At 46.0% G+C, this 115,343-nt stretch carries 102 protein-coding genes (1 of these 102 only partly in view); 52 read left to right on the forward strand and 50 right to left on the reverse strand.

What is annotated here, in order from left to right; all coding sequences use genetic code 11:
• Positions 1-159 carry the final stretch of a LytR/AlgR family response regulator transcription factor gene (locus AC1DP6_RS22090; RefSeq protein WP_441574910.1) on the forward strand. Its footprint begins 588 nt before the window's first position, so the window shows 159 of its 747 coding nt (coding positions 589-747); the start codon falls outside the window, past its left edge; it ends in the stop codon at positions 157-159.
• Positions 160-365: 206 nt separating this feature from the next.
• On the forward strand, positions 366-932 hold the full coding sequence (locus AC1DP6_RS22095; protein ID WP_477056760.1) for a DinB family protein: 567 nt from the start codon (positions 366-368) through the stop codon (positions 930-932).
• A gap of 805 nt (positions 933-1,737) precedes the next feature.
• Here AC1DP6_RS22095 and AC1DP6_RS22100 read toward each other — a convergent pair.
• Complete coding sequence (locus AC1DP6_RS22100) at positions 1,738-2,481, reverse strand: hypothetical protein (protein ID WP_477056761.1); 744 nt, start codon at positions 2,479-2,481, stop codon at positions 1,738-1,740.
• A gap of 362 nt (positions 2,482-2,843) precedes the next feature.
• Here AC1DP6_RS22100 and argH point away from each other — a divergent pair, with 362 nt between their 5' ends.
• The gene (gene argH / locus AC1DP6_RS22105; RefSeq protein ID WP_477056762.1) at positions 2,844-4,346 is read left to right on the forward strand and encodes an argininosuccinate lyase; all 1,503 of its coding nucleotides are present in this window, start codon (positions 2,844-2,846) and stop codon (positions 4,344-4,346) included.
• 90 nt (positions 4,347-4,436) lie between these two features.
• Here the strand turns inward: argH and AC1DP6_RS22110 are convergent, their stop codons facing one another.
• Entirely contained in the window at positions 4,437-6,077 is a 1,641-nt protein-coding gene (locus AC1DP6_RS22110) for a peptide MFS transporter (protein WP_477056763.1), read from the reverse strand.
• 193 nt (positions 6,078-6,270) lie between these two features.
• On the opposite strand from AC1DP6_RS22110, the gene AC1DP6_RS22115 reads away from it, so the two are divergent.
• Positions 6,271-6,600, forward strand: coding sequence for a DMT family transporter (locus AC1DP6_RS22115; RefSeq protein ID WP_477056764.1), 330 nt, complete (start codon positions 6,271-6,273; stop codon positions 6,598-6,600).
• Positions 6,601-6,694: 94 nt separating this feature from the next.
• Here the strand turns inward: AC1DP6_RS22115 and AC1DP6_RS22120 are convergent, their stop codons facing one another.
• On the reverse strand, positions 6,695-7,087 hold the full coding sequence (locus AC1DP6_RS22120) for a hypothetical protein (protein ID WP_477056765.1): 393 nt from the start codon (positions 7,085-7,087) through the stop codon (positions 6,695-6,697).
• Positions 7,088-7,379: 292 nt separating this feature from the next.
• On the opposite strand from AC1DP6_RS22120, the gene AC1DP6_RS22125 reads away from it, so the two are divergent.
• Positions 7,380-8,132, forward strand: coding sequence for a peptidase associated/transthyretin-like domain-containing protein (locus AC1DP6_RS22125; protein ID WP_477056766.1), 753 nt, complete (start codon positions 7,380-7,382; stop codon positions 8,130-8,132).
• Here AC1DP6_RS22125 and AC1DP6_RS22130 read toward each other — a convergent pair.
• From AC1DP6_RS22130 to AC1DP6_RS22140, 3 genes are all read right to left on the reverse strand, one after another.
• Positions 8,129-9,010: an NmrA family NAD(P)-binding protein gene (locus AC1DP6_RS22130; RefSeq protein ID WP_477056767.1), complete on the reverse strand. Its 882-nt coding sequence runs from the start codon at positions 9,008-9,010 to the stop codon at positions 8,129-8,131. The genes AC1DP6_RS22125 and AC1DP6_RS22130 overlap by 4 nt on opposite strands.
• A gap of 61 nt (positions 9,011-9,071) precedes the next feature.
• Positions 9,072-10,130, reverse strand: a complete 1,059-nt coding sequence (locus tag AC1DP6_RS22135) for a response regulator (RefSeq protein ID WP_477056768.1) — start codon at positions 10,128-10,130, stop codon at positions 9,072-9,074.
• A gap of 10 nt (positions 10,131-10,140) precedes the next feature.
• Positions 10,141-11,370, reverse strand: a complete 1,230-nt coding sequence (locus AC1DP6_RS22140) for a PAS domain-containing sensor histidine kinase (protein ID WP_477056769.1) — start codon at positions 11,368-11,370, stop codon at positions 10,141-10,143.
• 369 nt (positions 11,371-11,739) lie between these two features.
• On the opposite strand from AC1DP6_RS22140, the gene AC1DP6_RS22145 reads away from it, so the two are divergent.
• From AC1DP6_RS22145 to AC1DP6_RS22170, 6 genes are all read left to right on the forward strand, one after another.
• Positions 11,740-12,252 carry a DUF4402 domain-containing protein gene (locus AC1DP6_RS22145; RefSeq protein WP_477056770.1) on the forward strand — a complete coding sequence of 171 codons (513 nt, stop codon included), beginning with the start codon at positions 11,740-11,742 and terminating at the stop codon, positions 12,250-12,252.
• A 74-nt stretch (positions 12,253-12,326) separates the two neighbouring features.
• Entirely contained in the window at positions 12,327-13,214 is an 888-nt protein-coding gene (locus AC1DP6_RS22150) for a fimbrial biogenesis chaperone (protein ID WP_477056771.1), read from the forward strand.
• 107 nt (positions 13,215-13,321) lie between these two features.
• On the forward strand, positions 13,322-18,883 hold the full coding sequence (locus AC1DP6_RS22155; RefSeq protein WP_477056772.1) for an ice-binding family protein: 5,562 nt from the start codon (positions 13,322-13,324) through the stop codon (positions 18,881-18,883).
• Positions 18,884-18,895: 12 nt separating this feature from the next.
• Entirely contained in the window at positions 18,896-19,423 is a 528-nt protein-coding gene (locus AC1DP6_RS22160) for a DUF4402 domain-containing protein (protein WP_477056773.1), read from the forward strand.
• Between the two features lie 19 nt (positions 19,424-19,442).
• Positions 19,443-22,115 carry a hypothetical protein gene (locus tag AC1DP6_RS22165; RefSeq protein WP_477056774.1) on the forward strand — a complete coding sequence of 891 codons (2,673 nt, stop codon included), beginning with the start codon at positions 19,443-19,445 and terminating at the stop codon, positions 22,113-22,115.
• A gap of 57 nt (positions 22,116-22,172) precedes the next feature.
• Positions 22,173-23,282 carry a calcium:cation antiporter gene (locus tag AC1DP6_RS22170; RefSeq protein ID WP_477056775.1) on the forward strand — a complete coding sequence of 370 codons (1,110 nt, stop codon included), beginning with the start codon at positions 22,173-22,175 and terminating at the stop codon, positions 23,280-23,282.
• Between the two features lie 14 nt (positions 23,283-23,296).
• Here the strand turns inward: AC1DP6_RS22170 and AC1DP6_RS22175 are convergent, their stop codons facing one another.
• Positions 23,297-24,523 carry a multiheme c-type cytochrome gene (locus AC1DP6_RS22175; protein ID WP_477056776.1) on the reverse strand — a complete coding sequence of 409 codons (1,227 nt, stop codon included), beginning with the start codon at positions 24,521-24,523 and terminating at the stop codon, positions 23,297-23,299.
• A 44-nt stretch (positions 24,524-24,567) separates the two neighbouring features.
• Complete coding sequence (locus tag AC1DP6_RS22180) at positions 24,568-25,116, reverse strand: pyridoxamine 5'-phosphate oxidase family protein (protein WP_477056777.1); 549 nt, start codon at positions 25,114-25,116, stop codon at positions 24,568-24,570.
• A 151-nt stretch (positions 25,117-25,267) separates the two neighbouring features.
• Between AC1DP6_RS22180 and AC1DP6_RS22185 the strand changes: the two genes are divergently transcribed.
• Genes AC1DP6_RS22185 through AC1DP6_RS22195 form a run of 3 tightly spaced genes read left to right on the forward strand, consistent with a single transcriptional unit; the run spans position 25,268 to position 28,285 of the window.
• The gene (locus tag AC1DP6_RS22185) at positions 25,268-26,347 is read left to right on the forward strand and encodes an efflux RND transporter periplasmic adaptor subunit (protein ID WP_477056778.1); all 1,080 of its coding nucleotides are present in this window, start codon (positions 25,268-25,270) and stop codon (positions 26,345-26,347) included.
• Positions 26,344-27,603 carry an ABC transporter permease gene (locus tag AC1DP6_RS22190; protein WP_477056779.1) on the forward strand — a complete coding sequence of 420 codons (1,260 nt, stop codon included), beginning with the start codon at positions 26,344-26,346 and terminating at the stop codon, positions 27,601-27,603. Before AC1DP6_RS22185 ends, AC1DP6_RS22190 begins: the two co-directional genes overlap by 4 nt.
• A 1-nt stretch (position 27,604) precedes the next feature.
• Positions 27,605-28,285: an ABC transporter ATP-binding protein gene (locus tag AC1DP6_RS22195; RefSeq protein ID WP_477056780.1), complete on the forward strand. Its 681-nt coding sequence runs from the start codon at positions 27,605-27,607 to the stop codon at positions 28,283-28,285.
• A 2-nt stretch (positions 28,286-28,287) separates the two neighbouring features.
• Here AC1DP6_RS22195 and AC1DP6_RS22200 read toward each other — a convergent pair whose 3' ends face one another.
• The 9 genes from AC1DP6_RS22200 to AC1DP6_RS22240 form a co-directional block, all read right to left on the reverse strand.
• Complete coding sequence (locus AC1DP6_RS22200) at positions 28,288-28,815, reverse strand: 5' nucleotidase, NT5C type (protein WP_441574935.1); 528 nt, start codon at positions 28,813-28,815, stop codon at positions 28,288-28,290.
• A gap of 64 nt (positions 28,816-28,879) precedes the next feature.
• The gene (locus AC1DP6_RS22205; RefSeq protein ID WP_477056781.1) at positions 28,880-29,641 is read right to left on the reverse strand and encodes a 3-keto-disaccharide hydrolase; all 762 of its coding nucleotides are present in this window, start codon (positions 29,639-29,641) and stop codon (positions 28,880-28,882) included.
• Between the two features lie 47 nt (positions 29,642-29,688).
• On the reverse strand, positions 29,689-30,840 hold the full coding sequence (locus tag AC1DP6_RS22210) for a Gfo/Idh/MocA family protein (protein ID WP_477056782.1): 1,152 nt from the start codon (positions 30,838-30,840) through the stop codon (positions 29,689-29,691).
• 28 nt (positions 30,841-30,868) lie between these two features.
• Complete coding sequence (locus AC1DP6_RS22215) at positions 30,869-31,909, reverse strand: sugar phosphate isomerase/epimerase family protein (protein ID WP_477056783.1); 1,041 nt, start codon at positions 31,907-31,909, stop codon at positions 30,869-30,871.
• 23 nt (positions 31,910-31,932) lie between these two features.
• Complete coding sequence (locus AC1DP6_RS22220; RefSeq protein WP_477056784.1) at positions 31,933-33,132, reverse strand: class I mannose-6-phosphate isomerase; 1,200 nt, start codon at positions 33,130-33,132, stop codon at positions 31,933-31,935.
• A gap of 3 nt (positions 33,133-33,135) precedes the next feature.
• Positions 33,136-34,215, reverse strand: coding sequence for an aldose 1-epimerase family protein (locus tag AC1DP6_RS22225; protein WP_477056785.1), 1,080 nt, complete (start codon positions 34,213-34,215; stop codon positions 33,136-33,138).
• 30 nt (positions 34,216-34,245) lie between these two features.
• Entirely contained in the window at positions 34,246-36,936 is a 2,691-nt protein-coding gene (locus AC1DP6_RS22230) for a c-type cytochrome (RefSeq protein WP_477056786.1), read from the reverse strand.
• 101 nt (positions 36,937-37,037) lie between these two features.
• Positions 37,038-38,519 carry a RagB/SusD family nutrient uptake outer membrane protein gene (locus tag AC1DP6_RS22235; protein ID WP_477056787.1) on the reverse strand — a complete coding sequence of 494 codons (1,482 nt, stop codon included), beginning with the start codon at positions 38,517-38,519 and terminating at the stop codon, positions 37,038-37,040.
• Positions 38,520-38,543: 24 nt separating this feature from the next.
• Positions 38,544-41,660, reverse strand: coding sequence for a SusC/RagA family TonB-linked outer membrane protein (locus AC1DP6_RS22240; protein WP_477056788.1), 3,117 nt, complete (start codon positions 41,658-41,660; stop codon positions 38,544-38,546).
• Positions 41,661-41,911: 251 nt separating this feature from the next.
• Between AC1DP6_RS22240 and AC1DP6_RS22245 the strand changes: the two genes are divergently transcribed.
• Together AC1DP6_RS22245 and AC1DP6_RS22250 are read left to right on the forward strand one after the other, a co-directional pair.
• Positions 41,912-42,655: an SGNH/GDSL hydrolase family protein gene (locus AC1DP6_RS22245; protein ID WP_477056789.1), complete on the forward strand. Its 744-nt coding sequence runs from the start codon at positions 41,912-41,914 to the stop codon at positions 42,653-42,655.
• The gene (locus AC1DP6_RS22250) at positions 42,656-43,675 is read left to right on the forward strand and encodes a serine hydrolase domain-containing protein (RefSeq protein WP_477056790.1); all 1,020 of its coding nucleotides are present in this window, start codon (positions 42,656-42,658) and stop codon (positions 43,673-43,675) included. It abuts the gene before it with no gap.
• A gap of 235 nt (positions 43,676-43,910) precedes the next feature.
• Here AC1DP6_RS22250 and AC1DP6_RS22255 read toward each other — a convergent pair whose 3' ends face one another.
• A complete protein-coding gene (locus AC1DP6_RS22255) occupies positions 43,911-44,426 on the reverse strand; it encodes a hypothetical protein (protein WP_477056791.1) in 516 nt (171 codons plus the stop codon).
• 140 nt (positions 44,427-44,566) lie between these two features.
• On the opposite strand from AC1DP6_RS22255, the gene AC1DP6_RS22260 reads away from it, so the two are divergent.
• A complete protein-coding gene (locus AC1DP6_RS22260) occupies positions 44,567-45,085 on the forward strand; it encodes a 3'-5' exoribonuclease domain-containing protein (RefSeq protein WP_477056792.1) in 519 nt (172 codons plus the stop codon).
• 38 nt (positions 45,086-45,123) lie between these two features.
• Here the strand turns inward: AC1DP6_RS22260 and AC1DP6_RS22265 are convergent, their stop codons facing one another.
• The 3 genes from AC1DP6_RS22265 to AC1DP6_RS22275 all read right to left on the reverse strand — a co-directional run bounded on the left by AC1DP6_RS22265 (position 45,124) and on the right by AC1DP6_RS22275 (position 48,962).
• Entirely contained in the window at positions 45,124-47,478 is a 2,355-nt protein-coding gene (locus AC1DP6_RS22265) for an ABC transporter permease (protein WP_477056793.1), read from the reverse strand.
• Positions 47,479-47,645: 167 nt separating this feature from the next.
• Entirely contained in the window at positions 47,646-47,882 is a 237-nt protein-coding gene (locus AC1DP6_RS22270) for a VF530 family protein (protein ID WP_331960378.1), read from the reverse strand.
• A gap of 48 nt (positions 47,883-47,930) precedes the next feature.
• The gene (locus tag AC1DP6_RS22275; RefSeq protein WP_477024692.1) at positions 47,931-48,962 is read right to left on the reverse strand and encodes a winged helix-turn-helix domain-containing protein; all 1,032 of its coding nucleotides are present in this window, start codon (positions 48,960-48,962) and stop codon (positions 47,931-47,933) included.
• Between the two features lie 182 nt (positions 48,963-49,144).
• On the opposite strand from AC1DP6_RS22275, the gene rhaT reads away from it, so the two are divergent.
• The 7 genes from rhaT (at position 49,145) to AC1DP6_RS22310 (ending at position 61,201) form a co-directional block, all read left to right on the forward strand.
• Positions 49,145-50,200: an L-rhamnose/proton symporter RhaT gene (gene rhaT / locus AC1DP6_RS22280; RefSeq protein ID WP_477056794.1), complete on the forward strand. Its 1,056-nt coding sequence runs from the start codon at positions 49,145-49,147 to the stop codon at positions 50,198-50,200.
• A 43-nt stretch (positions 50,201-50,243) separates the two neighbouring features.
• The gene (locus tag AC1DP6_RS22285) at positions 50,244-52,370 is read left to right on the forward strand and encodes a bifunctional aldolase/short-chain dehydrogenase (RefSeq protein ID WP_477056795.1); all 2,127 of its coding nucleotides are present in this window, start codon (positions 50,244-50,246) and stop codon (positions 52,368-52,370) included.
• Between the two features lie 36 nt (positions 52,371-52,406).
• Positions 52,407-53,681 carry a sugar isomerase gene (locus AC1DP6_RS22290; protein WP_477056796.1) on the forward strand — a complete coding sequence of 425 codons (1,275 nt, stop codon included), beginning with the start codon at positions 52,407-52,409 and terminating at the stop codon, positions 53,679-53,681.
• 14 nt (positions 53,682-53,695) lie between these two features.
• Complete coding sequence (locus AC1DP6_RS22295) at positions 53,696-55,093, forward strand: FGGY-family carbohydrate kinase (protein ID WP_477056797.1); 1,398 nt, start codon at positions 53,696-53,698, stop codon at positions 55,091-55,093.
• A gap of 35 nt (positions 55,094-55,128) precedes the next feature.
• Positions 55,129-56,064, forward strand: coding sequence for an alpha/beta hydrolase (locus AC1DP6_RS22300; RefSeq protein WP_477056798.1), 936 nt, complete (start codon positions 55,129-55,131; stop codon positions 56,062-56,064).
• A 115-nt stretch (positions 56,065-56,179) separates the two neighbouring features.
• A complete protein-coding gene (locus AC1DP6_RS22305) occupies positions 56,180-59,404 on the forward strand; it encodes a glycosyl hydrolase (protein ID WP_477056799.1) in 3,225 nt (1,074 codons plus the stop codon).
• A 24-nt stretch (positions 59,405-59,428) separates the two neighbouring features.
• Positions 59,429-61,201: an alpha-L-rhamnosidase-related protein gene (locus AC1DP6_RS22310; RefSeq protein WP_477056800.1), complete on the forward strand. Its 1,773-nt coding sequence runs from the start codon at positions 59,429-59,431 to the stop codon at positions 61,199-61,201.
• A 92-nt stretch (positions 61,202-61,293) separates the two neighbouring features.
• Here the strand turns inward: AC1DP6_RS22310 and AC1DP6_RS22315 are convergent, their stop codons facing one another.
• From AC1DP6_RS22315 to AC1DP6_RS22335, 5 genes are all read right to left on the reverse strand, one after another.
• Complete coding sequence (locus AC1DP6_RS22315; protein WP_477056801.1) at positions 61,294-61,968, reverse strand: hypothetical protein; 675 nt, start codon at positions 61,966-61,968, stop codon at positions 61,294-61,296.
• Between the two features lie 60 nt (positions 61,969-62,028).
• A complete protein-coding gene (locus AC1DP6_RS22320; RefSeq protein WP_477024683.1) occupies positions 62,029-62,481 on the reverse strand; it encodes a MarR family winged helix-turn-helix transcriptional regulator in 453 nt (150 codons plus the stop codon).
• 22 nt (positions 62,482-62,503) lie between these two features.
• A complete protein-coding gene (locus tag AC1DP6_RS22325) occupies positions 62,504-62,704 on the reverse strand; it encodes a hypothetical protein (RefSeq protein WP_477056802.1) in 201 nt (66 codons plus the stop codon).
• Between the two features lie 226 nt (positions 62,705-62,930).
• Entirely contained in the window at positions 62,931-64,289 is a 1,359-nt protein-coding gene (locus tag AC1DP6_RS22330) for a Gfo/Idh/MocA family oxidoreductase (RefSeq protein ID WP_477056803.1), read from the reverse strand.
• A gap of 77 nt (positions 64,290-64,366) precedes the next feature.
• A complete protein-coding gene (locus tag AC1DP6_RS22335; RefSeq protein WP_477056804.1) occupies positions 64,367-64,972 on the reverse strand; it encodes an RNA polymerase sigma-70 factor in 606 nt (201 codons plus the stop codon).
• Between the two features lie 152 nt (positions 64,973-65,124).
• Between AC1DP6_RS22335 and AC1DP6_RS22340 the strand changes: the two genes are divergently transcribed.
• The 4 genes from AC1DP6_RS22340 (at position 65,125) to AC1DP6_RS22355 (ending at position 72,694) form a co-directional block, all read left to right on the forward strand.
• Entirely contained in the window at positions 65,125-66,090 is a 966-nt protein-coding gene (locus tag AC1DP6_RS22340; protein WP_477056805.1) for a FecR family protein, read from the forward strand.
• 123 nt (positions 66,091-66,213) lie between these two features.
• Positions 66,214-69,573: a SusC/RagA family TonB-linked outer membrane protein gene (locus tag AC1DP6_RS22345; protein ID WP_477056806.1), complete on the forward strand. Its 3,360-nt coding sequence runs from the start codon at positions 66,214-66,216 to the stop codon at positions 69,571-69,573.
• An 18-nt stretch (positions 69,574-69,591) separates the two neighbouring features.
• Positions 69,592-71,034: a RagB/SusD family nutrient uptake outer membrane protein gene (locus AC1DP6_RS22350; RefSeq protein ID WP_477056807.1), complete on the forward strand. Its 1,443-nt coding sequence runs from the start codon at positions 69,592-69,594 to the stop codon at positions 71,032-71,034.
• Between the two features lie 127 nt (positions 71,035-71,161).
• Complete coding sequence (locus tag AC1DP6_RS22355; RefSeq protein WP_477056808.1) at positions 71,162-72,694, forward strand: SulP family inorganic anion transporter; 1,533 nt, start codon at positions 71,162-71,164, stop codon at positions 72,692-72,694.
• Positions 72,695-72,721: 27 nt separating this feature from the next.
• Here the strand turns inward: AC1DP6_RS22355 and AC1DP6_RS22360 are convergent, their stop codons facing one another.
• From AC1DP6_RS22360 to AC1DP6_RS22375, 4 genes are all read right to left on the reverse strand, one after another.
• Positions 72,722-73,150 (reverse strand): MarR family winged helix-turn-helix transcriptional regulator, encoded by a 429-nt coding sequence (locus AC1DP6_RS22360; RefSeq protein ID WP_477056809.1) that lies wholly within the window; start codon positions 73,148-73,150, stop codon positions 72,722-72,724.
• 24 nt (positions 73,151-73,174) lie between these two features.
• Positions 73,175-73,852 (reverse strand): type 1 glutamine amidotransferase domain-containing protein, encoded by a 678-nt coding sequence (locus tag AC1DP6_RS22365; protein WP_477056810.1) that lies wholly within the window; start codon positions 73,850-73,852, stop codon positions 73,175-73,177.
• Between the two features lie 11 nt (positions 73,853-73,863).
• On the reverse strand, positions 73,864-74,289 hold the full coding sequence (locus tag AC1DP6_RS22370) for an organic hydroperoxide resistance protein (protein WP_477056811.1): 426 nt from the start codon (positions 74,287-74,289) through the stop codon (positions 73,864-73,866).
• Positions 74,290-74,426: 137 nt separating this feature from the next.
• Positions 74,427-74,717, reverse strand: coding sequence for a M60 family metallopeptidase (locus tag AC1DP6_RS22375; protein ID WP_477056812.1), 291 nt, complete (start codon positions 74,715-74,717; stop codon positions 74,427-74,429).
• A 145-nt stretch (positions 74,718-74,862) separates the two neighbouring features.
• On the opposite strand from AC1DP6_RS22375, the gene AC1DP6_RS22380 reads away from it, so the two are divergent.
• The 5 genes from AC1DP6_RS22380 (at position 74,863) to map (ending at position 78,261) form a co-directional block, all read left to right on the forward strand.
• Positions 74,863-75,726, forward strand: a complete 864-nt coding sequence (locus tag AC1DP6_RS22380; protein ID WP_477056813.1) for a TIGR02452 family protein — start codon at positions 74,863-74,865, stop codon at positions 75,724-75,726.
• Positions 75,716-76,261, forward strand: a complete 546-nt coding sequence (locus tag AC1DP6_RS22385) for an NADAR family protein (RefSeq protein WP_477056814.1) — start codon at positions 75,716-75,718, stop codon at positions 76,259-76,261. The genes AC1DP6_RS22380 and AC1DP6_RS22385 overlap by 11 nt, the downstream gene beginning before the upstream one ends.
• Position 76,262: 1 nt before the next feature.
• Positions 76,263-76,793: an RNA 2'-phosphotransferase gene (locus AC1DP6_RS22390; protein WP_477056815.1), complete on the forward strand. Its 531-nt coding sequence runs from the start codon at positions 76,263-76,265 to the stop codon at positions 76,791-76,793.
• A gap of 81 nt (positions 76,794-76,874) precedes the next feature.
• Positions 76,875-77,306 (forward strand): preQ(1) synthase, encoded by a 432-nt coding sequence (locus AC1DP6_RS22395; protein ID WP_441574972.1) that lies wholly within the window; start codon positions 76,875-76,877, stop codon positions 77,304-77,306.
• 190 nt (positions 77,307-77,496) lie between these two features.
• Positions 77,497-78,261, forward strand: coding sequence for a type I methionyl aminopeptidase (gene map, locus AC1DP6_RS22400; protein WP_477056816.1), 765 nt, complete (start codon positions 77,497-77,499; stop codon positions 78,259-78,261).
• Between the two features lie 3 nt (positions 78,262-78,264).
• Here the strand turns inward: map and AC1DP6_RS22405 are convergent, their stop codons facing one another.
• On the reverse strand, positions 78,265-79,296 hold the full coding sequence (locus AC1DP6_RS22405; protein ID WP_477056817.1) for a sialidase family protein: 1,032 nt from the start codon (positions 79,294-79,296) through the stop codon (positions 78,265-78,267).
• 79 nt (positions 79,297-79,375) lie between these two features.
• Here AC1DP6_RS22405 and AC1DP6_RS22410 point away from each other — a divergent pair, with 79 nt between their 5' ends.
• Complete coding sequence (locus AC1DP6_RS22410) at positions 79,376-80,557, forward strand: THUMP domain-containing class I SAM-dependent RNA methyltransferase (RefSeq protein WP_477056818.1); 1,182 nt, start codon at positions 79,376-79,378, stop codon at positions 80,555-80,557.
• Positions 80,558-80,676: 119 nt separating this feature from the next.
• Here AC1DP6_RS22410 and AC1DP6_RS22415 read toward each other — a convergent pair whose 3' ends face one another.
• Positions 80,677-81,789, reverse strand: coding sequence for an alpha/beta hydrolase family protein (locus AC1DP6_RS22415; RefSeq protein ID WP_477056819.1), 1,113 nt, complete (start codon positions 81,787-81,789; stop codon positions 80,677-80,679).
• A 159-nt stretch (positions 81,790-81,948) separates the two neighbouring features.
• Entirely contained in the window at positions 81,949-82,422 is a 474-nt protein-coding gene (locus AC1DP6_RS22420; protein ID WP_477056820.1) for an Lrp/AsnC ligand binding domain-containing protein, read from the reverse strand.
• 212 nt (positions 82,423-82,634) lie between these two features.
• On the opposite strand from AC1DP6_RS22420, the gene AC1DP6_RS22425 reads away from it, so the two are divergent.
• The gene (locus AC1DP6_RS22425; RefSeq protein ID WP_477056821.1) at positions 82,635-83,516 is read left to right on the forward strand and encodes a class I SAM-dependent methyltransferase; all 882 of its coding nucleotides are present in this window, start codon (positions 82,635-82,637) and stop codon (positions 83,514-83,516) included.
• Here AC1DP6_RS22425 and AC1DP6_RS22430 read toward each other — a convergent pair.
• Both AC1DP6_RS22430 and AC1DP6_RS22435 read right to left on the reverse strand, forming a co-directional pair.
• A complete protein-coding gene (locus AC1DP6_RS22430; protein ID WP_477056822.1) occupies positions 83,503-83,832 on the reverse strand; it encodes a hypothetical protein in 330 nt (109 codons plus the stop codon). The genes AC1DP6_RS22425 and AC1DP6_RS22430 overlap by 14 nt on opposite strands.
• Positions 83,833-83,945: 113 nt before the next feature.
• Positions 83,946-84,368, reverse strand: coding sequence for a response regulator (locus AC1DP6_RS22435; protein ID WP_477056823.1), 423 nt, complete (start codon positions 84,366-84,368; stop codon positions 83,946-83,948).
• A gap of 133 nt (positions 84,369-84,501) precedes the next feature.
• Between AC1DP6_RS22435 and AC1DP6_RS22440 the strand changes: the two genes are divergently transcribed.
• Positions 84,502-85,146, forward strand: a complete 645-nt coding sequence (locus AC1DP6_RS22440) for a DUF4136 domain-containing protein (protein ID WP_477056824.1) — start codon at positions 84,502-84,504, stop codon at positions 85,144-85,146.
• Positions 85,147-85,150: 4 nt separating this feature from the next.
• Here AC1DP6_RS22440 and AC1DP6_RS22445 read toward each other — a convergent pair whose 3' ends face one another.
• Entirely contained in the window at positions 85,151-85,588 is a 438-nt protein-coding gene (locus AC1DP6_RS22445; RefSeq protein ID WP_477056825.1) for a nuclear transport factor 2 family protein, read from the reverse strand.
• A gap of 97 nt (positions 85,589-85,685) precedes the next feature.
• Here AC1DP6_RS22445 and AC1DP6_RS22450 point away from each other — a divergent pair, with 97 nt between their 5' ends.
• On the forward strand, positions 85,686-85,919 hold the full coding sequence (locus tag AC1DP6_RS22450) for a DUF3820 family protein (RefSeq protein WP_133809618.1): 234 nt from the start codon (positions 85,686-85,688) through the stop codon (positions 85,917-85,919).
• A 121-nt stretch (positions 85,920-86,040) separates the two neighbouring features.
• On the opposite strand, the gene AC1DP6_RS22455 is transcribed toward AC1DP6_RS22450, so the two are convergent.
• Both AC1DP6_RS22455 and AC1DP6_RS22460 read right to left on the reverse strand, forming a co-directional pair.
• Positions 86,041-86,505 (reverse strand): bactofilin family protein, encoded by a 465-nt coding sequence (locus tag AC1DP6_RS22455; protein WP_477056826.1) that lies wholly within the window; start codon positions 86,503-86,505, stop codon positions 86,041-86,043.
• Positions 86,506-86,514: 9 nt separating this feature from the next.
• The gene (locus AC1DP6_RS22460) at positions 86,515-87,600 is read right to left on the reverse strand and encodes a ParM/StbA family protein (RefSeq protein WP_477056827.1); all 1,086 of its coding nucleotides are present in this window, start codon (positions 87,598-87,600) and stop codon (positions 86,515-86,517) included.
• A 250-nt stretch (positions 87,601-87,850) separates the two neighbouring features.
• Here AC1DP6_RS22460 and AC1DP6_RS22465 point away from each other — a divergent pair, with 250 nt between their 5' ends.
• Both AC1DP6_RS22465 and AC1DP6_RS22470 read left to right on the forward strand, forming a co-directional pair.
• Positions 87,851-88,201 carry a hypothetical protein gene (locus AC1DP6_RS22465; RefSeq protein WP_477056828.1) on the forward strand — a complete coding sequence of 117 codons (351 nt, stop codon included), beginning with the start codon at positions 87,851-87,853 and terminating at the stop codon, positions 88,199-88,201.
• Positions 88,202-88,282: 81 nt separating this feature from the next.
• Positions 88,283-90,142, forward strand: a complete 1,860-nt coding sequence (locus AC1DP6_RS22470) for a M1 family metallopeptidase (protein ID WP_477056829.1) — start codon at positions 88,283-88,285, stop codon at positions 90,140-90,142.
• 22 nt (positions 90,143-90,164) lie between these two features.
• Here the strand turns inward: AC1DP6_RS22470 and AC1DP6_RS22475 are convergent, their stop codons facing one another.
• From AC1DP6_RS22475 to AC1DP6_RS22490, 4 genes are read right to left on the reverse strand one after another with little or no spacing between them, the layout of a single operon-like run.
• Complete coding sequence (locus tag AC1DP6_RS22475) at positions 90,165-91,193, reverse strand: DUF4249 family protein (protein ID WP_477056830.1); 1,029 nt, start codon at positions 91,191-91,193, stop codon at positions 90,165-90,167.
• Between the two features lie 2 nt (positions 91,194-91,195).
• Complete coding sequence (locus AC1DP6_RS22480) at positions 91,196-93,883, reverse strand: carboxypeptidase-like regulatory domain-containing protein (protein ID WP_477056831.1); 2,688 nt, start codon at positions 93,881-93,883, stop codon at positions 91,196-91,198.
• Entirely contained in the window at positions 93,834-94,811 is a 978-nt protein-coding gene (locus AC1DP6_RS22485) for a FecR family protein (protein WP_477056832.1), read from the reverse strand. The genes AC1DP6_RS22480 and AC1DP6_RS22485 overlap by 50 nt, the downstream gene beginning before the upstream one ends.
• 51 nt (positions 94,812-94,862) lie before the next feature.
• Positions 94,863-95,423 (reverse strand): RNA polymerase sigma-70 factor, encoded by a 561-nt coding sequence (locus AC1DP6_RS22490; protein WP_477056833.1) that lies wholly within the window; start codon positions 95,421-95,423, stop codon positions 94,863-94,865.
• 418 nt (positions 95,424-95,841) lie between these two features.
• On the opposite strand from AC1DP6_RS22490, the gene AC1DP6_RS22495 reads away from it, so the two are divergent.
• The 6 genes from AC1DP6_RS22495 to AC1DP6_RS22520 all read left to right on the forward strand — a co-directional run bounded on the left by AC1DP6_RS22495 (position 95,842) and on the right by AC1DP6_RS22520 (position 102,524).
• The gene (locus tag AC1DP6_RS22495; RefSeq protein ID WP_477056834.1) at positions 95,842-97,200 is read left to right on the forward strand and encodes an acyl-CoA dehydrogenase family protein; all 1,359 of its coding nucleotides are present in this window, start codon (positions 95,842-95,844) and stop codon (positions 97,198-97,200) included.
• Positions 97,201-97,278: 78 nt separating this feature from the next.
• A complete protein-coding gene (locus tag AC1DP6_RS22500) occupies positions 97,279-98,034 on the forward strand; it encodes an SGNH/GDSL hydrolase family protein (RefSeq protein ID WP_477056835.1) in 756 nt (251 codons plus the stop codon).
• A gap of 423 nt (positions 98,035-98,457) precedes the next feature.
• Entirely contained in the window at positions 98,458-99,303 is an 846-nt protein-coding gene (locus AC1DP6_RS22505; protein ID WP_477056836.1) for an alpha/beta hydrolase, read from the forward strand.
• Positions 99,304-99,385: 82 nt separating this feature from the next.
• Positions 99,386-100,498 (forward strand): SPFH domain-containing protein, encoded by a 1,113-nt coding sequence (locus AC1DP6_RS22510; protein WP_477056837.1) that lies wholly within the window; start codon positions 99,386-99,388, stop codon positions 100,496-100,498.
• A gap of 86 nt (positions 100,499-100,584) precedes the next feature.
• Complete coding sequence (locus tag AC1DP6_RS22515; protein ID WP_477056838.1) at positions 100,585-101,709, forward strand: TFIIB-type zinc ribbon-containing protein; 1,125 nt, start codon at positions 100,585-100,587, stop codon at positions 101,707-101,709.
• Positions 101,710-101,951: 242 nt separating this feature from the next.
• Positions 101,952-102,524 (forward strand): DUF4142 domain-containing protein, encoded by a 573-nt coding sequence (locus tag AC1DP6_RS22520; protein ID WP_477056839.1) that lies wholly within the window; start codon positions 101,952-101,954, stop codon positions 102,522-102,524.
• A gap of 72 nt (positions 102,525-102,596) precedes the next feature.
• Here the strand turns inward: AC1DP6_RS22520 and AC1DP6_RS22525 are convergent, their stop codons facing one another.
• The 8 genes from AC1DP6_RS22525 to AC1DP6_RS22560 all read right to left on the reverse strand — a co-directional run bounded on the left by AC1DP6_RS22525 (position 102,597) and on the right by AC1DP6_RS22560 (position 107,077).
• Positions 102,597-103,007, reverse strand: coding sequence for a DUF6691 family protein (locus tag AC1DP6_RS22525; protein WP_477056840.1), 411 nt, complete (start codon positions 103,005-103,007; stop codon positions 102,597-102,599).
• Between the two features lies 1 nt (position 103,008).
• Positions 103,009-103,584 carry a YeeE/YedE family protein gene (locus tag AC1DP6_RS22530; protein WP_477056841.1) on the reverse strand — a complete coding sequence of 192 codons (576 nt, stop codon included), beginning with the start codon at positions 103,582-103,584 and terminating at the stop codon, positions 103,009-103,011.
• A gap of 138 nt (positions 103,585-103,722) precedes the next feature.
• Positions 103,723-103,995 (reverse strand): GNAT family N-acetyltransferase, encoded by a 273-nt coding sequence (locus AC1DP6_RS22535; RefSeq protein ID WP_441574999.1) that lies wholly within the window; start codon positions 103,993-103,995, stop codon positions 103,723-103,725.
• A 10-nt stretch (positions 103,996-104,005) separates the two neighbouring features.
• Positions 104,006-104,449 (reverse strand): (4Fe-4S)-binding protein, encoded by a 444-nt coding sequence (locus AC1DP6_RS22540; RefSeq protein WP_477024645.1) that lies wholly within the window; start codon positions 104,447-104,449, stop codon positions 104,006-104,008.
• Between the two features lie 2 nt (positions 104,450-104,451).
• Positions 104,452-104,853: an OsmC family protein gene (locus AC1DP6_RS22545; RefSeq protein WP_441575001.1), complete on the reverse strand. Its 402-nt coding sequence runs from the start codon at positions 104,851-104,853 to the stop codon at positions 104,452-104,454.
• A gap of 9 nt (positions 104,854-104,862) precedes the next feature.
• Positions 104,863-105,492, reverse strand: a complete 630-nt coding sequence (locus AC1DP6_RS22550; RefSeq protein ID WP_477056842.1) for an alpha/beta hydrolase — start codon at positions 105,490-105,492, stop codon at positions 104,863-104,865.
• 1 nt (position 105,493) lies between these two features.
• Complete coding sequence (locus AC1DP6_RS22555; protein WP_477056843.1) at positions 105,494-106,426, reverse strand: ring-cleaving dioxygenase; 933 nt, start codon at positions 106,424-106,426, stop codon at positions 105,494-105,496.
• A 117-nt stretch (positions 106,427-106,543) separates the two neighbouring features.
• Positions 106,544-107,077: a YceI family protein gene (locus tag AC1DP6_RS22560; protein WP_477056844.1), complete on the reverse strand. Its 534-nt coding sequence runs from the start codon at positions 107,075-107,077 to the stop codon at positions 106,544-106,546.
• Positions 107,078-107,401: 324 nt separating this feature from the next.
• Here AC1DP6_RS22560 and AC1DP6_RS22565 point away from each other — a divergent pair, with 324 nt between their 5' ends.
• From AC1DP6_RS22565 to AC1DP6_RS22595, 7 genes are all read left to right on the forward strand, one after another.
• Positions 107,402-108,856, forward strand: a complete 1,455-nt coding sequence (locus tag AC1DP6_RS22565; RefSeq protein ID WP_477056845.1) for a TolC family protein — start codon at positions 107,402-107,404, stop codon at positions 108,854-108,856.
• A 13-nt stretch (positions 108,857-108,869) separates the two neighbouring features.
• Positions 108,870-109,859, forward strand: a complete 990-nt coding sequence (locus AC1DP6_RS22570) for an HlyD family secretion protein (protein WP_477056846.1) — start codon at positions 108,870-108,872, stop codon at positions 109,857-109,859.
• Positions 109,856-111,028 carry an ABC transporter permease gene (locus AC1DP6_RS22575; protein WP_477056847.1) on the forward strand — a complete coding sequence of 391 codons (1,173 nt, stop codon included), beginning with the start codon at positions 109,856-109,858 and terminating at the stop codon, positions 111,026-111,028. The genes AC1DP6_RS22570 and AC1DP6_RS22575 overlap by 4 nt, the downstream gene beginning before the upstream one ends.
• Positions 111,021-112,196: an ABC transporter permease gene (locus tag AC1DP6_RS22580; protein ID WP_477056848.1), complete on the forward strand. Its 1,176-nt coding sequence runs from the start codon at positions 111,021-111,023 to the stop codon at positions 112,194-112,196. The genes AC1DP6_RS22575 and AC1DP6_RS22580 overlap by 8 nt, the downstream gene beginning before the upstream one ends.
• Before the next feature lie 3 nt (positions 112,197-112,199).
• Positions 112,200-113,567, forward strand: coding sequence for an exonuclease domain-containing protein (locus AC1DP6_RS22585; RefSeq protein ID WP_477056849.1), 1,368 nt, complete (start codon positions 112,200-112,202; stop codon positions 113,565-113,567).
• A 123-nt stretch (positions 113,568-113,690) separates the two neighbouring features.
• The gene (locus AC1DP6_RS22590) at positions 113,691-114,620 is read left to right on the forward strand and encodes a phosphoribosylaminoimidazolesuccinocarboxamide synthase (RefSeq protein WP_477056850.1); all 930 of its coding nucleotides are present in this window, start codon (positions 113,691-113,693) and stop codon (positions 114,618-114,620) included.
• Positions 114,621-114,680: 60 nt separating this feature from the next.
• Positions 114,681-115,256, forward strand: coding sequence for a DcrB-related protein (locus tag AC1DP6_RS22595; protein WP_477056851.1), 576 nt, complete (start codon positions 114,681-114,683; stop codon positions 115,254-115,256).
• Positions 115,257-115,343 lie beyond the last annotated feature (87 nt).

Below are 115,343 nucleotides of genomic sequence, written 5' to 3' on the forward strand. Positions count from 1 at the left end.
TCTGGCTTTTTGAGGTGCCATCAGTCTTACCTGGTTAATTTCCACTACGTGGAAAAATACTACCGGGAGGGGTATTTAAAAATGCAGAACAATGAACAGGTGCCCGTTTCCAGCAGGAAAAAAGAAGAGGTGCTTAATTACCTCGAAAACATTTCCTAAGCGGGTTTTATCATAACGAAAACTGAAAGAAGCTGTCTCGTAAATAAATGAGACAGCTTCTTTTAGTTTTCCGAAGTTTTAGCTTTTTTAGCACCATGATTTTATATATTTGAGATAGTATTTTTGAAAATATTGCATTTACCCTTCCGCGCAAAACGATCATTCCTGAACTATACCTTGTTAATCATTCATTTAATCGTTATCATATGGGCTCTCTTAAAAAAGCGATCATTTTCTTTGCATTCAATCTTATCATGATGGCTTCTTGTTTTGGGCAAAAGTCGCTTTCATCAGCAATAGAAAGGCAATTTAATAAGATTGAAAATGATATTCTGACGGCTGCCGAAGCGATGCCCGAGAGCAAGTTTAATTTCACTCCCGAGAGCCTCCATATAAAAAATACCCATTTCGAAGGGGTACGAACATTTGCCGGGCAAATCATGCATCTGGCCACCGATAATATTCTTATCTGGAGTGTCATTACCGGTGATTCTATAYGTGCTGACATTGAGGATGTAAATGGCCCCAAAAGTATTAAAACCAAAAAGGAGGTGATCGAATACCTCAAAAGCTCTTTCTCAATTGGACGTAAAGCAATTTCAACATTGACAGATCAAAATGCAATGGACATGATTGATTTTAGATGGAGAAAGCTCCCCAGGCTGGACCTCGCGTTTTATGCGCTTACCCATGCGAATGAACATTATGGTCAGCTGGCGATTTATCTCAGGATGTGTGGCATGACTCCACCTGCCACGCTTAATGATAAATAAAACCATTATCTGCTCCTTAAGCTAGTGATAAAAATATACTTTTGTGGCTAGCCATACATTAGTTAGCATGAATAATATTCAGGTAAAGTGGCCCCTTAACCCACAGGAAACCTTGTTGTACCAGGGAAATGCGCTTTATATCACGGGTAAATACAGTGCCAAACAGGGTAGCTTTTGCATTACCAGTGAAAGAATTGTATTTGAAAGAAGACCTATGTTTAGGTTGTTTGACATGATTAGCCGGCTGCTCGGGCGGCGAAAAAAGAATTTATCATTTCCATTAGCTACTATAACCAGTTTTAGAGCAACTAAATACCTTTTGTATAAAAGGGCTGTCCAATTAGAGTTGATGGATGGCGTTAGCTATCTATTACTTCAGCGCAGGCAGATGGGAGGATATAGATGCCGCTTATCAGAAAGCCATACAGGGTGTTAAGCCTCTTGTCCGGTAAATTTAGAAGGAATTTTATCTCCATTGTCTCTAATACACTTTTAAGATATAGTGCATTAGGAATCCCCATCACTATAGTTAGCATTACCTCTTCATTATCTAGGCTCTGTCGAGCCTATGCTTAGCACCCGCTGTGCACCTATAGAAGCCCTGCAGGAGAGGTGGACTTGATGCGGGGGTGACGTTCGGATGTATAACGCCGATGAAATTGCATCAGTAAATGGATAAAGGTCAGAAATGGCCATAGCAGGGCTACTTCAGTACGAGACTGTAGCTGTGGAAAGAAATAGACTATTGAAAGGAAGCAGGTATAAAGGGACTATTCATCAAAATATCTCCGGAGGCAAGATGGCTTTATTCCAGTTGAATGATAGCTGGATATGCGTGTGTATAGGTAAGGTTGGGAAGCAATATCTTCCGCTTTGGGTAGGTACGTTTATGAGCAGATTTGGGTACCTGTGGCGCTGCCACCGCAATAATATCTGCCGCCATGTATTTTCTGTTGCCGGATGGGCTATCCTTGTACATGGATCTTACCTGGAAAACGACTACCAGTGAACCCTTCCCGGGTACCTCCAGTGAAACATTTGTTTCCTGGAAAGTAGTATCGGGGGCTATCATGAGCGTAACCGTTTCGCTACCTGCCACCTGACGTGATACAAAATCGATACGCGTTGCGATCACTTTTACTTCCAGGGCAGCCATACCGTTATACCCGGCGATGGTTTGTGCGGGAATGTTTAATATCCCGTTGCTTAAAAGGCGGGGGGCCACCGGAAAAAAACGATCTATTCCGGTATGCTGATTGAAGCGGAAGCCTGTCAGGGCCTCGTGATGATCGCCGGCAGCAATGAGTAGCTTGTTTAGCCGATTGATGTGGCCGCCATCACAATGGATATCCAGGTGGCCGTAGAAAGCATGCCGGATAAAAGCGCCTTTCCTGCTGGCGATGCCAAAGCGGCGGGATGCGCGGCGGGTAGCAGCCGTTTGCTGCACGCTTTCAGGCATGGAGCGCAGGAAGTAGTTGCCATTGCGTTTATACCCAATGAGAGGGCCGAGTTTTCCCGTAAAGGGAATAATAGACATTTGTTTTGCCATGAGAGATTATTTTGATTACTATAAATATAACATAATTCGGGGAACGTGTTTTCGGGGCAAATTGAAGATTAGCTAAAGGGAGTGTATGGCCTATTGTATAATATTCAAAACTAGTGTAGTAAGGATTTGAGAATGACAAATGCGAATGTATGGGCCTTTAGAGAATATTGAAAAAAGGTATTCTCCAGGATGCATATCGCAACTCAATAAATGCAACAATGTTTCATTTATTTATTGTTTTTCCTTACTTTGCGACCATTATGAGATGTAAAATATACTATCCGATCGCCCTGGCTGCGGTGATACACTTGCTTTGTCCATTAAAACTGAAAGCACAATTGATAAGTGAAAAAGGCAGGACAATGGAAAGTTCAAACAACACCTTGAGTAAAAATTTACAGGATGCCAGCCGGATTGGTCGTACTTCAGGATCCAAGGCGCCGGAATTCCAGGAGCTTTATGATTATGAAGTCAGTGCAAAGAACCTGGTCAGCGCTACATTTCCTTATCAAACCTTATTGCATAGGGCCTATGTGATCATGCTGGCCGAACAAAAGATCATCAGCCATGAAGAAGCTAAAAGTATATTGAATGGTCTTGTTAGAGTAGATAAGCTGGCTGTGCAAAATCCCTCCCTGCAGGTATACCTTCCTTATGAAGCGCAGTTGATCAAAGAAGTGGGCAGCGTGGGTGGAAAAATGCATATCGGTCGAAGTCGTAATGACCTCGACAATACGACTAACCGGATGTACTTACGGGATCAGTTGCTGGAGGTGATCGAAGGGGTGATACGCCTGCGTACGGCCATCCAAACGAAAGCACTGGRGCACCTGCAAACGGTGATGGTGATTTACACGCACCGAAAAGAGGCGCAGCCAGGTACACTCGCTCATTATTTAACAGCTATTGATGAAAGCCTGGCGAAATGTTTAGTGCGTTATCTTCAGTTGTATGAACGTATAGATCAATGTCCGCTGGGATCAGGCGCAAGTGGTGGCACCAGCTGGGCGCTGGACAGGTACAGGGTTGCTGACCTGTTGGGCTTTAACCAGCTTGTGGTGAATACGATAGAAGGCGCGGCTGGCTGGGATCATATCGCTGAATTTGCGGCCGATAATGCCATCTTCATGAGTGATCTTAGCCGCCTGGCTTCGGAGTTGCAGCTCTGGAGTACGGACGAATACAACTCAGTAGAACTGGATAATTCATATGCCGGTATCAGTAGCATGATGCCACAAAAAAAGAATCCCGATGCCCTTGAAAGAACCCGCAAGGCAGCGGCGATCACCACCGGGCAACTCATGTCTGTGCTGACCTCCTTAAACAGCATCGAATATCAGCATAGCGGCGTCAGGGTGATGCTGGAACTCAAGAGTCTTGATGCCCTTCTGGCTGCCACCCATACGATGACCGGCGTAGTCAGCACCTTACATGTCAATAAAGAAACGATGGCCAGGTACGCCCGGGAAAACTTCTCCACCATGACTGATCTGGCGGATGTATTGGTGAAGAGCGCCCACCTTGATTTCAGGGATGCGCATGAGGTGATTGCCTCCGTTGTTAATAATGCGATAGCGGAAAAGAAAACGGCGGATCAGATTACCCTGGCGATGATTCAGACTGCCGCGAAAGAACGATTAGGGCATGAGCTGACCATCTCTGAAAAGCAATTACAGACAGCACTTGATCCTGCCCAAAGCGTAGCGCATAAAACAGGACCGGGGATGCCGGCGATGTCATCAGTGATGGAGATGATCTCCAATGGCCAAAAAGATGTTGCTGCTAAATCTGCCTGGCTGGAAAAAAACAAGGCATATTTAAGTAGAAAGAAGGAGGCGTTGATGGAATTGGTGAAGCAATATTGAGGGGCTTTATGTGACTGTAGGCAAAGGGAATATGATCCTATCTTACCGGAAATTAATCAGTTGCCGGTAAGATAGGATAGTTATTTATCATTACTTTACATACTCTTTGAAAATCCTGTTCAGCCAGCGCAGCATCATGAATATCACGGCTGCCGCTCCTCCCAGCAGCAGGAAGTTTACAAGGAAATAGTTCGCCTTGTTATCATACGTATCCCATAATGTTGCCAGAATACCAGAGAGCTTATTGCCGATAGAAGTGGCCAGGAACCAGCCTCCCATCATCAGTGAGGTAATACGTGCCGGACTAAGTTTGGACACCAGTGATAATCCCATCGGGCTCAGAAACAATTCTCCTACGGTGATGACGCCGTAACAGCCTATCAGCCACCATGGTGATGCTTTAATAGCGCCATTGCTGCATACATATACCGCACCTACCATCATCAGCGTTGACAATGCTGATATCAACAATCCCCACGCTATTTTTGATGGAGTAGAAGGTTCCCGGTTTCGTCTCCGCAGTAATGCAAAGAAGGCTACCAGCAGCGGCGTTAATGTAATGACAAAAAATGGATTGATGGATTGAAACAACTCAGTATTGTACAAGCTGAAACTTTTTCCTTCTGCGGGCATCTTCTCCGGTGCCACATTTTTGAAGTAGGCTACATTACCCCACACTTTTTCGGGTTTGCCAGCCGCATCACGCACCACCCTGAATTCTTTATCATAAGCAGTGACGGAATCCGGTTTGTTCTGCACCGTTTCTACCAGGTAAAGGCGTTGCGCAGGTTGCTCAATAGCTGCAGGAATTTCCCTGTCGGTATAATATTGTGCCCAGGTAGTCAGTGCCGTACCATTCTGTTTAAATACCGCCCAGAAGACAATAGACACCGCAAAGATGGCCAACAGTGCTGATATGGGTTTACGATCCTTTGCATCCGCTTTCATCAGCAGGGATACAAAAAAGAACACGATTGGTACACAGGCGAAGATGAATGCATCGGTGGAGTCGGACCCGAAGATGTTGCCGGGAATAAACCAGGCGCCGAGTCCTACTACAATTGCCGGCAGGAATACAACCGAGAAAATCCTGCTCAGTGGCATATCGCCCTCTTGCTCGGGTTTGCGTACATCTGCATGTCGGTAATGTTTCATCCCGATAACAAAAATCAGCACACCCAGGAACATGCCTATACCGGCAGCAATGAATGCTGCGCCCCAGCCAATGGTATTGCGCAGGAAGGCAGCAAAAAAGTTACAGATAAAAGCGCCGATATTAATACCCATGTAAAAAATATTATACCCGGTATCTTTACGGCTGCGGTACCTTTCATCATTATACACATTCCCCAGCAAAGTGGAAATGTTAGGTTTAAAGAACCCGTTACCCACACAGATCAGTGCAAGGGACAGGTAAAATACAGTAAGGTTATGTACAGACAAACCTATATATCCGATACCCATTAATATGCCTCCGATGATAATCGACTTACTGTAGCCGAGTTTGCGGTCGGCAATTAAACCACCCAGGAAGGGCGTGAGGTACACAAAAGCGATAAAGGTGCCGAAGATATCCGCCGCAGTAGCACGGTCCATGCCCCAGCCGCCTTTTGAAGTGTCTGTCAGGTATAGCTGGAAAATACCGAGGATCAGGTAAAATCCAAATCGCTCCCACATCTCAGAGAGAAACAGGAAAGGCAGTGCCGTTGGATGATTACGCGTTTTTTTCATATAAACAAAATATAGGTAGCTGTGGTTATTGTGAGCGGTGAAACGATATCATCCGTTACCGCCAAACCGCTAAAATAAGGGAAAGATGGGAATCTAAACACTCCGGTGAGAGAAGGCGTCAACATATCCCTGGAGAAACTGGAAGTCTACCTTAAGCGGGTATTGGTTAAATTCGCCGGTAAAAGAATCAGTCATGAAATATGTGTATCTGGGAATTGCTATCGTCGCAGAAATCATCGCCACAAGTGCCCTGAAACAATCTCTTTCTTTTACAAAACTCTGGCCTTCTGTTATTGTAGTGACAGGCTATGCTGTGGCGTTTTACTTCTTAAGTCTGACTTTAAAAACTTTGCCGGTTGGTATTGCCTATGCCATTTGGTCCGGTGTGGGAATAGTCATGATAAGTGTGGTAGGTGCTTTACTTTATAAACAAAAACTGGATTTACCGGCGATCATTGGAATGCTGTTGATTATAGCCGGAGTGGTGATCATCCATGTTTTCTCTAAGATGTCGGCACATTAAGCCTTACGGGCAAAAGATGGTCATCTTCCTGATGTAAACAAAAAAAAGAGCTATTGCATACAATAGCTCTTCACGTGGTGTTATCCCGGTCTGTCTACAACGCATGGTTAGTTTCACGGAACATTTTAATCCCTTTATATTGCAATATGGCCATCAGCGCCACCCAAGCGGCAATGGTTATGATAATGATACTCCCGGTAAGTGTGATCAGGCCGCCGTATTCGATCACGAAAACAACACTGGCGAGTACCCATGACAAATCCATCCATGTAACTAATTTCACCAAACCAGCCACCAACTGCGGCCGGGTAGCAGTATACGCCACAAGGCCGGCAAAAACCAATAGAAAAATACCTGTTCCTGTAAAAGGGGTGGGCGTTGCTACGCCAAAAAGAGTGGCAAACAGGCTGGCCAGGATGATTAACAGAAGGCCGGCGGCAGCGGAGCTGATGGCATTGATCAGCAAGGTGGTTTTAAGCTGTTTCATAAGTTCTGATTTTGAAACAAAGGTAGCGGCGCCCGGAGGCTGCGTTGTTACCATTTTACGACAATCAGTTATCATTTAGCGACAGCCGGGTTTCAAATGATGTAGCCAACGGCAACGGCTATATGATGTTATCCCTGCGAATGTATGGAACTGCTTATGGCCAACAGAAAAACTATCAGTAAATGTTTCAGGGGAACATTTTATATAATCAGACGTATTGAAATAGAGAATGAATTGTTAATATTTTAGTTATTCTTGCTTATGTTTTTATCCTGTCTTAGATTGGGCCAAAATGGGGAAATCAGGTATTTTAAGAACAACTGTCATATTGAGCGTATTCATCCTGTTCCGGTTGGTTTCCAGCGGACAGGTACGGATTCATGGTACTACCTTCGACCGTTCAGCACGATTTGGGCTGCCGGGAGTAAGCGTAATGAGCAACTCTGGCGCGGGTGCAGTATCTGATTCTGCCGGGCATTACTCGATTGTTTTGCCGCTCACAGACTCCATCAGTTTTTCCTACCAGGGAAAGGCTACCATGAAATTCGCCGTAAAAGAAATCAACAATAATCGCCCTTACGATATAAGTCTGCATGTGGACACACATGTTTTACCCACCGTAGTGGTATCCACCATGCGCCTGGGAGATTACCTCTCAGATTCATTGAAGAACCGGGAAGAATACCGTAAAGTATTTGACTACTCACCGGAATACCTGTCTGGCGGTGGAACCAGCGGCATGGGAGTGGGGATCAACCTGGACGCTTTGTTCAGCATGAAGAAGATCAAACGGATGGAGAACTTCCGTCGCTTCATGGAGCGGGAAGAACGTGAGAAATACATTGACCACCGGTTTAGTAAGGAGCTGGTAAAGAAAATAACCGGCCTTACATCACCGGCGCTGGAAGTTTTCATGAAAGAATACCGCCCCACCTATGAAATGCTCCTGAGCTTCGAGAATGAATACCAATACTATCAGTTCATCCAGGAGTCAGGTAAATACTTCGCTGAAGGCTGGAGGCGGGAACATCCTGCTCAGCCTTAAGAAATTACTTTTTTTCCTGCAGCTTTGCTCACTAATGTGGTAATATATTGTTGAATGGTAGTAGCGCCACGCTCTGGCAGATTAGGCTTGGTATAGGCTCCTTTGAGGGTAATGTTGGTCATCGCTATCATGGAGGCAGCGGCTATCTTAGAGAAACCATTGCTTTCCAGCATTCGTTCCCACTGATCTGCCGGCGTTTCCACGGCTTGCACCGGTTTCCCAAGTGCAACAGCAAATGCAGCAGCTACATCGGCTGCGGAATACGTTTCCGGTCCTTCCACATAATGTAGACCTGTATGATTAATGGGCGCCAGCATCAGTCTTGCGGCTATCTTTCCGATATCTTTCGGTGCCACCATCGGTAGTTTAAAGTCGACCGGATACATGGTATGTACCTTTCCTTCTTTTACGGCGGTGGCTAACGCAGCATCCCAGTTACTCATATAGTAGGCAGCGCGGATGATGCTATTAGGGATAGACGACGCTTTTAATTCCTGTTCCATTTTATATAAAACGCCCAAATCCCCGATGCCTTCACCCGTCTGGGCTCCGTAGGTTGATTCGCCTACTACCTTCTCAATATTGCTGCCTTTGAGTGCCTGTAAGACAGATGCAAGTGTTTCAAGTTCTTTGCTGACAGTGTCTGTGTTTGGAGCTGCCGGAGGATTTAACAGGAAAAGTCGTTTGCCATTTTCAAAGATGGCTTGTAGTTTTTCCGTGTCAAGAACATCTGCTATGGCTACCTGAGCACCTTTCTGTTTCCAACGTTCTGCCTTTTCAGGATGATGAAGAATAACGGTAACGGATTCTTTGCGTTCCAGCAGCGCGTTTGCTACGAAGGTACCAACGTGACCCGTTGCGCCTGATACAATATGCATAGATGATGATTTATAATATGACAGGGCCTAAATTCTATGCCAGATAAAAATCCGGGAGTGCTCAATTGGCCATATATGCTAGTTTTTTCGGGTTTATAACGGTAATTTGCCCTGCCTTGATGGCTATCAGCTTTTCATCCCTGAAATCGCCCAGGGTACGAATCAGAGACTCCTTAGCCACACCGGTTAATGCCGCAAGGCTGTCCCGGCTCATATCGAAGCTATAGCTTTCGTGGCCGGAAGCATTATATTTATTGTAGAGCGACAAAAGAGCTGTAGATACTTTTTTGCGGAGAGAATTATAGGCGATGCCCAGCAACTGTTCTTCTTTTTCTGTAATGTTTTTGGAAAGTAGCTGAATGAACTTGTGCATCACTGCAGGATTATTGAATAGGAGGGCTTCGAAATCTTCCCTTGGAATGATGACGAGGTCGGCATCTTCCATTGCTTCTGCGCTTTCTTTGTAGGCCCTTTGTTCCAGCAACGCGGTATATCCGAGAAAATCTCCTTCATTATACAAGCCAATGACCAGTTCTTTACCTTCTTCATTACGTTTATAGGTTCTGACTTTTCCCTTTAGCACATAGTAAAGGCAGGTGGGGCGATGGTCTTCCATGTAGATATCCTGTCTCTTTTTATATTTCTGAATGCTATGACCTTCTTTCATTAACTCCTGCATATCCTTATTTATAGCAGTACTCATCAGGGTTTGCAAGCCTTGTATATCCGGAGGCAGCTCCTGTTTAAGCTGATCGGATTTTCTTAACCTGCTTTCGATGGCATTTAAAAGCCCTGTAGTGTCAAAAGGTTTGGTAATGTAATCGTCTCCTCCCATTTCCATACCTTTTCTAATTTCTGCTTTTTCTGCTCTTGCCGTAAGAAAAATGAACGGTATATTTCTAAGCGCTTTGTTTTTATGCAACAGATGCAATACACCATAACCGTCCAGCACCGGCATCATAATGTCGCATATAATCAGATCAGGTAATTCCGCAATAGCTAATTCAACTCCTTCCTTTCCATTTACTGCGATTAAAGTGGAATAACCAGCCAGGTGAAGTATTTCAGCTATATTTTCTCCAATCTCAACGTTGTCTTCAATTAGCAGGATCTTTTTCAATGAAATTTTTTTAAAGATTTATAGTAACAGTAAACACAGTCCCTTTGTTAAGTTGACTCTTGCAACTGATCTTGCCATTCATCAGCTCCACATATTGCCGCACAATGTGCAGTCCTAAACCTGTTCCCTGAATATTAGAAGCATTTTTTCCCCTGTAAAACCTTTCAAATAAATGCAGTTGGTCTTCTGCAGGGATGCCAATACCATTATCCTTGATAGATAATGTGAATGTTTTTTCAGTAGCAGTTGTTTGTAACACAATGCTGGAGCCTTGTGGAGAAAATTTTATAGCATTGGATAAGAGGTTCATCACAATGTGTTTTAAGTGCCCCGGGTCCATTAAAATATTTGTATTTCCGGTATGATTATACTGCAACTCCTGCTTCTTTTTTTCAAGGCCATGCATTTCGCTTATAATGGTGTTAATATGTTCTTCCACATCAAAGATTACTTTGTGTTCCTGAATCTTGCCTTCTTCTATCTTTCCAACTGATAAAAAGTCGTTTAGTATATCTGTCAGCATATTCACAGAGGATACGATCCTCGTGATATGCCTTTCACGCTCGGGTTGTTCTGCTGTTTGCGCGTACTTGCTTACCAGGTAAGCGGAAGACAGAATCGTACTCAGTGGTGTTCTGAATTCATGGGAGGCGAGCGATACAAATCCTGATTTCAGTTCATTCAGCTCCTTTTCTTTTTCCAGCGCGGCATTGAGTGAACTATTGACCTGTTGCAATTCAATATCCTTTGCTTCAGCAGCTTTGATCTGCACACCCAGGCGTTTTACTATTGCTGTTAGCGCTTGTGTACGCTCTTCTACTTTTTTTTCAAGATCAATATTTAATTGTTTCAGGGCCATCTCCGTTTCTTTGCGACTGGAAACATCACTTAAAAAGGCAATAGAAAACTGTCCTTGCGTTGTTTCATAGGTGCCAAGGCTTACTTCAACAGGAAATTCACTGCCATCTTTACGAACTGCATAAAGGTCCTGTCCAATGCCCATTGGCCTGTTTCGGGGATGCTCGATGAATTTTTCCCTGTACTGAATATGTTGGTTGTGAAAGCGTGGCGGGATCAATCTTTCCACTTTCTGTCCAATGATGTCTTTTTCTTCGTATCCAAACTGCTTTAAAAGGAAAGGGTTGGCCATTAATACCCTGCCCTGCCCATCTGCTATGATAATTCCCATAGTAGCATAGTTGAATAGCGCATCAAAATCAATGTTGTTGTTATGGCTCATAAGATGGTGGGGCCGTTACCTGTGAAATTTGTTATATAAGGTATTAATGAATTTTGAGGGCGGTTTCTTCATGCCGGTTACTCATATAAATATACTTAATTTATTTTTCTCCCTTATTAATACGTTGCAGTGCAACAATGCCTTGATATAATTGTTGTGTAGAGATATTATTGGTCTGTAATATACTTTTAGTTGATTAGGATCATTAACTAACTGATTCTAATCATTGCCGGGGGATGTAGGTAATGGTACATTGTGATGAATAAAACAAAGATATGCGAGACCTATAGCTTGGAAATATAACCTCACCGTGTTCCTTCAGGAACTATTAAGCCAACGATTCCATTCCCGGTTTTAAAAAACAGAAATATGAAAACAGCCATAATTTTTCACATGACATTGCTTGCTCTTGTTGGATTTGCAACCAGCGCGTATGCACAGGCCACGGCTTCTGCTTCCGCTACGGCTACTATAGTAACACCTATCAGCATTACAAAGAATGTAGATATGAATTTCGGTAACGTTGCTGTGCAGGCCTCAACAGGAGGTACGGTGGTGTTAACTCCGGCTGGCGTACGTTCAGCAACAGGAGGAGTGACGCTTCCGGTAACAAATGGTACCGTATCCGCAGCTTCCTTTACCGTTAACGGTTCCGGTAATTATACCTACAGCATTACACTGCCATCTACTGCGCTCACTATTACAAGCGGGGCTAATAACATGACCGTTAGTTCGTTCACAAGTAGTCCATCAGCTATTGGAACATTGACAGCGGGTACGCAGACGCTTACCGTAGGCGCCACCCTCAATGTAGCAGCAGCAGCACCCGCAGGTACTTACGTTTCAGCAACACCGTTTGATGTAACGGTAAATTATAACTAACTATTTCTTCCGGATGTGGCGTGCATGTGCACGGTGTTGGGAAGAATGATGACCTCTAACTTAAACCATTATCCATGAAGCTGGTATTACAGATCAATCTGTACAGGCGTATGCAGGAACGAAATTTTATCTTCCTGCTTGCCACAACCCTGCTGCTCACCTTCTTTTTTTCTATAAAAGGGGTAGCGCAGGGTAACCTGTTAATAACCCCCAGGAGAATTATCTTTGAAGGACAAAAAAGAATGCAGGAGCTTAACCTTGCGAACAGCGGTAAGGACACTTCCAGGTACCTTATTTCTTTCATGGAAATCAGGATGAAAGAAGATGGTACTTTTGAACAAATCACCCAACCCGATTCGGGCCAGAATTTTGCCAGTAACTATCTCCGTATTTTTCCCCGCAACATCGTACTGGCTCCTGGTGAAGCTCAGGTAGTGAAATTACAGCTTATAAAAACCAATCAGCTTGTTTCCGGTGAATACCGTTCACATATCTATTTCAGGTCGGTGCCTGCACCAAAACCTCTGGGAGAAAAAGTCCCGGAAACTGATTCCACTGGTATATCCGTAACACTGGTTCCTGTTTTTGGTCTTACCATTCCGGTAATCATTAAAGCAGGTGAACTCTCCGTAAATGTGCGCATCTCCGATTTGGCGATGACAACAGGAGAAAACATGCAACCCGAGCTTAATGTGGTGTTCTACCGAAATGGGAACGCCTCTGTTTACGGCGATTTAACCGTTGAATATATTTCACCGCAGGGCAAAACAACCTCCGTAGGCGTAATAAATGGGATTGCTGTTTATACGCCGTTGCCCAGCCGGAAAATGAGGGTAATACTTAGTAAAATACCCGGTATCGATTACAAAACAGGAAAATTGCACGTAATATATACTACTTCTTCAGAAAGAAAGGATGCAAAAGCTGTTGAAATTGCGGCAGCTGATTTGGATTTGTTTTAATTGAAACCCCTTATTCCAGGATTTCAGTAGTAGCATTATAAGCGCTGAAAGACATGAAAAAATTGTGCATATCCATTTTACAATGTAAAAGTATATTGATTGGTTATTTGCTTTTTTTTCAAAGCCCTCAACTAACCGCTCAAACAGTAACCAATTATGTTTTTGCCGCTCCGGCCGGTACTTTCACTGCTTTGGCAACACCCACTGCTACCACCTGGACGGGCAACACAGATGAAGGTATTTCAAGTCTTATACCCATAGGATTTGATTTTTGGTATATGGGTACCCGTTATACCAATGTATCTGCGAGTACAAATGGATGGTTGTCTCTTGGTACTGTTGCCACAACTGCTACTCCTGTCAATAATTTGCTTTCAGGAGGCGCTCCAAGGCCTGTACTAGCCCCGCTATGGGATGATCTCAGCATTGGTGCTACCACCAATGTTACCTATAAAACAACCGGTACGGCAGGCAGCCAGGTGTTTACGCTGCAATACCTGAATGTGAAATGGCCCAGCCTTGCACTGGGAGGTGTTATATCCTTCCAGGTGAAACTTTATGAAAGTAGCGGTAAGATCGAATATATATACAGACCGGAATTAGTCCTGGCTTTATTGACGTCTGGCTCTGTTGGTATTACTGCTGCAGCTACCGGATCGGGTAATTTTCTATCTGTAAATGATGCAGGCACCAGCGCCGGCTCCACCACTGAATCCAATGTCACCAGCAGGCCTTCTTCCGGACAAATATACAGGTTCACTCCACCGGTGCCAACCGCTCCCGGCTCTTTAACATTCTCCGGTGTAACCAATAGTACGATGACATTAAACTGGACGGATCTATCTTCCAATGAAACTGGCTTTGTTATTTATCGTTCCACCGATGGCGTAAATTATAGTTTTGTATCACAAACAGCAGCTAATATTACCTCCTCTATCCAAACAGGTTTATCTGTCAATACCACTTATTACTGGAAAGTATATGCGGTTACGGAAGGCGCATTAAGCACGGTATTGAGCGGGAGTAAGACCACCGTAAATTATCCGCCGCCCCCTAATCTGGGAACTGCCGTTAATTTCGTTTTTTTTACGGTGGGCGGAGCAGTGGGTAACACCGGTATCTCCACCATTACAGGCAATCTGGGTACCAATGCAGGCGCCATTACTGGGTTAACAACTTCCACTGTGATCGGATCGCTGCATACAGCAAATGCCGCTACTGTACAAGGTGCAACAGATGTAGTTGCTGCGTATAATCAACTAAATGCTATTGCTGCTACTTCCACACATGGAGCAGTACTGGGGAATGGAGAAATCCTTACACCGGGTGTATACAATTTACCTGCTGCAGGATCTGTGGCAGGAGTACTGACATTAGATGCACAGGGAGATGCAAATGCAGTATTTGTTATTAAAGTAGGTGCTGCATTAACCACAGGTGCCGGTGCTGCTGTTAGCCTCGTGAATGGAGCAACTGCCTGTAACGTATTTTGGAAGGCAGAAGGGGCTATCACGATGGCAGCTTCGACTACGATGAGAGGCACATTGATAGCAAACAATGCCGCCGCTTCTATGGGTGCAGGAAGTGTACTGGAAGGAAGACTGTTTTCGACTTTAGGAGATGTTACTTTTAATGCCGTGTCAGCAGTGCTTCCTGCGTGTGCCTGTACACCACCGGCGCCTATTGTTACAAGCCCGTTGACTTATTGCCAAAATAGTACGGCCATTCCATTAACGGCTACCGGAACAGGTTTACTTTGGGACAGAGGTGCCGCTACCGCACCTACTCCTGTTACTACGGTAATAGGTGCTACTAATTACGCCGTTACACAAACAGCAGGCGGGTGCCTTAGTCCGCCGGCTAACATTACAGTTAACGTAACAGCCGGGCCATCTGCTGTTATTGCCTATGTGAATTCTCCCTATCGTTCGGATGCCGGCACTGCTGCTGTAACGCTTACCGGGGTAACCGGGGGAACTTATAGCTCTACGGCGGGACTGTCGATAAATAGTACAACTGGTTTGATAAATCTGGCAGCAAGTACACTGGGCACTTACACCGTTACTTATACCATTGCTGCCTCGGCGGGATGTAATCAATATCAAACAACTGCCAGTATTACCATCGTAGCACCACCCAGTGTGAATTTAGGTACTGCCGCGAATTATGTACTTTTTGCAGTTAGCGGTGGAGTAGGTAATACTGGTACTTCACAGATAACGGGTAATATAGGTACAAATGTGGGGGCCATTACCGGATTCGAGACCTCCACTGTGATTGGCTCCCTGCATACAGCGGATGCTGCCACCGCACAATGTGCAACAGATGTACTGTCTGCCTACAATCAATTAAACGGGCTTGCTGCTACTTCCACGCATGCAGCTGTACTGGGAAACGGGGAAACCCTTACACCGGGTATATACAATTTACCTGCCGCAGGATCTGTGGCAGRCGTGCTGACATTAGATGCACAGGGACATTCCGGTGAGCTATTTATTTTTAAGATAGGCGCCGCATTAACTACAGGCGCTGGTGCTACCGTTAACCTGATTAATGGTGCGTCTGCCTGTAACGTGTATTGGAAGGTAGAAGGTGCCGTCACTATGGGAGCATCCACTACAATGGTGGGTACATTGATCGCCAATAACGCAGCAGCATCTATGGGTGCCGGCAGCATCCTTACCGGAAGATTGTTCTCCACTTTAGGCGCTATCGCTGTGGGGCCGGGTTCCGCATCGTTACCTATATGTCCCTGTACACCAGCAGCACCCACGGTTACAAGCCCGGTAACTTATTGTCAAAACAGCACTGCCATCCCTTTAACCGCCACAGGAACAAATTTGCTGTGGGGCCGGGGCGCCACTACCGCACCTACGCCTGTTACTACGGCTATCGGCGCTACTAATTATGCCGTTACACAAACAGTAGGCGGATGTCTTAGTCAGCCAGCTACTATTACCGTAAATGTTACAGCCGGCCCATCGGCGGTGATCACCTATGCTAACTCACCCTATCGTTCAGATGCCGGTACTGCTACCGTAAGCCTTACCGGAACAACGGGTGGCACTTATTCTTCCACAACAGGTTTGTCTATAAACAGTGTGAGTGGTTCGGTAAATCCGGGAGCCAGTACGTTGGGTACTTATACCGTTACTTATACGATTGCTGCTGCTGCCGGATGTGATCAATATCAGACAACGACCAGCATTTCCATCATTCCTCCCCCCAGCGTTAGCTTAGGTACGGCGGCCAATTTTGCACTCTTTGCTGTTAGCGGGGGAGTAGGTAATACCGGCATATCACAGGTGACAGGTGATATTGGTACCAACCTGGGTGCTATTACCGGTTTCGAGACCGCCACCGTAGTTGGATCTATGCATACAGCGGATGCGGTCACCGCACAGGGTGCAACCGATGTGTTGTCTGTTTATAATCAGTTGAACGCGTTTTCTCCCACTGCCAGTCATGTAGCAGTGCTTGGAAACGGAGAAACTCTTTTTCCGGGCATCTACAATTTAGTGGCCGCAGGATCAGCCGCCGCCACGCTGACACTGGATGCACAGGGGAATTCCAATGAACTGTTTATTTTTAAAATAGGTGGTGCATTTACTACAGGCGCCGGTACTACCGTTAATCTCATTAATGGAGCATCTGCCTGTAACGTATATTGGAAGGTAGAAGGGGCTATTGCGATGGCTGCATCTACTACCATGGTGGGAACGCTTATCGCAAACAATGGAGCAGCTTCCATGGCCGCCGGTGGCATACTTACCGGGAGAATGTTTTCTACATTAGGAGCAGTGACCATGGGCCCTGGTTCCGTAACAGTACCGGTATGTACCACCAGCGGCTCGTGGACAGGTGCTGTTAGTACAGATTGGAATACTCCTGGCAACTGGTTTAATAACAGCATTCCAACGGCGACCATAAATGCGACGATACCATCAGGCGTTCCTCATTATCCTGTATTAAATACGGGTACGGGAGCCGTAAAAAATATAACTATACAAAGTAATGCCTCCCTAACGGTGACAGGTGGAACGCTCTCGATAGCGGGTTCAATGATTAATAACGGAACATTTGATGTGTCAGCCGGGACCGTTGTATTAAACGGGGCATCTTCGCAAACCGTACCTGCCAGCGTATTTGCAGGGAATCAGATCAGGCACCTTACGATTAGTAATAGTGCAGGTGTAACGCTGGGTGGAACTTTACATCTCACTGGAATATTGTTGGTATCCGCTGGCCAGTTGAACACAGGTGGAAATCTTACGTTGATGTCTACAGCGGCACAAACTGCACTGATCGACGGTAGCGGAGCAGGAGAGGTCGTTGGAAACGTTACGATACAGCGTTACCTGGCTTCCGGTTTCGGATACAAATATTTCAGCTCTCCATTCCAGGCTGCTACGGTAGGCAGCTTTGCCAATGTGGTAGATCTGAATGCATCTTTTCCCAATTTCTACCGCTATGATGAAAGTCAGGTTGCTTCCGGTTGGATAACGGATACAACGGCTGCTAATCCGCTGACGCCTCTGCAGGGATATGCTGCCAATACAGGTGCATCTTCTGTTGCAATGACGGTGAATCTTACCGGAGTAGTGAGCAATCATAATATCTCTTCGCCTACGCTGTATAATCATCACCAGGTTTACACGCAGGGTTTTAACCTGGTGGGTAATCCATATCCTTCACCAATTGACTGGAATGCAGCAGCGGGATGGAGCCGAACGAACATCGATAATGCAGTCTATTATTTTAATGCGGGTAACGTTAACCAATATACGGGAACTTATAGCTCCTATATCAATGGCGTTTCCAGCGATAATGTGGCAGGGCCTGTGATTGCTGCCATGCAGGGATTTTTTATACACGTTACGGATGGGGCATATCCGGTGGCAGCGTCTCTCACAATTAGTAATAACGCACGTATCAATAACCTGGCGCCGGTTTTTCACCGGGTGCCGCCACCAACTACGCCTTTAATCCGGCTAACAGCGGGATATGGAGATGACAGGGCGCCTGCAGATCCGGTGGTGGTTTATTTTGATGATGCTGCGAAACGGTTTTACGACAAAGAAATGGATGCGCTCAAACTCATGAATACGGATTCGCTGGTGCCAAGTTTGTATGTACTTGCTTCAGGTGCTCCCGGACTTTCGATTTATGCGTGGCCAGGATTGGAAGATAGTACAGATGTAATACCGCTTGGTTTGAAAATGGACCGGACCGGATGGATCATTTTCAATGCTGTTGATATAGAGCGATTCCCTGATAACCGGAATATCTACCTGTATGATATGATAGCAGGTGTACGACAGGACTTGCGGCGTAATCCGAGGTATCGCCTGTACCTGAACGCTGGTGGATATGAAAAAAGATTTTTCCTGGGGTTCCAGGGGAAATCTCCGGCCGTGCCACCTGTTACCGGCGGCATATATACTGCATATAGTGTGGGCCGCGTGTTAAATGCAAATATCACGGAGGTACCGGGTGAAAAATGTGACGTGGTAGTTACTAACGTAGCGGGACAGGTAATCATGAGGAAGCAGCTTGTTGGCAATGGACATCATGAGCTGGGATCGCAATTCAGCAGCGGGATTTATATCGTAAGCTTTTACACGCAGCAACAGAAAGTATTTGCGCAAAAGGTTTTTATTGGTAATTAATTTTTCATGTACATGACGTTATTCAACCACATATTCAACCGGAAAGTAGCGGGCTTGTTTACAACTGCAGGGACGTTGTTACTGATTGGCTGTCTGCATGCGGGGGCGCAGCAACTTCCCCCGCGTCCGATCTCCATTTTTGTGAACCCTGCACAGGGACTTATTTTCGGCGCCTTTTTTCAGGGCGTTTCAGGTGGCATGGTGATCATTTATCCGGATGGTTCACGTGCTGTTACCGGTAGCATTGTGCCAGCAAATCTGGGTTTCCCCTTTTCCCCTGCCATTTTTGAAGTAGACGCCAATCCAGGTACACTCATCGCCATTATGAACGGACCTGATGTTACCCTTACCGGTAGCAATGGAGGATTTATGCTTCTGCATATAGGTGCTGCAAGTACCGGCCCTTCCTTTGTAGCCACAGCAGTACCACCGGGCCGTACACTGGTCAGAATTGGTGGTACGCTTACCGCAGGTAATCCACTGGCCAGCCCACCTGGCGCATATAATGGTGTGTTTTCGGTAACATTTATCCAGCAATAACAGGATTAAAGTAATTGTGATGACAGGTAAAACCCCTCAAAATATTTCCCCCCCTAGTACCTGTACATGTTATGCGCTGGTGATACTCCTGCTGATGATTACTTTGTTGCTGTTGCCTTGTTTGTTGTCTCCTGTTTTTGCAAGACAGGAAGTCCCTGAATATTATGAAACATCTGTCTTTCTGGTGGTGGAAGGCATAGGTGGAAGAGAAGTGCCTGCTGTTATCAGCAATGAATCAGCCTACCTGTCTTTGAATGAGGTCTTTGATTTTTTAAAGATAAAGAATAGCCTGTCGCCGGGAGGAGACACCGTATCAGGTTTTTTTATTACACAGGAGGCGGTGTTTTTGATAGATAAAACACATCACCGTATTGAATTTCAGGGGAAAGTATTTGAATTGTCATCCAATGATCTTATTCGTACTACCGCCGATCTTTATATGAAGACAACTGTTTTCGGTAGTGTGTTTGGATTGGAGTGTAAATTTAGTTTCCGAAGCCTGTCCGTTAATATGACCACAAAGCTGGAATTGCCAGCCATACGGGAAATGCGACAGGAGATGATGCATCGTAATATCAATCGGCTTAAAGGACAAATAAAAGCGGATACCGTCATCGCCCGGAGTCACCCGCTATTTCAATTTGGCATGGCCGATTGGTCGGTAATCGCCACGCAAAGGACAGAGGGGGGGAATGATACCCGGATGAATCTTGCCTTGGGAGGTACTGTTGCGGGTGGGGAAACCATGGTGTCACTTAATTACAACGGTTATTCCCGGCAGGAATTACCGGTTAATCTTGATAGCAACAGTAGTATTGTCAGGCCCTTTGACCAAAGGCAGCAATATTATCGCTGGCGTTATGTTAACAATGATAATAAGTGGTTGCGGCAGGTGATAGCCGGAACACTATTTACACAATCCATTGCTTCTATTTATGATCCGGTAGTAGGTGTTCAGTTTACGAATACATCCACTGCTTACAGACGTTCTTTTGGCACCTATACGTTGAGCGATTTTACCGAGCCGGGATGGACAGTGGAACTTTATGTGAACAATGAGCTGACAAATTATGTAACAGCCGATGCCTCCGGATTTTTCACTTTCCAGGTGCCACTGGTATATGGTAACTCGCTTGTGAAGCTTCGCTTTTACAGTCCCTGGGGAGAAGAGCGCACGCGGGAAGAAAATATCAGCATTCCTTTCAATTTCCTGCCACAACGTGAATTTGAATATACTGTCAGTGCGGGTATCGTGGAAGACAGTAGTAACAGCCGGTTTGCACGTGTCAGCTTGAATTATGGCGCTACAAAGCATTTGACAATAGGAGGTGGTGTGGAATACCTTTCCTCCGTTACCACAGGTAAAAATATGCCTTTCGTCAACGCTTCGCTCCGAATCACTTCCAACCTTTTAGTTTCCGGAGACTATACCTATGGGGTAAGGGCAAGAGGCATTATCAACTATCGCCTGCCATCCAATCTGCAAATTGATTTAAATTATACGCGGTATAAAAAGGGGCAGAAGGCGATTAATTATAATTACCTGGAAGAACGGAAAATCATGGTGTCCAGGCCGTTCGTCGGTCGTCACTTTGCGGTGTTTTCCAGGCTTACAATAGATCAAATGATATTGCCCGGAACAAAATATACAACAGGGGAATGGCTGATGTCCGGAGCATTGTTAGGAATAGGCGCCAACCTCACTACTTATGCCGTATTAACGGATAATGTGGCCCCATACTTTTATAGTAACCTGGCATTGACTTTCAGGTTGCCGGGAAGACTAATGGTTACACCTCAGGTGCAATACGAATACAACAAAAGCAGGGTGATGGCCACCAGGTGCCAACTGGGGAAATACCTGTTCCGCCACGGGTATATGGATGTAACCTATGAACGAAACTTTAAAAGCGATTTTAATAATATTGGGATAGGTTTTCGCTATGATTTTTCGTTTTCACAAGTGGGGCTTTCCGCCTGGCACAGCAATAATGTGACCACGCTGATTCAATCTGCCCGGGGAAGTTTGATATATGATGGGAAGTCCCGTCAGCCCGATATTAATAACCGCACCAACGTTGGAACAGGAGGAGTTATTATCCTCGCCTTCCTGGACCTGAATAACAATGGTCACCGCGATGCCGGCGAACCTAAAGTGAATGGTCTTCAGATTGCCGTTAATGGTGGTCGTATAATAGTCAGCAAACGGGACTCAACGATCCGTATCATGGAACTGGAGCCATACGCTCATTTTTTTATTGACATGAGCCGGAATAGTTTTGAAAGCATAGCCTGGCAGATAAAGCACCAAACGGTTAGCGTTGCGATTGAACCTAACCTTGTAAAATTGATAGAGGTGCCTGTGGCAGTAATGGGGGAAGTATCAGGAACCGTTTATGTGAAAGAAAACAATAAACAAATGGGACTTAGTCGTATCACCTTAATTATTTACAGGCAGGACGAAAGCGTGGCTGCACGTATACAGAGCGAGGAAGATGGATATTTTAGCTATATGGGTCTCGCTCCGGGTAATTATACCGCCAGGGTAGATACTGTACAGTTACATAAACTAGGTATGACTGTGCTGCCGACAGTGAAACCATTCCATATTGCCCAAAACATGGAAGGAGACATGGTGGATGGTCTGGAATTCATTTTACAGCGATCAACGGAAGGCGAAAACATAAAGTAAAACAATGACAGAAAACGATCATTTACTTATGTGCTTAATTTTCTGTAACTTAAATACATGGCATTCAATCATTTTCTCTACAAAAAATGGAAAATTACTTTACCCATGTGGAGTATTATCAGCCCTTTGATTGGTTTGGTATTACTGGCATTGGCAAGTGAATTTGATGGGGGCATTTTTGCGGCCGTGATGGGCATCTCGCTGATCAGCGTGGTATTATCTGCTGTGCATCATGCAGAGGTAGTGGCTCATAAAGTGGGAGAGCCCTATGGTACGCTTATTTTAGCACTCGCCATCACGGTGATTGAAGTAGCACTGATTATCTCCATTATGCTCACCGAAGTGGGACAGGATTCCACGCTGGCCCGTGATACAGTGKTTGCGGCTATTATGCTGATCCTCTCCGGTATTATAGGAATGTCTTTGTTTTTAGGTGGATATCTTTACAAAGAACAGGCGTTTATTAAGCAGGGCGTAAGTGCTGCCCTGGTCACGCTGAGTGCCATTTCMATATTAACACTTGTATTGCCTAATTATACCACCACGGAAGTGGGCCCTATCTATTCCAGTAGTCAGCTTATTTTTGTGGCCATCATTTCCGTGGTATTGTATGGCAGCTTTGTGGCTGTGCAAACCATCCGGCACCGGGATTATTTCCTTCCAAAAGATGCTGCACCAGGAGATGAAGATATACATGCGGACCCACCTTCTAATCTAACGGCTACTATCAGTGTGTTGCTGTTGATCATTTCACTGGTCGTAGTAGTGCTGTTGTCCAAGAAGTTATCACCTACGATTGAATCTATTGTGGTGCATCTGGGCGCTCCTAAAACATTGGTGGGCGTTATCATCGCAGCGGTTATTCTCCTGCCGGAAGGGATCGCCGCCATCAGGGCAGCTGCGCAAAACCGCTTACAAACCAGCTTAAACCTGGCGTTGGGATCTGCCCTGGCCAGTATCGGGCTTACCATTCCGGCGGTAGCTATTGTCAGTTATTTTGCAGGCTTCCGGGTAACCCTGGGAATTGATGCCAAGTCGACTTTACTGCTCATCCTTTCCCTGTTTACGATCAGCATTTCGTTTAATGCGGGTAAGACAAATATCCTGCAGGGCATCGTGTTGCTGGTGATACTGGCAACCTATATGTTTATTTCCGTGGTGCCTTAAAGTAGTTGTTCCGCTTACTTTTTTCTCAGTCTTTCAATTACCTTTTTTGTCTCTTCCGGATAAATACTAATCAGGTGTGTGCGTATAAAATCTGGTGTAGGCCTGGTTTGCCCATTGGTCAATAACGTAATGTTTCCCGATGGCAACGCCGGCATGTGGCAGTCGATGCAATTGGCCGCTAACACCGATGGTGCAAAGCCTTTTTGTTTGCAGAAATGATTGCCGGTGGTTTGATGGCAATTCATACAGCGCTGGGAAAATACTGCGATATCATCACTTTCCTTTGTATGCGGATTGTGGCAGGACGAACAGTTCATATCCGCGCTCATGACGGCACATTTACTGGCAGTGAATAGCTGGTATTGTGTGCCATGTACATCCATTTCAGTGGCTTTGGCAGGTCTTCCCGGATCAGGAAAGAAATAGTCGGATAAGGGATCGCCGGGTTGGTAGCTAAACGCTGATTTCTGTGGTGTTTTAAGCCCCGAATGACATAGTCCGCACATGTCCAGCCGTTGTTGATTTTTTAGAGAGGAGATGGTGGTGATATACTTTGCGTGTTTTTCTTCGGGATGGGCAGACTGGTATTCCACATGTGCAGCGGCTGCACCATGACAACGTTCACAATCTATACCATATACCACTTCGTTTTTCTCAAATGTCTCCACCAGGTGCAGTCCTTCCATTTTCACTTCCTTAAAAGCAACACCGGAACTATGGCAACCGAAGCAGGTGCTGGGAATGGCCCGGTCAAACCGGGGATAGGCCGCCGGAAACCCGGGACTATTGGCCCAGTTAGCGGGCGGTACAAAGTAAGACAATGGTAACTGGTAGTATTTATCGTCTTTCCAGTACAGGTAAGTCTGTGCTTTTCTGCCGGAACCTATGGCTATGTCAAAGGGATGTACGGTGGTAAGGGTATCGTTGGCGTAGGCCGCCTGAAAAAGTGCACTGTCATGTGCTTCCATCTGCACCTTTATACCATTGCTGTAGGTGAACACATTATCGGGCGACAAAAAGCTGCCAAGAACCGTTGCTTTGGACGCCGGTCTGCTGGTATTATGATGGGCGGAACGAAGGAATGCGGTGTAAATACTTTGATGACAGCCTGCACAGGTGGCCGCGCCGGCAAATTGATTCCCTCTCAGGTCTTCCTTTTTCGGCGCCTTGCTGATACATTGGGAGAGGATGCTGATACAACAGAGCAGGAACAAAGACACATAGAGCTGGCGTTTATTCATATCGTGGAAATGTCCGTAAATATACAAATCCCCCTGACAATTTTTTATGCCCCCAGATCTGTAGGTAATCCATCCAGGCTCACCATATTCTTTTCTGCCTTGTAGATTTCGAGGCCTTCAGGGCCTTTTGCCGCAGCCCATTTGGCGGCATGATCCCTTTCCCCGCTGTATTCGTACAGTGGTACCCCAAAGCCGCAGGAGGTCTGCACTTTATGAATGTCGGCTACTATAATCTGCCTGGTGGCAGGCATCAGCGTAAAGTGGGCCGACAATTCGTCCCATTCAGGATCTGTAGGCAATACCGTATAGCCTTTCCCGTATAAGCGCAGAATATTGGGCGGACCGTCAAAAGCACAGAACATAAAGGTGATCCGTCCGTTTTCCCGGATGTGGGCAGATGTTTCATTGCCGCTGCCTACAATATCCAGGTAACCTACCCGTGTGGAAGAAAACACCCGGAAGCTATCCAGTCCTTTAGGCGAAAGATTAATATGTCCCTGGGCAGTGAGTGGGGCGGAGGCGACAAAAAACATTTTCTGTGCAGCGATGAAGTCCTGGTGCTGCGGTTTAATATCATCAAAGAATTTTCCCATACATCATATCATTTAAGCGTGGGCCAGGTATGAAGGTACAAATTTTTAAGGGTTACAGCTACCACGATTTCTATCATATGCAGTACATTTGATGATTACAAACTACTAATGAAGCACTGCCGGTATTCATCTGGCAGGAAAAATATATTGCATGAAGGCAATTAAAATAATACTGATCATCTGTTTATTATCTTCCTGTAAAAGTAAATGGGAAAAAACGCAACCAGTAGTTGAGAAAATTTCCGAATCGGTATATGCCTCCGGTATTATTAAAAGCAGGCATCAGTACCAGGTGTTTTCAAAAGTAAACGGGTTAATTGTAAATATTCCCGTTACCGAAGGAGATACTGTGAAGAAGGGCGATCCCCTGATGGTGATACTGAATGAAACAGCAAAACTGAATACAGAGAATGCCGCCCTGTCGGCCGCTTACGCCTCGGTGAGCGCCAATGAAGACAAACTCAATGAACTCAAAGTAAATATAGATCTGGCCAGAAATAAATTGAATAATGATTCACTGCTGCTCGCCCGTCAACGCCGGCTATGGCAACAGCAGATAGGCAGCCAGCTACAGGTGGAACAGGCAGAACTGGCCTATAAAAGTTCCCTTACGAATTACAATGTAGCCCTGTATAAATACAACGACCTGCAGAAGCAACTCCGCTTCACTGCCAGCCAATCCGGTAAAAACCTGGAGATCAGCACCACTCAGAAAAATGACTATATCGTTAAAAGCGATATCGATGGCAGGGTATATAGCCTGTTGAAGAAAGCAGGAGAGATGGTAAATACACAGAGCCCGGTGGCCATCATCGGTGCAGCGCACGACTTCTACCTGGAATTACAGGCAGACGAATATGATATTGCCCGCATAAAATTGGGACAAAAAGTATTCATTACACTGGATAGTTATAAAGGACAGGCATTTGAAGCGGTTGTAGAAAAGATATATCCATTCATGAACGAAAGATCCAGGTCTTTTACCGTAGATGCCCGGTTTATTACGGAGCCGCCGGTAGTATATCCTAATCTCACGCTCGAAGCCAATATCGTGATTCAGACAAAAGATAAAGCATTAACCATCCCCCGTAATTATCTTTTGGAAGATGATTACGTAATGCTGGAGAATAAAGAGAAGAGGAAAGTGGTAACAGGGCTGAAAGATTATCAGAAAGTAGAGATCATCAGCGGACTAAGCACAGGAGATGTTATTATTAAGCCGGCGCCATGAACCACAAACTAATTTTCAGTATATCATTTTCATTGCTGCGCGCCCGCTGGAAACAAACGCTGGTAGCAGCGATAGGTGTTACATTCAGTATTACGATGTTTATTGCATTGCTGAGTTTTATGACCGGTTTAAATGGATTACTGGATGGACTGGTGCTGAACAGAACGCCACATGTACGTATCTATAACGATATCAAGCCCAGCAAACATCAGCCCGTCAACGTATCAGGGCAGTATAAGCAATACCATAATTTTATTAAGTCCGTAAAGTCAGCCAGTGGCCGCCAGGAAATATTCAACAGCGGGGCCATTATGGAAGTCCTGAAAAATGACAACAGAGTACTGGGCTTCGCTCCTAAAATTATTGCACCGGTGTTCTTTAATGCAGGCACCATTGATATTACCGGCGTGGTAAACGGTATTGATGTACAATCAGAAAGCAACCTGTTTCATTTTAATGACTACATCATTACAGGAAAAGCGATCGACCTGAAAAACGTACCAAACAGCATTATTCTGGGTAAAGGAGTCGCAGATAAGCTCCTGGCAGATCCCGGAGATGTTGTACAGGTGACTACTTCGGAGGGAGACATTATGCCGCTGAAAGTAGTGGGCTACTTTCAATCGGGGCTGCAGGACTTTGATAAAGTACAATGCTATGCGTCTATCAATACAGCACAGAAATTACTGGGTAAACCCAATAATTATATCACAGATATACAGGTGAAACTGAAAGATATGAGCCAGGCGCCTGCAGTGGCGAAAGAGTATGGGGGCTTATTTCAGGCTGATACAGAGGACATTCAAACTGCCAACTCACAATTTGAAACCGGCAGTTTTATCAGAACATTGATTTCCTATTCTGTGGGCATCACGTTATTAATTGTAGCAGGTTTTGGGATCTATAATATCCTGAACATGATGATCTATGAAAAGATGGATGCGATTGCGATCATGAAAGCTACCGGTTTTTCGGGTAGTGATGTAAACCGGATATTTATTGTGATTGCGCTGAGCATTGGTCTGGCTGGCGGTTTGGTAGGATTGGTCCTGGGCTTTTGTTTATCTGCTGTTATTGACCAGATTCCGTTTCACACAGCGGCGCTGCCTACCATTACTACTTTTCCCGTGAATTATAATCCGGCCTTCTATTTTATAGGAGCTGTATTTTCATTGGTCACTACTTACTTTGCCGGTTACTTTCCTGCGAGAAAAGCCAGCAAAGTGGATCCTGTCATTATTATAAGAGGAAAATAAGATGAGCGACGTTATCCTGCAAGCCAGTCATATCAACAAGTACTTTCATGATCCGGTAACGGTACCGGTCCTGAATGACCTGAGCATGTCTGTCAATAAAGGGGAGTTTGTGGCGGTAGTAGGGAAGTCAGGCTGCGGAAAATCTACCTTGCTATACATTTTATCTACTATGGATACTGACTATGAAGGGCAGATCTGGATTGAACAGGAGCTGGTGACCGGTCAAAAAGAAAAGCAACTGGCGCGGATCCGCAATGAAAAAATAGGATTTGTATTCCAGTTCCATTATCTGCTCAATGAGTTCACGGTATTGAAAAACGTGATGTTGCCGGGATTGAAACTCAATAAATATCCGGAACAGGAAGTAGAGCATCGTGCCATGGAACGTTTGCGTATGCTGCATATAGAAGACCTGGCACTGAAGAATGCGAACCAGCTTTCCGGCGGACAAAAACAAAGGGTGGCCATTGCCCGCGCGTTGATCAATGATCCTGCCATTATTATGGGGGATGAACCTACCGGCAATCTCGATAAGAAAAACGGACAGATCGTATTTGATATCTTCCGGGAGCTGGCACTACAATACCATCAAACCCTGTTGATCGTTACGCATGATCCGGAGTTTGCTGAAAATACCAACCGTATTATAGAAATGGAAGACGGCAGAATTATCCGTCAGTAACCTTACAATAATTTTTTCGCGGCATCTTCCCAGTTCAGGATCCGCTCATAGCCTTCTTCATGCACGTTATGATGTCCATGATACAGGTAGGCTTTCCCTTTGAAGTTGGTGAAATTACGTGTCAGATCATCGATCATGATATCTGTTTGCGCAATGGATTTATCCCCGCAAAAGCAGTACTGTTGCCAGCCCAGAAAAGGGAAGAATTCCTGCAGCCAGTCGTACTTATCTTTGAGTGAGTTGGGGAACTCCATGGCGGCAGAGAGAATATATACTTTATATTTTTTATTCAGCTCTTTCACTACTTCCCGGGCGTTGGGAAATATTTCCAGGTCGCGGAAAAACCCGGGAGTGTTGAGGTATTCTTTTATTTTGGCTTTATGTTCTTCCGGCAAAATATCTGAGAGGGTTTTGCCATGTAGTTCTTCAGTGGTAAATGTTTTGCCATAATCCCTGTAATACCATGCTCTGGCTTTTTTGATGGGGTCGGCAATAGTTTCGTCCATGTCTATGGCAATAGATAGCTGCATCGTTTCCAATTTTAATGCAGCTAATATAATAAAAAAAGAGCGGAGGAAATATCCTCCGCTCCGTTTAAAGACGTTTCAGCATAATATGCCGGTATTCCACTTTCATGGGTGGACCCACATGTACTTGTACACCCAGCAAGCCTTTGGCTTTGCCGTTTACTTTGTCATTGTCGGTTACCTCACTCATCAGCACATCATTGATGTAGTGTTGTAAACGATTACCTCTCACGATAAGATGACATTTATTCCAGTCTTCACTTTTAATCAGTGTTTGCAGGGAATCGCTGCTACCCAGGGAGCCGGTTACCAGGGCGGTGGTCCAGGCGTTGTTTTTGATCCCCTCCTGCAATGAGGTGGTGGGAGCGGGAATCGTGGTTTTTTGTCCGCGATAGGCGAGCGTGGTGCGTCCACGTTCTTCGTAGTTTTGGCCGGTATACCGGTTGGCGCCATCAATATCTGCCTGATAGCCCTTGAGGGCATGTGGTACATTTTCTACCGGCACACTGCGATAGTTAATGCCACTGTTGCCACCGCTGGTAATCCTGAACTCACAGGTGAGCTCAAAGTTGGCTGGTTGTCCGCCCTGCCAGATAAGAAAGGTATTGGTTTTGAGCAATGTTGCCGGTGTTACTTCACCTACCAGGTTACCATTTTCTGCACGCCAGTGAACGCCGTCACCTTCCCAGCCCTTTAATGTTTTGCCATCAAAGATTTCAACGAAACCACTATAGTTGCCCATGCTGCTGACGGTCTGGCAGCTGCTGGTGGAAAACAGCGCGGCGGCTGCCACCAACGGAATAAACAGGGCACTGGATCTTTTCAGCATAGTTGTTATTTTAAGATGTTTGTTTTTCGTATATCCACCGGCGATAGTTATGCAGCATCTGTGTTTTTCCAGGTGCCGCTGTTGGCCGAGTCCAGTACTGCCTGGCAAACTTTTTGTGTTTCCAGCGCTTCTTTAAACGTGGGAGAACACGGCGTGCCGGTTTCCAGGCTTAACAGGAAATCTGCTACCTGGTGAACAAAGGAATGTTCGTAGCCGATGCCCAGTCCGGGTACCCACCATTTATCCATATAAGGCTGGTCGCCATCTGTTACGTGGATAGAACGCCATCCGCGCAGCGTAGCGTCGTCCGCGTTATCGAAGTATTCCAGGCGGTTTAAATCATGCAGATCCCAGCGGATAGATGCATGTTCCCCGTTGATTTCGAATGTATATAAAGCTTTATGTCCGCGTGCATAACGTGTTGATTCAAAGAGTCCCAGCGAGCCGTTATTAAAGCGGCACAGGAAGGAACAGGCATCATCAATATTTACTTTTTCCACCTTGCCGGTGAGCTGGTGCATGCGTTCTTTTACAAAGGTTTCTGTCATGGCGGTAACGGTAGAAATACTACCATTCAACCATAATGCAGTGTCGATACAATGGGAGAGGAGGTCGCCCAAAACACCGGAACCGGCCACGTCTGCATCCATGCGCCAGAGACCTTCGCCGCCTTGTGGCAGGTTGGCGTTAATGGTCCAGTCCTGCAGGAAATTGGCGCGGTAATGAAAAATGCGTCCCAGTTTCCCGGAGTCGATGATTTTTTTAGCTAAGGTAACCGCTGGCAAACGGCGGTAGTTATACCATACCGTATTAGGCACCCCTGCTTTTTCGATAGCAGTTACCATGCCTTCAGATTCCGCCAGCGTTCTTGCCAGCGGTTTCTCACAAAGGATCATTTTGCCGGCAGCCGCAGCAGCGATGGCAATTTCGGCGTGCATATCATTGGGTGTACAGATATCTACTGCATCTATGTCTTCCCTGGCCAGTAAGGCTTTCCAGTCGGTTTCTACTGATTCATAGCCCCACTGATCCGCAAAAGCGCGGGCTTTACTTTCGGTGCGGGAACATACTGCTTTCAGCACCGGCACATAGGCGAGTTGAGGAAAGAAATTCTTTACACGCAGGTATCCGTTGGAATGTGTTCTGCCCATAAAGCCACAGCCTATTAATCCTATCCTCAGTTCTTTCTTTTGTGTCATAGTTGTCACTGATTATGTTGTTGAAAATCTATTCCTGCCAGCCATGCAACTGACGTACATTGATCATGGCGGTGAGGATATCATTCCAGGTTTTTGCCTGGGTCATCACTGCATTGGGAAACATACAGCCATCCCAGCAGATATGCCGGAACGCTTTGGTGAGTTCCCCTTTGTCGTCACGCAGCCAGTAACCTGCATCCACGGCGATGTTCAGTTTGCCGTTGGGATCAGTGGCGAGGCAATGTCTGCCTGTTTTATCGTGTGAGCCGGTGCCATGTACGGTACCATCATTTTGTGCCACATGAAAATCGGTCGTCCAGGGACGCAATGCATTCGTGAGCGTACGTAATCCTGTTGCCAGGGCGTCCCGGTCTTTCCAGTCAAAATCTGCCGGCAATATGCGATCCTCCGGGCTATTATATCCCAGCAGGTACAGGAAGGTATGCGACATATCCGCCTGGAAGCCAATATTAGGTCTGTCTACCGCCTGTAATGTATCCAGCATTGCTTTCCAGCTATGCATGCCGCCCCAGCAGATTTCGCCCTCTGCAGCGAGTTTTTCGCCATAATCAGCGGCTACGTCGCAGGCTTCCCGGAAAGTTTGGGCAATCAGTCTGGTGTTGCCGACAGGGTCCTGGGCCCAGCTTTCAGGGGTGGAGGCAGCGTCGATACGTACAATGCCATTGGGCCGGATGCCCAGCTCCCGGAGGCGCTGGCCTACATGGCACGACTTACGCACCTGTTCTACAAACCGTGCCCGCTCTTCTTTACTGCCCATCGCTGAGCCACCACTGGGCGGCCAGATAGGCGCTACGAGGCTACCTATTTCCAGGTTGTAGGAAGCTACTTTATCTACCAGTCTTTTGAGATCATCATCAGAACTATCTACGGATACATGCGGGTCAAACAACCCGATGTCGATGCCATCGAATTTAACGCCGTCTACTTCGGCTTTGGCTGTCATGTCCAGCAGGGTATCAAATGGAATGATCGGTTCTGAGCCATTTCCCTTGCCTACAATGCCCGGCCAGGTGGCATTGTGGAGTTTTGGATAATTATTTTCTTTCATAACGCAGATTTTTGAGTCAGTAATTACAGCACCAGGTCTGGGTTACCCGGACCAAAATGTTTCAGCATTACAATAGGATCCGTGGCAGAAGTATTTACAATGGTAACACCTGTGGTGGCTGCAGCCTCGCTGATGAAAAATTCATCATTGGTGAGCTGTCCGTAACGGATGAGTGCAGGGGTTTCTATATCCCATGCGCCCATTTTACCGTGGCCCTGCATCACAATGATGCCGTAGGCAGCACTGTCTTTTATCACTACTGTGGCGCCGGGTGCTACGGTGAGTTCTTTGGCGCTGAAAGCATCTGATTTATAACATACCCAGTTTTCGGTATATCCGTTTCCGTTAGCGGCCAATTTAGGTGGCATAAAACGGTTTTGGAATTGGTTCGGGTCTACGTTCAGCTCCCAGTCTATCACATCCATGAGCGCATCATAATCGCCGATGCTTTCTTTGGGCGTACCGTTCCAGAGAAGTACTTCCGGTACAATGGCTTCGTTTACGAGCGACTGGTACATCGCGAATACATCGGAAGCTTTTTGTGGTTCATAGGTGCACAAGCTGCCGGGTGCATGTAACAATCCCGGCGGTACATCCCACCCGGTGCCGGGTTCCAGCCGGTATGCCTGAGAGTAGTTGGTGATTTTGTTATCGCCTTTGGTGAAATTCACGAGGCATTCTCTGATCTGTTCTTTAGTAGTACCAGGGGCAATACCCATAAACGTATAAGGGAAATCACCACCATGGTTATTCAGCTGCGGTGGAAAGTAGTAGGCTTCCGGTTTGCCGGCTTGTCCTATCAGCGCTGCTTTTTCATCGTTATGATGAATATGATGTGGGAGCGGTCCCATATTATCAAAGAATTTGGAATACATGGGCCAGGCGCCGTATTGATCCCAGAGTCTTTTGCCAATCAGTTGGTCTTTTAATTCGCTGATGGCATCTTTTAATAAAAACTGTTGGGTACCGTTGCCATCACTCACTACCACCATGCTTAAACCTTCATTTTCGCCCGTTAAAGGCCCGTTCTTTGCCGGAGTGGTAGAGGACAGCCAACGTTCATCGATGCCGCCTCTTTCGCCTCCCAGGATGTAATAATCATCCGGGTGTAATTTGATCCGCCGGCCTGGCACACAAAATGATCTGGGTACCCAGTTTGGTGCCAGTCGGAGAATCCCTTGTCCCTGTTCGAGTGCTTTTGCAGCTAAACTTAATTTTTCCATGGCTTAATGATGTATGGAGGTTGAAAGATCAGTTTTAAATTGTTCAATGGCGGCGGCAGTATGCAGCAGGTCTACCTGCAGTTCATAGTGTCTGCTTTCTCCCGGCTCCAGCATAATCAGCGTACCTTCCCTGCGGGCCTTCGCCTGCCCGGTAGGTGGATGGGTACCGGGTTCCAGCCCCATCACATACTCGCCTTTGCCCCAGTGCTGCCAGTTGGTGAGCATGGGCAACTGCTGTTTTTTAAAACGCAGGGAAAGCGCCAGCGCTAAGCTGGCATTGTGAACACCGCAGGTACACCATCCATCGGCGCCGGCGGCAACGTCGATGATGGCGGCTTCTTCTCCGCCACCAGCATGACTATCCTGCGGAGCCATACATTTTTTGTAGCTATTATCCTGCCGGAAGATGTGATCCGGATTGCCCGCACGGGAGCGCCAGTCGCCCTCCCAGCAGATGTCTGCACCTTCGTCTACCAGCGGCCAGCCAAAGTTGAAGTGGTACAGCAGCATATGTGGCGCGATAGTATTGCCTCTGTTAATGACTTCATCATGTATGCGGATACCCGCTTTACCAAGTGTGCCGGAGATGGTACGTTTCAATACCAGCTGAGGACCCAATACCTGTACCTGCTGCATAACGCCGGTAATGCTCATCTCCATCTGACCATTTACCGGATCGGGTTGTATAATGGAAATGATTTCCGCCGGCGTATTACTGATAGGGCCATGCAATCCGCGTTCCCCATATTCATCTGATTCAGGGCCGCCTACATGAGTGAGGCCACAGGTGGTCATTAATCCACCGCCAAAGGTTTGGAGCCAGTCCAAACCTTTGGCGGTTAATCTTTGCGGTGCGGTAACGCCACTATGACTGATCCAAGCCAGGCTATGCTGATTGAAAAAAGCATCTGCAATATCCATGGCCCGATCTATCACTACCTTGTACCGTAACCCGGCGCCGGTATTGATCCAGGCGACGCGGGTGCCCCTGCCGGGGCCATTGTCCAGCACCGCCGTTTCTATACCGCCCAGTTGTAAATGGTTCGATAGCTTATGTTCCCATGCCTGTTTTTGTATAGCCATCCGCGTTATTTATTTTCCGGAAAAAAAATATTATTTACTTGCCTGCTTCGGTTTTGCAAATACAGCATCCTCTTTGTTGCCACCCGCTTTCAGGTAAGCCAGCAGGTCTCTTAGTTCATCTTCATTGAGACGGTTAATCAGTCCCGGCAGCATCACAGAAACTGTAGACGTTTTGGTGCCGGCTACTTCGCTCTTTTTCAACTCCCTCGTTTCGGTTGTCGCAAAAGGATTCTGGGAAATGATGTATTTATCTTTGTCCTGGCTCACCAGGCGACCTACTACGGAACCGCCGTTCTTCAGCGAGAAAACAGTGGCGCCATACTGATCAGAAATGGTTTTGCTCGGATCAATGATCGCTTCCAGGATATCTTTGCTGGAAAAACGTGTACCCAATTGCGTTAGGTCCGGACCAGCTACCCCGCCTTCGCCACGCATACCATGACAGGAACTGCAAAGAGAAGTAGCAAACATGGCTTTACCCTGTTCAAAATTGCGGTTGGTTAATCCACTGTCTACCACTTTCACCGCTTCGTCCAGCTTCCAGTTTCTGCCAGGACCTACAGGCTGCGCATAACCCTGGGCCAGGTTGCCATTGCTGTTCAACAAGGAATCACCGGATACCTGGTTGAAATGTGCAAACTCACTTTTAGGAAGGTTGGCCAACGCATTTTTACGCGCATTGTTAATGAAGCCAATAAAACTATGTCCACCTTTATACGTAAACGCATGATAGAACCATTGGAAATATTGCTCCTGTAATGCGGGCGTCCAGCCATTCTTTGCCTGACTTAAAACTGTCGCATACCAGGTTTGTTGTAATGGCGGCATTTTAGAAAGCATACCTGCTATATCCAGCCCATACTGTGGGTTACGCATAATCAGGTCGGCAGACTGCATGGCTGTTTTTTGTGCAGCTGTATCATCTTTGGCCGCAGCCAGCAAAGCCATGGTTTTTTCTACCGCTTTGGGTGCATCCAGGTATACCAGTACTTTGCTCAGTGACCTGTTGAGGTCATTGTTGCCGGCCGGATACTGTGGATCGAGATAGGTGGCTATTTGCGCAGATAAGGCAGCATCAGGTTTACCCATGCGCACAAATACCAGCTCAAAAGCACGGAGCAGATCTATCTGTTGGGAAGGCGACAGCTGTGCGTAATTAATGGTCATGAGTTGTGGCAGCAAGAGTTTCTTCACATCTTCCTTACCCTGACGGGCCAGCGCAATGCTGCCCTGAATCATCGTTTCAGGATCTTTCTCCTGCAGCACTTTATTCTGCCACTGGCTTACCGGTTGATTTTCGATGGCGACTCTCGCGGCAAAACGGATGAAGCGATCATCGTTTTTCAGGTAAGGCCATGCGAAATCAACGGCGCCCGGCTTAGCACCACCGTGATACGCTTCCAGCTGTTTGCGGATGTTAGCGCCTTCGGTAGGCGTAGTCGCTGCCAGTGGTTCGTTACTTTCTTTATTGTCTTTATAATATACACGATACAGATCTGATTCCAGTCTGCGGCCACCGGTGAGGAAATACAAAGCGCCATCGGGACCAATCACACCATCTGTCAGCGGCAGCGGAGATCCGGAAAGGAATTCTTCCGCGCTGGCTTTATAGGAAGCGCCTTCGGGCTGCAGATGGATAGCGTAGATAATACCAAAGCTCCAGTCAAAAGCAAATAATGATTTGCGGTATTTCTCCGGGAAACGTGCTTTGCCACCATAGATGAGGTTAGTAGGAGAGCCCTGACCTATATTTAATAACGGAGGTAAATTATCCGGATAGGCAGGAGACCATTTTTCCGTACCCGGGCGCCAGCCATATTCACTGCCGCTGCTCACCTGGCAAATGCGTGTAGGACGATACCAGGGTGTACCAAAATCCCACTCCATATCAGAATCATAGGTGAACATATCACCCTGATCATTGAAGGTAAGATCAAAAGGATTGCGGAAGCCGGAGCTGATCAGTTCCCAGCTGGTACCGGTAGAATCAATGTGTGCAATCCATCCGCCATGGGTATTCACCGTATTATCGTGACCGTTAGGGTCTTTGATAAATGGCAGGATGTTATCGATGTTCGTGGAAGGAGGCACCTTATAGGTATTCATCTCCGGGATTTTTGTAAAATTCCCGGCAATCACATAAATGGATTTTCCATCAGGTGACAATACAATGCTGTGTGGGCCGTGTTCTCCTTCGCCATCCAATGCTTTGATCAAGGTCACTTTATCAAACTGATCATCGCCATCAGTGTCCTGCAGGCGATATAAACCACTGCCCTTGTTGAAGCGGTCATCGCTGTTATGGTTCACCATTACATACAGGCTGTTGAATGCATAAAGCAATCCCTGCGCATAACCCATGGACACTTTTTGGGTAGACGTATCGTTGCCGATATTCAGCTTTTCAATTTTCAGTTTAGACGAATCTTCGCCTACAGCAGGCAATTGAAGCCGGTAAAGGAAGCCATACTGATCAGACACAATCATGCGTCCCTTGTTATCAAAAGTCATGGACACCCAGGACCCCTGCTTATTGTCGCCAGGACTGTACAACCGTTCTGCCTTAAAATTATCAGGTAATTTTAAAGCATCAATTTTCGAATTTCCTGTTCCCTTGTCTTTTGACGTTGAGTCGTTTCCGTTATTGCAGGCCACCACCGTTATAAAAACAGTGGAAATAAGCACTAGTAGCCTGAATGGTCTTTTTTTTAACGTGGTCATAATATGTTCTTGAATAAGTTCCTGAGATGATACTATTGATATGGGTCGTTCAGTATAGCTGTAGTAATATAGTGAACGTTTCCCCTTTTTTTCTATTTTTTTTACCAGCCGGTATTTTGTTCAAATCCATTCAATCTTATTTCTCTTTCAGGAATCGGATATAATAACTGGTACGCCTGTATGTTATAAGAAGCAGGGCTGAGCCTGGTCAAACGCTTTTTCTCTTCAATGCCATGCGCAGTCATTACAGACAAGGCTTTGCCGGTGCGAAGCAGCTGGTACCAGCGTTGATCTTCAAACGCCAGCTCTACGCGCTGTTCGTGGAATACGGTATCACGGAAAGCCGACTGACCTAATGCAGGCACCGGATCTAATCCGGCGCGTTTACGCACCGGGTTTATATACTGCAGCGGGTCGCCATTACCGGTTTCGTTGATGGCTTCTGCGAGCATCAGCAGCACCTGTGAGTAGCGGTATACCGGCCAGTTCTCATTGGCGCGACCGTCCAGTGCATAGGGCGGATGATAGAATTTACGGATGAGCGGTAATTTACCCCCGAAGGCAACGGATTCTGCAAAAGCAGCATTGGTAGGACTATCATACATGAAGATAGAGGCATCCTTTCTTTTATCCTTTGGTTCATACGCATTTACAATGCTGGGTGTAGGCATATTACAACCACCGAGATTGCCGTTGAAGCCGGTCAGGTCTTTTTTGCCATTACGTGGACCAAAAACGAAAATGAAATTGCTGCTTTCTGTTTCCAGACCGGAGTTATACTGCACCGAGAAAATAGATTCTGTATTATTCTTTTTTGCGGGATCAAAATTATCTGCATAATTATCCACCAGCGAATAATTCAGCGCCACTACCTGTTGCAGGGTGGTCACCGCTTTCGGGTAATCTTTCATGGTCATATACACATCGCCGAGCAGTGTTAACGCTGCTCCTTTCGTAGCTCTGCCGGTTTGGCTGCTGCTGTAGCTGGCGGGTAAACCAGCGGCGGCATCGGTGGCATCTGCAATGATCTGTGCATATACTTCTGCTACACTTGCTTTTTTAGGAGTGGAAGCCTGCTCCGGGCTGGCTACTTCTTTTACCAGTAGTGGCACACCGCCAAAAAGACGCACCAGGTGAAAGTAGTACAGGGCCCGGAGGAATTTGGCTTCACCGGTATATTGTTTTTTAATTGCCTCGTTTGCAAATGGTACCGCATCGATGCGGGAAATAATGACATTGGATTGCTGTATGTTATAATACAATTGTGCCCAGGTATTATTCACATAGTTATTGCTGTTGGTGATCAGGAACTCATCGATTTCTTCCCGCTGTTGCGCACCGCGATCACTTTCATCATATTGGTAATTGGTGTTGTCAGCTCTCATTTCGGACATGGCCCAGTAGTCGCTGGTATAAAAACCCTGTAATTGTCCATAGCAGCCATTTACGGCACGTAGTATCTGGGCTTCTGTTGTATAATAATTGGATCCGCTGGAAAAAGAATTTGGTTTTACATCCAGCATACTGTTACATCCATTCAGTGCGATCGCTAAAAGCGCGATAAAAGGTATTTTCGTTTTCATGTTGCTATTCTTTTAGGAACTGAATTAAAAGGAGAGATTAGCGCCCAGTGAATAAATTCTTGGAACCGGATAACTGGAATAGTCGATGCCCGGTACCAATGCGCCACTACCGCCTTTACCCAGGTAATTGGTGACTTCCGGATTGCCACTGTATTTAGTGAACAGGATGGCATTTTGTACACTCAGATATACCCTGGCACTTTGTACAAATCCAAATTTCGGCAGACTGTAGCCCAGCGTAATATTTTTCACCCAGGCGTAGTTGTTTTTTTCTACAGTCAGTGAGCTTACATCTCTGTACATCACTCTGCCACGGCCGGAACCATTGGTAGTAGGCACTTTGCCGTTGCCAGGATTGGATTCTGATCTCCACCTGTTAGCGACATCTTTTCTTACGTTGAATACACCATCTATATTACCGTTGTAATCATTGGTGGCATGTAGACGGTCAGCTCCCATAGAACCTACCACTAATACACGGAGGTCAAATTTTTTGTAGTTCAGGATATTGGTTAAGCCCCAGTTGAAGTCCGGATAAGGATTGCCGATAATGGCAAAGTCTTCCCGCGGATTAATCACACCATTGCCATTGATATCCTTGAAACGGATATTACCAGGAATCGCACCCGGAAATGCCGGTCCTTTGTCTACTTCTGCCTGGTTCTGATAAATACCGTCAAATACATATCCGTACAGCATCGCCAGCGGTTTGCCGACCATGCTTACGTTGGTGGGATTACCTTCACTGGAGTTACCGGAATAAATAGGTGCATTATCTTTTCCTAACTGCAATACTTTGTTGCGGTTGAAGGAAATGTTGAAGTTAGTAGTCCAGGTAAATGATTTGCTTTCCATGTTGCGGGAAGAGATACCAATTTCAAGTCCCTTGTTTTCCATGTCGCCCTTGTTCTGTGTTACGGTGGAGAAACCACTGGACTGAGGTACTTCTACGTTTAACAGCAGATCCTGGGTGTTTCTTTTATACGCGTCAATGGTCAGGTAAACGCGGTCTTTCCACAGTCCAACGTCAACGCCTATATTTAATTCACGCATTTTTTCCCAACCCAATGCAGGATTGCCCAGGGAATTCATTACACGGCCACCAGCCAGTGCACCACCCAGTACATAATCACTGGTACCGATGTTGCTCATGTAAGAGTAGTTACCAATATTGAAGTTACCGGAGAAACCATAAGAGGCTCTTAATTTGAGGTCACTGAAAAGGCGGGAGGATTTCATAAAGTCTTCCTGCGAAATACGCCATCCCAGCGCTACAGAAGGGAAGGTGCCCCAGCGGTTTTCCGGTCCGAACCGGGAAGAACCATCGCTTCTCACCGTAGCGGTAACCAGGTATTTATCTTTATAAGCGTAGTTGACCCTGGCGAGATAAGATAACAAGGCCCATTCTGTTTTGTCGGTACCACCGGTGATGGTGGCTGCTCCGTTTAATGTTTTAATATCATCGTCGGGATAATTGGCGCCATTGAAACCGGCATATTGTTCTTTTTGTGATTGCACGCTATAGCCGAGTAACCCGGTGAAAGCATGACCATTGCTGGTATTATACTGATAGGTAAGTGTATTTTCGTTTAGCCAGTTCAGGTAGTTGCCACTGTTGTAGCCACCGGAAGGAATACCAGGCGGAGCTGTGTTGGTGCTGCCAATGGTAGAAGGAATGAAATATTCCCCGGAGCCTTCCTGGTAGTCTACGTTAAAGGTAGATTTGAATTTCAGGTTCTTTATAATTTCGTATTCACCATAAGTATTAAACAGGATACGGGTGCTCTTGGACTTATTAGTGACGTCATTGAGGAACATCACCGGGTTGGGAAGTCCAAAGGTACCAGGACTCTGGATATAAGCATTGTAGCTGCCATCTGGTTTGTAGATAGGTTCAATAGGGCTGGCAATACCGAAGTATCCGCCACGGCCTTCCCCGTTGGTGTTGCCTTTGCGGGTAGTGTAAGAAGGAGCTACGTTAAAACCTACTTTTAATCTGTCTGAGAGATTGGCATCTACGTTAGCTCTTACAGAAAATCTTTTGTAACCGGAGTTGATCACCACACCATCCTGGTTATAATAGCCGGCAGAGATATAAGTCCTGATTTTTTCGGTACCACCACTTACGCTCAGATTGATGTCCTGCATAGGAGCCACACGGGTAATGGCGTCAAACCAGTTGGTACCTTCGTCGATCAGTTCCGGATGACGATATATTTCCGGAATGTCTGCATCGGTAGGTTCGCGGTGTTCAGTAAACCGGATATTATCTTCTATCGCTTCTTTTCTGAACTGCGCGAATTCCTGTCCGTTCATCAGCTCAGGGCGTCCTTTCTTTGGAATCTGCTGCAGGCCGTAGTTAGCGGAGAGTTGCACGGTTGGAATACCCGAGCTGCCTCTTTTGGTAGTAATGAGCACTACACCGTTGGCGCCTCTGGAGCCATAGATAGCCGTAGCGGATGCATCTTTCAAAACCGCCATAGACTCTATATCCTGTGGATTGATGGCATTCATCGGATCAGATACCTGGTCGGAAGAAGATGCCAAAGGATAGCCATCCACTACGTATAGGGGCTGGCTGCCGGCACCTACTGCACCAATGCCACGTACCTGTACCTGCGGACCGCCCCCAGGGATACCATTGGAGGTACTTACCTGTATACCGGCAATCTGCCCGGCCAATGCCTGGTCAGGACCCGCTACCGGCATGTCTTTTACATTTTTCATAGATACAATACCCACGGATCCCGTTACATCCTTTTTTTGCTGGGTACCATAACCTACTACCACCACCTGGTTCAGCAATTTATTGCTGGACTCCAATTGTACACTGATTTTGGTACGGTTACCTACGTGAATCGTTTTAGTAACATAGCCGATAAAACTAAAAACAAGTGAATCAGTGCTGCTGGCAGCAATCGTATATCTGCCATTAGCATCACTAAAAGCGCCCTGACTGCTTCCCTTTACGCCGATGGTAACACTGGGAAGAGCAGAACCGGCAGCTGCATCTGTTATTTGACCGGTGATAGTATTCTTTTGTGCGTAGCCAAGTGAACAAATGAACAGGAGTAATAAAGTGGCCCCATAACGTGCTAGACAGGCATATCCTTTACGACAAAGGATGTAAACTTTAATCATAACGAGTGGAATTAGATTGGTGATGAAACGGCGATTCTTAACGGAAATAAATTTAGGTGAAGAATAATACATTCCTGTCCTGTTGCGTCCTGTACTGTCCTGCACTGTCCTGTTTGAAGACCGCTGATCCTTATCTGTTCATCTTTACTAATCTGCATTAGTAATGGCAGGAAAAAAATGTTATTTTCCCACTGCATTTATCACTGGCACTCCGCCAATGCCTAAACGCTTTTAAAATCTGATCCATGAAAATGAAAAAATTAAGTTGGCCGTTAATGGCATTTTTTATGATGTTGGGCACTGCTGCTTTTGCACAGGATACTGTGGACGCTGAGGCCAAACAGCAACAAAAAAATGAAGAGCTGATGAAACAGGACTGGGCCTGTCTGAAATGTTTCCAGGAAGACAATGCTAAAGTAGCAGCACCTAAAACCGGTGAAAAAAGGGTAGTGTTCATGGGCAACTCTATTACGATTGGCTGGGGAAGTCTGAACCCGGAGTTCTTTACGGGTAAACCGTATATCAACAGGGGCATCAGTGGACAAACCACGCCCCAGATGCTTATCCGCTTCCGTCCTGATGTAATTGACCTGCATCCCAAAGTGGTAGTGATCCTGGCCGGTACCAATGATATAGCCGGTAACACAGGCTATACACCGATTGCCACCATTTTTGGGAACATCGTATCCATGGCGGAACTGGCCAAAGCCAATGGCATCAAAGTGGTACTCTCCTCTGTACTGCCTGTATATGACTACCCATGGCGCAAAGGACTGGACCCTGTCTCCAAAATTGCAGACCTGAACCAGCGTATTAAAGCATATGCCGCCAAAAATGGCTGTGTATATCTTGACTATTATACCGCAATGGCAGATGAACAAAAAGGATTACAAAAAGCGTTGACCTCTGATGGTGTACATCCTAACAAGGAAGGCTATCTCGTAATGGGTCCGCTGGCCGAAAAAGCAATCGCCACCGCCTTAAAAAAGAAATAATTGAAAACCTGTCAATTACTCCTCACCGGATTACTGGTGTTGGCAACCACCTGTGTGGCTGCACAGCAAAGCCTTTCCGCTCGCCTGGATTCATTATTGTCCACTAAAAATGTACGCGAATTCAGCGGTGTAGTCTTGATCACGCAAAATGGTAAACCCATTTACGCTAAAAGTAAAGGGTATGCCAACAGAGAAACGAAACTGCCCATCTCCCTGGATAGCCGCTTCACTGTGATGTCTATCAGCAAACAGATCACCGCCGTAATGGTATTACAGGAGGTAGAAAAAGGACATATACAGTTGCAGCAAACGCTGCATACTTATTTGCCTGCATTGAAAGAGAAATGGGCCGACAGCATTACCATTCACCAACTGTTAAATCATACTGCCGGTGTGGCATGGTATGATCAGCCGCTGGCATTTACGCCGGGATCAAAGCTGGCGTATTCCAATTTCGGATACGTATTGCTGCAATCTCTGCTGGAGCATGTTACTGGTAAGGCTTATACCGTATTAACAAAGGAGCTGTTTAAAAAGGCGGGAATGCTGCATTCCGGCGTACCTCCAAGGGCGCAGGCCATACAAGGCTATGCAGAAAATAAAGACGGAAAACCGGAGGCAAAGAAAGGCCCGCTGCCGGAATTACTATTGGGCGCCGCAGGCGTGGTATCCACGGCTCCTGATCTGGCGCGTTGGAATGAGCAATTGCATAGTGGTAAATTACTGCATGACAGCACCTATCAGGCGATGATCACCGTATGGGCGCCAAGGGAACATCCCGTGGTAGGACAAACGGGTGGCGGTTATGGCGTGATGGTTAATGATAGCAAAGACGAAATAGGACATACCGGTTACTTACCGGATCTGGGATTCATCGGTATTAACTTTTACTATCCGGGCACTCATAGCAGTATTGTGGTATTGGAGAATGTGGCGGGCAGTGCAACAGACATCGGAAGAGCTTATTATTTCGAGAAAGCCATCCGGGAACTGGCGTTGCCGGTAGTGAAAGGAAAGTAGTACAGTTCATTACATAATTCCACTGCGACAATATGTTATTTTTTTGCTGTAGTGTTTTCTAATTTGAATATTTTCCCTTAATTTCATTACTCACCAAAGAAAAGGAGGTATTCATGCTATCTACAGAATATTCATGGACACCTAAGGTTAATTTAGTTTAACCCGGGCGGCTCCATAAAAGAATCTGTTAACGCTTTGGCGTTAAAGGCATCCTGGCATAGCCGGGATGCCTTTTTCATGGTAGTATTCGCCGGCATGCTGCCGCTTCTTTCTGTAATATTTCAGTGGCATCCAGCGCATCATCTTCAAAGCGGTTGTGACCTGTAGACTCTTCATACACCCATGCTCCCTGCCGGAAGTAATACCAGCCCTGGAAATTGCTTTCATAGGTATGCGGCACCCGTTGGCCCGTTGAGTCGAAGTGTGGCCCTGAAAACTCATTATACACACAGAAGAGTGCATTGTTTTTATAGTAGTAAACAAACAACTCTTTGCCTTCATCATCCTGCCCCTGCAGGGTCATTTTTATCAGGATGCTATCTCTGTAAAATCCTGTCAGCTGCCTGTTGGAGCCATGTATATTTAAATGGGAGATATCCGCTTTCGCCGCCACTTTTTTCAGCGACTTGTCGGCATCTATCTGCCTGCATATTTTATTGATAGCAGCCGTTTTTTTATTTTCCGGCTGGCAACGGGCATCATGGGGGGTAAGCAGCCACAGAGAAAGCAGGAAGAAAAAGCAATATTTCATATCAGACTTTTGGAAAAGATAGGATTAATTTTTCGTAGCAGGAAAGCCGCTGCTGTACTGTTTTTGCTGATATAGTAATTTTTAATATTTTTGTGAGACGAAAAACAAATTGTTTAACCCAAAAAAACAAATTAGATCTCATGGCTTTTATTATGGTGGACGTGGAAAGTGACGGACCTATACCGGGCGATTTTTCTATGATCTCATTCGGCGCTGTACTCGTAAATGAACAGCTCAACCAAACTTTTTACGGTCAGCTGAAACCCGTTTCCGATAAGTATATCCCAGAAGCATTGGCGGTTTCGAATCACACCCGCGAAGAAACATTGACCTTTGATGATCCGGCAACGGTGATGTTGAATTTTAAGAACTGGATAACGGCGGTATCTAAAGACCGGCCCATTTTTATCAGCGATAACAACGGTTTCGACTGGATGTTTATCTGCTGGTACTTTCATCATTTTTTGGGTGAAAACCCTTTTGGATTCAGCTCTCAGAACCTGGGTAGTTTATACAAAGGAATGATGAAAGATACGTTTACAACGTTTAAGCATCTCCGGAAAACGAAGCATACCCATCATCCGGTCGATGATGCGAAAGGTAACGCAGAAGCGTTGCTGACAATGAAAAGAGAACTTGGACTAAAGGTGAAGTTCTAATGACCTGCAGCGGCGTCATCGCTGCAGGTCTGTTATTGCTATCGCAAACTCCTGATAGGGTTCACCAGACCGGCTTTTATGGCCTGGTAAGCAATGGTGATACCGGCAATAGCCACAGATACACTGATCGCAATCAGGAAGGTACCACCGCCAATACTGGTCTGATAGGCGAAATTATCCAGCCATTTATGCATCACGAACCATGCAACAGGAGCGGCTACGCAGAAAGATAGCATGATCAGTATAATAAATTCTTTGGCAAAAAGTCCCACAATATCAAGCAGAGAAGCTCCCAGTACTTTGCGGATACCTACTTCCCGCGTACGTTGTACTGCTGCAAATGCCACCAGGCCGTATAATCCCAGGCAACCAATCAGTATAGCAAGCGCCGAAAACAATTTGAAGGCAGTATATAGTTTTTGCTCCTGTTTGTATAAACCGGCAATACGATCGTCCAGGAATTCATACGAAAACTGATCCTCAGTAAAGAGTGCCGACCAGGTTTTGTCGATGCCAGAAAGTATATTACGCATATTGCCCGGTTGTATCCGTATACAGGTGGTTCTAAAGCCATTGGAGTTGTATTCCATTACACAGGGTCTTCTTTTCTTATAACGTGACTCACTCTGGAAGTCTTGTACCACGCCGGTAATCAGCGCCGTGCGGCCATTGACACGGAAGCTTTTGCCAATAGCTTTTTCGGGTATTTGTATGCCAATTTTGTGGAGCAGCGTTTCGTTGACCAGTACTCTGCGTACCGTATCTGCTTCCGTCAGTTTACGGAGATTTTCGCCTGCGAGCAGTTTGATGGAAAACATATCCAGGTATTGTTCATCAATGGCTTTCATCTCCGTTACATCGTCTTTGATAACACCTGCTTCCGGGCAGCTGAAGGGAGCGAATCCACTACCGCCGACCGGAGGTCCGGAGGCAAAGCTCAGTTGCTTTACACCGGGATTGGATAATAATTGTTCCCGTAAAATATCGCGTTTTTTGCTGTCCGGTACCCGGAAGGACACAACGGCTTCTTTATTAAAGCCCAGGTCCTGGTTTTGCAGAAAATCCATCTGGTAGCCTACAATGAGGGTACCGGCAATCAGGAGCTGCGAAATCCCAAATTGGGTAGAGACTAATATTTTACGTAAGCCTAATCCTTTAATAGTGATGCCTGTATTACTTTTGAGAGAGGTGGCAGGTTGAAAGGCCGATTGCACAAAAGCAGGATAAAGACCAGCTAAAAGTATAACCGTTACTGTTAGCCCAGCCAATGTCAGCAGTATTTGCGGCTGTAATAATTGTGCCCCTCCGATCTTAATACTCATCCAGGAGGCCATTACCGGCAAAAAGAGTGCGGCGGCAATGGTGCCCAGCACAACAGCGGTCAGCACCAGCAGGGTGGTTTCTGCCAGAAATTGCCGGATCAGTTGCCCGCGGTAGGCCCCCAGTACTTTGCGTACACCAACCTCTTTGGCGCGGCGTATAGCCTGCGCCGTAGCCATATTAATGAAGTTAATGCAGGCGGTGATAATAATGAAAAAAGCCACCATCCCAAGACCCCAGTAAGTTTCTTTGCTCACGGTAGGACTGGCAGGATTTTCCAGGTAGCGCTGATCAAAATGAATTTCTTTTAATGGCTGCAATAGTAAGGTCGCTTCACGCCCGATATCTGCCCCCCAGTTTTTGGTGATAAATCCCGGTATCCTGCGTTGCAGCTGTTGCGCATCATATTTTTCCGGGAGCACTATATATGTACTGCCACCACTGATCGAATAAAATTCTGATCGCTTCAGCACATCGGCTTTAATAGTTTCATAGGAAACAAGGAATATAAAAGGCACACTGCTATTAGTGGGAGGATCTTTCACGATACCGGTTACTGTCAGATTTTCTTCGTTGTCCAGGTTGATCACCTGACCCATTGGGTCCTTATCGCCAAAGTATTTTTTGGCAATTGTTGCTGTCAGCACTACTTCGTTTGGCTCTGACAAAGCGGTGCGTGGATCTCCTGCCACCCATGTGTAATCAAAAATTTTGAGGAAGGCCGCATCCGCGAACGCATATCCTTTTTCATTATACCGCGCATTACCGGTTTTTACCAGCCCATCTCCCTGGTACCAGTACTGTGAAACCTGCTCCAGCTCCGGGAAGTCGTTACGCAATGCAGGCACCACTACCAGTGATACACTGGAATTATAATCCAGCGCATGCAGGGTAACCCGGTAGGTACGATCCGCTTTTTTGGAAAAGCTGTCATAGCTCAACTCATTCCGCACAATTAAAAATATAACCAGGCAAGCGGCAATACTTAACGTTAATCCGAATACATTCAGAAATGTATAGCTGAGATTGCGCCGGATCGTTCTGAAGGCTGTTTTTAAATAACTGGTGAACATGGAATGTGTTTTATGGGCCGGAGAGCAGGGCGCCAATGAAATGCCATTTTGTTAAATAGCTGATTTTCAGCGAGTAGGGAAGTGGTGAGTTAACTAAAATGTCCGCTTTTGGAGGCCGGGTGTTCAATACTGAACAACCGGCAGCAGGTTAATATGGGTGGCAATTATTATTTGAGCTTATTCTTTCTGAGGGAGTATTTATAAAAGTCTTCCACTTTTTTCCGTGCCCATGGCGTTTTCCGCAGGAACTTTAAACTACTTTGTACAGAAGGGTTACTGGTGAAGCAGTTAATTCTGATTTCTTCTCCCAGCACTTCCCAGCCATAACTCTCATAGAGATGTGTTACTATTTTCTCTAGTGTAAGCCCGTGCAGCGGATCATTGGATTTTTCTGGTGTTTGCATTTTTTTCCGTTTAATGCCCCAAAGGTACAGAACCTTGACCAAAATAAATTACAGGGAAGCCCGCATGGTTACATAAAACGGTACTTCAATCTGTGCCCTTGAATGGTCCAGGATCAGCTGTGCAGCCATTTCTCCCATGCACTTGAAATCAGTGGAAATAGTAGTAATGCCGTTCAGGATGAATTTCTTCAAGGGTGTTTCGTTATAGGAAATCACGCCTACATCTTTTCCTATCTGTAAATTCAATGATATGATTCTTTCTATCAGCAGCACCAGGTCATTTTCCCGCAGGTTAATATATACATCTCCCGGCTGTATATCTTCTTCTTCAATCTCATTTACTTTCTTGCTGTTGAATGCATAGTTCTGGCAGAACTGAGCAAAACCTTCATATATTTCTTCCGGGTAATAAGTATTTTCCGGATAAATGATTTTGAGGGTATGATACTGCTGTAGCTTATCCCTGGCCTGTTCCAGCGCACCATAAATATCTTCCTGGAAGTTTTCATACACTGCTCCGTATTCACCGGTGACCCCTTTCAGCTTTTTATCCAGCAGGATTAATTTCTCTTTGGGAATAGCATTGATCACTTCATCCACATGTTCCCAGCGTTCCCTGAAGTGAGGGAGGATCACTATATGTGTATATTCATTGATGTTCTGCGACAGCAGTTTCTTAAACAAACTGAAGTCGCTGTTGTAAATATAAAAGTCGATGTTCGCCTGTTCGCCTAATTTATCAGCGAAGGAATCATAAATGATTTTTTTGTGTTCGCTCAGTTTGTTGAACAGGAGTAGTATCTTAAACTGCTGATCAAGGTTGGTATGTTGTACATAATAACCTTTGCCAGGAACAGATCCCAGTATCCCCAGGCCTTTCAGGTATTTATAGGCTTTTTCGGCGGTGTCTCTCGATATTTCAAATGCATAGCTGACTTCATTGATAGAAGGTAAGATATCGTCCTGCTGAACTTTCTGGTCTACTATTGCTTTAATAATAGAGTTGGCCAGCTGAAAATATTTAGGCGTGGCAGAGAAGTCATCTATAAACAGGTATTTGAAAATCGGATGTTGTTTCATGGCTCAGTTGATTATTAGTCACGTGGAATTAGCTGTCAGCAACTTTTCCCGGCAATGATAGTAATTTAAATTTACAATTGGTAGAGGATATTGGAAGCATGACAGTCCATGACAGTTTAAAATTGTACATGCTTTATTTTTATGAAACATTAGTTTTCCACGTTACAAATTTCAACGTCATTATGCAGGCTTTACTGGGAGTTTTATTCCACTTCATTGGAGGGTTTGCCTCCGGCAGTTTTTATATCCCTTACAAAAAAGTGAAGGGGTGGAGCTGGGAGAGTTACTGGATTGTGGGAGGCGTGTTTTCCTGGCTGGTTGTCCCTTTAGTGGCTGCCTGGCTTACCGTTCCCGGTTTCATGGACATCATTGGAAGCACCGAGGGGCACGTACTTTTCTGGACTTATTTCCTGGGCGTGTTATGGGGTATTGGTGGTTTAACCTTTGGCTTATCTATGCGCTACCTGGGTATGTCGCTGGGTATGGCGGTGGCCCTGGGCTTCTGTTCTGCTTTTGGCGCCCTTATACCACCTATTTACCGTGGTCTGTTTACCGATGATCCCAATACCCTGGGCGCTATGTTACATACCAGTAAAGGGATGTTTGTGCTGTTGGGCGTAGTGGTATGCCTGGCAGGTATTGCGATATGCGGGAGAGCGGGCATGTTGAAGGAAAAGGAGCTCTCGGAAGCACAGAAGACGGAAAGCATACAGGAATTTAACCTTCGTAAAGGATTAGTGGTGGCCATTGTTTCCGGCATCCTGAGCGCCTGCATGAGCTTCGCTATTACAGCAGGCAACAGCATGGGCAAAGCGGCTGTGGCTAATAATGCCAACCCGCTATTCAAGAACAATGTTATTTTTGTAATTATCATGTTAGGCGGACTGACCACCAACTTTATCTGGTGCATGATCCTGAATAAACGGAATCAGTCTTTCAACGATTATACGAACAAAGAAACGCCATTGGTAAAGAATTACCTGTTTGCCGCCATCGCCGGCACCACCTGGTTTCTGCAGTTCTTTTTCTATGGCATGGGAGAAAGTAAGCTGGGCAATGATGCCAGCTCCTGGATCCTGCATATGGCTTTTATTATCCTGATTTCCGGCATGTGGGGCTTTGTGTTGAAGGAATGGAAAAATGCCAGTAAAAAAACATTCGCTACCATTTCCCTGGGTATATTCACCATTATTCTTTCTGTAGTCCTGGTGGGGTATGGTAATTCATTAGACAATTAACCCGCAGCATTATCGCAATTAAAAAACGTTAAAATTATATCGTATGTCTTTAGATGGAACTACCACGCAATTCAGGCATGTCAGTTATTTATGGGATGAAACAACAGCGGCCGGGATGGCTGGTGATGAAGTAGCCTTGCTGATTTATCGTTCCAATTTACTGGGCGCCGACCTGCGGCTGACCAATTATGGTGGAGGCAATACCTCCTGCAAGGCCATGGCTAAAGATCCGTTAACAGGCGAACAGGTAGAAGTGATGTGGGTAAAAGGTTCCGGTGGGGACCTGGGTACACTTAAAAAAAGTGGGCTGGCAGCCTTATATGTAGATCGCCTTCGCAGTCTGCAACATATTTACAAAGGTATTGCGCATGAAGATGAAATGGTGGAACTGTTTAATCATTGTATTTACGATCTGAGTTCCAAAGCACCTTCTATTGATACCCCCCTGCATGGATTTCTTCCTTTCAAACATATCGATCACCTGCATCCGGATGCAGCCATTGCAATAGCTGCTGCCAAAGATGGTAAAAAGATTACGCAGGAATTATTCAATGGTACCATCGGTTGGGTGCCCTGGCAAAAACCGGGATTCGACCTTGGCCTGCAATTGAAACAATGCCTGGACGAAAACCCCGGTATCCGCGGCATTATGCTGGGATCACACGGACTTTTTACCTGGGGCGATACCGCCTACGAAAGCTATATCAATACCCTCGAAGTAATAGAACGATGTGCAGAATACCTGGAAGAAAATACGGGGCGTCATAAACCGGTATTTGGCGGCGCTAAAATCGCCTCCTTGCCAGACGAAGCACGCAAGGCCCAGGCTGCGGCATTGGCGCCAATTTTACGGGGCTATTGCTCATCTCAGCAGAAAATGGTGGGACACTTTACAGATGATGCCCGGGTTCTGGAATTTATTAATTCCAACGAGCTTGACCGGCTGGCTCCACTCGGCACCAGCTGCCCGGATCACTTTTTACGCACTAAAATAAGCCCCCTGGTGCTGAACATCGCAGCAGATGCAAGTCTGGCGGATGTGGATGCCGTAAAAACCGGCTTGCTGCCTTTGTTCGAAACATACCGGGAGATGTATGCCAGTTACTATAATACCTGTAAACATCCCAACAGCCCGGCCATGCGCGATCCTAATCCGGTGGTGATCCTGTACCCCGGCGTAGGTATGTTCACCTTCGCAAAAGATAAACAAACCGCCAGGGTAGCCGCAGAATTTTATATTAACGCGATCAACGTGATGAAAGGAGCGGAGGCTATTTCCGAATATACTTCTCTGCCAAGACAGGAAGCTTTCAATATTGAATACTGGCTGCTGGAAGAAGCGAAGCTGCAACGCATGCCTAAACCTAAAGCACTGACTGGTAGAATTGCCCTGGTTACCGGCAGCGCCGGCGGTATCGGTAAAGCCATCGCTAAAAAGTTTGCGGAAGAAGGGGCGGTAGTGGTCATCAATGATAACGATGCACAACGACTGGCCAGTGCTACTGCCGAGTTTAATAAATTATACGGGAACGATGTATTCGCAGCAGACCTGCTGGATGTAACAGATGCAGCGTCTATCCATCAGACTTATAATACTGCCGTACTGGCGTTTGGTGGCGTAGACATTATCGTCAATTGCGCAGGACTCTCCATTTCCAAACCATTGGAAGATCATACAGAAAAAGACTGGGACCTGTTATATGATGTACTGGTAAAAGGACAATTCCTGGTAACACAAGCGGGTGTAGAGATCATGCGCAAACAGGCTACCGGTGGTRATGTGCTGAATATTGTCAGTAAAAATGCGCTGGTATCCGGCCCCAATAATGCGGCGTATGGTTCTGCCAAAGCGGCACAGTTACATCTGAGCAGACTCAATGCTGCTGAGCTGGGAAAAGATCGTATACGCGTAAACGTTGTAAACCCCGATGCAGTAATTTCCGACAGCAAAATATGGGCAGGCGCCTGGGCAGAAGGCCGCGCCAAAGCATATGGTGTAAAGGTGGAAGAACTGCCGGCATTCTACGCCAAACGTACCCTGCTCAATGAAATTATTGTACCCGAAGATATTGCCAACGCCTGTTATGCTTTTGTAAGTGGCCTGCTGAATAAAGCCACCGGCAATGTGCTGAACGTGGATGGAGGTGTAGCCATGGCTTTTGTGAGATAAAAACAGTATTTTATCTGCTGTTAAAAATAGAGAACTATGCAAATAGAAAAATACAAAATAGACGAACATAATCATTTATTGGGGGCAGTTCATCAACGTGCATTTGATTACCTCTCCGGAGAAATTAAAAATGTGCCGGAGATCCTGCAGCAGCTAGCTGCTTTCCAGGTAGGCATCCCCAGTTGGGCCCTCGGCACGGGCGGCACCCGCTTTGGCCGTTTCCCTGGTGGTGGCGAACCCCGCAACCTGGAAGAAAAGATAAGTGATGTTGGATTATTACATCAGCTGAACCAATCCAGCGGCTCTATCTCCCTTCATATTCCCTGGGACGTACCAGATAACCCGGCACACATAAAAGCGGTGGCTGCGCAGCATGGTCTCCGCTTCGATGCTATGAACTCCAATACCTTCCAGGATCAGCCGGGGCAGCAGCATAGCTATAAATTTGGTTCGCTGCAGCATGTCAATAAAGATGTCCGCAAACAAGCAATAGAACATAACATCGAAGTGATTCAGCACGGCGTGGCATTGGGCTCTGATGCCCTGTCCATCTGGCTGTCTGATGGCTCCTGTTTTCCCGGGCAGCTGAATTTCCGCCATGCTTTCGAGAACACCCTGGAAGGACTGGAGGAAATTTATGCCGCCTTACCAGACAACTGGAAAGTGTTTGTAGAATACAAAGCAGCAGAACCTAACTTCTATTCTACTACAGTGGGTGACTGGGGACAGTCGCTCCTGTATGCCAATAAACTGGGGCCTAAAGCCTATTCCCTGGTAGATCTGGGACATCATCTGCCTAATGCCAACATCGAACAGATCGTTTCGCTGTTGCTGATGGAAGGTAAACTGGGCGGCTTCCATTTCAATGATTCCAAATTTGGCGATGATGATCTTACCGTAGGCAGTATCAAACCTTATCAGCTGTTTYTTATCTTTAATGAGCTGGTGGAAGGAATGGATGCAAGAGGGATGAACCACCCTACAGATCTGGCGTGGATGATAGATGCTTCTCACAATGTGAAAGATCCGCTGGAAGACCTGCTGCAGTCCGTAGAAGCTATTATGATCAGCTATGCGCAGGCACTGCTGGTAGACCGTAAAAAATTATATGCAGCACAACAAAATAATGATGTGGTAACTGCACAGGAAATATTGCAACAGGCATTCCGTATCGATGTCCGTGCACTGGTGGCTACCGCCAGAATGCAGACAGGGGGCGCCTTGAATCCATTAGCCTTGTATCGTTCAGAGAAAGTAAGAGATCAGCTGATCCGCAAAAGAGGATTGAGAACAATGGCGACCGGACTGTAATTTTAAAAATATTTATGAGCGAAATTCCCGTTATAGCCATCTTTGATGTTGGTAAAACCAATAAGAAACTGTTTCTTTTTGATGAACAGTATCGTATCATCTTTGAACGGACAGCACGTTTTACGGAAACCGTGGATGAAGATGGAGCGCCCTGTGAAAACCTGGAAAGCCTTCGCCTCTCTGTGTTTGATTCTTTGAGAGAAGTATTCCGCAGAAAGGAGGTGGTGATCAAAGCCATTAATTTTTCTACCTATGGCGCCAGTTTGGTGTATATAGATGAAGAAGGGCGCCCATTAACTCCTTTGTACAACTACCTGAAAGAATATCCTGCGGCACTGCGGGAACAGTTTTATAATACCTATGGTGGAGAAAAAGCTTTCTCCGTACAAACTGCTTCTCCCGTACTGGGCAGCCTCAATTCCGGTATGCAGTTATACCGGCTGAAGTATACGCAGCCAGACATTTACCGGCAGGTAAAGTATGCGCTGCATTTGCCACAGTATATGAGCTACCTGCTCTCCGGCGTAGCCTGCTCAGATATTACCAGCGTCGGTTGCCACACTAATTTGTGGGATTTTCAACAGCATAACTATCATATGTGGGTAATAAAGGAAGGGGTGCTGGAAAAGCTGGCGCCCTTATTACCTTCCAACGAAGTAATGCCCGCTGCATTTCCCGGTAATAATTACGCGATAGGTACCGGTTTGCACGACAGCTCCGCTGCGTTGATTCCTTACCTGGTTAACTTTCACGAACCTTTTATTTTAATCTCTACCGGCACCTGGTGCATCAGCTTCAACCCGTTTAATGATACACCGCTTACCGATGAAGAACTGGCTGCCGACTGTTTATGCTATATGACCTTCCAGGGCAAGCCCGTAAAGGCTTCCCGCCTGTTTGCCGGCTATGAGCATGAGCAGCAGGTGAAGCGTATTGCTACACATTTCAATCAGCATACCGGTCATTACCGCAATATTGATTTTGATAGCCGCATCATCCGCCTGCTGAAAGAACGGAACAAACAGGACCATGCGCTGCTACCACCTGATCCCAAACTACTACAGGCTTCTGTATTTGGACAAAGGGACCTGCATACATTTTCATCTGACACGGAAGCCTATCATCAGTTGATGTTAGACATCGCCCAACAGCAATATATAGCCACCAAAAGAGTATTAAACGGCTCTTCCGTAAAACGTATATTCGTTGACGGTGGGTTCAGTAAAAATGCCATTTACATGAATTTGCTGGCAGTACTTTTTCCGGAGATAGAGATCTTTGCTGCGTCTATGGCGCAGGCTACTGCGATGGGAGCTGCACTCGCTATCCATTCATCATGGAATAGCAAGCCATTGCCCAACGATCTGATAGAATTGAAGTATTATTCGGTGACACATGATGCAACATTATAAAGATTTGCTTATTATTACTATCAAGAAATAATACTATGCATGCTCTCTTTATTTTCCTCCTCAGCTTTGTTGCCATACCAGCCCTTGCACAAAATGTAATGCCTTTGTATACCGGACTTCCGCCGGGTGGTATTGCTTCCCCTGATGAAGAAATAACAGATAAAGAGAATAACCGTGCACTCACCAGTATAGCTACGCTAACTGCTTACCTGCCCCCCAGAGAAAAAGCTACCGGCACGGCCGTGCTGATTTGTCCGGGTGGCGGCTATGCCTGGGTAGTGCTGCAAAAAGAAGGATTGAATATTGCGGAATTTTTCGTGAAACAAGGCATTGCGGCTTTTGTACTAAAATACCGTTTGCCGTCTGATAAGATCATGACGGACAAAAGCAGTGGTCCTTTGCAGGATGCGCAGGAAGCCCTGAAAATGATACGATTACATGCCAAGGAATGGAATATCGACAATAACCGGGTAGGCATTATGGGTTTTTCTGCCGGTGGCCACCTGGCGTCCACAGCAGGAACACATTTTGACCGCCCCGTACTGGCCGCTAATGTAGGGCTCAATCTTCGCCCGGATTTTATGATCCTGGTATACCCGGTGATCAGCATGGAAAGGAACCTCACTCATGCCGGCTCCCGCAAGCGTTTATTAGGCGATTTTCCGGACGAGTTAACCGTTAAATATTACTCCAACGACCGGCAGGTAACGCCGCAAACGCCACCCACCTTGCTGTTTCATACCGGCGACGATAAGACAGTAGACGTAGACAACACCTTGTTGTTTTACCAGGCATTGCGCCACCAGCATGTCCCAGCCGAAATGCATATTTACCCTGAAGGGGATCATGGGTTTGTGCTCAAACTGCCGGTAGAAGTATGGATGCAGACCGTGATGAAATGGCTGGGCCGCAGCGGCATGCTGAATACCGATAATCCCTTGCTACAGGGAGGTACAGGACAGTTATACTGATACAGTTTTCTATTTTGAGTTTGTTTAGCTATCGCCTGTCATAGACAGGGAGGGTACTGTTATGTATAACGGACAACACTAAACGGAATTTCACGGACAATACATGAATCATTTTATGTTACGAAAAATACCTGGATATCCTGCTGCGCTACTCTTACTACTTTCAGTTGCATCCGCTGCCAGTGCGCAGAAAGCTGCTTTGCAGCAAGGATTTGTTACTCCGCCGGATAGCATTAAGCCAAGCGTGTACTGGTATTGGATGAGTGATAATATTTCGCAGGAAGGTGTGAAAAAAGATATTGAAGCCATGGCGAAAGTGGGGATAGGCCGTGCTTTTATCGGGAATATCGGTTATCCGAAAGAAGAAGTGCCTTATGGAAAAGTAAAATTGTTTTCGGAGGAATGGTGGAAAGTGACCCGCACAGCCATCAGCACAGCCTCCAAAAGCGGAATAGACATTGGCTTATTCAACAGTCCCGGCTGGAGCCAGAGTGGCGGCCCCTGGATCAAACCATCACAGTCGATGCGTTACCTTACCGCCGGCGATGAAATAAACGTACAGGGCCCCCGTCAACTTTCGCAACCAGCGCCCAACATCGCAGACTTTCAAACCGTAGCAGTGATGGCTTTCCCAGTACCCGCAGGAGATGGAGATGATATTAGCAAACATGCGCCGATACTCAGCTCCAACGCCGGCTTTGTGCACATCGAAAACCTGGTAGATGGTAATACCACCGAGGAAGTAGTGGTATCAGCACCGGTGAGCCGACCAGCCCCTGTCACCATAGACATGGCCGTGGAAGCGGATTTCACGGCGAGAAGCCTGATCATTTACCCTGCCGCCCGGCCTTTCAAAGCGCAGTTTGAGTTACAGGTAAAAGAAGGTGACACCTGGCATAGCGTAAAAGTATTTGAACTGGATCGTAGCAACCCTGCACCCAACGTAGGTTTTAAGCCTTACGCTCCGGTGGCCGTTTCTTTTAAAGCTGTCACCGGCAAGCAATTCAGGCTGCTGATCAGTAACGGGCATCCGGCGCTGGCAGAAATAAATTTGCTGGCCGCCCCGCGTATAGAACGTTTCGAAGAAAAACAGCTGGCTAAAATGTTCCAGACACCTTTGCCTTTATGGAATGAATACCAGTGGCCGCAACAGCCGGCGGTAGACGGGGAGGGGGGAATCATTGATCCTGCTAAAGTCATTCATCTCACTAAAAACTTATTGCCCGACGGCACGCTTAACTGGAATGTGCCTGCGGGCAACTGGATCGTGGTGCGCTATGGCATGTTGCCCACCGGCGTTACCAATGGCCCGGCTTCCAGGGAAGGTATAGGATTAGAAATAGATAAGATCAGCGATACCTGGTCACAATACCACTATGATTCTTTTGTGGGAAAAATCCGCAACAGCATACCAGCAGCGGAACGTACCGCCCTGAAATGGGTAGTGGCAGATAGCTATGAAACAGGTTCACAGAACTGGACAGATGATATGGCCACAGACTTTGCGCAACAATATGGCTATGATCCTTTGCCCTGGCTGCCTGTGTTATCCGGCAGGGTAGTGGGTTCGGCAGATCAGTCGGACCGTTTCCTATGGGACCTGCGCCGCCTGGTTGCAGATCGCGTAGCTTATAAATATGTGGCCGGTTTACGTAAGGCAAGTCATAAAGACGGATTGAAGTTGTGGCTGGAAAACTACGGTCACTGGGGTTTCCCTTCTGAATTCCTGAAGTATGGTGGGCAGTCGGACGAAATTGGCGGTGAATTCTGGAATGAGGGTACTTTGGGAGATATTGAATGCCGCGCCGCTTCTTCCGCCGCGCACATCTATGGTAAAACAAAGGTGGCAGCGGAATCTTTCACTGCCGGAGGCCAGGCATTTGTGCGCTATCCGGCGCTGCTGAAACGCCGTGGCGACTGGTCTTTCACTGAAGGTATTAATCATACGTTGTTACACGTATTCATCACGCAACCATACGAAGACCTGAACCCCGGTGTGAATGCCGGTTTCGGAACAGAGTTTAACCGCAAGAATACCTGGTTTTACCAGGGCAAAGCCTTTGTAGATTATATCAGGAGATGTAACTACCTCCTGCAACAAGGAAAGGCCGTTAATGATGTGGCGTATTTCATCGGAGAAGATGCTCCTAAAATGACCGGCATCAGAAATCCAGAATTGCCCAAAGGCTATTCTTATGATTATATCAATGCAGAGGTAATCATGAACCGGGTGCAGGTAAAAGAAGGCAAGCTGGTATTGCCGGATGGCATGAGCTATCGCCTATTGGTACTGCCACAACTGGAAACGATGCGGCCAGAGCTGCTGCAAAAAATCGCGCAACTGGTAAAGCAGGGCGCCACTATTCTTGGCCCTGCGCCGCAACGCTCGCCCAGCTTACAGCATTATCCGGAAGCAGATGCGCAGGTGCGTCAACTGGCAGCTATTTTATGGGGCAACGATCAGCTACAGCAGCGCAAATACGGCAATGGGCAGGTACTTAGCGGTATGGGCATGGAAGAGGCATTACACATCCTGCAATTACAGGCAGATGTGGTGGACTTACCAGCACAAGTACTTTATGCTCATCGCTCCACGCCGGAAGGAGAATTATATTTCATTACCAATCAGTCTGCCAACGATATTAGCTTTTCACCCGCTTTCCGCGTAACGGGTAAACAGCCGGAATGGTGGGATGCTGTTACCGGTGACATCCGTGACCTGCCGGCATTTACAGAGAAAGATAAAAATACCGTAGTGCCGTTAGCGTTAGCTCCTTACCAAAGTGGTTTTGTGATGTTTCGTAAAAAAGCTACCGCGTTCAACAGCGGTAAGACTAACTTCCCCGCACCTACGTTATTACAGCAGTTAAACGCACCGTGGCAGGTACGCTTTGATACTGCCCAACGAGGCCCCGCTCAACCGATGGTCTTCGATCGACTGATCGACTGGAGCAAGAGTTCGAATGAACAGATCCGTAACTATTCCGGTACAGCAGTATATGAAACTACTTTTAAGGCAGATGAATTACCGGCAGGAGCCACGATATACCTGGATCTTGGCAACGTGAGTGTGATGGCCACTGTGAAGTTGAATGGGGTGGAACTCGGTACAGTATGGACCCCACCTTATCGTGTCAACTTAAAAAATGTGCTTAAAAAAGGAACTAATAAACTGGAAATAGCGGTTGTCAATACCTGGGTAAATCGCCTGATAGGAGATAGCAGGCTACCTGCTGCGTCACGCAAAACGTGGAGTAACGTAAATCCCTATACGCTGGAGTCTGTGTACCCACCGGCAGGATTATCAGGGCCTGTAAAACTGATAGCGGTAACCTATTAATTTCACCAACATGAATGATATCACATGAAAATATACACCTGGTTCCTGCTTGCAAATATTTTCCTGTTGGAGGAGATATCCGCCCAGGCTCAGTTGCCACCGGTGTTTGACAGCACACGTATGGCCACGGTTCAAACAACGCCTACTGTGCGGCGGTATTTATCTCCCGAAAAAATTATATGGCAAACAGCCAATACCGGTAGCAGCATTACCAATGCTGCATGTTTCCTGCTACCCGGCAACGGACAAGCCGACCTGGCGAATCAAAATATGTGTGTACTGAAAAGCAGTGCCACTGAACATCCCGGTATCCTGTTCGACTTTGGTAAGGAGCTGCACGGAGGCCTGCAACTGGTCACCGGCATGTATAAAAGTGGTAAGCCTGTGAAACTGCGGGTGCGCTTTGGAGAATCCGTGAGTGAAGCCATGAGCGATATTGAACCCGGCAAAAATGCCACCAACGACCACGCCATACGCGATATGATTGTGGAAGTTCCCTGGCTGGGCAAACTGGAGGTGGGCAATACGGGTTTCCGTTTCGTTCGCATCGACCTGATGGATGATAATGCAGCACTCCAACTCAAAGAAGTAAGGGCTATTTTCGTTTACAGAGATCTCCCTTATCTCGGCTCCTTCAAATGCAGTGATGCCTTGCTTAATCAGATCTGGCTGACAGGCGCCTATACCGTTCACCTCAATATGCAGGACTATTTATGGGATGGTATTAAGCGCGACCGCCTCGTATGGATTGGCGATATGCACCCCGAAACGTCTACCATCAGCGCTGTATTTGGATATAATGAAGTGGTGACTAAGAGTCTGGACTTATCGCGGGATATTACCCCGCTGCCCCAATACATGAACGGCATGGTGTCGTATTCTATGTGGTGGGTGCTTATTCAGCGGGATTGGTACCAGCACACCGGCAACCTGGTTTATCTGCAACAACAGGCGGCCTATCTGAAAGGCTTGCTGGATCATTTATCTGAAAAAATTGATAGTAATAACAGCGAGGACTTGCAGGACGGCACCCGTTTCCTGGACTGGCCTTCCAGCGAAAATAAACCTGGCATACATGCCGGGTTGCAGGCTATGATGATCATGACGCTCGACGCCGGGGCGGCGCTGAGTAAGGTATTAAACGATGCCGCCACGGTGAAAAAATGTGAAGCCGCTATTGCCCGCCTGAAAAAGAATGTGCCGGATGCCAATGGTTCCAAACAGGCCGCTGCCTTGCTGGCTTTATCAGGTCTGGTGCCTGCAGAAAAAATCAACCAGGATATTTTATCCGTTGGTGGTGTAAAGGATTATTCTACTTTTTACGGTTACTATATGCTGCAGGCAAAAGCCAAAGCAGGAGACTACCAGGGAGGGCTAAACGATATTCGCGCCTATTGGGGAGCGATGCTAAAACTGGGTGCTACTACTTTCTGGGAAGATTTTAATATGGATTGGCTTCCGAATGCCTCCCGCATTGATGCCTTAGTGCAACCCGGACAAAAAGATATTCATGGGGATTATGGTGCTTACTGCTATAAAGGGTTTCGCCATAGCTTATGCCATGGATGGGCCTCCGGGCCTACTCCCTGGCTAACCGAACATGTACTGGGCATTTCTGTAATTGCACCCGGTTGTAAAGTGATTAAGGTAGCACCACATCTGGGTGATCTTCAATATGCAGAAGGCACGTTTCCTACACCATATGGCATTGTAACGGTGAAGCATACACGTCTGGCTAATGGGAAAATAAAATCAGAGATCAAAGCACCTCTGCAGGTGAAGATTATAAGGGAGTAAATTTTTCTTGACGTGGTCTATAGCAGCTCCGGGTTGCCGGAGCTGCTTTTTTATACTTGCTTCAAACGGATATTTGAACTGGGAAAACTTAATCAGGCGTGTATAAACTCGCTCAGGTCCACATCCGGTATATCAAAATCTTTCTTATGCCGGATAATATCCGGATGGAGATATAATTTATAATCTTTGATCACAAAAGGATTATCGGGATCTGTTTCATCCGGATTGGCATCACTGATCTTCAGCGTTTGTTTGATTTCTTTTAGCGCGTTCTGTAACCTTACGGCATTGAGTTGGGCCAGGGGCAATTGCCATTGAAACTGATGGGTATGATCAATAGAGATAGGCACCCATACGCTTTTGGCGGTAGACACGTTGAGATCTCTGTCAAAAAAAAGTACGTCTTCTATGGTGATCAAATCGGCTTGTATACCGGCTTCTCCATTAGGTAGCATTACTTTGCCATAGCCGCCGATGCTGAAAATGCTCAGTGCTCTTTTATCAGCCAGTATTTTTTTTAGTTGGATCATGAATTCCGGCAGGGAGCTGAAAGGTATTTCTATAATGTCGTCCAGGCGTATATACGTGGGCGTTAGTAGTTCGTGACGGATCGTAATCGCCAATACCCGTTCAAGGTCTTCAAATACAGTATCGGGTATTGGCGCACCTTTTTGGAGGGCTTGTATTGTTGGATATCCTTCCGGGGCATCTTCATAAAAGTACCAGGTATTATGATAGCCACTGTCCGGGAAATCAACATGTTTCATGATGAGGTAAGTTTGGTAAGGTGCAAGAGAACAAATATAGCGCTTTTGCAGCTTGACACCTCATTGCGATAACAATAACCGCAGGTTCCTGTTAAGTTCACCCACTTTGGATCCCAGCGGTTCAAAGAAATCCCTGTCAAATTTCTCTACCACTTTGATGGCCTGTCTGGCCATCTTTTCGCCGGCTTCTGTTAAAGCCACTGTTTTCGCCCGGGTATCTGTAGGATGCTCCTTTCTTTGCAGTAATCCTTTCGTTTGCAGGGTACGAAGTACGGTGGAAGTAGTCATCGGATCTATTTTGGAATGAGCCGAGAGCAGGATCTGGGTCACCGGTTCGTTTTGCTGCATCAACCACATGGTACTGGCCAGCAGCACAAACTGAGAATGCGTAAGATCATACTTTTCCAGGGCTTTCCTGATCTCTCTTTGCCATAAACTGGTGACCTGCCACAACAGGAAGCCCGGACTTTCCTCCGCCGACTCTACGCTAAAAGCATTATCGTCTTTTTTCATCTTGCCTTTTTTGCAAAAATAATTATAGTTTGCTGGCTACCCGCACCTGGTTCTGCATTTCTTCCGGTAAATGATTTACGATATCCTGCGCTACTATTTTCTTCCACAAAAAGCCCAGTACACCGGATACTCTCATAGTTACGGTCAATTTCAATCCTTCAGGGGTATCCTCAAAAGTATGCTCACCGTACATTTTGGCTAAAGGGAAGTGGGTGAGGTCCACAAACTTTCTGTTTGGAACGGTTTCGTATAATTCGATTTTGATTTTTGGGCCTTTCTTAGGCTTCAGCAGAAAATGATTTCCCTTTTCAAATTTGCCGTCCAGTTTGGCATATTCAATACCGTTATCCCAGGTATGCCTCTTTCTTGCCTCTTATAGTCTTACTCATGGCTCTTGTTGCTGCTGTATTTGCTGCTGAAGTCCGCCCATGGCCTGGATCAGCTAATACTTATACCTGTGGATGCTCCCAAGGGCCCCGGTAAGGTCGCTGTAAAAGTGCCGTGGCAGCAGGATTATTGGTAATAATCCTTTTATGTGGGTCATAAACCACTGGTTGGCCGGTTTGCAGGGAGATATTAGCGAGAATGCAGCTGGCAGTGGATATATGTCCCTCTTCAATGTCCGCCACCGGCCGGCTTCCATTCTTGATGGCACCCAGGAAATTGAGCATATGCAGTCGCGTGGCAGGAGCGGCATTCAGCTCTATAGCTGGTTCAGTAACGTCTTCAGGATATTTCTCTTTTTCATATACTACATCTTTATGTATAGGTGTACCATTACCTTCTGGTATAAAGTCGTAAGACATGGTGCTGGCAGCGAGGGTACCTTTTTCTCCGTACAACTTAAAGGACCACGGATATTTAGGATCTGCCGGCGTGCCCCAGCTACGGTGCTGCCATACACAGTTCAGTCCCTCGTACTCGAAAATGGCGGACTGCGTATCTGTTATATTTGATTTGCCTTCCTTTTGTACATAAATGCCGCCGGTAGAACTGATACGTGTGGGCCAGCCCAGTTGCAGCATCCAGCGTACAGTGTCGAACATATGCACGCACATATCGCCCATAATACCATTGCCATATTCCATAAAGGTGCGCCACCAGCGAACATGCGGTAACCCATCGTAAGGCCGCAGGGGAGCGGGACCCGTCCACATATCGTAGTCAAAATAATCTGGTACTGCCTGCAATGGTGGGTTGCCGTTGTTACGCATATGATAGTAACAACACATTTCTACGTGTGATACCTTACCCAGCAAGCCGGCATCTACAATATTCTTTTTTGCTTCGATCAGGTGAGGAGTGCTTTTACGTTGTGTACCTACCTGTACTACCCGGTTGTATTTGCGTGCAGCCGCTACCATGGCTTCTCCCTCTATCACATCTACACTGATGGGCTTTTGAACATACACATGTGCGCCAGCCTGAAGGGCCGCGATGGTTTGTAAAGCATGCCAGTGATCCGGTGTACCTATTAACACAATATCCAGCTCATTTTCGGACAACAGCTTGCGATAATCTGTATACAGCCGGGGCATTGCGCCGGAAGCCTGCCTTTTACGTACCATTTCACCAGCCTCCTGCAGCATGTTTTTATCCGCATCGCATAGGGCTACTACTTTTACCGGTGCTACCTGTATCAGGCGGAATAAATCGCTTTTGCCGTACCAGCCGGTGCCTATCAGGGCTACCCGGAATGGTTTGTCGGGATTGATGAAATCGAGTGCGCTGGCGCCTATTGCAGAAAGAGCGAGGGTGGCCGTGGCCCCTTTCAGAAAGCGGCGACGGTTAATGTTAAAGTGGTCCATATCGTGGAATTAATTAAAACGGAAAATAGGTTCCCTGTTCAACAGGAAAATGGTTTAACCGAAAGAAAGATAATAATTCAGGCTAAGAAATTATAGCCCACAGATAATATTAATAATACCAGCTCCTGCCCGTTGAACTCCTTTCTAAGGATGGCCAGTGCCTTACCCATATGTTTTTCTACAGTATTAACGGAGATGCCTAATCGTTCTGCAATCCCTTTATTGGTCAACAATTCAAAACGACTCAGTTCAAATACTTCCCGGCATTTTTCCGGCATCTGTCCCAACGTTTGACGGAAGCGTAATTCAAGTGCTTTGCCATCGATCGTAGGCTGTATGGTATGATGAGTGATCTGTGTAGCGGCAATGTTAGCATGATGCGCTTCATGTATCAGCCGGTTGCGGAATTCGTTGAGGATACGGTTTTTGAGACTGGTGAGCAGGTAGGCCTTTACAGACGCATTGGCATCTAACAGCTGCCGGCGTTCATAGAAACTGACAAACACCTCCTGTACCGCATCATCTGCCGCAGCCCTTGACAGTAGCCTTTTGTGAGCAGTGCGATACATCACATCTATGTAACGTTGGTACAGCGTTTTGAAAGCAGCTTCATCATCCTTCTTCATCGCTGCCAGCAGGCGCTCATCAGGTAAGTCAGCATATATCACATTGAAATCAGTCATTATTCACGTCGATGTTACAGGTTCACGCATGAAAAGTATTTAAAAAAAATGAGAAATCGAATTATTGCCGGTATTCACGGCCTGAAAAATATTTTGAGTTGGGATGGCGGTAAAGTCATTCTGATGTGTTTACATAGAAAGACATCCACCTTATGAACGCAAAAAAATTGGCCGACCTCCTGAAAAAGTACCAGGACGGCCAGTGTACGGAAGAGGAGCGTTACCTCGTAGAGAAGTTCTATCAGGGCTTCGATGCTGATGAGGATCAGTTGCCCGGCAGCAATAACATGCAGCCGACCTACGATGCGCTGTATGAGCAGGTTTTAGATAAGATAAAAGAAACGCCGGTCATCCGGAAACGTGCATTTACATTCCGACGGCTGGCCGCTGCAGCTGCCGTATTGGTGCTGTGTGTGGGCGCTGCGTGCTATTTTTTACTGCCGGATAAGATAGTAGAGGAAAAAACGGTTGCCAGACAAACAGAAAAAGTAAAAAAGCACTTTATCAAACTGTCGGACGGAAGCTCTGTACTGTTGAATGCCCACAGTGAACTAAAGTATCCGTCGGTATTTCCTGGCGATACCCGTGAAGTATACCTCATTGGGGAAGCATATTTCGATGTGACCGCCAATAGCCGGCAGCCTTTTATTGTGCATACCGGCAAAGTAGCCACCACCGTGCTGGGTACGGTGTTTAATGTAAAAGCATTGCCCGGTGATAAATCAGTAACCGTGACGGTGGAAAAAGGAAAGGTAAAGGTAGAAGCAGACGGCAAACCGTTGGGTGTAATAGGATCCAATCAGCAGATCKCTGTTGACCAGGCGGCTGTGGGATATGAGAAAAATGATATGGTAAATGTAGTACCGGTAGTTAACTGGGTGAAAGAAGATCTTGTATTTAACAATGTTACCTACGAAGAAGCCGCCAAAGTCCTGATGGAGCAATATGGTATCAGCATTGTCTTCCACCAGTCCCATTTGCAGCATTGCCGGTTCACGACCTCTTTTAAAAACCAGTCATCACTGGAAGATATTCTTGCCGTACTCTGTGCATTCAATCAATCAACCTATAGTATCAGGGATAGTATCGTCACCATCAGCGGCGGAAATTGTCAATAATATTAAAAGAACAGGTATGCCACCATAATCACCTATACATTAAAAAAGCAACCCCGGCTGCTACCAGGATTGCTTAAGAGGTCTTAAATACTTATGTAGAACAYTTAAAACCAATTGCAATTTATGCAAAAATTTACTCTTTTGCCTGGTGCAAAAGCACAGGGTTATGCCCCGTGCCTGCACAGGAAAGTGGTTATCAACCAACGAACACTGAAGCTATTTATGAGATTAAATGTAATTGCTGCGGTCATTACTTTTACCAGCACACAACTGCTGATGGCAGCTCCGGGGAAGGGGCAAACCATGGCTAAGACGACGGTTACACTGAGTGTGGAGCATGAGTCGCTCAAAACGGCCCTGTCACGTATAGAACGCCTGGCAGAAGTACGTTTTATCTACACCCAGGAGCAGGTGGCTGCGTTCAACAACATCAGCATACTTAAAGGTACCCGTACCATCGCAGAACAGTTGGATCTGCTGCTGTCCGGAACGCCGCTGCATTACCGGGTAGTGAATGACCACTTTATTATTTATAACGCGTTAAGCGAAACACCTGCTACCGGAACCGAATCAGCGGTAAAGGAAGAAGGCGTTATCCGTGGCAAGATAACGGATGCTAAAGGTGAGCCTGTTGTTGGAGCTACGGTACATTTGTCCGGTACTTCTCATGGCGCTACTACCAACACAGAAGGTGTATTTGTGATCAAAGGTCTGAAAGAAGGTAGTTACACCGTTACAGCATCTTCGATTGGTTTTGAAAAAGCTACTAAAACAGTTACACTCAGCGGTAAGGAAGCGGTAGTGACCCTTTCGCTGCCTGATGGCCTGAACCCACTCAACGAAGTAGTAGTGGTGGCCTATGGTACCCAGAAGCGTTCCAGCTTCACCGGTTCTGCCGCCACGCTCAAGGCAGACGCCTTTCAGGGCTCTCCGAGGGCTTCTGTGCAGGAAAACCTGCAGGGAAATGTAGCGGGCGTGATGGCAACCAGTGGTACCGGTCAGCCAGGTGCTGCGCCAGATATCCGTGTAAGGGGAGTAGGCTCCGTGAATGCAGGTAGCTCTCCGCTGTATGTGGTAGATGGTATTCCATTGGTCGCTACGAGCGTTAGCAGCCTGAATAGCGCCGATATCGAAAGCTTTACAGTGCTGAAAGATGCGGCCGCCGCCTCTATCTATGGCTCCCGCGCAGCAAATGGTGTAGTACTTATCACCACCAAAAAAGGGAAAAGTGGTAAAACAAAATTCAACGCTTCTTCCCAGTTTGGATTCAATAAAGTAACCTTAAATAAAGATCTCTATCCCCTGAATACCACAGAGATGATAGAGCTGTTGAGAGAAGGAGTGAAGAATGCTGGCAAAGACGAAGACTATTTTCAGTCTGAACTTAAAACAGCCGGTATTGATACTACCGTAAATACAGACTGGTTTGATGTGTTGACCCGCAACGGCCAGTTCCAGCAATACGATCTCTCTGCCAGCGGTGGAACAGATAAAACCACCTTCTATGGTTCCGGCAGTTATTATACCAGCAAGGCTGCACTGGAAGGCAGTGAATTTAAACGCGCTACCGGTAACTTTAAACTCAGCAATAAGGCCACCGATAAATTATCCTTCAAATTAGGCGTGCAGCTGAGTTACCGTCAGCGTCGTGAGCAATCTGATGCAGGATCCAATGGTAACCCGGTACGCATGTACAAACGCTATATGCCCTGGCTGCGCGTGTTTGGTACAGATGGTACTTATGACCTCAGCTACCTGAATAAATATAATCCGCTGGCTGTAGTTAAAGAAAACTGGAATATGCGCTCCGACTACGGTGCTGTAGGAAACGCCAGCGCAAAATATGATTTCACAAAATCACTCAGCCTGGAAAACCAGTCCAGCATTGATTTCAATTACAATGATGTACAGGTATTTTATAAAGGCGGCATCGGTACCGCACGTACCAATGGCGGCGAAGCCACTTATTCTACCTATAAAACATTCAATTGGGTAAACACCAGTATTCTCCGCTTTAATAAAGACTTTGGCGAACATGGTGTAAACGCTTACCTGGGGTATGAAGCACAGAAAGTAAGCGCAGGCGGTAACAATGCAGGAGCACAGAATTTCCTGCCAGGCACCTATACCATGGATAATGCCGCTATTGCTACTGCAGCAGGATCCAACGTAACGGCCAACTCCCTCAATTCATTTTTTGCCAACGCCGGTTATAACTTTAAATCCCGCTACTACCTGAGTGCTTCCATGCGCCGCGATGGATCTTCCCGTTTCGGCAGTGCAAAAAGATTTGGTAATTTCTGGTCAGTAGGTGCTTCCTGGAACATAGCAGATGAAGCATTTATGAAATCCGTACGTGCCGTATCAGAACTGCGTATCCGCACCAGCTACGGTGTAAATGGTAACCAGGACATCGGTGATTTTGTTTCCCGTGCATTGTATAGCAGCACAGATTATAATCAAAGCCCCGGCTACTATTTTTCAAGATACGGTAACAGAATGCTGACCTGGGAAAAAAACAAACCATTTAATGTAGGGCTCGACTTTGGCGTGCTGGCAAATCGTATAACCGGTACCGTAGAATACTACACCCGTAAAACAACTGACCTTTTGCTGGATATGCCGATTTCCGCTACCAATGGTCTCAGCAGCCTGTATGCAAATGTGGGTGAGATGAAAAACAGTGGATGGGAATTCCAGGTAAATACACAGAACATTGTATCCCGTAACCAGGGCTTCACCTGGAATACCAGCTTTAATATCTCTACTTTAAAGAACGAAGTAACCGCATTGAATAGCCCTATCCTTTCTGATATCTATGATCGTCACGTAGGTGGTGATTTTTACCAGATCTATGTGAAAGGATATGCTGGTGTAGATCCTAAAACCGGAGAGTCCCTCTGGTATACGGATGCCACTAAAACCAAGACTACTAACGTATATGGTAATGCAGTACAATATGATCAAGGCAGTGCTTTGCCTAAGTTTTTTGGAGGCTTAACCAACACCTTCAGTTATAAAGGCATCTCTTTAAGCTGCCTGGTATTCTTTAATTACGGTAACAAAGTATATGACAACTGGGGATCTAATGCGAATGGCGACGGCGCATCTCCCTTGAATGGTGCTTCCAGTTTGCCAAGGTATACGTACCTGCACCGCTGGCAGAAAGAAGGTGATATCACCGATGTACCTAAGGTAGTATATAAAGGCACGCAATCTGGTGGTTATAGCTCTACCCGTTTCCTTTACAGTGGTAACTACATCCGTTTACGCGATGTATCCCTGTCGTACGACCTGCCTGCATACATGATGAAAGCCGCGCACATGGGCGGTGTAAGAGTATATGCCAAAGCAAGTAACCTGTTCACTTATGTAGAAGATAAACGCATGAATTTCGATCCGGAAGTAGGTATAGATGGTCAGGCGGATCAGAATGCGCCGATTTATAAAACAGTGGTGCTGGGAATCGATATCAGGTTTTAATCTTCAAATTCAACTAACATGAAAAAGTCAATATACATATATGCCATAGCGGGTTTGCTGTTATCGGCATCCTGCAAAAAAAGTTTTCTGGAAATAGATCCACAGCAGCAAACAGATGCTGATCTGGCGATTAAAGATCTGCCCGGAACACGCGCCGCCATCACCGGCACCTACTCCCTGATGCAGGCAGTTACCTATTATGGCCGCCATTCTGTAGTGCTGCCGGACCTGTTAAGTGATAACGTGTTTGTGAGCAGTGTAAACCAGAAACGTTACCTGAGCTACGACCAATACATAGTTACCGTGACCGATGGGGTAGCCAGTGATTTGTGGAAACAACTGTACCGCGTTGTAGTAAATGCCAATCTGCTCATCAGCAAAGCAGAGGCCAACGATTATCCTGATCTGGACAAAGCAGAGGCGCAGTTTATTATTGGCGAGGCTTACGCGCTGCGTGCCCTGGCTTATTTTGACCTGATGCGCTTTTATGCCATGCCTTATAATTACACTGCCGATGGTTCCCATCTGGGGGTGCCGCTGGTGATAAAAAGCGGTATCGACAACACACAGATCATTGCTCCTAAAAGAAATACCGCTAAAGAAGTATATGCACAGATCATTGCAGATTTTAATAAGTCAATGACGCTGATGACAAAATCCCCCGTAGGTTTCAAATCGTCCATGCGTGGCAGAATGAGCTATTATGGCGCGGAAGCGCTTTTATCCAGGGTGCAGTTGTACAAGGGCGATTGGGTAGCTGCCGATTCACTGGCAACAGATGTGATCAAAAAAGGAGGATACTCCCTGCTGCCACGTGCAACTATGGCCGATGATTCCAGGAAGCAGAACAGCGCGGAATCTATCTTCGAAATCCAGTACAACATCCTGGATAACCTGGACAGTGATGCCCTGGTGAATTTCTACTGGCAGTCCGGTAGTTATGGCGATGGACTGGCAACAGAAGATTTGTATAAAACGTATACTGCTACAGATGCAAGACGTGCTTTCGTTACTAAAGGTTCCCGCAAGAACGGTGAGAACCCTGCTTACCTGATCACGAAGTATACGAATAATACCAGTTATGAAGAGCCGGTAAGAGTGATCCGCCTCGCAGAAGTGTACCTGACACGTGCCGAAGCCCGTGCTAACCAGGGTATGGAGGGATTGGCCGCAGCAGATGTTGACGTCGTTGCTGGTCGTGCAGATGCCAACTGGACAGCTACTACCGCCACCGGTGATGCGCTGAAAACCATAGTACTTAATGAACGCCGCAAGGAGCTTGCTTTTGAAGGTCACCGTTTGTTTGACCTTACCCGTAATAAACTGAGCTTTACCAAATATCTTTCCGGCAGAAGTATTGCCATTGATAAAACAGATAAAAGAACGATCCTGCCTATTCCGCAGTCAGAAATGAATGCGAATAAGAACATGGAGCAGAATGATGCTTATAAGATACAGTAAACAATCAAAAAACAACAAGGAAAAGGCCATACGCAACACGCGTATGGCCTTTTTTACTTTATCACCGACAAAGGAGTTACTGAAAGCTAACGCGGAATTGCTACTTTTGTCGCACTAAATTTTTTTGATGAATCCTCATTTAGGTCTGTTTGATTTTTCGAAGCGCCCCGATTATAAAGTAGAAGTGCTGGCAGGATTAACCGTGGCCATGACCATGATACCGGAGTCATTGTCGTTTGCTATTCTCGCAGGATTCCCGCCTTTGGTAGGGTTATATGCTGCCTTTATCATGGGACTGATTACGGCTGTTTTCGGTGGTCGTCCGGGAATGGTATCTGGTGGTGCAGGTGCTACGGCGGTGGTATTAATTGCACTGATGCAATCGCATGGTCTGGATTATGTATTTGCAGCAGTATTGCTGGCTGGTGTATTTCAGGTGTTGGTAGGATTATTTAAACTGGGAAAATTTATCAGGCTGGTGCCACAGCCGGTGATGTATGGATTTGTGAATGGATTGGCGGTAATTATATTTATGTCGCAGTTCCGGCAGTTTAAAACGCTGGTAAACGGAGAACTCGTGTGGTTGAGTGGAAATCCGCTATGGACCATGATTTCATTGGTCGCAGTCACCATTGCTATTGTCATCTTCTTTCCGAAAATAACAAAAAAAATCCCCGCCTCGCTGGTAGCTATTATGGTTGTTTTTGCCATTGTAATGGCGCTTGGTATTTCTACCCGCACGGTAAAAGATATTGCTGCCATAAGTGGTGGACTTCCACCTTTTCATCTGCCACAGGTGCCTTTTTCGTTCAGCACATTGCAGATAATTTTTCCTTATGCGTTAATTATGGCAGGGGTGGGGCTTACAGAGAGTCTGCTTACATTAAACCTGGTTGATGAAATGACCGGCACCAAAGGAAATGGCAACCGGGAGGCGGTGGCACAAGGCAGTGCTAATATGCTTAATGGTGTTTTTTTCGGCATGGGTGGCTGTGCTATGATTGCACAAACTTTTGTGAATCTTTCTGCCGGGGCAAAATTACGCTTGTCTGGTATTGTGGCAGCACTGACTATTCTGTCGGTGGTGCTTTTTGGGGCGCCTGTAATAGAACGTTTGCCTATGGCAGCTTTGGTGGGAGTGATGTTGATGGTGGCTATCTCTACTTTTGAATGGGCCAGTTTTCGTATCATTAACAAAATGCCGAAGGCCGATATTTTTGTGGGAGTATTGGTCGCTGTTGTTACCGTATGGTTGCATAACCTGGCGCTGGCAGTACTGATTGGAGTCATTATTTCTGCGCTGGTATTTGCATGGGAAAGTGCCAAACGTATCCGAGCACGTAAGTATACAGATAAAGACGGTGTGAAACATTATGAGATATATGGACCGTTGTTTTTCGGATCAGTGGCGGCTTTCAGAGAAAAATTTGATGTAGTCGATGATCCGGAGATAGTGATTATTGACTTTAAAGACAGTCGCATCGCAGATATGAGTGGCATTGATGCGTTGAATAAATTAACAGAGCGGTATAAACAGGTAGATAAAAAGCTGCACCTGCGCCATTTGAGTGCAGACTGCCGGCAATTACTAAAGGATGCAGCCGCAGTAATAGAAGTAAATATTATGGAAGACCCGGGATATTTTGTAGCAGCTAAATAGACATCCGGGCAATTTTAAATAAGAAATTTATTCCTCTTCGTTTCTCTTCAATATCTCATTAATCATCGGCTTCAGGGTATCATATTCTTTCGTAGTAAAACCCATGCTGCAACTGATTTTCTCCGGAATATCTGCTGCCTGCCTTTTCAGTTGTGCGCCGGTTTCTGTTAAGTGAATATTTACAATGCGCTCATCTTCTTTGCTGCGCACGCGTTTAATTAACTTTTTACTTTCCAGTCTTTTTAACAAGGGGGTTAAGGTGCCGGAATCCAGCATCAACAGTTTGCCCAGTGTTTTTACGGACAGCAGCTCATGCTCCCATAGCGACAGCATCACGAGATACTGCGGGTAGGTGAGGTCTATCGCATTTAAAAAAGGCTGGTAATGTGATGTTACCAACCTTGATAATGCGTATAACGAAAAGCAGAGTTGATTTGATAATTTCAGTTGTTTCAATATCGATAATTTAACAACCCAAAACTAAGCTAATGTTTCGATTAATATTTTTGCAACTTCTGAAGAGGAAGCAGGGTTCTGGCCTGTGATCAGCAAGCCGTCCTTTAAAGCATAAGGATGCCAGTCGTTGCCCTTGCTGTAAATGCCGCCCAGCTTCTTCAATTCATCTTCTAACAGGAACGGTACTACGTTGGTGAGTTGCACCGCCTCTTCTTCTGTATTACTAAAGCCAGTTACTTCTTTACCTTTTACCAGTGGTTCACCATCGGGCCCTTTTACTTTCACCAGTGCTGCCGGTGCATGACAAACAAATGCCACCGGTTTATGCTGTTTATAAAATGCCTCAATGAGCGCTATGGAATTGGGATCACCGGCTAAGTCCCACAGGGGGCCATGCCCACCCGGGTAAAACACCGCATCATAGTCTTCCGCATTTACTTCATTCAGTTTCACGGTATGTGCTAACTTTTTCTGCAGGGCTTCATCCTGTTTAAAACGATTGGTGGCTGCCGTCTGAAATTCAGCCAGCTCACTTTTCGGATCAATGGGTGGCTGTCCGCCTTTAGGGGAGGCCAGCGTTACTTCTGCGCCTGCATCTGCCAGCACATAATAGGGTGCGGCAAATTCTTCTACCCAGAACCCGGTTTTGTGACCGGTATTGCCAAGCTCGCTGTGCGATGTCAGTACAATCAATACTTGCATGTGATGAAGGTTTAAATCAGTGCTAACTCAACTTCTATATTGCCGCGGGTAGCATTGGAATAAGGACATACCTGGTGTGCTTTTTCAATCAGTTCTTTTCCTGTCTCCGGGTCTACACCTGGTATTGCTACCTGTAATTTTACCGCTAATCCAAAGCCACCGTTATCGTTCTTACCCAAACTAACGTTGGCAATAACAGTAGTGGTACCGGTGGTTACTTTTTGTGTTCTGATCACCAGGTTAAGAGCGCTGTCGAAACAAGCAGCATAACCTGCGGCGAAAAGTTGTTCCGGGTTGCTGTAAGCGCCGCCACTGCCGCCTAATTCCTTTGGCATTCTTACATCGAGGTCTAATACGCCGTCTGAAGATTTAACATGTCCGTTTCTACCGCCTGTTGCGGTGGCCTGTGCCGTGTATAATTTTTCAATTGTAGCCATGAGGTATTTATATTTATTGTGCAAAATTAGATTGTGTACAATTGAATACCAAATTTATTTTTGAGTCTCTTGTTGTTAACAAGAAAAAGACCATCAGTGTTTACCAATGGTCTTTAATATAATATAGCGACACATCCTCAGGCCAGCTCATGGTATCGGCGGAAGCCTGTTTTGAACGACTCCCAGTCAAAGGCCTCCTGTAACTGCCGGAACATGATCAGTTCCAGGAATGGATCCTGTTGCCATGTCTCATAGTTGGCACCTTTACTGAAATACTTGCGCATCATCAGTTCCGTATTTTGATTGGAAACACCCGGGTGAGCACCATTACGTTCACCTACCAGCCGGTCGGACATGTACAGGGAAAAGAAGTTGCAGCTTACGTCCGTGGTACCGCCAAATACCCAATCGATATTCTGCATCCACATCTCCCGGAAAAAAAATATGGCAGATAAATAATTATTTCTTTACTTTGCGTCATATTGACGTAAACAAGTATTGAACCCTATCAGGCAAGATGGAATGGTTAACCCCGCCGGAAATTCCCGATACCCTGATGTAAACAGAATCGACATGAACAGAAATAAACGAATAGAGATTGCATACAACACCCTGAATATAATGGAGGCGGGTTGCTATCAGAACAGCAGCAATGAATCAGTAGATATCAGTGCTGCATTACAGGAGGCGATCACTAACACGATCCATTATCGCCCGGAAGACTTTCCCACTGTATTTGCACAGAGAGATCAGCAGCTGAAAGCCGCTACGCCATATAATACCAACATCACGGTGACCGCTGAGACTACGTTTGCAGCCACACACCGCCTGATTGTGGAAGAAGGAATTACTGATGTTTGCTGTCTGAACTTTGCCTCGGCGAAAAATCCCGGTGGCGGTTTTCTGGGAGGCGCACAAGCCCAGGAAGAAGCACTCTCAAGAGCCAGCGGATTATACGCCTGTCTGAAATCCAAACAGGCCATGTATGATATCAACCGTGCTTATCATACCTGTTTGTATACAGATAATATGATCTATTCCCCGTTGGTGCCCGTTTTCCGGGATGATCAGGATGCCTTGCTGGATCAGCCTTATTGTGTATCTGTGATCACCGCACCAGCGGCGAATGCAGGCGCTATCAGGAATAACGAACCTGAACGGTTAAACGAAATTGCAACAGTAATGCTTGGCAGAATAGAGAAGTTGCTCTCTGTAGCTGTAGCACAAAAACAAACGACCCTGATCCTGGGCGCCTGGGGCTGCGGCGTTTTCCGGAATAGCGCCGAAGAAGTAGCCCAATGGTTTGCGCATCACCTTCAGGAGAATGAAGTCTTTAAAAACGCATTTGCTAACGTGGTATTCGCCGTGTATGATGCTTCAGCGAAAGCACAAAACCGGCATGCCTTCAACAATAAATTTCAATACAGTGAAATATAATAACGAATGGCTGATCACTAAGTATGAAGCCAAAGAAAAAATAAAATTCCTGTTTTTCTGGGGCCATCGTGCAGCAGCCGATGGAAGTGTGACTCAGAGCTGTTTCAGTCAGTGGTGGCCGGCTGCTTTTAAAGTAAACGACCTCACCTACAAAACTGCTGAACACTGGATGATGGCCGGTAAAGCGCAACTTTTCGGAGATCAGGATATCCTGGAAAAAGTGCTGCAGGCCGGTTCTCCCGATCAGGCCAAGAAGCTGGGCCGGCAAGTGAAAAATTTTGATGCCGCTACCTGGGATGCACATAAATTTGACCTGGTAGTAACCGGTAATTATCATAAATTTTTACAACATCCGGCATTGAAAACTTTTTTAATAAACACACAGGATCGCATACTGGTGGAAGCCAGTCCTATGGACCGTATATGGGGTATAGGCATGGCTGCCGGTAACGAACACGTGGAAAATCCCCTAAAATGGCGTGGACATAACCTCCTGGGTTATGCACTCATGGTAGTAAGGGATCAACTTAAATAACATGAACATTAAATCGATCAGTAAATTTCTGAGTCTTATTCTCCGGCATAGCCCGGAAAAAATACAGCTGACGCTGGACGCCCATGGCTGGGCAGATGTAGCCACCTTGATTAAACAATGTCAGGCACATGGACAACGCTTTACTTTTGCGGAACTGGAAACAGTGGTGGCAGAAAATGATAAGCAACGATTTTCATTTAATGAAGATAAAACACGGATAAGAGCCAACCAGGGACATTCCCTGGAAGTAACACTGGACCTGCCGATGGCCACACCGCCGGAATTTTTATATCACGGCACCGTTCCTAAATTTATGCAGGAAATCAGGACCCGTGGTCTGCAAAAGATGAACCGGCATCATGTGCATCTCTCCGAAAACCTGGACACCGCAACAAGTGTAGGCAACAGGAGAGGAGCAGCCAAAATACTCACGATCCTCAGCGGACAAATGCATCGGGATGGTATTCCGTTTTATTTGTCCGTCAACGGGGTTTGGCTGACAGATGAGGTACCTCCAAAATATATTCAATAAATCTTATCTTGTGTAGATTGTAACGGCAATTGAGTCAGAGAGATATTACTTTTGCCGCCACCTATCAATCACAAATCAATTATGACTAAAAAGCTCTACCAACAAATTGATAAAACAATCCTGAAAGGACTACCCAACCCCTCAAAGGAAAAGTATGAGATGAAGATAAAGGTGCCGGAGTTTACTTTTCTGGGTATGCACGAACAGCCGGATTTTGCCAAATTGTACATCACCTTCTATCCAAAAGGCAGGATCATAGAACTGAAATCGCTTAAGCTATATGTATATCACCTGCGTGATATCATTGTATCCTACGAGCGTCTCATTAATATCATCTATGATCATATGATGGAAGTATATGAGGCAGATCGCTTGCGGATTACGCTGATCTGTAATCCCAGAGGAGGTATCAGCTCCAAACTGGTGATTGATTCCGACTGGAAAGACAGAGGCGGTGACGAACGCTTTAAAGATTACCCGGAACGTGATGATGAATGGGGAATACTGATGTAAGCTGGTAAGCTGTAAGCTTTTAGCTATTAGCTTTTAGATTATCATATGTTAGTAAATAGCTTTTAGCAGTTAGCTTTTAGCTTTTAGATTATCATATGTTGGTAAATACAGAGAAGACTAACAAAYGGTAATCTAAAAGCTAAAAGCTAACTGCTAAAAGCTATTTTTCGCTACTTTTAAAGAAAAAAATATGTCAATAACTACAGAAGCAGAACTCGCTGGCATGAAAAGGGTGAGCGAAGCAGTAGCTATCACGCTGAAAGAAATGAGGCATTATGCTAAACCAGGCATGACAGCCAGAGAGGTGGATGAATTTGGTGGGGAGATCTTAAATAAATTAGGGGCTAAATCAGCGCCTAAGCTGACTTATGGCTTTCCGGGCTGGACTTGTATCAGCGTGAATAATGAAATTGCTCACGGCATCCCTTCTGAGAAAAAAATCCTGCAGGAAGGCGACCTTGTGAACATCGATGTATCTGCAGAACTGGATGGCTACTGGTCGGATAACGGCGGCTCCTTTGTTCTCGGACAGGATATCCATCAGCACCAGGCCCTGGTAGATGCTTCCAAAACTATTTTGTACAAAGCGATTCAGCATATCAAAGGTGGTACCCGCGTGGCAGATATAGGCAAACTCATTGAAACCGAAGCACGCAAATCAGGTTATACGGTTATCCGCAACCTGGCGGGGCATGGCGTGGGTAGAAGTTTACATGAGGCGCCGGATGATATTCTCAATTGCTATGTACGTTTCAACAAAACCCGCTTTAAAAAGAATTCCGTAGTGGCCATAGAAACCTTTATATCTACCACCTCTTCCTTTGCTAACCAGTCAAATGATGGCTGGACGCTTGTGGGGAATAAAGGCGGTTTTGTAGCCCAGCATGAACATACCATTGTAGTCACCGACCAGGCACCTGTGATACTGACTGCAGCCAACGAAATATGGAACTGATCTTTATTTCAGTTGCAACGTAACTGAACGGATATTCTTCCGGTCATCCGTATAGGTAATATGCACCAAATCATTTGTGGCGGCGATGATAGCAGGATAGCTATACTCGCCGCCTTTATGTTTTTCCAGCACATATACATCCCGCCATCGCATCCCGTCGTTTGAGACAGCCATCCGCAGCTCATTGCGGCCATTGGACCAGTCTTTCCCACTGGGCGCCGGATTGTATACCAGCACCTGTAAGCCATCCGGCCGGGTAACGGCATCAATACCGGAGTTGGGGTTTAATAAAGACAAACCGGTCACCGGCGTCCACGTAGAGCCGTTATCGTTAGACCAGCTGCTGGCAATCACGTCCTGCCTGCTTCTGAAAAGCGCCTGTAACCTGCCCCCGGCAAGAGTAATGATGGTGGGTTGTATCACGCCGAAAGTATCGCAGGGAATGTTTATTTTTTGCCACTGATGCCCCGTGCTGTCACTGATTTCCATATGTGATATCCATACATTGCCTTTTACGCTTTCTGTACTGGAAGGATGCAACAGGCGTCCATCGGGCAACTGAATACATTTGTTTTTAATAGGTCCCAGTATGCCGTCCGGCAGTTTTTCGGGAGATGACCAGCTAATGCCGTTGTCACGGCTGTATCGCGCCATGCCCCACCACTCCCGTGGATTTGGACCTACCTTATAAAACAGGCAGAGCAGGCCAGCCCTGGTACGGAACAATACGGGGTTCCAGCAGGGATAGCGAAGCGTATCGTTTATAATGCCATCCGCCAGCTTCACCGGTGCCTGCCATTTGTTTTTTTTATAGAGAGAAGCCCATATCACCACATCTTTACTACCTTCTTCCCGACCACCAAACCAGGCACTCATTAACTGGCCATCCGGGAGGGCGGTGATAGTAGAAGCATGACTGGAGCGTGTTACGGGTACTGGCATGATGAGGGTATTACGTACCAGCGTCGCCTTTACCTGGGCTTGCAGTGGCAGATAAATGATCATCATCCATAACAGAGAAATATAATATCGCATATGTGCAGGGATATAAATGAGTTGGTTAAATTAAGGAATGCAAGGGGATTATCATAAAGATTGGTAAATTTGCCGCCTTATGTCATTATATACAACAAAGGGAACCGTTACCATCACCTGTAACAAACGCCTGACACCCTTCCTGGAGCAGGAAGTGAAAGATCTGGGATTTACTGTGGAAGAAACATTCGTGACCGGTGTACGGTTGAATGCTTCCCTCAATGAATGTATCCGCCTTAATTTGAACCTGCGCTGCGCCAGCCAGGTATTATACAGCCTGAAACAATTCGAGGCGCTGGATGCAGATGAAATATACAGTCACCTGCATACCTATCCATGGGAAACAGTGCTTCCGGAAAACGGGTATTTCTCTATTACCAGCAATGTGCAGAATGAATCTATCAATAACGGCATGTTCGCCAACCTGCGCGTGAAAGATGCTGTAGTAGACCGTATGCGGGAAAAAACCGGTAAACGTCCATCTACCGGTGCGGAACTGACCGGCGCCGTTATTCACCTGTTCTGGAAAAATGAAAATGCAGAAATATTTGTAGACACCACCGGTGATTCTCTGGCCCGCCATGGTTATCGTAAAATACCTGGCCGCGCCCCTATGCTGGAAGCGCTGGCTGCCTCCACCATCCTGGCTAGCAAATGGGATCGTAAGTCACCTTTCGTTAATCCCATGTGTGGTTCCGGCACCGTAGCTATTGAAGCTGCGCTGATCGCTACCAACAGCCGTCCCGGACTTTTCCGTGAAAACTATGCGTTCATGCACCYGCAGGGTTTCGATGAGGCCATCTACCTGGCCGAAAGAGGCTTGCTGGAAAAACAGATCGTGGAAGTACCGGAGCTGCGCATCATTGCTACGGATCTGAGTGACATGGCCATCGTCAATGCCCGCAAAAATGCGAAAGCCGCCGGTGTGGAAGATATGATTGAGTTCCGCGTATGCGACTTCGCCAGCACAGAAGTGCCGGAWGGCGCTGCCGGCGTAGTATATATGAACCCTGAATATGGCTTGCGCCTCGGGGAAATTGAAGACCTGGAAGAAACGTATGGCCGCATCGGCGATTTCATGAAGCAGAAATGTGGWGGCTATCATGGCTACGTTTTTACCGGTAACCTCGAACTGGCCAAGAAAATAGGACTGAAAGCAAAACGCAGAATAGAATTCTATAACAGTACCATCGACTGTCGTCTGCTGGAATACGAACTGTATGCCGGTACCCGCGATGTCAGGAAACTGGCCGCAGAATAAAGAGCAACGCTTCAGGCTATTTCCCGCCTGAAGCGTTTTTTTTTTCAGCGCGGACCTTCCGCGCATAGATCCAGACCCACCATGTCAATACAACTAAGTACAGCGTGGTAATATGCTGGTTAGTATCCCTTACTATATTCCGCCGGGTAACTGCTGATCAGAGAGTCGATATGTTTACCAAAATGTAACTGTGTATTGCCTTTTAGGTATTTATCGAAAAACATACCGGTAATGTTCCGGATTACCTGTTGCCTTTTTTTATGAACATCTCCCAACGTAGGCTGCACCTGCTCCGCAATGCTAATCATGGAAGAGAAGTCCTCATGCCTTGCTTGTTTAAATTGCATAAAATATTTAGGAGAGGCAGCGCTGTGTTGTTGTATATCATAGATAGAATCTACTTTAGGTGGATGGGCTCCACTCAGGTAACAATAGGGAACTTTAATTTTTTCAGGACGTACAGAGGGGACACGCGTCATCTCGTTGTACATCTTGTCCCATTCCGCATCTTCGCCGTAGTGGTGTATTTCTGTGCCATCAAAAGATAACAGGCATTTGAAATCAGCAGACTGCATCGCCGCTTTGGTGATGGCACTGCCTCCCATACTCCAGCTGAGCAAACCTATGCGGGAGGTATCAGCCAGCGGTAGCTGCGATAGTTGCTGCCGGGTAAACAGGATATCTTTTACCTGTTCTTCCAGGTCAACAGCCGCGCTCATATAGCCAGGATAAAGTCCAACGGAACTGATAGCGGCTACGATGTAACCCTGCTGCACCAGCTGATGAAACAAACTGATGTTTTCATAGCTACTGCCATTCATGCCGGCAGCATAAATGATCACCGGATACTTTCGTTTATCCCTGACCGGTAGTGGTGCCGGGTATATCTCTGTATTATAACGAAATACGCGGCTAGCACTGTCCAGCTTGAATTCCTGGGTAATCGCATCTGCAATTTGCTGGCTTTCCAGGTGGCAGCTGTCTTTAGGTAAACTATAATCCAGTCGCAGTGCTGCCATATCCAGGATGTCACCATAACTAAGCGGAACGGTACCGGATATTTTAGCTGCCGGATAAAAAAGATCAATTTTTACCGGCCGTAATTTTTTATCAAATGAACGGGTGCTATCGTAAGCCTTGATGCTGTAAAGTCCCGTGTAGTAAGACTTTGGTGGTACCGGTTTGCAGGAGAAAAAAAATAGTACTGCTACAGGAAGTAGGTAGTGCTTCATATGGTAGTAAGTTATTTAGCCGGAAGCTAGCACTAAATTTTAGGTAAAGATTGATACGCTTACTACTTTAACTTTTCATTGATGGGATTACTTATCTTGATGTACGGCAATAAAAAAGCGCTGCTATAAGGAGCAGCGCTGTAAACAAGGAATTCCGTTTTATATAACTTCACTCACATTTATCGGCCTGGAAAAACTTTCTTCCAGCGAAATGATCGTTTCTGTGCGTTCTATGCCTTTGATGTGCTGCAGGTCGTCCTGCAGAATTTTACGTAGCTCTCCGCTGTCTTTACAAATGATTTCCGCAAACATACTGTAGGAGCCGGTAGTATAGTTTAACCGGACAATCTGCGGGATCTTTAATAATTGTTTTGCTACGTTTTCATACAGAGAACTCTTCTCCAGGTAAATGCCGATGAAGGCCAGCACATCGTATCCGATGGCACRCAGATTTACCTGTAAACGGGTGCCCTTGATGACGCCCATTTCATGCAGTTTTTTGATACGGACATGAATAGTACCGCCGGAAACGAACAGCTTTTTTCCTAATTCCGCATAAGAGATCCCGGCATCGGTTGACATTTCCGAGATGATTTGTAGGTCTAATTTGTCAATATTTAATGAGTGGCTCATTTTCGCAACGCAATTTAGAATATTTTCTAAAAATAGGTATTTTTTTGAAATAATCGCAAAATTGATCTGTTTGGGATCATTTTTTCTTTTGGGCCCGGGAGAGACAACTCCCCTTTATACAGCCAGGTGTTGGTCTTATGAGGAATATAAGTAATCATATTTTTTAACTAAATTGATGACCAGATACTATTATCCCTTGTAAATTATAATCCATGAAAGCTAATGTGACGAGTAGAACAGCCCAATACATGGCCTTGTTCAGGGCATTAGAAACTACCCGCCCCAAAGACCAACGACTTTTTACAGACCCATTTGCCGCCTGGTTTCTGGACGGAGGTCTGAGAACAGGGGTTTGGTTATGCCGGATTCCAGGCTGGAGAGCCATTGCAGAAAGCATTATCAGGAGAAAGATCCCCGGAGCATTATCTTCCGGTATCGCACGTACGAAATATATTGATGACCTGCTGCAGCGGGCGGTGACGGATGGAGCACAACAGGTATTTATCCTGGGGGCTGGTTTTGATACCCGCGGATTACGCCTGCCATTCCTGCAACATGTTAAGGTAGTAGAGATTGATCATCCCAATACTGCTGCTTATAAGCTGGCTAAACTGCGCGCACATAAAATCCCGGCCAGGGTATTTTATTACCAGATAGATTTCAACAAGCAAAGCCTGGATCAGCTGGGAGCATTAAACAACTTTGATTTTACGTTGCCCACCGCCATCATCTGGGAAGGGGTAACGAACTACCTCAATAAAGAAGCGATAGACAGCACCTTTGCTTTTTTGCAGCGTTTTGCGCCCGGTTCAGCCGTAATTTTTACCTATGTGCATCAGCAGATACTGGATGCACCAGCGGCCTTTTATGGGGGCAAGAAATTGTTGCAGGATGTAGCCGGCCTGGAAGAGCAATGGACGTTTGGTTTTGATCCGGCAGCCCTGCCGGCTTACCTGGAATCTTTCGATTTTAAACTGGAAGAAGATCTGGGAGCTGCGGAATATAGGGAGCGGTATTTACCGGAACGGGGGGAGCAGGGGTATGAGTTTTATAGGGTGGCTTATGCCCGTCGCATGGCTGCTAAGGACGAATAGTTAACTGCGCTGTCTTTCTCCACGCTTTCTCTGGATTTGATACATACAGTTCCTGCCAGGTACGCCATTCTTCTGCAGCGGAAAGACCGGTTAAGAAGGTGGTAAGGGCTGGCCATAAGCGACTGTGCAGCAGTACGGATGGCAGTGGCAGAAAGAGCAACAGAAATGAAACTACCAGTTCTCCGAATCGCTCCTGCAGGGCGGAATGGCTGGCATGGTTAAAAGGAAAGAGGGTAGTCCTGCTGGTAGCATAATGATAAATCATATGCAGTATGGTGAGGTAAATGGAAGTCAGTGAAAGGAAAGCCGTGAACATCTGTATGGTATTTTATACAAATGTAGAGGGGGCAAAAGAGGGGAGAAATAGCCGGGGGGCGGACAGCCCTCATTTTCCGGTAAACGCGGGATAATTTCCGGTAAAAATTATACTCAGGCATTTGCATGTAAAGCCAGCTTTTCGTGCAGCAGCTGGCAAAGCTCCGCAAACTTAGTAGGTTTGGTAACGAAATCAATAGCGCCCATAGACCTGGCCATATTTATTTCATGGGGTTCGTCACTGGTAGAATAAATGATAACAGGAATGTGTTTGAGGGTAGCAGAGGCCTTTATTTTCTGCAAAAAGGTGAGCCCATTCATTAAAGGCATATTCATATCCAGGAATATGAGATCAGGTGTGCAGATCTCTGCTGTGAGCTGATCCAATGCATCCTGTCCGTTACCCGCCGCCGCAAAGGATATCTTCTCCCTTACAGCATGAAGGGCGAGCTTGAAAAATTCCTGATCGTCCGGATCGTCATCCACAAGCAACAGGGTCGTTATATCCCGGTTATTGTTAGGGGCCATATGTATCATGATGGAAGACTACTAATGTACGCTTTATTCCTGTCATATGGCTGAGAAGGTTATAAGTAGCCGTAGTTAAACCTTTTGCCGCGCAGGCTTGTTGTTCTGGAACAACCGGGTAGGTTCCGATAAAACAAATTCTATGAAAGCAATCATCACTGCAGCGCTATTTGGCGCTATATTATTATTGGGGGCATGTGGCACAACGGTGCATATGACGGGCACCTGGAAAGCACCGGAAGCGCCGGCGGGGGGATATCATAATATGCTGGTGGCAGCACTTACGTCTAATGTAGGCGCTCAACAAATGGTAGAAGCTAAAATGACCGGAGCCCTGCAAAAGCGCGGCGTATCAGCCGGCCGCAGTATGGATATTTTTCCACCCAAATTCAATCCTGAAAGCGATGGCGATAAAACCGCCGCCGCAGAAAAAATGAAAGCGGCCGGGTATACTTCCGTATTGACCGTTTCTGTAGTGAACAAGGAATCACAGTCGAGATATGTGCCTGGCACCATGTCCTATGCGCCTTATCCTGCCTATGGCTGGTATGGCCGCTTCTGGGGATATTACGGATATATGTATGGATCCGTTTACTCTCCTGGTTATTACACCACAGATAAAACATATTTCCTGGAAAGTAACCTGTATGATTTATCACAGGACGGCAAACTGGTATGGTCCGGGCAGTCGGAAACCTATAATCCCAATAGCCTGGAATCTTTTGCCAAATCCTTTGCGGTACAGGTATCTACCGCCTTAGACAATGCAGGGTTACTAAAGAAATAATTAATTAGTGGCTGTTGTCGTAGTAGGTATTGTCGGTTACTATTTTACCATCATCTACCGTAAAGACAGTACATATAGGGAGATGCCATTTTTTGCCATCAGGGCCGGTACCGGATGATACAAATTCAACGGTGATATGATTTTTATCGCCATACATATTCACGACTTCATCATGAACGTCCGGAAACATTTGCTGTAGTTCCTGGTATTTTTTGATCGTCTGAGCGCGGGTATGTTGCACGGGTTCCTGGCCTAAAGAAGGATCCAGGAAGGTAGCGGTATCCTTGTAACAGCGGGCCAGCCGGGGCCAGTCGTGTGCATTAAATGCCTCAAAGAGTTCTTTTACTACTACGGTATTGGCGTTGGCAAGACTGATTTTACCACCGGGTTGCACACATCCTGCGAAGGAAATGACAAGTAGCAGAAACAGGTAGTTTTTCATGCGGGATTTATTTTGAGCATTTACAAAATACGAAGAAGCCCGCGAAAACAGATTTATAATTTAAATTTGTACCTTAATTATAAATCCTGATTTTTTTATGGAGATGTCACAGCCTGATCCGGAGTTGCTGCAACAGTTAGTAGTGATGAAGATGCCATTTGGTAAATATAAAGATGTAATCCTTTGCGACCTTCCTGTAAGCTACCTGGAGTGGTTCCAGCGTAAAGGCTTTCCACAGGGCAAGTTAGGCATGCTCCTGGAAACAATGCTGGTGATTAAAATGAATGGTTTGGCCCAGTTACTGGATCCGCTGAAAAAGAAGAGATACTGACACTTATGATAGCCCTATAACGGGCATGGTGCTACGAAGCTGAAAATGTAAAAGGGCTGTTTCTTAATAAGAAGCAGCCCTTTTAATATCCTTTAATAAAGTTCCTTTGTTGGCAGGCAGGTTAGAACCAGCTGGTATTCTGTTCTTCCTCCTCATGAGGACCGGCAACGTCTGCTGGTGCAGATATTTTTATTTCCTCCGCTTCGGTGGCGTGTTCGGTTTTTTGTACCGGCTGCACATTTTTGCGGATAGCTCCTTCTACTACGGCACCTTCCTCTATTTCAAGCACCATGGCATTTACATCGCCCTTTACCAGGGCTTTATTGCTGATATGGGCTTTATTACTGATGTAAACATCGCCATACACTTTTCCATGTACTACCAGGTCGGTAGCATAAATGTGGCCGCGTATACTTGCCGTTTCACTCACTACCAGCTTACCACTGGTTTTTACATCGCCCCGCACACTGCCATCTATCCGACCAGAAACGGAAGCATCAATGCTGCCATTCACGGATACTGTTTTAGGGATACGGAAAGCTCCGGGAACAATTATATTTCGGAAAATATGTCTGACGTTGATCACACGTAAAAATTAGAGGGTGATGGGATTAGGATTAGTATTGGGTGTTGCGCCTGGTGTATGTTGCGCCTGATCGTCAAATGTAGAAACAATAGAGCTGGAGTTACCAAGATCCAGACCTACACTCCGCTGTGGTTTGTTATCTGAAATTCTTAATGAGTTATAAAGATAGCCGATACTCATGAGTTTTTCTGGCTCAGGTGCTACTTCTACCGGAATAAAATCACGGAACTCTTCTACAAAAGCATCGGTGAGCTCACGGTAGTAGGCACCGCCACCCATCAGGTATATTTTTTCGCAGGTTTCAAAATCCAGATCCGTAAAGTAACTACGCATCAGGGGAGATACCACCTCTTTGTAATATTGGGTCAGCACACCTTTACGCATATCCCGCAGGTCAATACGCTTGCGGTTAGTGAAGATGGAGCCTTTCATAAAGGCGTCATCCACCTGGTGTTCATTTTTCATTTCCAGGTAATGCTTCTGGTTCAGCTCACGGGTAAGATTATTAATCGCATAGCGGATACCATGGGAGCTGAAGCAGGTGCGGTGAATCAAGCCATCGCCGGTAGCCATACCACCTTCGATAGTACCGAATCCAAAGCTGATAGCGATGAAGTTATCCAGCTGGGGCTCATTGATGGTTTTCTTTAAACCAATGATGCCACCCACAATTTCAGGGATGACTTCATACTTTTCAATATCAAACATGGCCTTTTTGAAAGACCCTTTTGTATTGTAGGTTTGTGTATCGTAGTCTATCAGGAAATGTCTTTTACTTAAAAACTGTTCCGCAGCTGTTTTGTAAATGTTATAGGTAGAGAACGGAAAACCAACTGTCAGCGCGATGGGTTGTTGTACTTTATCAATAGTATTCAACAAAGCAGCTTTAAACAGTATTTCATAATCTTCTTCACTGGGCGCCGCATTGGTAACCCTGCCCGGATTGATACCACCTCTTCTGGCAAGATTGCCCACCAGGTACCATGTATCATCCTTTTTAATTTTTAACCCATTGAGCAAGTCCTTACTTGAGTTTTCTGTGTTTCCGAATGCGGTCTCAAAAACGCTTGGGAAGCTGGTTGTAGATACTTTCATAGTGCTTTGTTATAAATAACGAATGTGGCCGTGACTCTCCTGCGGGAGGGTTTTCATCGGGATTGAAATAGCGGTTAAAGATATAAAATATTAGAACAAGGGGATGACAACCAATGAATTTACGCTAAATTTAATACAGTGGTCTTGAATTAACAACAACTAATCGATGGAAAGGGAAAATAAAATCCCCTTTTTTTCGTTAGATACCTGTCCCCTTCCCTTATCTATACTCACGCTCATACTTATTTACATGAAGTACCTGGTACTGATTGCTATCATATTGCTCTTTGCGTGTCATTCATCTCAGAAAGTATACACGGCACCCGCAGTAGGGGCGGAAGCACAATTTGACCGGGGACTAAGACCGGAAAAGCATCCTAAATATCTCTTTGATAAAAAAACAATGAAGGATATGCAAAGGCAGGGAGCTGCCAGCAGTTATTCCTCCAAACGCCGTAGTAATGCACGCACTATTCCCTTACCCTCCAAAGGCGGTACCGGCAAAGATAGTACAGCCACTCCGGCAGATAGTCTTCACATGGTTGCAGATTCTTTAAAAGCGCCCATTGTTCCTGCAGATACCACTCACACTCCATATTGACCGGATTCATATTAAGCGCTTGTCTGCGGTGCATTTTCCCGGTAATTCCCTACATTTGAAGCCACCGCTTTTAATTAGTTTATGAGGAAATATTGTATTTTTTTGCTGCTGCTGATGGTCGCGCAGCAAGGCATCGCCCAGACCCCATTATATATGCCGCTCAGCATCCGCAAGGCATATGATCAGCAAACCCGCACCTACACCGGAGCACCGGGGAGTAAATATTGGCAGAACAAAGGGGTGTATGATATACGGGTTACTTTTGACCCCGCTACCAATCTTGTGTCCGGTACAGAACAAATCAGCTACGTCAACAACAGTCCCGATACCCTGAGTATGGTAAACTTTAAACTGTTTCCCAATCTCTATCAGAAGGGCGCCATCAGAAGCATGGGCATTGCCCCGGATGACCTGACTGATGGGGTACTCATCAAAAATATGAAGGTAAACGGTACAGACAGACCAATGTCTGTTCGCCCCCGGGGAGCTAATATGCCCCTAAGCATACCGGCGTTGTATCCTGGTCAGACAGCCCGCTTTGACCTGGACTTCTCTTACACCCTTAATGAAAACACACATATCAGAACAGGAGCCGTTGATACCGGTGCTTATTTCATCGCTTACTTCTTTCCACGTATTGCCGTTTACGATGATGTCAACGGCTGGGATATGATCCCCTACGTTGGTACGCAGGAGTTCTATAACGACTTCAGCGATTTTCGTGTAGCCATTACAGTTCCCGGCAGCTACCAGGTATGGGCCACCGGCGATCTGAAGAATACCAGTGAGGTATACAATGATAAATATGTACAACGCATTGCCGCCGCAGAAAAAAGCAATGATATCATTGCAGTGATAGACAGTAACGATGTTCGCGCCGGTAATATTTCGCGGAGTAAAGGCGCTCAAACCTGGCGTTACGAAGCTAATAACGTGACTGACTTTGCGATAGGGCTCAGTAATCACTACTTATGGAATGCTACCAGCGTGGAAGTAGATGCAGCAACGAAAAGACGTACCCGCGTTGACGTAGCCTTTAATGCCGCTCATGCTGATTTCTTTGATGTGGTACGTTACGCCCGCATCACCGTTGATAAAATAAGCCACTACTTTCCGAAATGGCCATTCCCGTATCATCACGAAACCGTGTTCGATGGATTGGATCAGATGGAATATCCTATGATGGTGAATGATAATCCCCTGGCAGATAAAGCGCAGGCGATTGAACTCACCGACCATGAAATATTTCATACCATTTTTCCTTTTTATATGGGGACCAACGAAACCCTCTATGCCTGGATGGATGAAGGCTGGGCTACTATCGGGGAATGGATTATTTCACCTTGTATAGACAGTAACATCATCGATGACTATGGCATGGCGCCTTATAATTATGTTGCAGGCAAAGCCGTTGATCTGCCTATCATGACGCCTTCCAATCAAACAACAGATGCCTATGTCACCAATTCCTATCCCAAGCCAGCCCTGGGATACCTGTATGTAAAAGATATGCTGGGCGACAGTCTTTTTCTTAAAGCCTTGCATTATTATATGGCTCAATGGAATGGCAAACATCCGCAACCCTATGATTTCTTTTACTGCATGAATACCGGCGCAGGAAGAAATATGGACTGGTTCTGGAAAAGCTGGTTCTTCGATAATGGTTATCCGGACCTGGGTATCCGCAGCGTCACCCAGAAAGGGAAACAAGGGGTAGTGGAGATTATTTCCAAGGGTAACAAACCAGTACCGGTAGATATTACTGTGTTATTTGATGATAATAGCACCGCTAAAATACACAGGAGTATTGCCTGCTGGGAAAAGGGAAACAAAACAGTATCACTCGCGTTTCCATCTCCCAAAAAAATAAAAAAAGTAACCCTGGGCAGTACCTGGGCAGCAGATATTGATAAAGCAGATAACGTGTATGAAGTGCGGTAAGCGAAACGCTTTTAGCTCCTCTTTAGAGTTTGTCGTAGTATAAATAGTACAGCTTCTGATAGCTGCCTCCTACAATACCTAATCCTCCGGTAGTATTGCTTTTGAGCTGAATAGCCTGTATAAGGCTGTTCAGCCCCGGATTGCGTTTCACTTTTTCGTAAGTAAGCAGGAAATCATAATATTCTTTCGAAACAGATTTTACATATACCAGCACTCGTCCTACAGGAGGAATCGCGTCTTCCGGATTGGTACTGAGTGCCGTAGCATTGATATAGAAGTAAGTAGTTAATGGTTTGCCTGCCTGGGTAAACAGGATGCTGTTATAGTTTTCGTTTAGGCCACCCACCTGATTATTGTCTGCATTTTCATCCTGTGTATAGCAGGGAATACGGAGATAGTCGTTCAGGAAAAAACTGTCTTTCCTGGCATTTGCGCCAGGTGAATTTTTCACCTGCTCGTACAAATCTTCCTGTTCGCTTTTGCGGTATCTCACGCCCTGGTACATAAACGTAGTATCTACATCTACACTCTGTTTCAGCGCCTCCATGACGATATATTGTTTTACTCCCGGTAACGGATATACGGTAAAATGAAAACGTAGAACCGGGCGGCCATTCAGGAGTGAACGCAGGGTATCCAGTAATTCCACCCGGAATGGAGGTGGGATAGTAGCCATGGCGGTAATGGATTTGAGCGATGGAACATCTACCTGTAGCTTATAGTTTCTGGCTGCATCGAGCTTTGTTTTACCCCGGTAAACGCTCATTGGATTAGAAGAGTCATTTACATACGTGAGGGTTTCCAGCAGTGTTCCGTTCTTATCCATCAGCTGAACATTGGCGTTTTCTACCAGCTGAAATCCATTATCAAGATAAGGGCCGGATACCGGCTTGCTCTTGCCTACACGCACCTCAGGAATACCATTGGCAACCAGCTCACTGTAAACGACCGCCCTGGGAGCGCCGTTTGTACGGGGAAGCGGTAATTCCTGCTCACATCCCAGCAGCAATATCATACACACAATTGGCAATAATGTAAACCCGTATTTCATGACTAAAATTTGAAAGTATAACTGAGGTAAGGTAATGCTCTGAATAGACTGTACTGATACAACTGCAACGAAGATATCTCGTCATATTCAAAGAAAGAGAACTGGTCAAAGCTTACAATAAACGGGTTGCTGCGATTGTAGATATTATACACTCCCGCCGAAATTACATGCTTGAAACGTCTTTCATTACCGAGGTTAAGTGTAGCACCTACATCCAGGTGATGCACCGGATTTAAGCGGTAATTATTCAACCTGGCTATATAAGGCAGATAATTGACCTGATAGGTGGAGAAGGGCGAATAGCGCTCATCCAGGTAGCCTTTGATATTACGGCTCCAGTCAAAGTCAGGGAATATTTGTACAGGTAAAGTAAATGGCGCTCCAGAGGCGAATTTATAGGTAGCAGAAACATTCCATTTCGGATTGAACCGGTACTTAAGTGCCAGGGAAAGATTATGCCGGCGGTCTTCTTTATAAGGAAACATTTTACCGCCGTTCAGCCGGTCAAATTGCCGCCAGGCCCAGGAAAGCGTATAAGAAAAAATACCTGTCAGCTTGCCTTGTGTTTTTTCCAGTTGTAACTCACTGCCATAATTATAACCATTGCCGGCGATGACTTTTTTCTCCCATAGATCGGAGTTATCGAATATATTCAATACGGTATTGGTGGTAACAATATTTTTAAGCTGTTTGTAATACACGTTTACATTAAATCGCCAGGTGTTGTTCCAGAGCCGTTGGTAGGAGAGGCCGTATGAAAAGGCTTGCTCAGGTTTAATGTTTTCAGTACTGGGCACCCACAGATCAGTAGGCAGATTGATTACCGGTGTGGTCAACTGGTGCACGAACTGGGTCATTTTGGCAAAGGACAACTGTATGTATTGCGACTTTGGTAGCTGCCAGCGTACCATGAGGCGTGGTTGCAGACTGGTGTAAAACGAAGTTTTCTGAGCAAGGGCGCCAAAATGCAGTCCCGGCCTGACTATCAGGCGGTCGTTCAACAGGCTGAGTTCATCTTCCCCATAAACAGAGAACTCGGACATATAATAAATAGGCGCCTTCCGCTGCGTAGCTTCTCCCGCAGAAATATTGTTATGATATGCGGTGGGTGCAAAGTTGTGGTAGGTATAACCGCCGCCGAAAGAAATATGTTGCCAGTTGCTGACATTATATTCTGTTTCGTTTTTGATGGCGATATCTCTGACCCTGGAAACGCCTTTACCCTTTACTGTCGAGGAGTCATCAAAGGAAAGGGGAATGATCGTATTCTGGGTGAATACATTATAAAAACGACTGTAGGTAGCAATCGTGTTAGTGAATATTTTAGGATTGATTACCTTGGTCCACTTTACGGCCGCAGTGATATTACTCCAGTCAAAATTGTAATCATCAAACAGCACCGTAATAGGCCGGATGCTTTGGATAAACATTTTGTCCTGCCCCTTATAAAAGCTGACGTAAAGCCTGTTTTTATTATCAATAACCTGGTTTAGTTTGAAGTTTACATCATAGAGATAATACTTACCGTAGTCGCTCAGATACCTGGCCCCATACAACACATCTACCAGTGATCTTCGTATTGAAAGGGAAACGGAACTTTTATCTTTTACAATCGGACCTTCCAGTAATATATTACCGGAAACGGGGCTTAGCGTCAGACTCCCGTGCCATTCCTTCATATTACCGTCTTTTGTACGAATATCTACTACAGAAGAAAGACGGCCGCCGTAGCGGGCAGGGAAGGCATCTTTATACAATGACACGTCTTTTACCGCATCACCGTTAAAAATAGAAAAGAGGCCAAAAAGGTGACCAGTATGATAAAGTGGAACGCCATCCAGCAGGTAGAGATTCTGATCAGCTCCACCACCTCTGATCAGCAGGTTACTACTGCTTTCCAGGGAACTGCTGGTACCTGTGTACAACTGCAGGGACTTCAATACATCTTTTTCTCCCAGGAGTGAGGGGAAACTGGATACGTAAGTCACTGGCATATTAATGTATCCGGATTGGGAAGTCATGGCTTCTTTTTCGCCATTTACCACCACGGTTTGTAACATACTACGGACTTCCATATGTATGTCCAGCTGGCCTTCATCAGGAGGGGGGAGGTGCTGGAAAACCGGTTTATAGCCTATATGCGAAAATACGATGCCCTGGCAGGTGTCGGGCACCTGAAGACTGTAAAAGCCGAAGGCATTGGTTTCTGTACCTTTCCTGGTGATAGGATCATATACAGATGCCCCGATAATGAGCTCATTACTATTAATTTCTTTTACAAAGCCGCTGATAGTATAATACTGGGGCTGGGAGTTTTCCCGGAGCAGGAATATTTTTCCATTCAGGGCAGCCGCCTGTATGCCGGTTCCCTGTAAGATGGTACTTAATACTTCACCCGTTGTATGTTCTGTTCCTGTTAGTTGCACCTTTTTATTCAGGTGCAGGAAACTGGAGCTATAGGATATATTGATCCCGGTTGACTTTTGTATATGTTGTATGAAAAAGAGAATGGTCCCCTGCCTGGAGGGAGGAATATATGATTCCTGTAATAAATCATTCTCCCTGTTCTGCGCCTGTAGTGGAATAACCGGCGAGAGAAAAAGGACGATACTGAATATGTATAAAAATCGATTTAAGAGGCTACTGGCTGATGACGATGGTGTCGCCGTCTTGATGGTATTTAAACCCAAGCAATAGTTGTAATTCATGCAAAACATCATCACAGGATTGATTCCGGAACGTGATTGTAGCTTTCTGCTGCAATGCTGTTTCGCGGTATTGATCATCAATCCTGATTTCTTTTGCGTAAAAGTCGGCTAATTGTGGCAATATTTCAAGAAGAGACTCATCATTAAATTGCAAAATCCCGGTTTTCCATGCAATAAAGTTCAGATTGTCGTTATTACGGGCGTATAACTGCCCATTTCCCCAGGTACCTCTTTGTCCGCTGCCCAGAATTACAGCGGCGGTATCGCCTTCCACGCCTAATTTTACCTTGCCGGAAGCTACTGTAACGGCAGTACTGTCCTTTCCGGTTTGTACGGTAAAGGAAGTTCCCAGTACTTCTACCACAGACTGGTTGGGCGTTTTCACCAGGAAAGGGTGTCCTGGATCGTTGGCGATCTCAAAAAAGGCTTCCCCTTCCAGTTCTACAATACGTTGTTCATGATGATAGCCATTGAGATACCTGATCCGCGCACCCTGGCGTAGGGTGACCATAGATTTATCAGGGAGTTCAAAACTCTTTATTTTGCCATCGTTGGCGGCCAGTTCATGTTTTTTCAAAGAAGAGCGGCTCTCCAGCCACCAGGCGCCTGCAGTAAGCAGGAGCAATATAGCCGCGGCTGCGGCATATTTTGTATAGAGTGATTTTATCCGGGAAGCAGGAGGCTGTATCGTCTGGGCTGTTTTGTCCCATGCGGCGGCGGTATTGTATTGGCGTGTTGGGCCAACAGCGGCAGGAGTGTCCTGCCATAACTTAGACAGAATATTGTATTCCTCCTTATTTTCAGGGGAGGCATCCAGCCATTGCTGTAATGCCGCAGATTCTGCTTCAGTACATTGACCGGATAGCTTTTTAGCTATAAGTTCATGCAGGTAGGTGTCAAAATGCTCCATAGTTACAGTGTGCTCTACTTAGATAACGCTCGTTAGTGTGACAACCCTCTATCAGGGTGTAAATAATTTCAATAAAAACAGGATACTCATCGGTAATCCATATTGATGGAGGTACTTTCGCAACAGTTTAAGTGCCCGTCCCATATAATTTTCAACAGTTTTGGCTGAAAGCCCCAGCTTAACCGCCGTTTGCTGATGTGTCATCCCATTTATCCTGCAACAGGTAAATACTTCCCTGCATTGCGGAGGTAAATTGGCGATGGCTTCATAAATAAGTTGCTCATAGTACGGTCTGGCATTTTCTATCTCTTTGGCATTAGGATCTTCTGCAATATCTGCTATCCATTCAAAGCCTTTATTTCCTGCTTCTTCCGTGTTCAGTTTACGTAATACAGATATTGAGTTGTTACGGACCGCACGGAACAGATATGATTTTATATTAGGTATACCTATCAGCTCCTGGTGTTTTTCCCATAGCTTGATAAAAGTTTCCTGTACCACATCTTCGGCCGCAGCATCGTCCTTTAGGAAGCTATAGGCATAGTTACATAAGTCATTATACTGTGAATGAAATAATTCTTTATATGCCTGGTAAGAAGGTGATGTAATCATTTAACCTTCACGATATTTTAAATATATGAAATGATCGCTGCGAAAGTAACTATCTTTTTGAAAATTACGAATTTGGAATTACGAATTACAAATTCGTAATTTTTTTTAAAGAAAGATAGAGGGAAATGCATTTCCCTGCGTTATCAGAGCATAACAGCCATGCCTATATGTTTGTGGAAGTTCTCGTTTTTTTTAGTTGTGTTTTTTTTAAAACCAGGGTTGCATGAGGTTCTATGCAACCCTTTTTTATGCCCTTGTGTCATTTTAGCCAATCCTGATGCTGTTTGAAATTATTTGCAATCCATTGCAATGACTTGTAATTTGGGTGTTGTTACTTAAAAACAACGCCTGGAATGCACCTATGCCGGACCAAGACAAAATCCCCGTGATTCCGTATTTTTATACAAAACCATGCAAGATGTCCGGAACTTTCTCAAAGCTGAAAAACGCTTACCACCTGTTGAAGAGTATTGATTTTGCGATGCTGGCGAAACTCTCTGAAAAAGTAGACCTGCCCAAAGTAATGGAATCCGTAGCACATATGGATGATGCGCAGTTGAACGGGTTAATGAAAATGCTCAGCAGTCGCGGTGCCAAAAAAGCATTGCCGCCCATTGAAGGCGACTTTTATGATCAGGGAAGCAAGCTGAATGCAGAAGACCGGGCATTGCAGCTAAAGGTGAGGGCATTCATGGAAAAGGAAATAAAGCCCATTGTGAATGAATACTGGCTGAAAGCAGAATTCCCATTTGAGATCATTCCTAAATTCAGGGAACTGAATATCTGTGGTGTTACTTATGAAGGATATGGTTGTCCTAACCGGTCTTTCCTGATGGAAGGGATTATTGCCATGGAAATGGCCAGGATAGATGCTTCTGTGGCTACCTTTTTTGGGGTACAGAGCGGACTGGCCATGGGATCAATTTATATGCTGGGCTCTGAAGCACAGAAACAGGAGTGGCTGCCCGGTATGCAGCAACTGACTATGATAGGCGCGTTTGGCTTAACAGAACCAGAAGTAGGCTCCGGTACAGCCGGAGGATTAACGACTACGGCTAAACGAACAGGTGATACCTGGGTGTTGAACGGACAAAAGAAATGGATTGGCAACGCCACCTTTGCAGACGTAATCGTGATATGGGCACGTGACCTGGATGATAACCAGGTGAAAGGCTTTCTGCTGCGGAAAGATACACCTGGCTTCAGTGTGGAAAAAATCCATGATAAGATGGCCCTGCGTATTGTACAAAACGGACTGATTACGTTAACAGACTGTCATATTGCGGAGGCAGACCGCCTTCAAAACGCCAACTCTTTTAAAGATACCGCCAAGGTATTGCGCATGACCCGCGCCGGCGTTGCCTGGGAAGCCGTAGGCTGTGCCCGTGGCGCCTATGAAAATGCGTTGGCGTATACCCGTACCCGTGAGCAATTTGGAAAGCCGATTGCCGCATTTCAATTGATACAGGGGCACCTGGTAGAAATGTTATCCAATCTCACTGCTATGCAAACCATGGTGTACCGTCTCTCTGAAATTCAGGATGCTGGTGCATTAAAAGATGAACATGCCTCGCTGGCAAAAGTGTTCTGTACCATGCGTACCCGTGATGTGGTCAGTCGTGCCCGCGAAGTGATGGGAGGTAACGGCATATTGCTGGAATACAATGTAGCCCGCTTTGTGGCTGATGCGGAAGCCATTTATTCCTATGAAGGCACCAAAGAAATTAATTCCCTGATAGTGGGAAGGGCCATCACCGGATTTAGTGCTTTTGTCTGAAAAATATAAATTCTTTTTTATAGTTTAAGGGCGCGATTGCGGATAATGCCGCAGTGCATCACTTAATTAAGATCTGTTATGAATTCATCTAACCGTCGTAATTTTCTTAGAAACCTATCGCTGGGAAGTATTGCTGCCATCAGCATTCCAGGTATTGTATCAGCAGCAGTATCCGCAGAAAAACACAAAAAGGTCACACTTAAAAAAGAAGGGGTAGTGTTATTTCAGGGCGACTCTATTACTGATGCCGGGCGTAAAAGAGATAATGACCAGCCCAATACCGGTGCCGCATTAGGCGGAGGTTATGCGCTGATGGCCGCATCTGACCTGTTACTTAAGAATGCCGATAAAAATCTGAAAGTATACAACAAGGGGATCAGCGGAAATAAAGTATTTCAGCTGGCCGACCGCTGGGATATCGACTGTCTGGTCATTAAGCCGGATGTACTCAGTATCCTCGTGGGGGTAAATGATTTCTGGCATACGCTGAATGGTAACTACAAAGGCACGGTTCAAACTTACAGGGAAGATTATGATAAGTTACTGACGCGTACCAAAGAGCAATTGCCGGATGTACAGCTGATCATTGGAGAACCTTTTGCGGTAACAGGTGTGAAAGCCGTAGACGAAAAATGGTATCCTGCATTTGATGAATACCGTGCAGCAGCCCGCGCTTTGGCTGACAAATACCAGGCGATCTTCATCCCATATCAATCCGTTTTTGATAAAGCACAGAAATCCGCTCCGGGGGCTTACTGGACCGGCGATGGCGTACATCCGAGCGTAGCAGGCGCCCAGTTGATGGCCGAGGCCTGGCTGCAATGTGTAAAATAAATATATGATCACCCTTGCGGGTGTGTAATAAATAACGGTTACTCATTTTCTGCACCGGGCGCGGAAGCCCGGTGCAACTATTACTTCTCCGCGCCCTATTTCCTGATTTGTCCGGTCAAACATTGATTTTTATACATTATTACTACTTCTCGCATACTTCTCCGATACTTAGGACTCGTCTATGCATCGTATTACCATTACTGTCCTACTATACTCTTACTACTGTTACATTACTCTCATATTACTGTTACATTACTCTCTTACTACTCTCTTACTACTCTTTCACCGCACTATGTCTCGTCCTGAAATAGCTATACAGATCCTGTTGGTTTGATTGGCACTGCAACTTGCGGTTAAGGAAGGGGGCCTTTTATCTGGCCATAACATTTATTACATTTGTTTTTATCACATGAAATTCCAGTTATGAAACAATTAGGTATCTTATTCATTATGTTAGGACTTAATACCGCTATCAGCGCGCAACAGCAAACCATTCATCTGTGGCCGGGAACGGTCCCCGGAGAACCTGCCGCCAAGCAAATGGCGCAGGTAACTGCCGATGGCAGCAATAATGTAAAACGGTTGACTGATGTAACTGATCCTTTACTGGAAGTGTTTCCGGCGCCAGCAAATAATAATAACGGGGTAGGCATTATCATTTGCCCCGGCGGAGGCTACAACATCCTCGCTATTAACCTGGAAGGCTACGAAGTTGCTGCGTGGCTGAATAAACTGGGTTATACTGCGTTTGTTTTGCAATACCGGGTGCCTAAGAAAGAAGCCGGTGCGCTCCAGGATGCGCAACGGGCTATCCGGATAGTACGCAGTCGTGCTGCGGAATGGAGGTTGCAGCCGGACAAGATAGGTTTAATGGGCTTTTCTGCAGGTGGTAGTCTCACCGCCAGAGCTGCCACACTATATAACGTAAATGCGTACACGCCGTTTGACAAAGCCGATAGTTTGTCCGCCCGTCCTGCTTTTGGGATCCTCGTGTACCCGGCTTACCTGGATAAAGGGGAAAACAGAACCCTGACACCGGAGCTGAAACCAGACAGCCAAACGCCTCCTATGTTCATTTTTGCTACTTCTGACGATTCTTATGGCAACAGTGCCCTGGTAATGGCGGGCGCCCTCCGGGATGCCAAAGCTACCGCAGAACTTCATTTTTACGCCAAAGGTGGCCATGGATACGGTTTGCGTCCAGGTAACCCTGCGGCAGAGGTCTGGCCTGGTCTCCTGGAAAAATGGCTGAAAACAACCGGGAAGTAAGTTTGGGGAAATTATAACTTTTCAGAAGTAACTTTTCGAATAAATAATTCTCTAAATTTGACGGACTATAAAACCTGTTACTATGGGAATTTTTGATAAGCTCAGGAACGAATTTATTGATATTATTGAGTGGACAGACTCGTCCACGGATACAATTGTGTGGAAGTTTCCCCGCTACCAGAATGAAATAAAAATGAACGCCAAACTTACCGTGAGGGAGTCGCAGGTGGCTGTTTTTATGAATGAAGGTAAGATTGCAGACGTTTTTCAGCCCGGAATGTATACGCTTACTACTCAGAATATGCCTATACTGAGTACATTGCAGGGATGGAAATATGGCTTTAACAGCCCTTTTAAAGCAGATGTGTTCTTTGTGAGCATGCGTCAGTTCACTAACCAGAAATGGGGAACCAAGAACCCGGTAATGCTGCGCGATGCGGAGTTCGGGCCATTAAGAGTCCGTGCTTTTGGTAGTTATGCTTTCCGTGTAAAAGATGCAGGTGCCTTTCTGAAAGAAGTAGCTGCTACCAACCCCGAATTTACCGTGGAAGGGATCAATGAGCAGTTGCGTAACCTGGCAGTATCCCGCGGTATGGAAGCCATTGCTGAAGCCAAAATCCCTGTATTGGACCTGGCAGCTAACTACGAAGAGGTATCTACTGCCATCACTGGTAAAATAGGTACTGAATTCAATGAACTGGGACTGGAGCTGACCAAATTCCTCATTGAAAATATCTCCCTGCCGCCTGAAGTAGAAGCCGCACTCGATAAGCGCAGCAGCATCGGCATTGTAGGGAACCTGGGTGCATATTCTCAGTTCCAGGCAGCAAATGCTATGGAGAAAGCAGCGGAAAATCCTTCCGGTGGCGGACTCGCAGCAGCCGGACTGGGTGCTGGTATGGGCGCAGCCATGATGGGACAGGTAGGTAACATCTTCCAGAATAATAATCAACAACAGGCAAACGCCGGTGGTGGTGCGCCTCCACCATTGCCAACAGCTGCTCCTTTCTTTGTTGCAGTAGATGGTAAACAAAGTGGTCCTTTTGATCAGGAACAACTCCGTCAACTGGCAGCAGCTGGCAGCCTCAATGCACAAACACTGGTGTGGAAAACCGGTATGGCCGCCTGGTCTGCCGCCGGCACCGTACCTGAACTGGCACCGGTATTAGCTACCGTACCTCCACCATTACCATAAAAAAACTAATGATCCGGTGATGAAGTGATGGATTGTTTTGAAAAAAATAAACCATCACTTCCCTAACCCGGGACCAAAATATTCCTATGTCTTTTGAGGAAAAAACAAGCGAAACAGTTAACTCGCTAAAATGCCAGAACTGTGGATCGATCCTGCATTATGCGCCAGGTACCAATAGCCTGAAATGCGAATACTGCGGCACCGTGAATCAGATCGAAGAGGAAACTTTGCCTGCGGCTATTCAACCTGTCAGCTATGATCAGTTTATCGCATCACAGCAAAACCATACCGAAGCTACCCAACAGGCTGTAGTGGTGAAATGTGTAAGCTGCGGCGCCTCCACTACCATGTTGCCCAATGTAACGGCAGATTCCTGTCCGTTCTGCGCTTCACCACTGGTGATAGATACCACTCAAACCACCACCATTCTGCAACCGCATTATGTGCTGCCATTCGCAGTGAAAGACAGCGAAGCATTGCAATATTTCCGGACCTGGATGAGTAAACTCTGGTTTGCTCCTTCAGACATGGTAAAGAAGGTGAAAGATGGCTCTTCCCAGCAACTGAAAGGTATCTACATCCCTCACTGGAGCTACGATACGGATACAGACACTGAGTATACCGGACAAAGGGGTGAATATTACTACACCACCGAAACCTATACCACAGAGGAAGATGGTAAAACAGTAACCCGGACCAGAGAGGTACGGCATACAGCCTGGTATCCTGCTTCCGGTCGCGTGAATAACAACTTCCGTGATGTATTGGTATCTGCCAGTCCTTCCTTGCCGCTTAAAATGGCGGAGATCCTGGAGCCCTGGCTACTGGATCAGCTTAAAAAGTATGATGGCCGTTATCTGAGCGGTTTCCGCGCAGAGCTCTATCAAACTAATGCTGAACAGGCGCTGGTTATCGCCAAGAAAAGAATGGATCCCGTTATCAGGGAAGAAATCCGGGACGACATCGGCGGTGATGAACAGAGTATCGATAACTACGATGTGGATTATAACAACCTCGGCTTAAAATACCTGTTACTTCCCGTTTGGATCAGCGCCTACCGTTACAATGGAAAGCTGTACCATTTTGTAGTAAATGCCTGCACCGGTGAAGTAACCGGTGATCGTCCATATAGCTGGATAAAGATTGTCGGCCTTATCCTGGTTATTATTTTAGCGATCGTTGTTATTTATTCGATAGCGCAATCAAAATAATCATCTTTTCGTTACAGATAGCTGGTTATTCAGTTTTCATTCAAATGAAAACTGAATAACCAGTTTTTTTTTCGCGCTCTGGGGAAAACAATCTACATCATTTTGTGTCCGCTATTTTTTAAGCTCTCCACTAAAATCCTTTGCCCTATTGCGTTTAAGAGGTATCCCATCTTCCGGGTACCGTTTTTGCAAAGTTATCCCTGTAAACAAGCACACCTATTACAAACCCAAAACAATAAGCAATGAAGAAGTTAGTGATTTTATCAGCAACATTTTTAGCAGTATGGATGACGCAGTCTTGCGGCAATAGTGCTAAGAATCCACAGTCGGAAAAGCCGGTAGACAGCGCACAGAGTATTAATGAAACAGTGAAACCTGTAGATGAAAAATCATCCCAGTTCGCAGTGGATGCAGCTAATGCTGGTATGAAAGAAGTTGCTATGGGGAAACTGGCGCAAGAGAAAGCACAGAGCGAAAGAGTGAAAGCCTTTGGTACCATGATGGTCAACGATCACACCAAAGCAGGTGATGAACTGAAAGCGCTGGCACAAAAGAAGAATATCACATTGCCGGCAGAATTATCTACCGATGATAAAAAGCATATCGATGATATGTCTAAGAAAACAGGAAAGGACTTTGACAAGCACTACATAGATATGATGGTAGACGGCCACGAAAATGTAGTAAGTGAGTTTGAAAAGGCATCCGATAATGTAACAGACGATGAGCTGAAAACATGGGCCCGTAACACATTGCCTACTTTAAAGGCACACCTGGATTCTGCAAAAGCAATTAAAGACAGTTGGAAAAAATAAACTAAAAACTATTAGTGAATCCAGAGAATTGCAACTATAGCTTCAAGGGCCAGCTCCTTGAAGCTTTCTTTTTTAATGAGGTAATTTGGATTTCAACGCACCGTATACCCAGGTGCCCGCAATAGCACTCAATAAAGTAACCGCTACTACTGTAAAACCAGTGCCGATCTGTGCGAAGAGTGGTCCCGGACAAGCCCCGGTGATAGCCCATCCCAGTCCGAATATCAGGCCACCGAAAACCTGCCCTTTGTTAAATGTTTTTGGTGCTACCGTGATAGGATCGCCAGCAATTGTTTTTATATTGAATCGTTTGATCAGTTGCAGCGAAATAATACCCGTTATCACTGCTGTACCAATAACGCCATACATATGAAAAGAAGTCAGTTGAAACATTTCCTGTATCCGGAACCAGCTGATCACCTGCGCTTTCACCAGCACTATACCAAAGAAAATACCTGCTATCAGAAATTTTATATTCTTCATCTTAATTAAAGCATTTAAAGATAAAAGGGATCAATATATTGGCGCTGAAAAATCCTCCGGCCATAAAGCAGCAGGTGGCTACCAGGGAAGGCCATTGCAGATTAGACGTGCCCATAATAGAATGCCCGGAAGTACAACCACCGGCATAACGGGTACCAAAGCCTACCAGGAATCCGCCGAATACAAAGAAGATCAATCCTTTCCAGGTAAACAGATTGGACCAGCTGAATATTTCCGRCGGCAGGAGGGCACTATAGTCATGCACACCGTAGGTGGCCAGCCGTTCCTGCGTGGCAGCGGCTACCTGTATATCATTGCCATCCTGCAGGAAATGCCCCGCCAGGAAACCACCGAGCACAATACCCGCTACAAAAAAGAGATTCCAGGATTCCTTTTTCCAGTCGTATTTAAAAAATGAAATATTGGCCGGGAAACAGGCAGCGCAGATATGCCGCAGCGATGAAGAAATACCAAAGGCCTTATTACCCAGTATCAACAGCACCGGCACTGTAAGCCCTATTAACAGCCCCGACACCGACCAATGCCAGGGCTGCTGGATAAATTTTAATAATTGCATAGAGATGATTTATAAGGTGAAATTACGAATTAGGAATTACGAATTACGGATTTGTAAGTAGACAGAAGCGGAAAGCTATTATTCCCGTTTACTATCTTCCCACAAATCCGTAATTCGTAATTCCTAATTCGTAATTATTTACAGGAGATCATTATACTCCGGATGTCTTTTCATATAGGCATTTACGTAAGGGCAGTAAGGTTTCACCTTCAGGTGATTTTCTCTTGCGTATTCCAGTACGTATTTAGCCAGTTGGCCGGCAATACCTTTGCCCTCCAGCTCGGGAGGTACTTCTGTGTGAACATAGGCGATACCACCCGGAAACAGTGTATAGGCAATTAATGCAGTATGTCCATCCACCACCGTTTCAAACTGATGTTTGGCAGTATTGTTTTGAATAGTGAGCTCCATATCGGGTGCTTTAAGATTTGTCTGAGAAATTGATTTTAGTATGGGTGCCATCGCAGTAAGGTTTGTTGGAAGACCCTCCACAACGGCAAAAAGCGGTGACTTTGTTTTTATGTGTTTCCTTGCCGTTGGCATCTCTCACAACAATATTACCATACACCAGCAGTGGGCCGTTGGGCGTGGGCTCCACGATGCTTTCCGCAGAAATTTGTGGTTCCGTGCCTCCCTGAGCGGCTACTTCCGCATTCATGAAATAGGTAAGCGCACCGGAAGGGCAATGCTTTATCTGCGTAACAATTTGTTCTGTAGTGGCAGCTGCTGCATCGATCCAGGGTTTCTGGTTTGGGTTAAATACTGCCGGAAGGCCATGAAAGCAAACCTCTGAATGGATACATACATTTGGCTTCCATACAATTGTAACGGCGCCATTGGTGTAGTGTTTGGTAATGTCTTTCATTGTTAAACAGCTTTTGTATTCACTATAATAGGATTGCTCAGTATTTTATGAACAGGGCAGGAGTGGGCTATTTGTAATAGCCTGGCCAGTTGTTCTTCCGTCAGGTTGCCTGTAAAATGAACTTCCATATCTATCACCGTTGTGAGCGGATCCGGTTTGCCTTCACTATTAAATCGTAACTCAACTTCCACATTATCCAGCGGCCATTTTTTCCGGTTGGCATACATCTTTACCGTTACTGCTGTGCAGGCGCCCAAACTACTTAATAACAATTCTCCCGGCTGAGGACCGGTGTCACCGCCGCCTGCTTCCTCGGGTTCGTCTGCCAGCCAGCGATGATCCCTTGCTTCTATTGATACCTGGTAGGGATGCCCGGATAAATTTATTTTAACTTCCTGATCCATGTGTTTTTTTTACTGAAAATGATTGGCCATCCATTCGGCGGCTAACGTAATATCCTGGTGTACCAGGTTATGACCTGTATTGATATTGTAGGAGCTTACCTGGAATCCATTTGCACTTAACAGGGCTGCATAGGCAGCCGTGGCGGCCGGGTCTACCATACCGTCTTCTGTGCCGGAACTCATGAACACGGGCTGCTGCCGCTGGGTTTCAAAGGAGTCTTCCAGGCCGCTGAGTGGCTGCATAGGGCGAAACAACACCGCCCCGGCCAGCAACTCGGGATATAAAATAAGTGCAGCGCCTGCAATGTTGGCACCGTTGGAATAGCCCACCGCAATTAGTTTGTTGATATCAAAACCTTCTGTTGCAGCCAACTCTTTCAGAAAATGCACCATCTCATGTGTCCTGAAATGTACATCTTCTTCATCAAATACGCCCAGGCCTAAACGACGAAAGAAACGGGGCATACCATTTTCTTCTACATTGCCTCTCAGACTCACTACATTGAATCCTTTTCCCAGCGATCCGGCCAGCGGTAACAAATCACGCTCATCTCCGCCAGTACCGTGTAATAACAGCAACGTATAGGCGGACTCGTTACCAACCGGCTGGTATACATATTGCATTGGTCTGAAATCCATATTAATCCAGTTTAATCAGTCTTTTTACAATCTCTTCCCGCTGTGCTTCATACTGAGGTGGCAGCATCAGGTGCGTACCCAGTTCTGCTACCGGTTCATCTACTGTGAACCCCGGTACGTCTGTGGCCAGCTCAAATAAAACACCGCCCGGTTCCCTGAAATAAACAGAACGGAAATATTTGCGATCCAGTTGCGGTGTGGCATCTAAACCACGTGCCTCCAGTAATTCCCGGTAATGCATTTGCATGGCATCATCTTTCATCCGGAAGGCAATATGATGTACACTTCCACCCGCTACATGACCACGTGGTTCGCCTTTGGCTTCTACCAGATCGATATAGTTGGCTGTATCACCGGCAGGGCTGGCGAAACGGTAACGGTTGGTGTGGTTTTTTTCAAGTTTATATCCAAATACAGATACCAGCAGATCGGCGGTAGGCTGCACATCATCCAGGGTGAGTGTTACATGGTGAAAGCCACGCGTAGCATTTTCTTCATCTACTTCGGTCGTCACCCAGGGTTGTCTGCTATCTGGTTTTTCCGGTACTGTTAATTCTACTTTCAAGCCATCGGGATCTATAAAAGTCAGGTATATTTCCCCGAATTTGGAAGAAGGTTTATTGTAAATAATATTCTCTTTCTCCAATCTTTTTAACCAGAAATCAATACTGCCTTCCGGTATAGAATACCCTATTTCAGTGGCCATATGTGTGCCCCTGCGTCCTGACGCAATATCTTCCCAGGGGAAAAAAGTAAGGATAGTGCCGGGAGTACCGGTTTCATCTCCATAATAAAAATGATAAGTATGCGGGTCATCAAAATTCACGGTCTTCTTGACAAAACGCAAGCCCATTACCCGGGTATAAAAATCATAGTTTTTTTTAGCATTGCCGGAGATAGCAGTAATGTGATGGAGTCCTGTTATTTCGTTCATAATTCCTTTTTTAGAGCTTTTAGCTATTAGCTTTTAGCTTTTAGTAAATGCAGCGGGTAAACATGTTATGTTAATCTTCGCTGCATTTACTAAAAGCTAACAGCTAATAGCTAACCGCTATTTTTTAATCAACTGCACTTCGCAGTATATCTTCACATCATCGCCCACTAGTACGCCGCCTGTTTCAGTGGCTGCGTTCCAGTTAAGGCCAAAATCTTTACGGTTGATTTTTCCATTGATGGTAAAACCCGCTTTGGTATTGCCCCAGGGATCTTTTACCACACCACCGAATTCTACGGCCAGCTTGATGTTTTTGGTGACATCACGGATGGTCAGATCTCCATATAATTCATAAGAACCATCATTGTCCACATTTTCATACTTAGTAGCTTCGAATGTGATATTCCGGTATTTATTTACATCAAAGAAATCCGGCGCACGAAGGTGTTTATCACGGTCTTCACTACCAGTAGAAATCGAATCTACATCTATTGTTACTYTCACCTTTGCTGTCATAAAATCCTCTTCTTCCGTTTCTGCTTCCACCGTAAAGTTGTGGAACTTACCATTGATATTGGTGATCATCAGGTGGCGGATTTTGAATCCAAGTTCACTGTGGTCAGCGTCTATTGCCCATTGTTGTTTTGCCATAAGTAAATGTAGTTTTAAAATGATTCAATGAAAATTATTGTTGCCTCGAAAGTAGCTGCAGGGCTATATCTTAACAAGTATCTATACTTATTGTTCAATGTTTTTGTTTCACAAATATCGGGTGATAATGTCAGGGTTTAAATGGATCAAATACTGTAATTGATGTACTATTTACAGCAGTTACTAAAGATAAGGATTTTAAGGTAAGTACTTTATTATCAAATTATGTATAATTTTTTTCAAATACTTCAAACATTATTCATGAAATATTGTTTTGAGGTGTTAAGGTCATTTGGGAGACCTGCCTGATGAAAAGAAAACCGTATGAGATATTACTTGTTTTTATTGCCATTATTGACCGTACTGTATGCACAGGCACAGCAAAATGGGCAACAGCTGACTTTAAAGCAATGTTATCAACTCGCAAAGCAGGGAAATACTTTAGTCCAGCAGGCGCAACGATCCCTGCAAGCCCGGGAATATACGCTGCAGGCGGAAAACCGGTTATACTATCCGAAAGTGGATTTGCTTGCAGGATATAATTACCTGGGTAAACCACTGGAGATAAATCTGCAACAGGTTAAAGACGGCGTGGTAAACGGTTCTTCCGCTCAGAGTGTAAATACTGCCAACACGGTTTTTCAGCAGGTCACCGGGCAACCCCTTCCTCAAAGCGTTAAAGATGTTATCTATAATGCTACCAAGGGTATCATCAATACATTCTATCCGGATTATAATCCCGAGCTCACCAAACAATCTTATTTTACCGCTGCCCTGGCACTCAGGCAGCCGATATACCTTGGCGGAAAAATCGCCGCCGCCCAGCAGCTGGCACGTACACAGGTTGCTGCCGGACAATTTAATCAGCAGGTAGTGGAGAAAGGGTTGTATTTCGCCATCAGCGCGCAGTACCTCCGCATCCTTTACCTGAATACCATCATGGCACATGAAGAGGTGATTGTGGAATCATTTAAGAAAAACCGGGACTACGCTACCTCCCTGAAAGATAACCAGATATTGCCGCCCTACCTGCTCAACTGGGCCAGGGTAGCCTATGTACAGGCCACTAACCGCTATAGTAACCTGGGACTTGAAAAAGAGAATGCGCTATTGGAGATGAACAATCTGCTCGGGCAACCACTGGAAACCCCCATCTTCATTGACGATACATTGCAATATGAATTGAAACCTGTCACCGAATCCGGCCAGCTGGAGCAGCTACGAAACAATCCCACTTACCGCCTGGTAGAAAACAAAACAGACCTGACTAATGTAGGGTTGAAAGCTTCCCGCTCGCTGGCATTACCCAACATATTTGCGATTGGTAGCTTGAATCTTTATCAGAAAGATTTACCCGTTACCATCCCCCCATGGCTGATTGGTGTGGAAATGCAATGGAACCTCTTCGATGGATTCCAGAAGTTCAAACGTACAAAGGCGTCTAAAATGTTGGTGGAAGAAGCCCAACTGGCGGCAGCCAATACTAAAACAACACTGGAACTGAGACTGCGCATCGCCATGAATAAAATGAAGGCGCTGCAAAATGATGTGGCTTCGCTAGATAGTGCCAGGCAACAGGCACATACCACTACGACCCTGGTAACGGACCGGATGCAGAACCAGYTGTCATCCGTAAAAGATGTAAACGATGCACTCCTGCAGGAAGAAGAAATGCAGAAGATCTATTATACCGCAGTGATGGGCTATTACCTGGCACTGGCAGAATACTGGAATGTAATTGGTACACCGGAACAATTTGCTACTTACGTTGACAGATAAACAGATATAATTCATGAGAGCTGTATTAAAAAATTACTGGGCCCTGTTAATTCCCATCGCCATATTAATTATAGCACTGATCTTTTTTGTAAAGAAGCCTGCTGCGCCGGATAAATCAGTGATAGGTATGGTGGATGCAGATTATGTAGATGTGGCAGCGGAATTTCCCGGCAGGCTGGATAGCCTGTTGGTAAAACAAGGGGATACCATCCGTAAAGGACAATTACTGGGTGTGCTCAGATCTACCGAAATAAATGCGATTCGTAACCAGGCGGAAGCTGCCATAGATGCGGCCAAAGGACAACTTACCCTGCTGCAGAAAGGCGCCAGACCGGAAGCCATCAAAGCCGCCGATAACCTGTATAACATTACCCAGCAACAATATGAGCTGATGCAGAAAACATATCAGCGTATGGAAAACCTTTTTAATGATGATGTCATTTCCGGACAGGAAAAGGACCTGGTATATTTTAAACTGCAGGCCGCCAAAAAGGAAATGGAGACAGCCAAACTGAATATGGATATGTTGCAACAGGGCAGCAGACCCGAACTCATTACCACAGCGGCCGCCATCGTGCGACAGGCAGAGCAGGGTTACGAACTCACCAAAGCGTTATCGGATAACACTTATATCCACGCGCCCTCAGATGGGATCATTACCTCCATGGTGATAGAAGAAGGAGAAATCGTTTCCATCGGTTATCCGCTGATGACCATACAGAAACCTGCCACCTATCATATTACTTATAACATCCGGCAGGACGATATGAAAGAATTTCCTCTCGGCACTAAATTTAAGATGCGGGTACCGGGCTGTGAACCGGAAAGTTTTGACGCGGAAGTGTCCAAGGTATCCCCATCCCTTACATTCGCTAACTGGGTACCGGTAAAGGATCAGGGCAAGTTTGAACTGCGTACTTTCACCGTTGACCTGAAACCCATCAATCAAGCCGATATCAGGGGACTGCGCCCGGGTATGACGGCCTCTATGATTCTGCCATGATGTTGCGTTCCATTATTAATATCACGATCAGGGAATGGAAGCGCATACTTACCCTCCCGGAGCATTACCTCGTATTGCTGGTACTACCGGCATTGGTATGCTTTCTATACGGATATATCTACCAGAACCAGTTTGCCCGCGACATGCCTGTCGCCATCTGGGATGAAGCCAACTCGCCCTTATCGCGCAAGTTTAGCTTCCTGCTGGAACAAACGGAAAGTATTCATATCACGCAACAGGTGCATAATGAAGCTACCATTGAGGAAATGATGCAGCGGGGTGTAATTCAGGGAGCCATTCACTTCCCTGCCCGGATGGACGATCATATCAAGAGCCGGCAACCGGTATACATCACCTTGTATACTAACACTGCCGCGGTGGTAACGGGTAAACTGATTTATAAAGATGCCGCGAAAGTATTGATCACCGCTGGTTCCGGGGTGACGCTGCAAAAATTTATGAAAACGGGCATGCCGGCAGGAAAGGCCATGGCATTGGTACAACCCATCAAACTCAATTCTTACCTGCTCTATAATCCGCAATTCAGCTACCTGCAGTACCTGGTACCCGGTCTCATTGCGGTAGCACTGCAAATGATGATGATCATGGTGACCRTATTGGCCATCAACCTGGAGGGCCAGAGAGGCACGCTATGGGAGTTGAGAGAAGTGGCCAACGGTTCCGCGTCTAATATCCTGCTGGGGAAAGGACTCGCATTTTTAAGTGTAAGCTGGTTGCATTATATCCTGGTCACCTGTATTGTATATCCTGTTTTTGCGGGTGGGCGGATCGGTGGGTCCTGGGCGCTTTTCACCATCTTTACCCTCCTCATCCTGGGATGTATCAGTATAGGGTTTATGGTGTCTGCTATTGTCAGTGATGTAATGGTGTCCTGTGATCTGGGTCTGTTCTATACTTCCCCGGCTTTTGTATTCAGTGGGTTTACTTTTCCCCGCTGGGCCATGCCCTGGTACGACCAGTACTATGCCTGGCTGATGCCTTTTACCCCGTTCCTCGATGGATTTTTTAAAGTGTACTTTATGCAATTGCCGTTGCATTACGTGCACAAGGAAATAGGGCAGTTGCTGATCTATATCATTGTCACATTCCCGGTGGCGCTGTTGTTTCTGCAGCGCAGATTGAATAAACTCCAGTTGCAGCATGCGTGATTTTTTTCGTCATATTACCCGGTTGTTCCTGCGGGAAGTGAAGCTGGTAGCTAAAGACCATAGCCTGTTACTCACTTTGCTGATAGCTCCGCTCTTGTATGCTTTTTTCTATGGTAGTATATATAGTTATAAGGTAGAAGAAAAAGTATTACTGGCCGTAGCAGATGATGATAAAAGTGAGTTGTCGCGCACTTTTCTGCAGCAGCTCACTAAAATGCAGATTGTGGAAGTGGTGGGGGCATTGGATTTAAAGGATGCCCAGGAGAAAATGTATTATGGGGAATGCCAGGGCTTTCTCTATATTCCCAATGGGGTGCAAAAGAAAGTACTGGCTTTGCAACAGGGAGATATTGTACTGGCGGTAAATGCTGCGCGGTTCCTGCCTTCCAGCGAACTGGCCGGCGCCATTACCACACTGGCACTCACCGTAGGGGCAGGGGTGCGATTAAAATACAATGAAAGGCAGGGACTGAATTCGCAAATGGCGATGCGGGAAACCCAGCCGGTAAATCTCGACTACCGGCCCATGTATAATCCCCGGTCCAGCTATGGAGCTTTCCTGTTGCCCGGTTTGCTGGCGCTGATACTGCAACAGACTTTACTGATTGGCCTGGCGGAAAGCATGGCACTTGACAGGGAGCGGTTGCAGATTCCGCAAATGGTAGGCGCCGGTGGAGGCGGGTTGTCTGCCACCCTCTGGGGCAAAGGACTTTTTTACATGATCCTTTTTTGTTGCTACGCCTTTTTCTTTATGACAGTTAATTATAGCACACTGGATATTCCTTTCCGGGGCCATGCCTTCGATGTGGCCGTGGTATTTTTCATCTTCTTTTTCACACTTATACCGCTGGGAATATGGCTGGGGAGCATGTTTCCTAGTCAGCTGATGGCCGCACAGATGATGGTTTTTTCTACCTACCCGGTATTTCTTATTGCCGGTTATGCCTGGCCTTATGAATCGTTGCCGGTGCCGTTGCAATGGCTCTCGTCTATGGTGCCTACAACGCCGTTCCTCCGGGTGTACCAGTCTATAGTACAAACCGGCGGTACCCTGGCTGATAATATGCCGTCTGTACTGCATTTGCTGGGGCTATGCGCTTTTTATACGTTGCTGGCGCTGCTCGGATTAAGACGTTTGAATAAGCAACAACAATCCCTATCTTTGTAACGGATGTATGCAATTGTAGATATAGAAACGACAGGTGGCCATGCCAGCGCCAATGGTATTACGGAAATCGCCGTTTTCCTGTATGATGGGAAGGAAATCACGCAGCATTACCAAACGCTGGTAAACCCCGGTATCCCCATTCCTTATTACATAGAATCACTGACCGGTATCAGTAATAGTATGGTAGCGGAAGCGCCGCCCTTTGAGGCGATCGCCCCCCTGTTATATGATTTGCTGAAAGACCGGATCTTTGTGGCCCATAATGTAAACTTCGACTACTCCTTTATAAAGCACCAGCTGGGTAATGCAGGCTACGACCTGCAATGCAAAAAGCTGTGTACGGTAAGACTGGGACGTAAAATATTTCCCGGCCTGAAATCCTATAGTCTCGGCAACATCTGCCGGCACTTTAGTATTCCGGTCAATGGCCGTCACCGCGCCGGCGGAGATGCAGAAGCCACCACACAGCTCTTCGGGTTGATGCTGGCCAACGACAAAGAAAAGGTGATCGCTGCTGCCTTAAAGGTTGGATCCAAGGAACAGTTCCTGCCACCTAATCTGCCACCGGAACAGGTGAAGTCTCTGCCAGACCGGCCAGGCGTATACTATTTCCATGATCAGAAAGGAAAGATCGTATATGTGGGCAAAGCCAAAGATCTGAAGAAGCGCGTCAACAGCCATTTTACAGGTAATAGCACCAGCCGGCAACGACAGAATTTTCTACGTATCATTCATAGCATTACCCACCAGGAAACAGCTACGGAGCTAATGGCCTGTATATTGGAGTCGGTAGAGATCAAGCGCCTGTGGCCTGTTTTTAACTATTCCCAGAAAAGAGTAGAGTTCAGATATGGGTTCTACCTGTTCGAAGACCAGCAGGGTTACCTGAGACTGGCCATAGAAAAGAAACGGAAGTACTCGCACCCGGTGCACAGCTTTAACCTGTTAATAGACGGACACCGGCTGTTACGCTCGCTCATCAAGGAGTTTGAGCTATGCCCCAAATTGTGTTTCCTTCAGAAAGGCAATGGCACCTGTGCCGGCATTACCGCCGCTACCTGTAAGGGCGCCTGTGAAAAAGCAGAAGCCCCGGCTACCTATAATGAACGGATGAAAGCGGCCATCGCCTTCTTACAGGAACAACAACCGTCTGTGATCATTGTAGACAAGGGCCGCCACAGCAACGAGAAAAGCTGTATCCTCATGGAGAAAGGCCGCTTTTACGGAATGGGTTATGTGCCTGCAGAAGTGAATACCACTGAAGTAGAACAGTTCCGGGAATACCTGACCCCATACGCCGAAAATGAGGTGATCATTAGTCTGCTCCGCCCATATGCCAGCAATAGCCGGCAGTTGGCAGGCATGAGCTAAATGACCTGTTTTACCGGCATCAGGAAAAAAAATTCTGCAATCGCAAAAAATCATGTGAATCCTGATTACTTTTGCAACTCGTAACCGTGATTTTCATCTTTAATTATTAATATTTTTTTATTCATGTTAGAGTCAAGTTTCAAATTGCCAGGTCAAACTGCCTTTTACAAAGGAAAAGTACGCGATGTTTACACCATTGAAGACAGGCTGATGGTAATGGTAGTAAGTGATCGTATCTCTGCATTTGACGTAGTATTGCCCCGCCCGATTCCATTCAAAGGTCAGGTGTTGAACCAGGTAGCCGCCATTATGCTGGAAGCTACTAAGGACATCGTTCCTAACTGGGTAAAATCGTCACCACTGCCAAATGTAACGATCGGACTGAAATGCGAAACTTTCCCGGTGGAAATGGTGGTACGTGGAAACCTTACCGGCCATGCCTGGAGAACTTATAAATCCGGCGAGCGTGTACTGTGCGGTGTTACAATGCCGGAAGGCATGAAGGAGAACGACTTCTTCCCAACGCCTATCATTACCCCAACTACCAAAGCGCATGAAGGACATGACGAAGACATTTCCCGTGAAGAAATCGTTGCGCAGGGATTGGTAAGTAAAGAAGATTACGAGCAACTGGAAAAGTATACCCTTGCCCTGTTTGAAAGAGGTAAGGAAATGGCCAAAGCACGTGGACTGATCCTGGTAGATACCAAATACGAGTTTGGTAAAATCGGTGATACCATCTACGTGATTGATGAAATTCATACACCGGATTCTTCCCGTTACTTCTATGCCGAAGGTTACGAAGAAAACCAGAAAAATGGTACACAGCAGAAACAGCTGAGCAAAGAGTTTGTTCGCGAGTGGCTGATGGCAAATGGTTTCCAGGGTAAAGACGGACAACAGGTGCCGGAAATGACAGATGAATTTGTAAGCAGCGTAAGTGAGCGTTACATTGAACTGTTTGAAAATATTACCGGTCAGAAATTTGTGAAAGAAGAAGTGGCGGCTGCGGATGCAGAATCCAGAATAATAGCTGCACTGAAAAGTTTATAATCATTTTAATTGCTCCGGTGTTGCGTGAATGCCGGAGCAATTTTATCCCTTATGTGCACGATGAAAATACAATTACTCTCCGCGGTAGTTTGTTTGTTAAGCATTACCGCCTGTAGCAATGGCTCCAAATCTCCCAAAGAATTAAGCTCCGCTGAAATACTGGAACACGCTGGAAAAGCACCGGGCATGAATGCCGGCAACGGCACCTTCACTGTGCAAACACCTGAAGGCTGGACCAAGAAAGATACCGTGATCAGCCGGGTGGAATATACCTTCATGATGGCGCCATTGCAGCCAGGCAACGCATTTCAGGCCAATGTAAATATCATTACCCAGGAGCTGAAAAGTGGGTCTACGCTGGATAAATACATGGCTACCACCCAACAGGAAATGCAAAACTACTTCGACAGCTACAAAAAACTCGACGATGGAGAACGTACCGTGACCGATGTGAAAGCGAAATGGATGAAATGCCAGTACGTTCACAAGGAAACGGGAACAAAGCTGAATATAGTGGTAACGATACTGGTAAAGAATAATATTGCTTACGCCATCACGCTGACTACCCTTGCCGATGAACTCGAAAAATATGCGCCGCAACTGGATGGAATACTGAATTCCTTCGCAGCGAAATAAGCGAAAAGCTTTAGGCAGAAAGCAAAAAGCTATTGTAGCGAAGATTTAAGCGTATTTCTATATAATCGCTTCTATCTTCGCTACAAT

The organism is Chitinophaga sp. 01L420, assembly GCF_056399985.1.

Excerpts from the sequence above, each read along its gene's own strand:
- AC1DP6_RS22100 (WP_477056761.1), bottom strand. The coding sequence starts at position 2,481 with ATGGCAAAACAAATGTCTATTATTCCCTTTACGGGAAAACTCGGCCCT.
- AC1DP6_RS22110 (WP_477056763.1), bottom strand. The coding sequence starts at position 6,077 with ATGAAAAAAACGCGTAATCATCCAACGGCACTGCCTTTCCTGTTTCTC.
- AC1DP6_RS22115 (WP_477056764.1), top strand. The coding sequence starts at position 6,271 with ATGAAATATGTGTATCTGGGAATTGCTATCGTCGCAGAAATCATCGCC.
- AC1DP6_RS22120 (WP_477056765.1), bottom strand. The coding sequence starts at position 7,087 with ATGAAACAGCTTAAAACCACCTTGCTGATCAATGCCATCAGCTCCGCT.
- AC1DP6_RS22125 (WP_477056766.1), top strand. The coding sequence starts at position 7,380 with ATGGGGAAATCAGGTATTTTAAGAACAACTGTCATATTGAGCGTATTC.
- AC1DP6_RS22130 (WP_477056767.1), bottom strand. The coding sequence starts at position 9,010 with ATGCATATTGTATCAGGCGCAACGGGTCACGTTGGTACCTTCGTAGCA.
- AC1DP6_RS22140 (WP_477056769.1), bottom strand. The coding sequence starts at position 11,370 with ATGAGCCATAACAACAACATTGATTTTGATGCGCTATTCAACTATGCT.
- AC1DP6_RS22145 (WP_477056770.1), top strand. The coding sequence starts at position 11,740 with ATGAAAACAGCCATAATTTTTCACATGACATTGCTTGCTCTTGTTGGA.
- AC1DP6_RS22150 (WP_477056771.1), top strand. The coding sequence starts at position 12,327 with ATGAAGCTGGTATTACAGATCAATCTGTACAGGCGTATGCAGGAACGA.
- AC1DP6_RS22160 (WP_477056773.1), top strand. The coding sequence starts at position 18,896 with ATGACGTTATTCAACCACATATTCAACCGGAAAGTAGCGGGCTTGTTT.
- AC1DP6_RS22165 (WP_477056774.1), top strand. The coding sequence starts at position 19,443 with ATGACAGGTAAAACCCCTCAAAATATTTCCCCCCCTAGTACCTGTACA.
- AC1DP6_RS22175 (WP_477056776.1), bottom strand. The coding sequence starts at position 24,523 with ATGAATAAACGCCAGCTCTATGTGTCTTTGTTCCTGCTCTGTTGTATC.
- AC1DP6_RS22180 (WP_477056777.1), bottom strand. The coding sequence starts at position 25,116 with ATGGGAAAATTCTTTGATGATATTAAACCGCAGCACCAGGACTTCATC.
- AC1DP6_RS22185 (WP_477056778.1), top strand. The coding sequence starts at position 25,268 with ATGAAGGCAATTAAAATAATACTGATCATCTGTTTATTATCTTCCTGT.
- AC1DP6_RS22190 (WP_477056779.1), top strand. The coding sequence starts at position 26,344 with ATGAACCACAAACTAATTTTCAGTATATCATTTTCATTGCTGCGCGCC.
- AC1DP6_RS22195 (WP_477056780.1), top strand. The coding sequence starts at position 27,605 with ATGAGCGACGTTATCCTGCAAGCCAGTCATATCAACAAGTACTTTCAT.
- AC1DP6_RS22200 (WP_441574935.1), bottom strand. The coding sequence starts at position 28,815 with ATGCAGCTATCTATTGCCATAGACATGGACGAAACTATTGCCGACCCC.
- AC1DP6_RS22205 (WP_477056781.1), bottom strand. The coding sequence starts at position 29,641 with ATGCTGAAAAGATCCAGTGCCCTGTTTATTCCGTTGGTGGCAGCCGCC.
- AC1DP6_RS22210 (WP_477056782.1), bottom strand. The coding sequence starts at position 30,840 with ATGACACAAAAGAAAGAACTGAGGATAGGATTAATAGGCTGTGGCTTT.
- AC1DP6_RS22215 (WP_477056783.1), bottom strand. The coding sequence starts at position 31,909 with ATGAAAGAAAATAATTATCCAAAACTCCACAATGCCACCTGGCCGGGC.
- AC1DP6_RS22220 (WP_477056784.1), bottom strand. The coding sequence starts at position 33,132 with ATGGAAAAATTAAGTTTAGCTGCAAAAGCACTCGAACAGGGACAAGGG.
- AC1DP6_RS22225 (WP_477056785.1), bottom strand. The coding sequence starts at position 34,215 with ATGGCTATACAAAAACAGGCATGGGAACATAAGCTATCGAACCATTTA.
- AC1DP6_RS22230 (WP_477056786.1), bottom strand. The coding sequence starts at position 36,936 with ATGACCACGTTAAAAAAAAGACCATTCAGGCTACTAGTGCTTATTTCC.
- AC1DP6_RS22235 (WP_477056787.1), bottom strand. The coding sequence starts at position 38,519 with ATGAAAACGAAAATACCTTTTATCGCGCTTTTAGCGATCGCACTGAAT.
- AC1DP6_RS22240 (WP_477056788.1), bottom strand. The coding sequence starts at position 41,660 with ATGATTAAAGTTTACATCCTTTGTCGTAAAGGATATGCCTGTCTAGCA.
- AC1DP6_RS22245 (WP_477056789.1), top strand. The coding sequence starts at position 41,912 with ATGAAAAAATTAAGTTGGCCGTTAATGGCATTTTTTATGATGTTGGGC.
- AC1DP6_RS22255 (WP_477056791.1), bottom strand. The coding sequence starts at position 44,426 with ATGAAATATTGCTTTTTCTTCCTGCTTTCTCTGTGGCTGCTTACCCCC.
- AC1DP6_RS22260 (WP_477056792.1), top strand. The coding sequence starts at position 44,567 with ATGGCTTTTATTATGGTGGACGTGGAAAGTGACGGACCTATACCGGGC.
- AC1DP6_RS22265 (WP_477056793.1), bottom strand. The coding sequence starts at position 47,478 with ATGTTCACCAGTTATTTAAAAACAGCCTTCAGAACGATCCGGCGCAAT.
- AC1DP6_RS22270 (WP_331960378.1), bottom strand. The coding sequence starts at position 47,882 with ATGCAAACACCAGAAAAATCCAATGATCCGCTGCACGGGCTTACACTA.
- AC1DP6_RS22275 (WP_477024692.1), bottom strand. The coding sequence starts at position 48,962 with ATGAAACAACATCCGATTTTCAAATACCTGTTTATAGATGACTTCTCT.
- rhaT (WP_477056794.1), top strand. The coding sequence starts at position 49,145 with ATGCAGGCTTTACTGGGAGTTTTATTCCACTTCATTGGAGGGTTTGCC.
- AC1DP6_RS22295 (WP_477056797.1), top strand. The coding sequence starts at position 53,696 with ATGAGCGAAATTCCCGTTATAGCCATCTTTGATGTTGGTAAAACCAAT.
- AC1DP6_RS22300 (WP_477056798.1), top strand. The coding sequence starts at position 55,129 with ATGCATGCTCTCTTTATTTTCCTCCTCAGCTTTGTTGCCATACCAGCC.
- AC1DP6_RS22305 (WP_477056799.1), top strand. The coding sequence starts at position 56,180 with ATGTTACGAAAAATACCTGGATATCCTGCTGCGCTACTCTTACTACTT.
- AC1DP6_RS22310 (WP_477056800.1), top strand. The coding sequence starts at position 59,429 with ATGAAAATATACACCTGGTTCCTGCTTGCAAATATTTTCCTGTTGGAG.
- AC1DP6_RS22315 (WP_477056801.1), bottom strand. The coding sequence starts at position 61,968 with ATGAAACATGTTGATTTCCCGGACAGTGGCTATCATAATACCTGGTAC.
- AC1DP6_RS22320 (WP_477024683.1), bottom strand. The coding sequence starts at position 62,481 with ATGAAAAAAGACGATAATGCTTTTAGCGTAGAGTCGGCGGAGGAAAGT.
- AC1DP6_RS22330 (WP_477056803.1), bottom strand. The coding sequence starts at position 64,289 with ATGGACCACTTTAACATTAACCGTCGCCGCTTTCTGAAAGGGGCCACG.
- AC1DP6_RS22335 (WP_477056804.1), bottom strand. The coding sequence starts at position 64,972 with ATGACTGATTTCAATGTGATATATGCTGACTTACCTGATGAGCGCCTG.
- AC1DP6_RS22345 (WP_477056806.1), top strand. The coding sequence starts at position 66,214 with ATGCAAAAATTTACTCTTTTGCCTGGTGCAAAAGCACAGGGTTATGCC.
- AC1DP6_RS22350 (WP_477056807.1), top strand. The coding sequence starts at position 69,592 with ATGAAAAAGTCAATATACATATATGCCATAGCGGGTTTGCTGTTATCG.
- AC1DP6_RS22355 (WP_477056808.1), top strand. The coding sequence starts at position 71,162 with ATGAATCCTCATTTAGGTCTGTTTGATTTTTCGAAGCGCCCCGATTAT.
- AC1DP6_RS22365 (WP_477056810.1), bottom strand. The coding sequence starts at position 73,852 with ATGCAAGTATTGATTGTACTGACATCGCACAGCGAGCTTGGCAATACC.
- AC1DP6_RS22370 (WP_477056811.1), bottom strand. The coding sequence starts at position 74,289 with ATGGCTACAATTGAAAAATTATACACGGCACAGGCCACCGCAACAGGC.
- AC1DP6_RS22375 (WP_477056812.1), bottom strand. The coding sequence starts at position 74,717 with ATGTGGATGCAGAATATCGATTGGGTATTTGGCGGTACCACGGACGTA.
- AC1DP6_RS22380 (WP_477056813.1), top strand. The coding sequence starts at position 74,863 with ATGAACAGAAATAAACGAATAGAGATTGCATACAACACCCTGAATATA.
- AC1DP6_RS22390 (WP_477056815.1), top strand. The coding sequence starts at position 76,263 with ATGAACATTAAATCGATCAGTAAATTTCTGAGTCTTATTCTCCGGCAT.
- AC1DP6_RS22395 (WP_441574972.1), top strand. The coding sequence starts at position 76,875 with ATGACTAAAAAGCTCTACCAACAAATTGATAAAACAATCCTGAAAGGA.
- map (WP_477056816.1), top strand. The coding sequence starts at position 77,497 with ATGTCAATAACTACAGAAGCAGAACTCGCTGGCATGAAAAGGGTGAGC.
- AC1DP6_RS22405 (WP_477056817.1), bottom strand. The coding sequence starts at position 79,296 with ATGCGATATTATATTTCTCTGTTATGGATGATGATCATTTATCTGCCA.
- AC1DP6_RS22415 (WP_477056819.1), bottom strand. The coding sequence starts at position 81,789 with ATGAAGCACTACCTACTTCCTGTAGCAGTACTATTTTTTTTCTCCTGC.
- AC1DP6_RS22425 (WP_477056821.1), top strand. The coding sequence starts at position 82,635 with ATGAAAGCTAATGTGACGAGTAGAACAGCCCAATACATGGCCTTGTTC.
- AC1DP6_RS22430 (WP_477056822.1), bottom strand. The coding sequence starts at position 83,832 with ATGTTCACGGCTTTCCTTTCACTGACTTCCATTTACCTCACCATACTG.
- AC1DP6_RS22435 (WP_477056823.1), bottom strand. The coding sequence starts at position 84,368 with ATGATACATATGGCCCCTAACAATAACCGGGATATAACGACCCTGTTG.
- AC1DP6_RS22440 (WP_477056824.1), top strand. The coding sequence starts at position 84,502 with ATGAAAGCAATCATCACTGCAGCGCTATTTGGCGCTATATTATTATTG.
- AC1DP6_RS22445 (WP_477056825.1), bottom strand. The coding sequence starts at position 85,588 with ATGAAAAACTACCTGTTTCTGCTACTTGTCATTTCCTTCGCAGGATGT.
- AC1DP6_RS22450 (WP_133809618.1), top strand. The coding sequence starts at position 85,686 with ATGGAGATGTCACAGCCTGATCCGGAGTTGCTGCAACAGTTAGTAGTG.
- AC1DP6_RS22460 (WP_477056827.1), bottom strand. The coding sequence starts at position 87,600 with ATGAAAGTATCTACAACCAGCTTCCCAAGCGTTTTTGAGACCGCATTC.
- AC1DP6_RS22465 (WP_477056828.1), top strand. The coding sequence starts at position 87,851 with ATGAAGTACCTGGTACTGATTGCTATCATATTGCTCTTTGCGTGTCAT.
- AC1DP6_RS22470 (WP_477056829.1), top strand. The coding sequence starts at position 88,283 with ATGAGGAAATATTGTATTTTTTTGCTGCTGCTGATGGTCGCGCAGCAA.
- AC1DP6_RS22475 (WP_477056830.1), bottom strand. The coding sequence starts at position 91,193 with ATGAAATACGGGTTTACATTATTGCCAATTGTGTGTATGATATTGCTG.
- AC1DP6_RS22485 (WP_477056832.1), bottom strand. The coding sequence starts at position 94,811 with ATGGAGCATTTTGACACCTACCTGCATGAACTTATAGCTAAAAAGCTA.
- AC1DP6_RS22490 (WP_477056833.1), bottom strand. The coding sequence starts at position 95,423 with ATGATTACATCACCTTCTTACCAGGCATATAAAGAATTATTTCATTCA.
- AC1DP6_RS22495 (WP_477056834.1), top strand. The coding sequence starts at position 95,842 with ATGTCCGGAACTTTCTCAAAGCTGAAAAACGCTTACCACCTGTTGAAG.
- AC1DP6_RS22500 (WP_477056835.1), top strand. The coding sequence starts at position 97,279 with ATGAATTCATCTAACCGTCGTAATTTTCTTAGAAACCTATCGCTGGGA.
- AC1DP6_RS22505 (WP_477056836.1), top strand. The coding sequence starts at position 98,458 with ATGAAACAATTAGGTATCTTATTCATTATGTTAGGACTTAATACCGCT.
- AC1DP6_RS22510 (WP_477056837.1), top strand. The coding sequence starts at position 99,386 with ATGGGAATTTTTGATAAGCTCAGGAACGAATTTATTGATATTATTGAG.
- AC1DP6_RS22515 (WP_477056838.1), top strand. The coding sequence starts at position 100,585 with ATGTCTTTTGAGGAAAAAACAAGCGAAACAGTTAACTCGCTAAAATGC.
- AC1DP6_RS22520 (WP_477056839.1), top strand. The coding sequence starts at position 101,952 with ATGAAGAAGTTAGTGATTTTATCAGCAACATTTTTAGCAGTATGGATG.
- AC1DP6_RS22525 (WP_477056840.1), bottom strand. The coding sequence starts at position 103,007 with ATGAAGAATATAAAATTTCTGATAGCAGGTATTTTCTTTGGTATAGTG.
- AC1DP6_RS22535 (WP_441574999.1), bottom strand. The coding sequence starts at position 103,995 with ATGGAGCTCACTATTCAAAACAATACTGCCAAACATCAGTTTGAAACG.
- AC1DP6_RS22540 (WP_477024645.1), bottom strand. The coding sequence starts at position 104,449 with ATGAAAGACATTACCAAACACTACACCAATGGCGCCGTTACAATTGTA.
- AC1DP6_RS22545 (WP_441575001.1), bottom strand. The coding sequence starts at position 104,853 with ATGGATCAGGAAGTTAAAATAAATTTATCCGGGCATCCCTACCAGGTA.
- AC1DP6_RS22550 (WP_477056842.1), bottom strand. The coding sequence starts at position 105,492 with ATGGATTTCAGACCAATGCAATATGTATACCAGCCGGTTGGTAACGAG.
- AC1DP6_RS22555 (WP_477056843.1), bottom strand. The coding sequence starts at position 106,426 with ATGAACGAAATAACAGGACTCCATCACATTACTGCTATCTCCGGCAAT.
- AC1DP6_RS22570 (WP_477056846.1), top strand. The coding sequence starts at position 108,870 with ATGAGAGCTGTATTAAAAAATTACTGGGCCCTGTTAATTCCCATCGCC.
- AC1DP6_RS22580 (WP_477056848.1), top strand. The coding sequence starts at position 111,021 with ATGCGTGATTTTTTTCGTCATATTACCCGGTTGTTCCTGCGGGAAGTG.
- AC1DP6_RS22585 (WP_477056849.1), top strand. The coding sequence starts at position 112,200 with ATGTATGCAATTGTAGATATAGAAACGACAGGTGGCCATGCCAGCGCC.
- AC1DP6_RS22590 (WP_477056850.1), top strand. The coding sequence starts at position 113,691 with ATGTTAGAGTCAAGTTTCAAATTGCCAGGTCAAACTGCCTTTTACAAA.
- AC1DP6_RS22595 (WP_477056851.1), top strand. The coding sequence starts at position 114,681 with ATGAAAATACAATTACTCTCCGCGGTAGTTTGTTTGTTAAGCATTACC.